115 protein-coding genes and 1 tRNA gene (1 of these 116 cut by a window edge) are annotated in these 115343 nt (G+C 67.9%); 74 read left to right on the forward strand and 42 right to left on the reverse strand.

Annotation, left to right across the window (positions count from 1 at the left end; genetic code table 11):
- The 21 genes from D514_RS39230 to D514_RS30445 form a co-directional block, all read left to right on the forward strand.
- Positions 1-1362: hypothetical protein (locus D514_RS39230; RefSeq protein WP_236610959.1), on the forward strand; the 1362-nt coding region annotated here is incomplete at its 5' end.
- Positions 1362-2399 carry an HAD-IIA family hydrolase gene (locus tag D514_RS30355; RefSeq protein ID WP_017830129.1) on the forward strand — a complete coding sequence of 346 codons (1038 nt, stop codon included), beginning with the start codon at positions 1362-1364 and terminating at the stop codon, positions 2397-2399. The genes D514_RS39230 and D514_RS30355, both read left to right, overlap by 1 nt.
- A 52-nt stretch (positions 2400-2451) precedes the next feature.
- On the forward strand, positions 2452-2628 hold the full coding sequence (locus D514_RS38985; protein ID WP_164743656.1) for a hypothetical protein: 177 nt from the start codon (positions 2452-2454) through the stop codon (positions 2626-2628).
- Entirely contained in the window at positions 2625-3422 is a 798-nt protein-coding gene (locus D514_RS30360; RefSeq protein ID WP_017830131.1) for a TlyA family RNA methyltransferase, read from the forward strand. The genes D514_RS38985 and D514_RS30360 overlap by 4 nt, the downstream gene beginning before the upstream one ends.
- Positions 3419-4339, forward strand: a complete 921-nt coding sequence (locus D514_RS30365; RefSeq protein ID WP_017830132.1) for an NAD kinase — start codon at positions 3419-3421, stop codon at positions 4337-4339. The genes D514_RS30360 and D514_RS30365 overlap by 4 nt, the downstream gene beginning before the upstream one ends.
- A gap of 13 nt (positions 4340-4352) precedes the next feature.
- Positions 4353-6044: a DNA repair protein RecN gene (gene recN, locus D514_RS30370; protein ID WP_017830133.1), complete on the forward strand. Its 1692-nt coding sequence runs from the start codon at positions 4353-4355 to the stop codon at positions 6042-6044.
- 17 nt (positions 6045-6061) lie between these two features.
- Positions 6062-7756, forward strand: coding sequence for a CTP synthase (locus tag D514_RS30375; protein WP_017830134.1), 1695 nt, complete (start codon positions 6062-6064; stop codon positions 7754-7756).
- Positions 7749-8330, forward strand: a complete 582-nt coding sequence (locus tag D514_RS30380) for an NUDIX hydrolase (protein WP_017830135.1) — start codon at positions 7749-7751, stop codon at positions 8328-8330. Before D514_RS30375 ends, D514_RS30380 begins: the two co-directional genes overlap by 8 nt.
- Positions 8331-8332: 2 nt before the next feature.
- Entirely contained in the window at positions 8333-9235 is a 903-nt protein-coding gene (gene xerD / locus D514_RS30385) for a site-specific tyrosine recombinase XerD (RefSeq protein ID WP_017830136.1), read from the forward strand.
- A 152-nt stretch (positions 9236-9387) separates the two neighbouring features.
- Positions 9388-10404 (forward strand): hypothetical protein, encoded by a 1017-nt coding sequence (locus D514_RS30390; RefSeq protein WP_017830137.1) that lies wholly within the window; start codon positions 9388-9390, stop codon positions 10402-10404.
- Positions 10404-12047 carry a hypothetical protein gene (locus tag D514_RS30395; protein WP_017830138.1) on the forward strand — a complete coding sequence of 548 codons (1644 nt, stop codon included), beginning with the start codon at positions 10404-10406 and terminating at the stop codon, positions 12045-12047. The genes D514_RS30390 and D514_RS30395 overlap by 1 nt, the downstream gene beginning before the upstream one ends.
- Positions 12044-12724, forward strand: a complete 681-nt coding sequence (locus D514_RS30400) for an ABC transporter ATP-binding protein (RefSeq protein WP_017830139.1) — start codon at positions 12044-12046, stop codon at positions 12722-12724. The genes D514_RS30395 and D514_RS30400 overlap by 4 nt, the downstream gene beginning before the upstream one ends.
- Positions 12721-14058, forward strand: a complete 1338-nt coding sequence (locus tag D514_RS30405; RefSeq protein WP_017830140.1) for an ABC transporter permease — start codon at positions 12721-12723, stop codon at positions 14056-14058. Before D514_RS30400 ends, D514_RS30405 begins: the two co-directional genes overlap by 4 nt.
- A 108-nt stretch (positions 14059-14166) precedes the next feature.
- Positions 14167-15000, forward strand: coding sequence for a ParA family protein (locus tag D514_RS30410; protein ID WP_174799605.1), 834 nt, complete (start codon positions 14167-14169; stop codon positions 14998-15000).
- Positions 14984-15841 carry a ScpA family protein gene (locus D514_RS30415; protein WP_017830142.1) on the forward strand — a complete coding sequence of 286 codons (858 nt, stop codon included), beginning with the start codon at positions 14984-14986 and terminating at the stop codon, positions 15839-15841. The genes D514_RS30410 and D514_RS30415 overlap by 17 nt, the downstream gene beginning before the upstream one ends.
- Positions 15831-16445, forward strand: coding sequence for an SMC-Scp complex subunit ScpB (scpB, locus tag D514_RS30420; protein WP_017830143.1), 615 nt, complete (start codon positions 15831-15833; stop codon positions 16443-16445). Before D514_RS30415 ends, scpB begins: the two co-directional genes overlap by 11 nt.
- Positions 16442-17248 carry a pseudouridine synthase gene (locus D514_RS30425; RefSeq protein ID WP_017830144.1) on the forward strand — a complete coding sequence of 269 codons (807 nt, stop codon included), beginning with the start codon at positions 16442-16444 and terminating at the stop codon, positions 17246-17248. Before scpB ends, D514_RS30425 begins: the two co-directional genes overlap by 4 nt.
- Positions 17245-18381, forward strand: a complete 1137-nt coding sequence (locus D514_RS30430) for a prephenate dehydrogenase (RefSeq protein ID WP_017830145.1) — start codon at positions 17245-17247, stop codon at positions 18379-18381. The genes D514_RS30425 and D514_RS30430 overlap by 4 nt, the downstream gene beginning before the upstream one ends.
- Complete coding sequence (cmk, locus tag D514_RS30435; RefSeq protein ID WP_017830146.1) at positions 18374-19093, forward strand: (d)CMP kinase; 720 nt, start codon at positions 18374-18376, stop codon at positions 19091-19093. The genes D514_RS30430 and cmk overlap by 8 nt, the downstream gene beginning before the upstream one ends.
- A 40-nt stretch (positions 19094-19133) precedes the next feature.
- Positions 19134-20606 carry a ribosome biogenesis GTPase Der gene (der, locus tag D514_RS30440; RefSeq protein WP_235562539.1) on the forward strand — a complete coding sequence of 491 codons (1473 nt, stop codon included), beginning with the start codon at positions 19134-19136 and terminating at the stop codon, positions 20604-20606.
- 61 nt (positions 20607-20667) lie between these two features.
- Positions 20668-21573, forward strand: a complete 906-nt coding sequence (locus D514_RS30445) for an NUDIX domain-containing protein (protein ID WP_031205969.1) — start codon at positions 20668-20670, stop codon at positions 21571-21573.
- Positions 21574-21603: 30 nt separating this feature from the next.
- On the opposite strand, the gene D514_RS30450 is transcribed toward D514_RS30445, so the two are convergent.
- The 4 genes from D514_RS30450 to D514_RS30465 form a co-directional block, all read right to left on the reverse strand.
- On the reverse strand, positions 21604-23022 hold the full coding sequence (locus D514_RS30450; RefSeq protein ID WP_017830149.1) for an HNH endonuclease signature motif containing protein: 1419 nt from the start codon (positions 23020-23022) through the stop codon (positions 21604-21606).
- 63 nt (positions 23023-23085) lie between these two features.
- A complete protein-coding gene (locus D514_RS30455) occupies positions 23086-23457 on the reverse strand; it encodes an RNA-binding S4 domain-containing protein (RefSeq protein ID WP_017830150.1) in 372 nt (123 codons plus the stop codon).
- A complete protein-coding gene (locus tag D514_RS30460) occupies positions 23457-24125 on the reverse strand; it encodes a lysoplasmalogenase (RefSeq protein ID WP_017830151.1) in 669 nt (222 codons plus the stop codon). The genes D514_RS30455 and D514_RS30460 overlap by 1 nt, the downstream gene beginning before the upstream one ends.
- 50 nt (positions 24126-24175) lie before the next feature.
- Entirely contained in the window at positions 24176-24631 is a 456-nt protein-coding gene (locus D514_RS30465; protein WP_017830152.1) for a hypothetical protein, read from the reverse strand.
- Positions 24632-24950: 319 nt separating this feature from the next.
- Between D514_RS30465 and D514_RS30470 the strand changes: the two genes are divergently transcribed.
- From D514_RS30470 to D514_RS30485, 4 genes are all read left to right on the forward strand, one after another.
- Positions 24951-25027: transfer RNA gene (locus tag D514_RS30470), tRNA-Pro, on the forward strand.
- 108 nt (positions 25028-25135) lie between these two features.
- Positions 25136-25852 (forward strand): hypothetical protein, encoded by a 717-nt coding sequence (locus tag D514_RS30475; RefSeq protein ID WP_017830153.1) that lies wholly within the window; start codon positions 25136-25138, stop codon positions 25850-25852.
- 49 nt (positions 25853-25901) lie between these two features.
- The gene (locus D514_RS30480) at positions 25902-26726 is read left to right on the forward strand and encodes a DUF5343 domain-containing protein (RefSeq protein ID WP_144053040.1); all 825 of its coding nucleotides are present in this window, start codon (positions 25902-25904) and stop codon (positions 26724-26726) included.
- Complete coding sequence (locus D514_RS30485) at positions 26723-27202, forward strand: TIGR02391 family protein (RefSeq protein ID WP_017830155.1); 480 nt, start codon at positions 26723-26725, stop codon at positions 27200-27202. The genes D514_RS30480 and D514_RS30485 overlap by 4 nt, the downstream gene beginning before the upstream one ends.
- A gap of 62 nt (positions 27203-27264) precedes the next feature.
- On the opposite strand, the gene D514_RS0119485 is transcribed toward D514_RS30485, so the two are convergent.
- The 14 genes from D514_RS0119485 to D514_RS30545 all read right to left on the reverse strand — a co-directional run bounded on the left by D514_RS0119485 (position 27265) and on the right by D514_RS30545 (position 34953).
- Positions 27265-27903, reverse strand: coding sequence for a site-specific integrase (locus D514_RS0119485; protein ID WP_017830156.1), 639 nt, complete (start codon positions 27901-27903; stop codon positions 27265-27267).
- Positions 27900-28184: a hypothetical protein gene (locus D514_RS30490; protein WP_017830157.1), complete on the reverse strand. Its 285-nt coding sequence runs from the start codon at positions 28182-28184 to the stop codon at positions 27900-27902. The genes D514_RS0119485 and D514_RS30490 overlap by 4 nt, the downstream gene beginning before the upstream one ends.
- Positions 28185-28208: 24 nt before the next feature.
- On the reverse strand, positions 28209-28505 hold the full coding sequence (locus D514_RS30495) for a hypothetical protein (protein ID WP_017830158.1): 297 nt from the start codon (positions 28503-28505) through the stop codon (positions 28209-28211).
- Between the two features lie 5 nt (positions 28506-28510).
- Positions 28511-28795 carry a hypothetical protein gene (locus D514_RS30500; RefSeq protein WP_017830159.1) on the reverse strand — a complete coding sequence of 95 codons (285 nt, stop codon included), beginning with the start codon at positions 28793-28795 and terminating at the stop codon, positions 28511-28513.
- Positions 28796-28809: 14 nt separating this feature from the next.
- On the reverse strand, positions 28810-29484 hold the full coding sequence (locus D514_RS30505; RefSeq protein ID WP_017830160.1) for a recombinase family protein: 675 nt from the start codon (positions 29482-29484) through the stop codon (positions 28810-28812).
- Complete coding sequence (locus D514_RS38990) at positions 29481-29633, reverse strand: hypothetical protein (protein WP_017830161.1); 153 nt, start codon at positions 29631-29633, stop codon at positions 29481-29483. The genes D514_RS30505 and D514_RS38990 overlap by 4 nt, the downstream gene beginning before the upstream one ends.
- A gap of 151 nt (positions 29634-29784) precedes the next feature.
- Positions 29785-29991, reverse strand: a complete 207-nt coding sequence (locus tag D514_RS30510) for a hypothetical protein (protein WP_017830162.1) — start codon at positions 29989-29991, stop codon at positions 29785-29787.
- The gene (locus D514_RS30515) at positions 29988-30830 is read right to left on the reverse strand and encodes a hypothetical protein (protein ID WP_144053041.1); all 843 of its coding nucleotides are present in this window, start codon (positions 30828-30830) and stop codon (positions 29988-29990) included. The genes D514_RS30510 and D514_RS30515 overlap by 4 nt, the downstream gene beginning before the upstream one ends.
- A gap of 187 nt (positions 30831-31017) precedes the next feature.
- On the reverse strand, positions 31018-32292 hold the full coding sequence (locus D514_RS30520; protein ID WP_017830164.1) for an AAA family ATPase: 1275 nt from the start codon (positions 32290-32292) through the stop codon (positions 31018-31020).
- Positions 32282-32929, reverse strand: coding sequence for a hypothetical protein (locus tag D514_RS30525; protein WP_017830165.1), 648 nt, complete (start codon positions 32927-32929; stop codon positions 32282-32284). The genes D514_RS30520 and D514_RS30525 overlap by 11 nt, the downstream gene beginning before the upstream one ends.
- 62 nt (positions 32930-32991) lie before the next feature.
- Positions 32992-33210, reverse strand: a complete 219-nt coding sequence (locus D514_RS30530) for a hypothetical protein (protein ID WP_017830166.1) — start codon at positions 33208-33210, stop codon at positions 32992-32994.
- A gap of 284 nt (positions 33211-33494) precedes the next feature.
- On the reverse strand, positions 33495-33890 hold the full coding sequence (locus D514_RS38745; protein ID WP_186004842.1) for an HNH endonuclease: 396 nt from the start codon (positions 33888-33890) through the stop codon (positions 33495-33497).
- Between the two features lie 56 nt (positions 33891-33946).
- Complete coding sequence (locus D514_RS30540) at positions 33947-34540, reverse strand: hypothetical protein (RefSeq protein ID WP_017830167.1); 594 nt, start codon at positions 34538-34540, stop codon at positions 33947-33949.
- A 14-nt stretch (positions 34541-34554) separates the two neighbouring features.
- Positions 34555-34953, reverse strand: a complete 399-nt coding sequence (locus D514_RS30545) for a hypothetical protein (RefSeq protein WP_017830168.1) — start codon at positions 34951-34953, stop codon at positions 34555-34557.
- 319 nt (positions 34954-35272) lie between these two features.
- Between D514_RS30545 and D514_RS30550 the strand changes: the two genes are divergently transcribed.
- Entirely contained in the window at positions 35273-35458 is a 186-nt protein-coding gene (locus D514_RS30550) for a hypothetical protein (protein WP_017830169.1), read from the forward strand.
- A 102-nt stretch (positions 35459-35560) separates the two neighbouring features.
- Here D514_RS30550 and D514_RS30555 read toward each other — a convergent pair whose 3' ends face one another.
- Both D514_RS30555 and D514_RS30560 read right to left on the reverse strand, forming a co-directional pair.
- Positions 35561-36529 carry a hypothetical protein gene (locus tag D514_RS30555; protein WP_017830170.1) on the reverse strand — a complete coding sequence of 323 codons (969 nt, stop codon included), beginning with the start codon at positions 36527-36529 and terminating at the stop codon, positions 35561-35563.
- 95 nt (positions 36530-36624) lie between these two features.
- Positions 36625-36936 (reverse strand): hypothetical protein, encoded by a 312-nt coding sequence (locus D514_RS30560; protein WP_017830171.1) that lies wholly within the window; start codon positions 36934-36936, stop codon positions 36625-36627.
- A gap of 440 nt (positions 36937-37376) precedes the next feature.
- On the opposite strand from D514_RS30560, the gene D514_RS30565 reads away from it, so the two are divergent.
- Genes D514_RS30565 through D514_RS30575 form a run of 4 tightly spaced genes read left to right on the forward strand, consistent with a single transcriptional unit; the run spans position 37377 to position 40220 of the window.
- Positions 37377-38204, forward strand: coding sequence for a DUF4397 domain-containing protein (locus tag D514_RS30565; RefSeq protein ID WP_017830172.1), 828 nt, complete (start codon positions 37377-37379; stop codon positions 38202-38204).
- Entirely contained in the window at positions 38204-38869 is a 666-nt protein-coding gene (locus D514_RS0119495) for a class F sortase (protein WP_081603907.1), read from the forward strand. Before D514_RS30565 ends, D514_RS0119495 begins: the two co-directional genes overlap by 1 nt.
- Before the next feature lie 33 nt (positions 38870-38902).
- A complete protein-coding gene (locus D514_RS30570) occupies positions 38903-39460 on the forward strand; it encodes an RNA polymerase sigma factor (protein ID WP_017830174.1) in 558 nt (185 codons plus the stop codon).
- Positions 39447-40220 carry an anti-sigma factor gene (locus tag D514_RS30575; protein ID WP_017830175.1) on the forward strand — a complete coding sequence of 258 codons (774 nt, stop codon included), beginning with the start codon at positions 39447-39449 and terminating at the stop codon, positions 40218-40220. Before D514_RS30570 ends, D514_RS30575 begins: the two co-directional genes overlap by 14 nt.
- A gap of 218 nt (positions 40221-40438) precedes the next feature.
- Here the strand turns inward: D514_RS30575 and D514_RS38145 are convergent, their stop codons facing one another.
- From D514_RS38145 to D514_RS30600, 5 genes are all read right to left on the reverse strand, one after another.
- On the reverse strand, positions 40439-42463 hold the full coding sequence (locus D514_RS38145) for a DUF11 domain-containing protein (RefSeq protein WP_031205979.1): 2025 nt from the start codon (positions 42461-42463) through the stop codon (positions 40439-40441).
- 388 nt (positions 42464-42851) lie between these two features.
- Positions 42852-44441 (reverse strand): carboxylesterase/lipase family protein, encoded by a 1590-nt coding sequence (locus D514_RS30585; RefSeq protein ID WP_017830176.1) that lies wholly within the window; start codon positions 44439-44441, stop codon positions 42852-42854.
- Between the two features lie 27 nt (positions 44442-44468).
- The gene (locus D514_RS30590) at positions 44469-45143 is read right to left on the reverse strand and encodes a GAP family protein (RefSeq protein ID WP_017830177.1); all 675 of its coding nucleotides are present in this window, start codon (positions 45141-45143) and stop codon (positions 44469-44471) included.
- 50 nt (positions 45144-45193) lie between these two features.
- Positions 45194-46936 (reverse strand): hypothetical protein, encoded by a 1743-nt coding sequence (locus D514_RS30595; RefSeq protein ID WP_017830178.1) that lies wholly within the window; start codon positions 46934-46936, stop codon positions 45194-45196.
- Positions 46933-47574, reverse strand: a complete 642-nt coding sequence (locus tag D514_RS30600) for a response regulator (protein WP_031205981.1) — start codon at positions 47572-47574, stop codon at positions 46933-46935. Before D514_RS30600 ends, D514_RS30595 begins: the two co-directional genes overlap by 4 nt.
- Before the next feature lie 159 nt (positions 47575-47733).
- Between D514_RS30600 and D514_RS30605 the strand changes: the two genes are divergently transcribed.
- Positions 47734-48825, forward strand: coding sequence for an ATP-binding protein (locus tag D514_RS30605; RefSeq protein ID WP_017830180.1), 1092 nt, complete (start codon positions 47734-47736; stop codon positions 48823-48825).
- A gap of 46 nt (positions 48826-48871) precedes the next feature.
- Complete coding sequence (locus tag D514_RS30610; RefSeq protein ID WP_144053043.1) at positions 48872-49417, forward strand: hypothetical protein; 546 nt, start codon at positions 48872-48874, stop codon at positions 49415-49417.
- Positions 49418-49465: 48 nt separating this feature from the next.
- Here the strand turns inward: D514_RS30610 and D514_RS30615 are convergent, their stop codons facing one another.
- Together D514_RS30615 and D514_RS38150 are read right to left on the reverse strand one after the other, a co-directional pair.
- The gene (locus tag D514_RS30615; RefSeq protein WP_186004843.1) at positions 49466-50965 is read right to left on the reverse strand and encodes a VaFE repeat-containing surface-anchored protein; all 1500 of its coding nucleotides are present in this window, start codon (positions 50963-50965) and stop codon (positions 49466-49468) included.
- A gap of 204 nt (positions 50966-51169) precedes the next feature.
- Positions 51170-51895, reverse strand: a complete 726-nt coding sequence (locus D514_RS38150) for a response regulator transcription factor (RefSeq protein ID WP_017830183.1) — start codon at positions 51893-51895, stop codon at positions 51170-51172.
- Between the two features lie 354 nt (positions 51896-52249).
- Here D514_RS38150 and D514_RS30625 point away from each other — a divergent pair, with 354 nt between their 5' ends.
- Positions 52250-54010: a sigma-70 family RNA polymerase sigma factor gene (locus D514_RS30625; RefSeq protein WP_017830184.1), complete on the forward strand. Its 1761-nt coding sequence runs from the start codon at positions 52250-52252 to the stop codon at positions 54008-54010.
- A 24-nt stretch (positions 54011-54034) separates the two neighbouring features.
- Here D514_RS30625 and D514_RS39235 read toward each other — a convergent pair whose 3' ends face one another.
- The gene (locus tag D514_RS39235; RefSeq protein WP_236610960.1) at positions 54035-54640 is read right to left on the reverse strand and encodes an alpha-isopropylmalate synthase regulatory domain-containing protein; all 606 of its coding nucleotides are present in this window, start codon (positions 54638-54640) and stop codon (positions 54035-54037) included.
- Between the two features lie 78 nt (positions 54641-54718).
- Positions 54719-55876: a 2-isopropylmalate synthase gene (locus tag D514_RS39240; protein WP_017830186.1), complete on the reverse strand. Its 1158-nt coding sequence runs from the start codon at positions 55874-55876 to the stop codon at positions 54719-54721.
- A gap of 202 nt (positions 55877-56078) precedes the next feature.
- Between D514_RS39240 and D514_RS30635 the strand changes: the two genes are divergently transcribed.
- Positions 56079-56747 carry a FadR/GntR family transcriptional regulator gene (locus D514_RS30635; protein WP_017830187.1) on the forward strand — a complete coding sequence of 223 codons (669 nt, stop codon included), beginning with the start codon at positions 56079-56081 and terminating at the stop codon, positions 56745-56747.
- A 52-nt stretch (positions 56748-56799) separates the two neighbouring features.
- On the opposite strand, the gene helR is transcribed toward D514_RS30635, so the two are convergent.
- The 3 genes from helR to D514_RS30650 all read right to left on the reverse strand — a co-directional run bounded on the left by helR (position 56800) and on the right by D514_RS30650 (position 61894).
- Positions 56800-58932: an RNA polymerase recycling motor ATPase HelR gene (helR, locus tag D514_RS30640; protein ID WP_017830188.1), complete on the reverse strand. Its 2133-nt coding sequence runs from the start codon at positions 58930-58932 to the stop codon at positions 56800-56802.
- 140 nt (positions 58933-59072) lie between these two features.
- Positions 59073-60662 (reverse strand): amidohydrolase, encoded by a 1590-nt coding sequence (locus D514_RS30645; protein WP_017830189.1) that lies wholly within the window; start codon positions 60660-60662, stop codon positions 59073-59075.
- Entirely contained in the window at positions 60659-61894 is a 1236-nt protein-coding gene (locus D514_RS30650) for a hypothetical protein (RefSeq protein WP_017830190.1), read from the reverse strand. Before D514_RS30650 ends, D514_RS30645 begins: the two co-directional genes overlap by 4 nt.
- A gap of 186 nt (positions 61895-62080) precedes the next feature.
- Between D514_RS30650 and D514_RS38995 the strand changes: the two genes are divergently transcribed.
- The 3 genes from D514_RS38995 (at position 62081) to D514_RS30665 (ending at position 63825) form a co-directional block, all read left to right on the forward strand.
- Entirely contained in the window at positions 62081-62725 is a 645-nt protein-coding gene (locus D514_RS38995) for a TetR/AcrR family transcriptional regulator C-terminal domain-containing protein (protein ID WP_017830191.1), read from the forward strand.
- 39 nt (positions 62726-62764) lie between these two features.
- Entirely contained in the window at positions 62765-63139 is a 375-nt protein-coding gene (locus tag D514_RS30660; protein ID WP_017830192.1) for a DUF2255 family protein, read from the forward strand.
- A gap of 302 nt (positions 63140-63441) precedes the next feature.
- Positions 63442-63825, forward strand: coding sequence for a hypothetical protein (locus D514_RS30665; protein ID WP_017830193.1), 384 nt, complete (start codon positions 63442-63444; stop codon positions 63823-63825).
- Between the two features lie 14 nt (positions 63826-63839).
- Here D514_RS30665 and D514_RS30670 read toward each other — a convergent pair whose 3' ends face one another.
- The 3 genes from D514_RS30670 to D514_RS30680 are packed head-to-tail and all read right to left on the reverse strand — an operon-like array spanning position 63840 to position 69624.
- On the reverse strand, positions 63840-67307 hold the full coding sequence (locus D514_RS30670; protein WP_031205987.1) for an error-prone DNA polymerase: 3468 nt from the start codon (positions 67305-67307) through the stop codon (positions 63840-63842).
- Complete coding sequence (locus tag D514_RS30675; RefSeq protein WP_017830195.1) at positions 67307-68845, reverse strand: DNA polymerase Y family protein; 1539 nt, start codon at positions 68843-68845, stop codon at positions 67307-67309. The genes D514_RS30670 and D514_RS30675 overlap by 1 nt, the downstream gene beginning before the upstream one ends.
- Positions 68842-69624: a hypothetical protein gene (locus D514_RS30680; RefSeq protein ID WP_127482189.1), complete on the reverse strand. Its 783-nt coding sequence runs from the start codon at positions 69622-69624 to the stop codon at positions 68842-68844. The genes D514_RS30675 and D514_RS30680 overlap by 4 nt, the downstream gene beginning before the upstream one ends.
- Positions 69625-69756: 132 nt before the next feature.
- On the opposite strand from D514_RS30680, the gene D514_RS30685 reads away from it, so the two are divergent.
- The 6 genes from D514_RS30685 to D514_RS30710 all read left to right on the forward strand — a co-directional run bounded on the left by D514_RS30685 (position 69757) and on the right by D514_RS30710 (position 74149).
- Positions 69757-70227, forward strand: coding sequence for an A24 family peptidase (locus D514_RS30685; RefSeq protein ID WP_017830197.1), 471 nt, complete (start codon positions 69757-69759; stop codon positions 70225-70227).
- Positions 70228-70276: 49 nt separating this feature from the next.
- A complete protein-coding gene (locus D514_RS30690) occupies positions 70277-70489 on the forward strand; it encodes a hypothetical protein (RefSeq protein ID WP_017830198.1) in 213 nt (70 codons plus the stop codon).
- Positions 70482-71096 (forward strand): CYTH domain-containing protein, encoded by a 615-nt coding sequence (locus D514_RS30695; protein ID WP_017830199.1) that lies wholly within the window; start codon positions 70482-70484, stop codon positions 71094-71096. Before D514_RS30690 ends, D514_RS30695 begins: the two co-directional genes overlap by 8 nt.
- A gap of 62 nt (positions 71097-71158) precedes the next feature.
- The gene (locus D514_RS30700; protein WP_031205990.1) at positions 71159-72319 is read left to right on the forward strand and encodes a type III polyketide synthase; all 1161 of its coding nucleotides are present in this window, start codon (positions 71159-71161) and stop codon (positions 72317-72319) included.
- Complete coding sequence (locus D514_RS30705) at positions 72316-73041, forward strand: methyltransferase domain-containing protein (protein WP_017830201.1); 726 nt, start codon at positions 72316-72318, stop codon at positions 73039-73041. Before D514_RS30700 ends, D514_RS30705 begins: the two co-directional genes overlap by 4 nt.
- Positions 73028-74149, forward strand: coding sequence for an NAD(P)/FAD-dependent oxidoreductase (locus D514_RS30710; protein ID WP_017830202.1), 1122 nt, complete (start codon positions 73028-73030; stop codon positions 74147-74149). Before D514_RS30705 ends, D514_RS30710 begins: the two co-directional genes overlap by 14 nt.
- A gap of 66 nt (positions 74150-74215) precedes the next feature.
- Here the strand turns inward: D514_RS30710 and lpdA are convergent, their stop codons facing one another.
- Both lpdA and D514_RS30720 read right to left on the reverse strand, forming a co-directional pair.
- Positions 74216-75613 carry a dihydrolipoyl dehydrogenase gene (lpdA, locus tag D514_RS30715; RefSeq protein WP_017830203.1) on the reverse strand — a complete coding sequence of 466 codons (1398 nt, stop codon included), beginning with the start codon at positions 75611-75613 and terminating at the stop codon, positions 74216-74218.
- Between the two features lie 9 nt (positions 75614-75622).
- Positions 75623-76270: a copper resistance CopC family protein gene (locus tag D514_RS30720; RefSeq protein ID WP_017830204.1), complete on the reverse strand. Its 648-nt coding sequence runs from the start codon at positions 76268-76270 to the stop codon at positions 75623-75625.
- 100 nt (positions 76271-76370) lie between these two features.
- Here D514_RS30720 and D514_RS30725 point away from each other — a divergent pair, with 100 nt between their 5' ends.
- From D514_RS30725 to D514_RS30735, 3 genes are all read left to right on the forward strand, one after another.
- A complete protein-coding gene (locus D514_RS30725; RefSeq protein ID WP_017830205.1) occupies positions 76371-76856 on the forward strand; it encodes an FHA domain-containing protein in 486 nt (161 codons plus the stop codon).
- Positions 76856-77542 carry a MerR family transcriptional regulator gene (locus D514_RS30730; RefSeq protein WP_017830206.1) on the forward strand — a complete coding sequence of 229 codons (687 nt, stop codon included), beginning with the start codon at positions 76856-76858 and terminating at the stop codon, positions 77540-77542. Before D514_RS30725 ends, D514_RS30730 begins: the two co-directional genes overlap by 1 nt.
- Positions 77543-77642: 100 nt before the next feature.
- Positions 77643-78188: a MerR family transcriptional regulator gene (locus D514_RS30735; protein ID WP_017830207.1), complete on the forward strand. Its 546-nt coding sequence runs from the start codon at positions 77643-77645 to the stop codon at positions 78186-78188.
- A gap of 70 nt (positions 78189-78258) precedes the next feature.
- Here D514_RS30735 and D514_RS30740 read toward each other — a convergent pair whose 3' ends face one another.
- A complete protein-coding gene (locus D514_RS30740) occupies positions 78259-79071 on the reverse strand; it encodes a ParA family protein (protein WP_028501500.1) in 813 nt (270 codons plus the stop codon).
- A 93-nt stretch (positions 79072-79164) separates the two neighbouring features.
- Here D514_RS30740 and D514_RS30745 point away from each other — a divergent pair, with 93 nt between their 5' ends.
- From D514_RS30745 to def, 3 genes are all read left to right on the forward strand, one after another.
- Positions 79165-82572, forward strand: coding sequence for a pyruvate carboxylase (locus tag D514_RS30745; protein WP_017830209.1), 3408 nt, complete (start codon positions 79165-79167; stop codon positions 82570-82572).
- Positions 82573-82637: 65 nt separating this feature from the next.
- Positions 82638-84332 (forward strand): MinD/ParA family protein, encoded by a 1695-nt coding sequence (locus D514_RS30750; RefSeq protein WP_017830210.1) that lies wholly within the window; start codon positions 82638-82640, stop codon positions 84330-84332.
- On the forward strand, positions 84332-84823 hold the full coding sequence (def, locus tag D514_RS30755; RefSeq protein ID WP_017830211.1) for a peptide deformylase: 492 nt from the start codon (positions 84332-84334) through the stop codon (positions 84821-84823). The genes D514_RS30750 and def overlap by 1 nt, the downstream gene beginning before the upstream one ends.
- Before the next feature lie 58 nt (positions 84824-84881).
- On the opposite strand, the gene D514_RS30760 is transcribed toward def, so the two are convergent.
- Positions 84882-86714: a long-chain fatty acid--CoA ligase gene (locus tag D514_RS30760; RefSeq protein ID WP_017830212.1), complete on the reverse strand. Its 1833-nt coding sequence runs from the start codon at positions 86712-86714 to the stop codon at positions 84882-84884.
- Between the two features lie 152 nt (positions 86715-86866).
- Here D514_RS30760 and D514_RS30765 point away from each other — a divergent pair, with 152 nt between their 5' ends.
- Positions 86867-87556, forward strand: a complete 690-nt coding sequence (locus tag D514_RS30765) for a 1-acyl-sn-glycerol-3-phosphate acyltransferase (RefSeq protein WP_017830213.1) — start codon at positions 86867-86869, stop codon at positions 87554-87556.
- A gap of 47 nt (positions 87557-87603) precedes the next feature.
- On the forward strand, positions 87604-88944 hold the full coding sequence (locus tag D514_RS30770) for a class II 3-deoxy-7-phosphoheptulonate synthase (protein WP_017830214.1): 1341 nt from the start codon (positions 87604-87606) through the stop codon (positions 88942-88944).
- Between the two features lie 106 nt (positions 88945-89050).
- On the opposite strand, the gene pknB is transcribed toward D514_RS30770, so the two are convergent.
- Together pknB and D514_RS30780 are read right to left on the reverse strand one after the other, a co-directional pair.
- Complete coding sequence (gene pknB / locus D514_RS30775) at positions 89051-90997, reverse strand: Stk1 family PASTA domain-containing Ser/Thr kinase (protein WP_017830215.1); 1947 nt, start codon at positions 90995-90997, stop codon at positions 89051-89053.
- Positions 90998-91075: 78 nt separating this feature from the next.
- The gene (locus D514_RS30780; protein WP_017830216.1) at positions 91076-92260 is read right to left on the reverse strand and encodes a LysM peptidoglycan-binding domain-containing protein; all 1185 of its coding nucleotides are present in this window, start codon (positions 92258-92260) and stop codon (positions 91076-91078) included.
- Between the two features lie 121 nt (positions 92261-92381).
- On the opposite strand from D514_RS30780, the gene D514_RS30785 reads away from it, so the two are divergent.
- Entirely contained in the window at positions 92382-92750 is a 369-nt protein-coding gene (locus tag D514_RS30785; protein WP_338041012.1) for an Rv2175c family DNA-binding protein, read from the forward strand.
- Between the two features lie 12 nt (positions 92751-92762).
- Here D514_RS30785 and D514_RS30790 read toward each other — a convergent pair whose 3' ends face one another.
- Positions 92763-93851: a polyprenyl synthetase family protein gene (locus D514_RS30790; protein WP_017830218.1), complete on the reverse strand. Its 1089-nt coding sequence runs from the start codon at positions 93849-93851 to the stop codon at positions 92763-92765.
- A 97-nt stretch (positions 93852-93948) separates the two neighbouring features.
- Between D514_RS30790 and D514_RS30795 the strand changes: the two genes are divergently transcribed.
- The 22 genes from D514_RS30795 to dnaE all read left to right on the forward strand — a co-directional run.
- Positions 93949-94323: a DUF3040 domain-containing protein gene (locus D514_RS30795; protein ID WP_017830219.1), complete on the forward strand. Its 375-nt coding sequence runs from the start codon at positions 93949-93951 to the stop codon at positions 94321-94323.
- Between the two features lie 265 nt (positions 94324-94588).
- Entirely contained in the window at positions 94589-95020 is a 432-nt protein-coding gene (gene mraZ, locus D514_RS30800; protein ID WP_017830220.1) for a division/cell wall cluster transcriptional repressor MraZ, read from the forward strand.
- Positions 95021-95122: 102 nt separating this feature from the next.
- Positions 95123-96061, forward strand: coding sequence for a 16S rRNA (cytosine(1402)-N(4))-methyltransferase RsmH (gene rsmH, locus D514_RS30805; RefSeq protein WP_017830221.1), 939 nt, complete (start codon positions 95123-95125; stop codon positions 96059-96061).
- The gene (locus tag D514_RS30810) at positions 96058-96627 is read left to right on the forward strand and encodes a hypothetical protein (RefSeq protein ID WP_017830222.1); all 570 of its coding nucleotides are present in this window, start codon (positions 96058-96060) and stop codon (positions 96625-96627) included. The genes rsmH and D514_RS30810 overlap by 4 nt, the downstream gene beginning before the upstream one ends.
- Before the next feature lie 25 nt (positions 96628-96652).
- Entirely contained in the window at positions 96653-98422 is a 1770-nt protein-coding gene (locus D514_RS30815) for a penicillin-binding protein 2 (RefSeq protein WP_017830223.1), read from the forward strand.
- Positions 98423-98449: 27 nt separating this feature from the next.
- Positions 98450-99862, forward strand: a complete 1413-nt coding sequence (murF, locus tag D514_RS30820) for a UDP-N-acetylmuramoyl-tripeptide--D-alanyl-D-alanine ligase (protein WP_017830224.1) — start codon at positions 98450-98452, stop codon at positions 99860-99862.
- On the forward strand, positions 99859-100965 hold the full coding sequence (gene mraY, locus D514_RS30825; protein WP_017830225.1) for a phospho-N-acetylmuramoyl-pentapeptide-transferase: 1107 nt from the start codon (positions 99859-99861) through the stop codon (positions 100963-100965). The genes murF and mraY overlap by 4 nt, the downstream gene beginning before the upstream one ends.
- The gene (murD, locus tag D514_RS30830) at positions 100955-102490 is read left to right on the forward strand and encodes a UDP-N-acetylmuramoyl-L-alanine--D-glutamate ligase (RefSeq protein WP_017830226.1); all 1536 of its coding nucleotides are present in this window, start codon (positions 100955-100957) and stop codon (positions 102488-102490) included. The genes mraY and murD overlap by 11 nt, the downstream gene beginning before the upstream one ends.
- Positions 102459-103664 (forward strand): putative lipid II flippase FtsW, encoded by a 1206-nt coding sequence (ftsW, locus tag D514_RS30835; protein WP_031205998.1) that lies wholly within the window; start codon positions 102459-102461, stop codon positions 103662-103664. The genes murD and ftsW overlap by 32 nt, the downstream gene beginning before the upstream one ends.
- Positions 103661-104737, forward strand: a complete 1077-nt coding sequence (locus tag D514_RS30840) for a glycosyltransferase (protein ID WP_017830228.1) — start codon at positions 103661-103663, stop codon at positions 104735-104737. The genes ftsW and D514_RS30840 overlap by 4 nt, the downstream gene beginning before the upstream one ends.
- A 40-nt stretch (positions 104738-104777) precedes the next feature.
- The gene (murC, locus tag D514_RS30845) at positions 104778-106178 is read left to right on the forward strand and encodes a UDP-N-acetylmuramate--L-alanine ligase (protein ID WP_017830229.1); all 1401 of its coding nucleotides are present in this window, start codon (positions 104778-104780) and stop codon (positions 106176-106178) included.
- 3 nt (positions 106179-106181) lie between these two features.
- Complete coding sequence (locus tag D514_RS30850) at positions 106182-107114, forward strand: FtsQ-type POTRA domain-containing protein (RefSeq protein WP_081603914.1); 933 nt, start codon at positions 106182-106184, stop codon at positions 107112-107114.
- A 165-nt stretch (positions 107115-107279) separates the two neighbouring features.
- Positions 107280-108422, forward strand: a complete 1143-nt coding sequence (gene ftsZ, locus D514_RS30855; RefSeq protein WP_017830231.1) for a cell division protein FtsZ — start codon at positions 107280-107282, stop codon at positions 108420-108422.
- Positions 108419-109126, forward strand: a complete 708-nt coding sequence (locus tag D514_RS30860; protein ID WP_017830232.1) for a YggS family pyridoxal phosphate-dependent enzyme — start codon at positions 108419-108421, stop codon at positions 109124-109126. Before ftsZ ends, D514_RS30860 begins: the two co-directional genes overlap by 4 nt.
- 43 nt (positions 109127-109169) lie before the next feature.
- A complete protein-coding gene (locus D514_RS30865) occupies positions 109170-109643 on the forward strand; it encodes a cell division protein SepF (RefSeq protein ID WP_017830233.1) in 474 nt (157 codons plus the stop codon).
- A 3-nt stretch (positions 109644-109646) separates the two neighbouring features.
- Positions 109647-109946 carry a YggT family protein gene (locus tag D514_RS30870; RefSeq protein WP_017830234.1) on the forward strand — a complete coding sequence of 100 codons (300 nt, stop codon included), beginning with the start codon at positions 109647-109649 and terminating at the stop codon, positions 109944-109946.
- A 181-nt stretch (positions 109947-110127) separates the two neighbouring features.
- Positions 110128-110721 carry a DivIVA domain-containing protein gene (locus D514_RS30875; RefSeq protein ID WP_017830235.1) on the forward strand — a complete coding sequence of 198 codons (594 nt, stop codon included), beginning with the start codon at positions 110128-110130 and terminating at the stop codon, positions 110719-110721.
- 9 nt (positions 110722-110730) lie between these two features.
- Complete coding sequence (gene lspA / locus D514_RS0119510) at positions 110731-111411, forward strand: signal peptidase II (RefSeq protein WP_081603915.1); 681 nt, start codon at positions 110731-110733, stop codon at positions 111409-111411.
- 2 nt (positions 111412-111413) lie between these two features.
- Positions 111414-112334 carry an RluA family pseudouridine synthase gene (locus D514_RS30880; protein ID WP_031206001.1) on the forward strand — a complete coding sequence of 307 codons (921 nt, stop codon included), beginning with the start codon at positions 111414-111416 and terminating at the stop codon, positions 112332-112334.
- Between the two features lie 48 nt (positions 112335-112382).
- Positions 112383-112982 carry a GNAT family N-acetyltransferase gene (locus tag D514_RS30885; protein ID WP_017830238.1) on the forward strand — a complete coding sequence of 200 codons (600 nt, stop codon included), beginning with the start codon at positions 112383-112385 and terminating at the stop codon, positions 112980-112982.
- Positions 112983-113260: 278 nt separating this feature from the next.
- Complete coding sequence (locus tag D514_RS39000; RefSeq protein ID WP_186004861.1) at positions 113261-113458, forward strand: hypothetical protein; 198 nt, start codon at positions 113261-113263, stop codon at positions 113456-113458.
- 63 nt (positions 113459-113521) lie between these two features.
- Positions 113522-115343: the 5' portion of a DNA polymerase III subunit alpha gene (gene dnaE, locus D514_RS30895; RefSeq protein ID WP_017830240.1), read on the forward strand. Its footprint extends 1697 nt past the window's final position; only the first 1822 of its 3519 coding nucleotides appear in the window; it begins with the start codon at positions 113522-113524; its stop codon lies beyond the right edge, outside the window.

Genomic DNA, 115343 nt, shown 5'->3' on the forward strand with positions numbered 1-115343 from the left:
GATGGTGGTGCCCCTCGTCGTGAGGGTGGGTACAACCGCGATGGTGGTGCCCCTCGTCGTGAGGGTGGGTACAACCGCGATGGTGGTGCCCCTCGTCGTGAAGGTGGCTACAGTCGCGATGGTGCAGCTCCTCGTCGCGAGGGTGGCGGGTACAGCCGTGACGGTGGTGCCCCGCGCCGTGAAGGTGGCTACAGTCGCGATGGTGCAGCTCCTCGTCGCGAGGGTCGCGGGTACAACCGTGATGGTGCAGCTCCGCGTCGTGAAGGCGGGTACAACCGCGATGGTGGCGCCCCCCGCCGTGAAGGTGGTTACAACCGTGACGGCGGCGCCCCTCGCCGTGAAGGTGGTTACAACCGTGACGGCGGCGCCCCTCGCCGTGAGGGCGGCGACCGCGACAAGTCCCGTTCTTTCCCGCAGCGTGGGGGAGCGGGTAGGGAGCGTCCGGCTCAGGCGGCCAACGAGCGTCCGCGGTTCGATGAGCCGCAGATCCCCGATGACGTCACGGCACGTGACCTCAACGGGGCAGCTCGCAACGAGCTGAAGACTCTGAGCAAGGAGAACGCCGAGCACGTCGCCCGTCACCTGGCGATGGCCTCCCGCCTCATCGACGAGGACCCTGCACTGGCTCACGAACACGCGCTGGCTGCGTCGCGACGTGCCGGCCGTATCGCGATCGTCCGGGAGACTCTCGGCATCACCGCGTACGCCACGGGGGACTTCGCCCTCGCTCTGCGCGAGCTGCGCACCTACCGTCGGATTTCGGGCAAGGACGATCAGATCGCTCTGATGGTCGACAGTGAGCGAGGCATCGGTCGTTCCGATCGTGCCCTGGAGACCGGACGAGCCGTCGATCGCTCTGCGCTCGACACGCCTGTCCGCGTCGCGCTGGCGATCGCGATGTCTGGCGCTCGCCTCGACCAGGGCGATCTCGAACTCGCACTGGGCGAGCTCGAGATCCCCGAGCTCGACCCCGATCGCGCATTCGAATGGAGCCCGGCTCTGTTCGCTGCTCGTGCCGCTGTCCTCGAAGATCTCGGCCGCACGGACGAGGCGGAGTTCTGGGCTCATCGCGCCGAGGTGGCCGCCGAGGCGCTGGGCGTCGATGAAGCCGGCGACGAGGAGATCTTCATCGAAGACAGCCTCATCGAAGGCGAGTTCCCGGACGACGGGGACGGCGCACAGGGCGTCGCTGCGGCGGCCTCTGACGATCTCGCTCCTGAGGGTGCCGAGGATGAGCCGGATGTCGAAGAGGAGAGCGCCTCTGACGACGACGCGTCTGCGGAGGCGGACCTGACGGTCGAAGATGAGGTGCGCGAGCTTCTCGGCGAAGACGAAGACGAAGACTCGGACCCGGAGGCGTAGTGGCGCTGTTCTCTCGGAAGCGATCCCCGCGCACTCCGCTCGACGGGGTCGACACGGTTCTCGCTGATCTCGATGGCGTGGTCTACGCGGGGCCTGGCGCGCTGCCGTTCGCTGTGGACAGCCTCAACGAGGCGGCGAAGTCGGCTCGACTCGGCTACATCACGAACAACGCGGCACGCACGGATGCCTCGGTCGCCGCGCACTTGAGCAGTCTCGGGCTGCGCGTCCAGGCATCCGATGTCGTCACCAGCCCGCAGGCCGCGATGCGACTGATGGCGCAGATCGTCCCCGCCCCGGCGACGATCCTCGTCATCGGCGGCGACGGCCTGGTCGACGAGGTGCAGAAGGCCGGCTACACGGTCACGCGAAGCGCCGAGGACTCGCCGAGCGCTGTCGTGCAGGGGTTCGCTCCGGAGGTGGCATGGACGGATCTCGCCGAGGCGGCCTACGCGCTCAAGGTCCCCGAGGACGAAGGGGGCATCCCGTGGATCGCCACCAACACGGACTGGACGATTCCGCGCGAACGCGGCGTCGCGCCGGGCAATGGGACGCTCGTCTCCGCCGTGCACACGGCCATCGGCAGGCTCGCGACGGTCGCGGGGAAGCCGGAGGAGCCGATCTTCCGTGAGGCCCTCGCGCGCTTCGGCGCGAAGAAGGCGCTCTTCATCGGGGACCGCCTCGACACCGACATCATGGGCGCGAGTCGTGTCGGGATCGACTCGGTGCTGGTGCTCACGGGCATCGATCGTCCGAAGCATGTGCTGGCCGCGCCGGAGGGTTCGCGTCCCACGTACATCCTCGGCGACCTCCGTGAGCTCCATGCCCCGTACCCCGAGGTGATCGAGCAGGGCGGTGTGTTCCACGTGAACGGCGCCGCAGTGCGCGTCTCGGGAGCGGATGTCGAGATCGTCGCGGAGTCGGGTGAGCAGATCGATCTGCTGCGCGCGGGCGCTGCCGCCATCTGGGCATCCGGGACCCCGGTGTTCGTGCTGCGGGTACCCGAGCGCCTGTACGACGATCCGTTCCATCGCCCCTGAGGCGGCTCGCGTGGCTCCCTCCGGCGTCGGAGGCGCCGCGTACAGTAGAACCGTGAGCGATGAGACGACGAGCGCGCCGACCGATGGTCTGTGGAGTCGACTGCGCCTGATCGAGGGGCAGCCGCTTCCGGCGCGAGCCGATGCGTACTCAGCCCTCCACGACGAGCTTTCACGTCGCCTCGACAGCGGCGCGAAGCTCGAGCAGCGGGAGACTTCGGGATCCCGATGACGCGACTCGACGCCGCCCTCGCAGCCCGAGGACTCGCCCGTTCGCGCAGCCACGCGGCCACCCTCATCTCCGAGGGGCTCGTGAGCGTGGACGGCCGCCCCGTCGTGAAGGCGTCCACTGCTGTCGACGACGCGGCGGAGATCACGATCGCCGGGGCCGACCACTACGTCGGGCGCGCAGCCCACAAGCTCATCGCCGGTCTCGACGGCTTCGCGATCCCGGTCCAGGGGCGGCTCGCGCTCGACATGGGCGCATCCACCGGGGGCTTCACCCAGGTGCTGCGGGAACGCGGAGCACGCAGAGTTCTCGCCGTCGACGTCGGGCACGGGCAGCTCGCCCCGACCATCGCCGCCGACCCGGGAGTGGTGGCCGTCGAGGGCTACAACGTGCGTCACATGACTCGCGAGAACCTCACCGCTGCGACGGGGGAGGCTGAGGCGCCCGACCTCATCGTCGGAGACCTCTCGTTCATCTCCCTCGAACTCGTCCTCCCCGCCGTCGCCGCCGTCGGCACAGCGGAATCCGACATCCTGCTGCTCGTGAAGCCCCAGTTCGAGGTCGGGCGCACCGCCGTGCGCGGCGGACTGGTCACCGATCCCGCCACGCGCGCGGATGCGGTGGCACGAACGGTCTGGAGCGCCTGGGACGCAGGGCTCGGAATGCTCGGCATCCTTCCCTCCCCGATCCTCGGAACGCATGGCAACGCCGAGTATCTCGTTCATCTCGCACCGGGCCGGGGAAGCAATCCGACAGAATGGCTGGACACCATCAACCGACTGGCAGGAGGACGATGAACGAGCGCAGCATCCTGGTCGTCGCCCACGCGGGCCGTGTGGACACCGTCGAGGCCGCCCGCCGGGTGATCGATGCGCTGAGAGAAGCGGACGCACGGCCCGTCCTCGCCGCCGATGATCACGAGGCCCTCGTCGCCGTCGACCCGTTCTTCGCCGAGACCGAGGTGCTCGGCGTCTCCGTCGACCCGTCCGACCTCGAACTGGCCATCGTGCTGGGCGGTGACGGTACGATCCTGCGTGCGGCGGAACTCGTGCGAGACAGCGGTGCACCGGTGCTCGGTATCAACATGGGGCACGTCGGCTTCCTCGCCGAGATCGATCGCGACGACATGGACAAGGCCGTGCGTCGTGTGATCGACCGTGACTACGAGGTCGAGGAACGACTGGCGCTGTCGGTTCGTGTGAAGGATGCCGACGGCACCGTGGTCTACGAGACCTGGGCCCTCAACGAGGCCACCGTCGAGAAGGCGAGCCGAGAGCGGATGATCGAGGTCGTGCTCGAGATCGACGGCCGACCGCTGTCGAGCTTCGGCTGCGACGGCATGGTCGTGTCCACCCCGACGGGCTCGACCGCCTACAACTTCTCGGCCGGGGGCCCGGTCATCTGGCCCAGCGTCGAGGCGATCGCCGTGGTGCCGTTGTCCGCCCACGCTCTGTTCGCCAAGCCGCTCGTCGTCAGCCCCGATGCCTCCGTCGCGATCGAGATGCTCGAGCGCACCGACGGCTCGGGCATTCTGTGGTGCGACGGCCGGCGCTCGCACGATCTGCCGCCGGGCGCTCGCGTCGTGGTGCGTCGGTCGTCGCGTCCGGTGAGGCTCGCGCGTCTGCATCCTACGGCCTTCACCGATCGCCTCGTGCGCAAGTTCCAGTTGCCCGTCGAAGGATGGCGTGGCCAAGCCCCGGGGGCATCGTCGTGATCGAGGAGACGTCATGATCGAGGAGATGCGGATGCAGGGACTCGGCGTCATCGCCGATGCCGTGTTGCCGCTCGGCCCCGGATTCACCGCGATCACCGGCGAGACGGGTGCGGGCAAGACGATGGTCGTCACCGGCCTCGGACTGCTGCTGGGTCAGCGTGCCGATTCCGGGGCGGTCCGTGCCGGCGCAGCACAGGCGTCGGTGGCCGGCGTCTGGATCGTCCCCGCCGCCGGCAGTGTCGCGGAGATCGTCGCCGATGCCGGTGGCGAGCTCGAGCCCGTCGGAGCCGGGAGCGCAGAGCTCTACGTGTCCCGCACGCTGAGCGCGGAGGGCCGCAGCCGTGCGAGCGTGGGAGGACGCGCCGCGCCCGCCGGTGTGCTGTCGTCGCTCGCGGAAGAGCTCGTCGTCGTCCATGGCCAGTCCGAGCAGCTGCGTCTGCGCTCGGCCGCGGCTCAACGCGATGCGCTCGACCGCTTCGGCGGATCTCCGATCACGGACGCTGTGGACCGTTACGCCCAGGCTTTCGCGCGCTGGCGGACCCTCGACAGCGAGATCACCGAGATCACCGAGAACCGGGACCGTCGTGCCGAAGAGGCCGCGCGTCTTCGCGAGGCCATCGCCCTCATCGAGGCGACGGCACCCGAGCCGGGGGAGGACGAGGAGCTCAGCGCGCGCGCGGAGCGTCTCGCCAATGCCGAAGAGCTGCGTCTCGCGGCTTCCCTCGCCCACGGCGCGCTCTCGAACGAAGACGGCGAGCCCGATGCCTCGGCACTCGTCGCAGAGGCGCGTCGCGTGCTGGAGAGGGCGTCCGACGCCCAGCTGACCGCGATCGGGGAGAATCTGGCCGACATCGGCTACCGCATCGCCGACACCGCCGGCCTCCTCTCCGCCTATCTCGCCGACCTCGATGAGACCGGTCCGCATGAGCTCGCCGCGGTCGAGGAACGCCGCGCCGCCCTCGGCACCCTGATCCGTGCACACGGATCTCTCGACGATGCCCTGGCCCTCTGGCAGACCGGATCCGCGCGATTGGCCGAGCTCGATGATGACGGAGATCGTATCGAACGCCTCATCGCCGAGCGGGATGCGGCGCGGAGCGAGCTCGACGCACACGCCGATGCCCTGACGGCAGCGCGCACCGAGGCCGCGTCCCGGCTCGGCGCGGCCGTGACCGAAGAGCTGCACGCTCTCGCGATGCCCGACGCGCGCCTGGAGGTCGTGGTCTCCGCAGGAGCGGAGAGCGCGCACGGTCGCGACGATGTCGCGATCCTCCTCGCTCCGCACCCCGGTGCGGAGCCGCGCTCCGTCTCGAAAGGTGCGTCCGGCGGCGAGCTCTCGCGCGTGATGCTGGCCATCGAAGTGGTGATCGCCGCGACGGACCCGGTTCCGACTTTCGTCTTCGACGAGGTCGACGCGGGCATCGGCGGAGCGGCGGCCATCGAAGTCGGGCGGCGACTCGCCCGGCTCGCCGAGAAGTCGCAGGTCATCGCGGTGACGCATCTCGCACAGGTCGCGGCCTTCGCGAACAACCATCTCTCGGTCGTCAAAGCCAATGACGGCGCGGTCACGGCCTCCAGCGTGCGGCGTCTGGAGGGGGAGGAGCGGGAAGCCGAGATGGCGCGTCTGCTGTCGGGACTCGCCGATTCCGATGCCGCTCTGACCCACGCCCGCGAACTTCTCAGCCTCCGCGTCCCCACTGCCTGATAGGATCGAAGCCCGTGATGAACTCTTCTTCTGCGGGACCCAAGAACGACACGACCAAGCACATCTTCGTGACTGGTGGTGTCGTTTCGTCTTTGGGCAAGGGACTGACGGCTGCCAGCCTCGGCAACCTCCTCACTGCTCGCGGTCTGCGCGTCGTGATGCAGAAGCTCGACCCGTACCTGAACGTCGATCCGGGCACGATGAACCCCTTCCAGCACGGCGAGGTGTTCGTGACGGATGACGGGGCCGAGACCGACCTCGACATCGGACACTACGAGCGCTTCCTCGACATCAACCTGTCCGAGGCGGCCAACGTCACCACGGGTCAGATCTACTCGCAGGTCATCGCGCGCGAGCGCCGCGGCGAGTACCTCGGCGACACCGTGCAGGTCATCCCGCACATCACCGACGAGATCAAGCGCCGCATGCGTCTGCAGGCCTCCGAGGAGCCGCGCCCCGACGTGATCATCACCGAGGTCGGCGGCACCGTCGGCGACATCGAGTCCCAGCCGTTCCTCGAGTCCGCCCGCCAGCTGCGCCACGAGCTCGGACGCGACAGCGTCTTCTTCGTGCACGTGTCGCTCGTGCCGTTCATGGGCGCGTCGGGCGAGCAGAAGACCAAGCCGACCCAGCACTCGGTCGCAGCCCTCCGCCAGGTCGGCATCCAGCCGGATGCGCTGGTGCTGCGCAGCGACCGTCCGGTGAGCGCGAGCAACCGCAACAAGATCGCTCTGATGTGCGACGTCGACGTCGAGGGTGTCATCAACACCGTCGATCTGCCGAGCATCTACGACATCCCCTCGACGCTGAACGACCAGGGTCTCGACTCGTACATCGTGCGCCGCCTGGGCCTGGACCAGAAGGCGGCCGACGTCGACTGGACCCGCTGGAACAAGGTGCTGCACGCGGTGCACAACCCCAAGCACGAGGTGACGATCGGTCTGGTCGGCAAGTACATCGATCTGCCGGACGCCTACCTCTCGGTGACCGAGGCGCTCAAGGCCGGCGGCTTCGCGCAGGAGACCAAGGTCAACATCCGCTGGATTCCCTCCGACCTCTGCGAGACGCCGGAAGGCGCCCAGGAGCAGCTGGCCGAGCTCGACGGCATCTGCGTGCCCGGCGGATTCGGTATCCGCGGCATCGAAGGCAAGCTCGGCGCGCTGAAGTTCGCGCGCGAGCAGGGCATCCCGACGCTCGGCCTCTGCCTCGGACTGCAGTGCATGGTCATCGAGTACGCCCGCGACGTGGCCGGAATCGTCGGTGCCTCGTCGAGCGAGTTCGACCCGGACACCGCAGAGCCCGTCATCGCGACGATGGCCGAGCAGGTCGACATCCTCGACGGCGGCGACCTGGGCGGCACCATGCGCCTCGGTCTGTACCAGGCCGCACTCGCCGAGGGATCGCTCGCCCGTGACCTCTACGGCGCTCCCGAGGCATCCGAGCGCCACCGTCACCGCTACGAGGTGAACAACGCCTACCGTGACCGTCTCTCGGCGGCAGGGCTGGTGTTCTCCGGACTCAACCCCGAGCTCGACCTGGTCGAGTACGTCGAGCTGCCGCGCGACGTGCACCCGTACTACATCGCCACCCAGGCGCACCCCGAGCTGCGTTCGCGTCCGACCGCCCCGCACCCGCTGTTCCGCGGCCTGGTCGGCGCGGCGATCGAGCGGCACCGTGCAAGCGAACTGTTCGACGTCAGCGCGGATGACTGAGTCGACGGAGAACCTCCGGGACGAGCCCTTCGAACCGGAGGTCCTCCGCAGCGACCTCGTCTACCGGGGCAGCGTCTGGGACGTGCGCTCCGACCGCGTGCGCTACGGCGAGGGCGAGATCGTTCGGCAGTACGTCGATCACACCGGCGCGGTGGCGATCGTCGCGCTCGACGACGAGGGGCGCGTGCTGCTGATCCAGCAGTATCGTCATCCGATCCGGCACCGTGACTGGGAGCTTCCGGCCGGGCTGCTCGACGTGGAGGGGGAGGAGCCTCTCGCTGCCGCCCGACGCGAGCTCGCCGAGGAGGCCGACCTGGTCGCCGCGCACTGGGAACCGCTGGTCTCCTCGTGGACGACTCCCGGCGGGAACGACGAGATCATCCACCTGTTCCTGGCGACCGGGGTCGCATCGGCCGGTGCGCCGCACGATCGCGAAGACGAGGAAGCGGACATCCGTGTGGATTGGGTGCCGCTGACCGAGGCCGTGTCCGCCGTGCTCACGGGGCGGATGCGAAACGGCATCCTCGCGATCGGTGTGCTCGCGGCCGCACAGAGGCTCCGCGATCGGAGCTGACGATGCTGCTCGAGCGCGCCCTCGACGCCTACCTGCGTCATGTCACGGTCGAGCGCGGCCTGAGCGCGCACACGATCGCGGCGTACCGGCGTGACCTCGGGACATACCGTGAGTGGCTGGTCGCCGAAGGGATCGGCGACACCGCCGAGGTGACGCCTGCGGTGATCGATCGGTTCATCGGCGAGCGGGCCTCGGCGGAGCCGCCCCCGGCCTCGACGAGCCTGGCCAGACTGCAGTCCTCGGTGCGGGGCTGGCATCGCTTCCTGACGCGGGAGGGTATCGAGGTCGATGACCCGAGCGCCCGTCTCCGTCCGCCGAAGGCTCCGCAACGGCTTCCCAAGGCGCTGACCATAGAGCAGGTCGAGCGCCTTCTCGCGGCACCCTCAGCCGACGAACCTCTCGGCATCCGGGATCGTGCTCTGCTCGAACTCCTCTACGCGACCGGCGCGCGCGTGTCGGAAGCGATCGACCTCGATGTGGACGATCTGGCTCACGGCGACGTCCTCAGGCTGAGGGGCAAGGGGTCGAAGGAGCGCATCGTGCCCCTGGGGTCTTACGCGCGCACCGCCGTGGACGCCTATCTGACGCGCGTGCGCCCGGGGCTCGCCATGAAGGGACGGGCATCGGCCCGACTCTTCCTCGGCGCTCGTGGAGCCCCGCTTTCCCGCCAGAGCGCGTGGCTGGTCATCCGGGCCGCCGCCGAGCGCGCCCAGATCACCACCGACGTCTCGCCGCACACCCTGCGGCACTCGTTCGCGACGCACCTCCTGCAGGGCGGTGCCGACGTACGCGTGGTGCAGGAACTGCTCGGCCATTCCTCCGTCGCGACCACGCAGATCTACACCCACGTCTCGGTCGACGCCCTCCGCGACATCTACGCGACCTCGCATCCCCGCGCGCGCTGAGGGGAGATGTCCTTTATCGGACGCGCCAGGGGTATCGCCCCGATTCTTCACGACGCGTGATTTATCATCCCACAGGTGGATGCGGGGCCCGCGGCTGACGATTTAGCGTGGAGGGCTCCGGCCATCTTCGGTCGTACAAAGGAGTCTTTCGCATGCGTTCCACCGTTCCTCTCGCCGCGCTCGCGGCGTCCGCCATGGTGTTCATCCTCACGGGCTGCGGAGGCGCGTCCTCCGACGACAAGCTCAGCTACGAGGACTCGCCGCTGAGCCAGTACCTCTCTGCGGCGTGGGGCGGAGACCTCTCGCAGGAGGAACAGCAGAAGAAGATGGAAAAGGAGCAGGCCCAGGTCGAGGAACTGGTCGCGCAGTGCATGGCCGACGAAGGGTTCGAGTACACGCCGAACGCCAGCAACGGCACCGTGATCTCGGATGGCAGCGAGTGGGAGCCCGAGAAGCGGGAGTGGGTCGAGAAGTACGGCTACGGGTACGTCAACAGCCCGTTCGCGGAGCAGGTCGAGGAGAACCCGTCCGAGCAGGAGAACTCCGACCCCAACGCCGACTACGTCTCCTCGCTCTCGGAGTCGGAGCAGACCGCGTTCTATGAGACCCTCTACGGCCCGAGCCCGGCGGAGGACGAGATGGCCGAGGACGGCAGCTACGAGTACCGCTGGGAGGACGCCGGCTGCCAGGGCTGGGCGCAGCATGAGGTCCAGGGCGACGACATCACGCAGTCCGAGGAGTTCAGCGCCCTCCGCACGAAGATGGAGGAGCTGACGACGGCTTCGCAGGAGTCCCCGGAGCTGGCCGACCTCAACGCGGAGTGGGCGTCGTGCATGGCAGACAAGGGTGAGCCCGGCTTCACGAAGCAGGCCGAGGCGGCGGAGTCGATCATGGAAGAGCAGAACAAGATCTATGAGACGGCTTACGGCGACGGCTCGGAGCCTGTCGACACCGAATCCGCCGATTTCGAGGACCCGAGCAAGAGCCCGGAGATGAAGGCGCTCGGGGAGCGGGAGCTGAAGCTGGCCCTCATCGATCTCGACTGCCGGGAGAAGACCTCCTTCGCGACGAAGTCCCTGGAGATCCAGTTCGCGCTCGAGGAGAAGTTCATCGCCGAGAACAAGACGGAGCTCGAGGCGTTCAAGGCCGCTGCAGAGCAGAGCAAGTGATGCGCGAGGACGATACCCCGACCACGAAGCTCCCCGCCGAATCCACACCCGATTCCGAACCCGATTCCACGGCCGCATCCACGGCGGAGACGACGGCGTTCTCCGACCTCATCGACGGCGCCGAGCCTGATCCCGATGCCGAGGAGAAGGCGACGGAGGCGGACACCTCTCGCGTGAGCGGGTGGGGACGGGTGCTGCGGGGGAATCGTGCACTCTGGATCGTGGCGCTCATCGCCGTGGTGTGCCTGGTCGCGGGGCTGCTCGTCGGCCGCTTCCTGATGTCGCCGGACGCCTCCAGTGCCGATGCACCCGAACCCGGCCTCGTCACGGCACCGGTCGATTTCGGCCCGCTCAGCAACGACGTGACGCTGCGTGCGGATGTCGGATACGCGGACGCGGTCGAGGTGAAGCTCGACACGTCGGCGTTCTCCGGCGCGGCGGTGGTCACGGGTCAGGTCCCTGAGGTCGGAGCCACTCTCACCCCGCTCTCGATCGCCCTCGAAGTGGTCGGGAGGCCGGTCATCGTGCTTCCGGGTGAGCTCCCCTCGTACCGCACGCTGCGGTTCGGCGTCTCCGGCCCGGACGTGCTCCAGCTGAAGCAGGCACTCACGAGCGTGGGGATCGGCGCCGGCGACGTGAACTCGAACGTGTTCGATCGGGCCACGGCTGATGCGGTCGCTCAGCTGTACGCGCAGGCGGGATATCCCGTGCCCTCGCCCGAGGATGGCGCGTCCGACGGCGTGCGGGCTGCCGAGGAGGGGGTCCGCGCGGCGCAGGCCGGAGTCACGGAGGCCCAGAAGGCGCTGAACGAGGCAGGAGCCGGACCCAGCGCCGTCGAGACCTGGCAGGCCGATGTGAAGGTGGCCGCGGCCCAGCAGGCTCTCGCCAAGGCACAGGGCGGCGACGGAGACGTGCAGCAGGCGCAGTGGGATCTGCAGACCGCCCAGCTCGAACGGGACGAGCTCCGCAAGGCCAGGGACACCAGTGCCCAGCGCTCGGCACTCGACTCGGCTCGCGCTCAGGTGACCTCTGCCAATCAGGCTCTCGAAGAGGCACGTCAGAAAGCGCTTCCCTACCTCCCCGCGAGCGAGGTGCTCTACCTCACTGAACTCCCGCGCCGCGTGGACGCCGTCGGCGTCGAGCGTGGATCGGTGCTGTCGGGCTCGGCCATGACCGTCTCGGGGGCGACGGTGCGTCTGACCGGTGCCGCAGCCGAGGCGGACGCCGCCCTTCTCACCGCGGGAGCGGAAGGGTCTTTCGAACTGCCAGACGGGACGGCGCATCGTGCCGTGATCTCGGAATTGAAGGCGGGCAAGGACAACAAATCGCGGTGGGAGGTGCTCCTCGACCCCGATCCGCTCACGCCCGAGCAGATCACCCAGCTGCAGGGGAAGAACGTGCGGGTCAAGCTCGCGATCGGTGCGACCGACGGAGACGTGCTCTCCGTTCCTCTCGCCGCACTCACCGCGGGGCCGGGCGGCGAATCCCGTGTGGAGGTCGTCGACTCCGATCCGCGTGAGGGCAAGGATGCGAAGACGAGGCTCGTCGTCGTCGAGACAGGACTCGCCGCGAAGGGTGCCGTCGAGGTGAAGGCCGTCGATGGCGGGCTCGAGGAGAACGACCTGGTGGTGGTCGGGCGGTGACGCCTGCACCTCCGCTCGTCGAGTTCCGCGATGTCACGCGCTCGTTCCCCGGCCCTCCCGAGGTGCAGGCGCTCAAGGCCGCGACGCTCACCGTGGAAGCGGGAGACTACATCTCCATCGTCGGACCCAGTGGATCGGGCAAATCGACCATGCTCAACCTTCTCGGGCTGCTCGATCGTCCGAGTGTGGGGGAGTACCGGCTTGCGGGTTCGCTCACCGGTGACCTCACCGAGGACGAGCGGGCGGCGGTGCGCGCGCGGTTCATCGGCTTCGTCTTCCAGTCGTTCCACCTGCTCCCGCGGCGCAGCGTGCTCGACAACGTGCTGATGCCCATGCTGTACAGCGGCGTGCCCAGACAGGAGCGCGAGGCCCGCGCACGGGCGGCGTTGACGCGCGTGGGCCTCGGACACCGCATCGACTTCTTCCCCAACTCGCTCTCGGGTGGTGAGCGCCAGCGCGTCGCGGTGGCGCGGGCGGTCGTCAGCAGCCCGCAGCTGCTTCTCGCGGACGAGCCGACGGGAAACCTCGACCAGCGCACCTCGGGCGAGGTGATGGAGCTGTTCGAGGAGCTGAACGCCGAGGGGCTCACCCTCATCGTCATCACCCACGACGATGCAGTGGCCCGGCGTGCCGGCCGCAGCATACGCATCGCCGACGGCCGATTGACGGAACTGTGAAACGCGTGCTGCGGCGTCGCAGGAACATCGAGGAAACCAGCGCCGAGAACTCCGGCGATGAGATCGTGGAGCCGAAGAACTCGGCGGCCGCGCTGCTCCCGGCGGTGAAGCATGCCGATCGGTTCACGTTCCAGGACCTCGTGGCCGAGGCCACGGCCGACATCGGCTCGCGACCGGCACGGCTCGTCATGACCATCCTCGGCACGGTCCTCGGTATCGCTTCGCTGGTCGCGACGCTCGGCTTCGCGCAGACCGCTGCCGCGCAGATCGCGAGACAGTTCGACGGCGTCGCTGCGACGCAGGTGGTCGTCACCCCGGCCAAGGCGCAGTCCGGCAAGGGGAACACGACGGTCGCGACCGGACGTCTGCCGTGGGACTCTCCCGAGCGCGTGAAGCTGTTGGCCGGTGTGGACAGTGCCGCACTGATCGCCCCGGTCGAGCTCGCGGACGGCGAGACGATCACGGCCGTGCCGGTGAACGATCCGTCGGCGCCGATCACGGCATCGCCCAAGCTCTTCGCCACCACGCAGGACCTTCCGGAGACGGTGGACGGCGACCTCGTGACCGGTCGCTTCTTCGATGACGGACATGACGCCCGTGGCGACCGCGTCGCGGTTCTGGGACAGCGCGCGGCCGAGCGGATGGGGATCAACCGCGTCGATTCGCAGCCCTCGATCTTCATCGCCGGTGTCTCGTATTCCGTCATCGGCATCATCGAGGGCATGGATCGCCGTTCCGAGTTCGTGGACGGGGTCATCATCCCTCAGGGGTCCGCCCGCGCCGACTTCGGACTCACCGCGCCCTCCGAGCTGACGATCCACATCGCGCTCGGGGCGGGGCCGCAGGTCGCGGAGCAGGCGGTGCTGGCCCTCCAGCCCGACGACCCCGACTCGCTCGAGGCGCGGTCACCGGCGGCATCGTCCGACCTCAGCCAGAACGTGCAGGCCGACGTCAACGTCGTGTTCCTCATCCTGGGCGTCATCGCTCTGCTCGCCGGTGGTCTCGGCATCGCCAACGTCACCCTGCTGTCTGTGATGGAGCGCATCGGCGAGATCGGCCTGCGGCGGGCGCTCGGCGCGACCCGGCGACAGATCGGCGCGCAGTTCATGGTGGAGTCCATCGTCATCGGGTTCATCGGCGGCATCATCGGGTCGGCGCTCGGCGTGCTCGCGGTGATCGCCGTCGCGGCGGTGCAGGGGTGGTCGCCCGTGACCGATCCTCTGGTGGCCGTCGCCGGGACACTCCTGGGGGCGCTGGTCGGATGGGCATCCGGATGGTACCCGGCACGTCGTGCAGCCCGCATCGAGCCGGTCGCCGCGTTGCGCGGCGTGTGAGAGGGGGCCCGGCCGGTACAATCGACCAAGCACGAAGGAGCAGGAGAACGGGTGGCTGAGAAAGTGGCGAAGTCCAGGGCGAAGGCGCAGAAGGCCGACGAGACCCCCATGGGACCCACCGGCCGCCCGTATCACGGGTTCCCGATCCCCGGGCCGTTGAAGTCGCACGGTCCTGCGCGCATCATCGCGCTGTGCAACCAGAAGGGCGGCGTCGGCAAGACGACGACCTCGATCAACCTGGCCGCGGCTCTCGCCGAGTACGGCCGGAAGGTCCTCGCCGTCGACTTCGACCCGCAGGGTGCGCTCTCGGCCGGCCTCGGCATCCCGACGCACGATGTGCCGACGATCTACGATCTGCTGCTGGACACCAAGCGCGACGCGCACGACGCGATCGTGCACTCGAGCGTCGAGGGTCTCGACGTCATGCCGGCCAACATCGATCTCTCCGCCGCCGAGGTGCACCTCGTCAACGAGGTGGCACGTGAGACGATCCTCGCCCGTGTCCTCCGCCAGGTGGCGGGGGAGTACGACGTCATCCTCATCGACTGCCAGCCCTCGCTCGGCATCCTCACCGTCAACGCGCTGACGGCCGCTCACGGCGTGATCATCCCGCTCGAATGCGAGTTCTTCGCGCTGCGAGGCGTAGCACTGCTGATCGAGACCATCGACAAGGTGCGCGATCGGTTGAACCCGTCGATCACGATGGACGGCCTGCTGGCGACGATGTACGACCCGCGCACGCTGCACTCTCGCGAGGTGCTCGAGCGCGTCGTCGAAGCTTTCGGCGACGACGTGCTGGAGACCGTGATCGGCCGCACCGTGAAGTTCCCGGATGCCTCGGTCTCGGGTGTGCCCATCACCGAGTTCGCCCCCGAGCACGCCGCCGCTCAGGCCTACCTGCGGCTGGCGCGGGAGCTGGTCGCCCGTGGCGCCGTCGCCTAGCGAAAGACCTGTCGACGCGTCGCCCGAGGAGGGCGCAGGCGATTCCGCGTCTGCCGACACCGCAGGCTTCCGGGTCTCGCTGTCGAACTTCGACGGTCCTTTCGACCTGCTGCTGAACCTCATCTCGAAGCACGAGATGGACATCACCGAGGTGTCGCTGAGCGCGGTCACCAACGAGTTCATCGCGTACTTGGGCGCGCTCGACGACGACGACGATCTCGATCAGGCTTCCGAGTTCCTGGTCGTGGCTGCGACACTGCTCGACATGAAGGTGGCAGGGCTTCTGCCGCAGGGCGAGCTGGTGGATGCCGAGGCCGTGGCTCTTCTCGAGGCGCGCGATCTGCTGTTCGCCCGGTTGCTGCAGTACCGGGCCTTCAAGGAGGTCTCGACGTGGTTCGCCCGCTGTCTGCAGCGCGAAGACCGTCGTCATGTGCGTGCCGTCCGCCTCGAGGAGAAGCACCGCCGCCAGACACCGGAGCTCGTCTGGTCGCTGACCGCCGACGACTTCGCCGCGCTCGCGCTGCTGGCCTTCGCGCCAAAAGAGATCCCGCACGTCGGGCTCGACCATCTGCACGCGCCGCTGGTCAGCATCCGCGAACAGGCGGCGATCGTGGTGACGCTGCTGCGTGGCGCCGAGTCGCTGAGCTTCCGCGAGCTCGTCGCCGGTGTGACCGAGCCGGGTATCGTCGTCGCGCGCTTCATCTCGGTGTTGGAGCTGTACCGGCATGCGGCACTGTCCTTCGAACAACTGGAACCGCTCGGCGAGCTGACGCTGCGCTGGGCAGCCGACTCCTGGTCGGACGAGACGCTGGCGACTTTGGGAGCCGACTATGACCGATGACGTGACCGACGAGATCCTGACCCCGGAAAGCACGGAAGCGGCGCCGGAGATCCCTCTCTCCGAGCGGATCGAGGCGATCCTGTTCATCGTGGACGAGCCGATCGGCCTCGTCGCGCTGGCCGCCGCGGTGGGGTCGCCCGTGCCCGCCGTGCGCCAGACGCTCGAGACGCTCGTCGAGGACTACGACGGTGTGGGCACTGGTCCTCGACGCGGCTTCGAGCTGCGGGAGGTCGGCGGCGGGTGGCGACTGTATGTGCGCGAGGACCTCGACGCCGTGGTGGCCGAGTTCGTCGGCGGACAGGCTCCCGCTCGTCTTTCCCAGGCTGCTCTCGAGACTCTGGCCGTGATCGCCTACAAGCAGCCGGTGACGCGCAGTCAGGTCGCCTCCATCCGCGCGGTGAACGTCGACTCGGTCGTGCGCACCCTCCTCGCCCGAGGCCTGATCACCGAGCTGTTCGCGGACTCCGAGACGGGCGCGATCAATTACGGCACGACCGACGCACTCCTCCAGCATCTGGGCATCAACTCGCTCGACGAGCTGCCCCCGATCTCCCCGCTGCTCGATGACGGGGCAGACGGATTCGACGAAGGGACCATCCGATGACCGGCTTCGACGCCTCGACAGAGTCCGAGACCGCACCCGAGGGCGTGCGCCTGCAGAAGGTCCTCGCCGGCGCGGGGGTGGCCTCGCGCCGCGTGGTCGAGCAGTACATCACCGAGGGGCGCATCCGCGTCAACGGCATCGTCGTCTCCGAGCTCGGCAGGCGGATCGACCCGGAGAACGACCTCGTCGACGTCGACGGCACCGCCGTGCAGCTCGATGTCTCGAAGCGCTACGTCATGCTCAACAAGCCCACCGGCGTCGTCAGCAGCATGAAGGACGAGAGCGGTCGTCCCGACCTCCGTCGCTTCACCGCCGACTACGAGGAGCGTCTGTACAACGTCGGCCGCCTCGACGCCGAGACCAGCGGGCTGCTCATCCTCACCAATGACGGCGCCCTCGCGCACGTGCTGGCGCACCCCTCGTTCGGTGTGACCAAGGTGTACATCGCGAAGGTCGAGGGCACCGTGCTGCCGCAGACGATCTCCAAACTCACCAAGGGCATCGAGCTCGAAGACGGTCCGATCGCGGCGGACAAGGCGCGGCTGCTGGACACGTCTCGCGGGTCGAGCCTGGTGGAGCTGACACTGCATTCCGGTCGCAACCGGATCGTCCGTCGGATGCTCGCCGCGGTCGGCCACCCCGTCACAGAGCTCGTGCGCCGCCAGTTCGGTCCGCTCCACCTGGGAACCCTCCCGGCCGGGAAGACGCGGGAACTGAGTAAAATCGAACTCGGCGCGCTTTTGACCCTGTCGCGCCGTGATTCCGGTGTCGCCGAGGCGCCAGGCGAGCAGGAGAACGAATGACCGATACGACGAGTGCGCCCGCGGGGCGGAGAGCGGGCTTCGTCGCGCCGCGCCTCTCCGGCACCGTCCGCATCGTCGGCGCCGGACTCCTCGGCGCCAGCATCGGGCATGCCCTCCGCACGAAGGGTGTCGACGTCGTGCTGACCGATGCCTCGCCCGCACAGCTCCGCCTCGCCGTCGACTACGGTGCGGGCCGCCTCCCTGCGGAGGATGACTCACCATCCCTGATCGTGGTCGCCGTCCCGCCCGACGTCACGGCCGACGTGATCCAGGCCGAGCTCGAACGGTTCCCGCACGCCGTCGTCACCGACGTCGCCAGCGTGAAGCTCGAGCCGTTCCGCACGCTCCGGGCACGCGGCGTCGATCTCGCCCGCTACATCGGCTCGCACCCGCTCGCCGGTCGCGAGCGCGGTGGGGCCATCTCGGCCCGCGCAGACCTCTTCATCGGTCGGCCGTGGGTGGTGTGCCGTGACGAGGAGACCAAGGCTTCCGATCTCGCCCTCGTCGAGGCTCTGGCGCTCGATGTGGGAGCGATGCCGCTCGAGATGACTCCGGAGGAGCACGACCGGTCGGTCGCACTGACCTCGCACGTGCCCCAGGTCGTGGCGAGTCTGCTCGCGGGTCGCCTGGCCGACGCAGAGGAGGGGGCCCTCCGTCTCGCGGGCCAGGGCGTTCGCGACACGACGCGGATCGCGGCATCCGCCCCTGAACTCTGGGTGCAGATCCTCGGGGCGAACGCCGCACCGGTCGTCGAGATCCTCGACGCGCTCGCGTCCGACCTCGGGGAGATATCCGACGCCCTTCGCCAGCCCGGGGCTCCCGGTGCCCGCCGCATCGTGGCCGAGACGATCCGTCAGGGCAACGACGGCGTCGAGCGTCTTCCCGGCAAGCACGGACAGAACCAGCGCTTCGAATCCCTCGTCGTCATGGTCGACGACACCGCCGGGCAGCTCGGAAGGCTGTTCGGCGAGCTCGGCGAGCTCGGCGTCAACGTCGAGGATCTCCGCCTCGAGCACTCTCCCGGCGCGCAGTTCGGTCTCGCTGAGATCAGCGTCGATCCGGCAGCGCTGCACGGTGCGATCACCGGACTGCAGGAGCGCGGCTGGCGCATCGCAGGGAGCACCAATGACTGACATCTCGACCTCTGCCGCGGAGACGCACGTGACCGACGCCCACAAGTTCATCGCGATCGACGGTCCGGCCGGCTCCGGCAAGTCCAGTGTGTCCAAGGCCGTGGCCCGCACGCTCGGCTTCGGCTACCTCGACACCGGCTCCGCCTACCGTGCGCTGGCCTGGCACGTACTCGATCAGGGTGCCGACACCGACGACCCCGAGACTGTTCGCGCCGCGGCGTCCGCGTTCCCGCTCACGCTCGGGCTCGACCCCGACGAGCGGACGGTGCTCGTCGGCGACGTCGATGTCACCGAGGCGATCCGCGACCCGCGGGTCTCCGGGGCCGTGAGCGGCGTGGCGCGCGTGCCCGAGGTGCGGGCACAGGTCAACGAGATGTTCCGGCGGCTCGTCGCCGAGTCGTCGTACCCCGCCGTCGTGGTCGAAGGGCGGGACATCACGACCGTCGTCGCCCCCGACGCCCCCGTGCGGATCCTCCTCACCGCGGCCCCCGAGGTACGGGCCGCCCGACGTGCCGGCGAACTCGCCGGCGAGAACGCGGCTGCTGTCGCCGCGGCGCTGCACAAGCGCGATGCCTCAGACAGCGCCGTCGTCGACTTCCTCAACGCCGCAGAAGGCGTCGAGGTCGTCGATTCGACGGAACTCGATTTCCCCCAGACCATCGATGCCGTCCTCACGGTGATCGAACGAATCCAAGGAGCACACCGTGGCTGACGACGAATACGAAGGCGGCCCCGACCAGCTCGCCGAGAAGATGGACCAGCTCGACGAGCATCTCGCCGAGCAGCGCGCGGAGACACTGCGCGCCGGGCTCTCCGACTACGAGCTGGACGACGAGGATGCGGAACTGCTCGCGGGCATCACGCTCGGCGAGGACGGCATCCACTACAGCCCGGCGCTGCCCGTGGTGGCGATCGTCGGACGACCGAACGTGGGCAAGTCCGCGCTCGTGAACCGTATCCTCGGCCGCCGTGAGGCCGTCGTCGAGGACACCCCGGGCGTGACCCGCGACCGCGTGACGTACAAGGCCGAGTGGGCCGATCGTCGCTTCTCGCTCGTCGATACCGGCGGATGGGAGCCCGACGCCCGCGGCATCGACCGCTCTGTCGCGATGCAGGCCGAGGTCGCGATCGACCTCGCCGACATGGTGCTGTTCGTCGTCGACGCGATGGTGGGTGCGACGTCGACAGACGAGCACGTCGTGAAGCTGCTGCGCAAGAGCGGCAAGCCGGTGTTCCTCGTCGCCAACAAGATCGACGATGCCCGTCAGGAGCCGGAGACCGCGGCCCTGTGGAGCCTGGGCCTCGGTGAGCCCCACCCCGTGTCCGCCATCCATGGACGTGGCGTCGCCGACCTGCTGGATGCCGTGCTGAAGAAGCTTCCCGAGGTCTCCGCCGTCGCGAAGCAGGAGATCGGGGGCCCCCGTCGAGTGGCGATCCTCGGTCGCCCGAACGTCGGCAAGTCGTCGCTGCTGAACAAGGCGGCCGGCGAGGAGCGCGTGGTCGTGAACGATCTGGCCGGCACCACCCGCGACCCCGTGGATGAGGTCGTGGAGCTCGGCGGGAAGATGTGGCGACTGGTCGACACGGCCGGCATCCGCCGCCGCGTGCACATGGCCCAGGGCGCGGACTTCTACGCCTCGCTGCGCACTTCTGCCGCGCTGGAGAAGGCCGAGGTCGCCGTCGTCGTACTCGACGTCTCCGAGTCGATCAGCGAGCAGGATGTGCGCATCATCGACCTCGTGCTCGAGTCGGGCCGCGCGCTCGTGCTCGCGTTCAACAAGTGGGATCGTCTGAACGACGACGACCTCGAGAACGCCGACCGCCGTCGCTATCTCGAGCGTGAGATCGAGCAGGACCTGGCGCACGTCGCCTGGGCCCCGCGCGTGAACATCTCGGCGAAGACCGGTCGTCACCTCGACAAGCTCGTGCCGGCGCTGGAGACGGCGCTGGAGAACTGGGATCGTCGTATCCCCACGGGCAAGTTCAACGCCTTCCTGGCGGAACTCGTGGCCGAGCACCCGCACCCGCTGCGTGGTGGAAAGCAGCCGCGTATCCTGTTCGGCACCCAGGCGTCGACGCGTCCGCCGACGTTCGTGCTGTTCACGACAGGCTTCCTCGACCCGGGATACCGCCGATTCATCCAGCGGCGTCTGCGTGAGCTCTACTCGTTCGAGGGCACGCCGATCGTGATCAACATGCGGGTGCGCGAGAAGCGTCAGCGCTGATCTGTTCCGGCGCGTGTCGCGCCGTGGTGCCGTGATCCCGATGCTGTGAAAGGCTGAGGGGGTGACTGTCGTACCTCCTGCCTCCGGTGAACCGCGTCGCCCTGAGGGGCCGCGAAATCCCGGCGATGCCTGGGTGATCGCGGAGTCGGGGGAGAAGTATTGGGGGCGCTTCGGCGCCGCCGGTCTTCTCGCCTACGACCCTGCCCGGGGGATCCTGCTGCAGCATCGCGTCTCGTGGAGCCACTTCGGGGGAACCTGGGGGCTACCGGGAGGCGCGCTGCACGAGGGGGAGAGCGCGATCGCCGGAGCCATCCGTGAAGCTCAGGAAGAGGCAGGCGTCCCGGACGGGGCGGTGCGAGCCCGGTTCACGAGCGTTCTCGACCTGGGCATCTGGTCGTACACGACCGTCGTCGCCGATGTGCGGGTTCCTTTCGAGCCGGTGATCAGCGACCCGGAGAGCGTCGCCTTGGAATGGGTGCCGGTCGATCAGGTCGATTCTCGACCGTTGCACCCCGGCTTCGGAGCGTCGTGGTCGGCGTTGAGGACGCTGCTCACCGTGCGTCCGGCCGTCGTGGTGGATGCCGCGAATGTCGTCGGATCCGTTCCGGACGGCTGGTGGAAGGACCGCGCAGGGGCGGCGGCTCGTCTGGGGGCTCGGCTGGAGGGACTGGCGGTCCCTGCGGACGACCTGGATCTCGGGGGTGACGAGTGGTTCCCCGAGGTGTCGATGGTGGTCGAAGGGCAGGCCCGAGGAATCGATGACGATGCGAGCGCCGTCGCCGTCATCCGGGCGGAGGCCGCGGGCGACGACGCGATCGTCGCCGAGGTCGAACGCCGCGTCACCGGCGCGGAGACGGTCATCGCAGTGACCAGCGACCGGAAACTCCGCGAACGAGTGGAGCGCGCCGGTGCCGGTCAGATCCGATCCGCAGGATGGCTTCTCGAACTTCTCGCGGCGCACGGTTGACTTCGTCTCCGGCTCCGCGGACACGGTGGTTCAGACGAACATCACGCGTCGGGGTGGCGGGTCGACGTAGTCGCGGCCCAGGGGGCTGTGCCAGGTGACGCTGCCGTCTTTCTCCTGCCGGGCGGTCCAACGATGCGGGCCGGGCACGTCCGGATGCTTGAGCGTGTGGTGACCGCGGCAGAAGTGGCCGAGGTTGTCGATTCTGGTCTTCCCGCCCTTCGCGTGATCGTGATTGTGGTCGATCTCGCAGCGGTGGACCGGCATACGACACCCGGGGAACCGGCAGTGCTGGTCGCGCGCACGGAGGAACCGTCGCATCCGCTCGGTCGGTGTGTAGGTGTCGGTCTCGACCACCATGCCGGTCGGGTCGAGGAACAGGCGGCTCCAGCCGGTGTTGCGACCCGCGAGGTCGCGGGCGATGTCGGGGTGAAGCGGGCCGTGTCCGTCGAGTTCCGCAATCTTGTCGTCGGCGCCGGCGAGCGTGGTCGCCGCGACGGTGACTTGAATGCGGGCCTGGATGCCGTCGAGGCCGTCGCCGTTCGCGACGCTGGGGTCTGCGGTGAGGAGGAGATCCGTGAAGAGGTCGGCTTCCGTCTGCGCCCACGTTCGCGTGTCGGTCGGGAAGTGCTCGACCTCGGGGTCGGTGGCGAACGTGTCACCCCGGGTGCTCGCGATGACCCTGTCGTCGAGCAGGTCGAACGCGGGGTCGTCGAGCGAGAGATCTTCGGGGCGGATGCCATCGACTTCGTCGAACCACCAGGGCAGCGGCACGATGTCGCGGTCGCTCCGAGCGCGCACGACCTCGCGTGTCATGCGGTTCAGCCTGTCGGAGATCGCGGTGGCGATCCACTCGGGGAGCACTGCGGTGAGCAGGGCCAGCCCGTCGTCGAGGGACTTCACGGTGACGCAGCGTTCTTCCGCGGCGCGTCGGTGCCTCTGCACGACGGTCTCGCCGACGAGCGCGGCCGCGACCTGGCGCGCATGAGCCTTCGTGCGCGCTGCCGTGTCTTGTTCGGCGACCACGAGCACCGCCGTCTCAAACAGGCTCATGACCGCGGCATCGACCTTCTTGTTGCGGACGGCTTCGGCGACGATCGCGCTCGCCCTGGCGATCTCGCGCACGTGCCCGGCGCTCACGGCGCCTTTCGAGAACGCGGCGCGGACGGCGGGGAGAGAGGTGTGCAGCGCCTGGGCATCGGCGAAGGCGAACTCCACCGAGCCTTTCGACACGTGCCCGGCGGCGGAGAACTCCGCGATCATGGAACGGTAGATCGCCTCTCGGTGGAAGGGGCTCGCGGTGACTTCGGCATCGTGCAGGTCGATCTGCTCGGTCAGCAACTCTGCGGCCTCCGCTTCGAGCGCGGCGATCCGACGTCTCGTCGTGACCCAGGCATCCAGGACGCGACGTCGCCCGTCGAGTTCGAGGTCGAGATCGGTCGTGTTCGCCATACCTCTATTTTAGAACATAGGTTCGAATCGAGGAAGGTGAGGCGGGGTATGAATGCCGAGATATCAGGTCAGGCGCTCGTCGTTGCGCCCACGAAGCTTGTCGATGTCGCGACGCTCTCGCTTCGTCGGACGCCCGGCCCCACGATCACGAAGACCCAGGGCGGCTTGAGGCTCGCGCTCGGGCGTGCGGTCTTCGTAGGCGAGTGCCGCGACCGGTGCTCCGACGCGCTTGACGAGGAGCTGGCGAACGATAAGGATTCGATCGAATCCCGCGATGCGGATGCGCAGCTCGTCGCCCACGCGAATCTGCTGCGCCGCCTTCACCTTGTCGCCGTTCACCCGTACATGCCCTGCGCGGCATGCTGCCGTCGCGGCCGAGCGCGTCTTGTAGACACGGATCGCCCAGAGCCAGCTGTCCACACGTGCGGCATCCATCAGGAACTCGTCCTCCGCAGGGATACGAGTGTGCCCGCGATGATCAGGCCCTGGCCGATCACGTAGGTGAGCATGACCGTAGGGCTGCTCCACGACGGCAGGGAATCGGGGAGGAAGAGGCGGAAGGCGAGGATCGTGTCGCTCGCGAGGAAGAACGCCCCGCCGACCGCGACGAGGGGATGGCAGCGCGTCGAGAAGGCTGCGGTGGCGCCGAGGACGAGTCCGTAGAGGGCGACCGCAACGAGCAGGCCGCCGGTGTGCGGACCGAGGGCAGCGATCATCGCGACCCACCAGGCGGCGTACACGAGAACCCACCAGGGCATCCGCCGGGTCGACAGGTGTCGGACGAACAGGAGGATGTATGCCACGTGCGCGATGCCGAAGAACAGCAGCATCAGGGGCAGCTCGGGGCCGGCGGGGAAGAACGCCCCCGCTCCGTCGCCGAGCCAGGAGAACAGCAATGCCGCGAGCAGCATGAACACCGTGATGCGTGGAGTGAGATGGCGGGCCACGACCAGCACCGGAATGGCGAGCATCGGCATCAGGAGCAGCTTGGTGGGTGCGGCGAATGAGTTGTCCGTGGCCAGCAGGACTACGTGGACGATCGAGATCACGACGAACGGCAAGAAGGCCCACGTGAGCGAGAGGGACGGGGCGCGGCGCTGCATCCCTCCATCGTAAGTTGACGTCCGTGACGGGCTCTCGGGGGCCGCGCTGGTCACGATTCGACGGTGACCTGAACGACGCTGTCGTCCACGCCGAGATGCACGGCGGGCCAGTATCCCTCGGGGAAATGCTCGCCGCAGCCGTCGATGAGGTGCAGGACGACCGTGCCGTCTGCGGCGGCCTCGATCGCTTCGATGGTGAGGTCGGATGCGGCGTCGTCGAGCTCGTGGGCTTCGGGGGCGCTCGTGCTGAAGTTCGTGACGACCGCATCGGTCGCGATCCGCCTCATGACGTGCAGTCGCTTCACCGTGTCGCGCAGCCGGGGGAGGAGTGGGGCGACCTCGTCGGTCGTCGTGCCCTCGAGCATGAGCTCGAGCTCGGTGCCCTCGACAGAGATCGTGCCGACGAACCAGTCGTGCGTCAGGACCGTGCCGTCCGTGAGCTCCGAACGGGCGCGCGTGAACGTGCCGAGCTCTGGGTCGTCGATGGTCGAAGTCTCGTCGCTCATGCCTTCACGCTAGCGGCTTCTCAACGGTGACGATCCCGCGGCGAGGTCGAGGACCACGAGAGTGTGACCCGGCTTCAGCTCTGTGCTGGCGGTCGTGTTTCCAGCCCCCGTCGCTCAGCACCGGCCAGAGGCATTGGCGACCGGCCACTGGCCACGCCGCCGCCGGTGAGCGCATGCCGCACGTCATCCCCGGGCGGTCGTGATCGTCGCCATGCCGCGACGCTACGTCGGGCATCCGACACTCGCAAGGCCTCGGTTCGCGGAGGGGCCGAGGATGCGGCTAAGATAGTGGAGTTGCCTGCGCGAGAGTGCAGAACAACGGGCTGTGGCGCAGCTTGGTAGCGCACTTGACTGGGGGTCAAGGGGTCGCAGGTTCAAATCCTGTCAGCCCGACCAGATAAGGCCCGGAAACTCGCAAGAGTCTCCGGGCCTTCTGCATGTCCGGGAAACACCAACCCCTCCAAAACCCCTCCCGTTGTCCACAGCCTCTGCCAGGATGACCCTGTGGCGTGGGACTGGAACATGTTGTGGTGGTGGGTTGCGGATGATGCCGTGTGGGAGTGGCTACGCCCGCTCGGTGCCGCATTGCTCGGTGCGATCGTCGGTGGCTCGTTCGCTCTCTGGGGTCAGATTCGCGCCGGTCGCGAGCAGGCTGTGAGAGACACTGCCACCGCGGATCGCGCTCGGGCCGATGCCCTCCGCGATCAATCACGAGCGGAGGCAATGCAGCTGTTCACGGACTTTACTGAGTTGCATCGTGACATTCGTAATACGCCGTCGACGTTCGCGGACTGGGCCGACAGTCGACACTGGGTCCCAAAGTGGCGGGATCTGTGGACTGACGATCGCAGTCTGGACATTGAGGTACGCGCTCGCCTGCTGACTGATGAAGATACTCGGGCGCAGGTGCAGACGGTCGTCTACTACCTCGATCGGGCGGCTCGCTACGCGGCTACGGGTCCCGGGACATATAGCCCCCATGGCGGTTTCTCGATCCAGTACTACGTGAAGCACCTCGCCGATGAGGGTGTCGCTGTCGTCGGTGCCTACCTGCGCGGCGAACCACACGCCACGCTAAGAGAGGCCACCTGGGTGAACCTTCGGAAAGTGGAGGCGGCTTATGACGAGTGGGAGGAGTATGAGGTCGAACGAGCCGAACAAGCTGCAGCTGCCGAGGCGGAGAGTGACCCCGAGCGACCAAACTCAGAGTCGACGCAATAGTTGTAGCAGCGAAGCACGCCGGGACAGGGTTAGGTGATGCTGCAACAGCGTGATCACCACGGGAACGGGGCCGATCGCAACTGCCCACGCCAAGGCGTGGCTACCCTGGGGTGATCGCATGGTCTGCGATAATGCGGACATTCCGCTACCGCCGCCGATGGAGGACACCTTGGCCAACACCTATCCCTACATCTCTGGCCCCGGCGCGCTGGTGAAGACCCTCGAACAGTTTCGGAAGTCGTTTCCCGCAACCGTCGATGCCGCGTATTTCAAGCGCATGGGTATAGCGCCGGGCAACGAGTCTTATCTGATCAACATCCTTCGTTTCCTCGGAGTTATAGACGACTCCGGCGCGAAGGTTGATGAGGCTGCCAACGCCTTCTATGGAAGCGATGAGCACTTTCATGAGGGTTTGACGGAGCTGCTCCGGGACGCGTATAAGCCCGTCTTTGACGAGCTCGGACCTGACGCCTGGAACGCGAGCCGCGAGTCGCTCTCCCACTGGTTTCGCATGGTCGACAAGACCACTGATCTGATCGGCGGTCGGCAGGCATCGACCTTCCTCACCCTGGCGGGTGTATCCGGGAACGGTGCGCCTGTGCAGGCGAATTCGAGCGCGAAAACCACACCGAGGACGCCCCCGAAGACGCCCGCCAAGACCACGTCAACGAAGAAAGCGGCGAACGCTACGAAGGCCGCGGATGAGGTACAGAAGGAGCGCTCCGGCGGGTTGACCGTCAATGGCGGTGGGACGGGCGATGGGGGTGCGATCGGGCTGTCCGTCCGTATAGACATCAACATTCCGGTCGGAGCGACGGCCGATGAGTACGACGCCATGTTCGCGAGCATCAGGAAGCACTTGTACCCGGCGTGAATCTCGACGACCTCGAACTTCTTGCGCGCTCCTATCCTGTAGTAGCGATCGAAGCCGAAGAGCGCCCCGCAGACCTGCATCCGTTCGAGGTGCGCAACATCCATCCGGACTTACCCGCCAAGGTGCGAAGGCAGTACGACGACGGGTACTTCGCTGATGCGGCGCTCACCGCGTTCAAGTTCATCGAGCACGAGGTCAAGCGCCTAAGCGGACTGCGTCGGATCTTCGGCAACGCCTTGATGATGAAAGCGTTCGACGAAAATGATCCAAAGCTCCGACTCAATTCGGGAGATACGGACTCGGATCGAGACGAGCAGTTCGGATACCGCTACATCTTTGCGGGCGCCCAATCAGGAATTCGGAATCCGCGCGGCCATGAGGTGGACCTGCCCGATGATCCTGACATGTGCCTAGATCATCTGTCGGTCGCATCCGTGCTCCTACGCAAGCTGGACGCTGCTGGACTGAGAACGTAGATCACTACAATCAAGCCCCGCCCGGACCTGTAAGCGAGAGGGCTTGAAGCAGAGTGCCGGGGCTACGCAATCACGTGCACGGACGCGAGCATGCTGCCTGCTGCGATGTGCGCAGAGAACGCGGTGCGGTGAGCGCTGAAGTCGCGCGGACGGACGTGCGCGTAGACCTTGTCGGTGATGGCGTAGCTCGCATGGCCCATCGCCCGGGATAGTTCGTGCATGTCGAGTGCGCGAGACTCCAGCGCGAGCGTAGCGAAGGTGTGGCGCAGCTCGTGGAAGTGGAGGCCGTCGAGTCCAGCCCGCGTGGCAGCAGGCTTGAACGTGTAGCGATAGAAGCCCTTGGGGTCGAAGGCGCGCTCGTAGCTCAGCTTGTTGTGGCCCGGCACCTTTCCCGGCCACAGTCCGGCCTCCAGGTTGTCGCGGTGCGGGTGCTGGCGGAGGTGGACGCTGAGATCGCGCAACAGGCCGTCGTCCAGGATCGGCACATCACGCACGGCCCGTGCAGTCTTCGGAGTACCGAGGACGTAGCCCTTGCTGGTGTGGGTCATGTTCCGGCGCACCTGAACCTCACCCCGGCGTAGGTCGATGTCGCGGATGCGCAGCGCAGCTACCTCGCCAATGCGCAGCCCGGTCAGAGCGCCGAACCGCACCAACAGATCGTACGGCGGCTGGGCCGTCAGCTCGGCAGCCAGCCGATTCACCTCTTCCACCGACAGGAAGCGCGCTTCGGCAGTGTCAGCCTTCGGCTGAGGTGGGCGCTCGCAGCGATCATCGCCTCCGCCGCCTGCCGGAAGGTCTTCGAACGGCCGGAAAGGTGCTCCGTCGAGTTGCCGTCCGCAAGCTCGTGCTCGATCTTGGCGAGGTGACGCTCAGCCTCGCGCTTCACGTAGAAGGTCTTCTCCTTGAAGGTTCCCGATTGCGGACGCCACTTGACGACGTAGGCGGTGCCCTTCGAGGTCTCCTTGGTGGTGATGTGTGCCATGTCGTGCTCCTTGGTGAATGAGAATCAGAGGTTGGGGCGGGCCGGTGTGCGGTACTCGCCGGGGAGGGCGCGGGCGAGTCGCTGTGTGTAGGCGAAGGTGCCGACCTTCCAATGCAGCTCGCGATGGGTCTGCCAGATGAACTTGCCCCAGACGCGGATGCGGCCGCGCTTGCGGTTGATCGAGACGATGACGACGGGGCACTCGTCGTCGACCACGATGACGTCGCCGGGTTGGAGGCGCTGCGCCTCGACGGGAGCCGTTGCGGGGCGCAGGTTGTACCGCGTGCCGAGCGTCTTCCGAGCCGGGAACGGGCGGTGCACGGGGATCACTCCTCTGGAGCCTCAGGAACGGCGCGGAAGAACGACTTGTCCAGAGCCAGGTAGCCCGAGCGCCCGATTGCCCACGCTGGCAGGGTCACGCCGAGCAGGTTGCGGACGACGACCCGCACCATCGGCGGTGAGAACGTGGCGGCAGACGGCTGAAGCCGGACAACCTCGACAGGGTGGCTCGGCTCCTTGGTCTGGAGGTTGTGGCGGGCGTAGATAAGGTCGCCGACTTCGAGGTCAGCGACGGCGACGGTCGCGCCGGGTGTGTAGGTCTGCTGGGACATGTGGTGCTCCTTGTTCAGGCGGCGGGTGCCGCTGTGGTGTCCTTGGTGAGGTTGGCGGTGAGGCGCTTGTGCACCTTCGCGACGGTGTTGACGGTCCAGGCCTCACCGGTCGCGGTCGTGAGGCCTTCGGCGTTCATCGCTTCGGCAGTGCCGGCCAGCGTCAGGCCCGAGCGCTTGAGCGCGAGCAGGCGGTCGCCCGTGGCCGTGGGTAGTGCGGAGAGACGACCCATGTGCTTGCCCTGTCGAGCCGCGGCCTGCATCGCGGCCGAGGTGCGTTCGCCGATGATGCGGCGTTCCCACTGAGCGACGGACATCATGACGTTGGCGATCAGTTCGCCGGTCGGGGTGGAGGTGTCGACGCCCAGGTCGATGGCGACGAGGGACCAGCGGCGTGCTCGGGCAAGCTCCAGGACGCCTGCGAAGTCGGGCACGGAACGGCTCAGGCGGTCGAGCTTGGCGACGACCAGGCCCGCAACATCGCGCTTCCTCGGGTGCAGACGGGCGAGCGCAGCTTGAAGCTCGGGCCGGTCCATGTTCTTCGCGGACTTGCCCTCGTCCACATACCAGGCGATGTCCCAGCCGTGGCTGTCGGCGTACCGCTGGATGGTGTCGCGCTGAGCCTCCAGGCCGAGTCCGGACGCGGCCTGCTCTTCGGTGCTCACCCGCAGGTAGCCGATCATCGTGGTCATCGATCCGTCTCCTCGAAGTCGTCGTTGACCTGGCCCGTGAAGTTCTCGCGGAGCATGGCGTCGAACTGTTCTCGCGCGTCCAGCGGCATGTAGATGAGTTCCGACATCTGCTTGAGCAGTGCATCGAACTCGGGGTTCTGATCGAACATGGGGTCTCCTTGGTATGGCGTCAACCTATGTTGACGAGAGAAGAATGCCTGAAGGGTCCCCTTATGGCAAACGTGGCCGGTCAGAGATGATTTCACGGCGTGGCTAGGTGGCCATATGCGTGGTCGGCGAGGTCATCCCGCACCCGGAGGGCTAGGGAGGGATATCTTCACCAGGCGACCCCTCCTCGCGTGGCTCCGTCGTATCTGCGTGGCGGGCCATGACCAGATCGAACAGACGCCGGGCGTAGATCTCGGCTTCGAGCCAGAGATCGGGGTCGTCCGCGACGATCAGGAGACGTTCGATGCTGATACCGAGTTCCCAGCGACGGCGGACGCGGTCGAGCTTGTCCGCACTCATCTGCGCTGCCGCTTCCGGGGCTGGCTCATCGTGGCCTCGGAGTTGCGGACGTGCCGGTCTCCGGCCTGGTTCGCGTTGCGCTCCCGCTCGGCGCGTCTCACGCGCTGCAGCTCGGCGTCCTCGCGGTCCTGCTGTTCGGCCATCGCTGTGTCGTCATCGCTCCGACCGCCCGCACGACGCGACCTCGCACTCGCCGGAGCGCCGCCAAGGGTCTCGCGCTCTGCTGCTTCCATGCGGGCGCGTTCGACCTGGCTCAGAGCGTGCTTGGGGTCGCGGCTACGTGCGCGCTCGACCTCTGCGAACACCGCTCGGTCGTGACGGTTGCCTTGGTATGCAGCGTCGGGGTCTCGCGGCACCAGCGGTGCATCGTCGTCTTCGATCACCACCGCGTCCACGATGTTGGAGTCGTCGTCATCCGCAACGTCTACGAGGGCATCCCCAACAAAGTCCAGGAACGACTTCGGCTGCTCTACGCCGATCTGCAACACGGTCTTCTCGGATACACCGGCGCGGTTGAGCAGGTCTTGCGCGATCTTCGTGCGGAGGTCGATGTTCACTTCGGGGTCGGCCATGAACTCGACGAGCATGTCAGCGGCGTATCCAGACGCCTGGGCGATGCGCTTCGCGGCGGCGGTCTTGGCAACGCGAGTCGCTGATCCGTGCCATCGGCACGACCGCATGCCTAGGGCGCAATAGCGCTTGCAGCGCTCGCCAGTGCGCTTGCTGATGGCGGGGCACTGACGCTTGCTCTCCATCAGGTGCGCGTCGTTCAAGGGGCTGTGCCGTTCAAGGGGACGCTCCTGCCGGTCGTCCTTGCCGTTGTTTTGCTGCTTCGTCATGTCATCTCTCCAACTCGCGTTTCGTGGTCTTCTTGTGATGGTTCGTTGTGTGTGAACTAGGGAGTGTGATCCCTGACTGAACGGTTCATACTCAGAGGCCTACGGATGTTCTCCGGTGAGTGTGTGTCCCTTACGGGGATCACACACACTCGACCGGTGTGAACCCGGACGTTGGTTCGCACTGGGGTCACACTGGGTTCGCACTGCCGGTCTCCTTGTCCTCCGTGGTGACGTTGAGGCGACGCTTGCGCGGATCAATGGCACCGGGGCTGTACAGCTTGGAGTTACGCGGCCCGGGGGCTTCGTCCAGCCATCCGAGGCTCACCGCGTAGGCGACGGCTTCGCGCTTGGGGTTGGGCTTGGTGCCGGGGAGCTGCGCCTGAAGCGCCATCGCGGCGACCGGTTCGCCAGCGGTGGTCACGGCTTCGTACGCGGCGTAGGCGAGCGACACCTTGCGGTCCTGCGAGGGCGTCGAACGCTGACCCGTGAAGCGGAGCTTGCGGCTGCCGGACTCCATCACGAGCCCGCCGAACGGCGCCACATCGACATCACGCCCAAGCGCGGCCAGGTAGCGCGGCTCATCGAAGCGCCCCGAGTAGGACCAGATGACGTCCGCCCAACCTTCCTGCCTGGAAGCACCCCGCCCGCGCAGCAACCGGCCCGCGTTGAGCTCGTCGCTGTCGGCGGTCGCAGTCTCGCTGACGTGGTGGACGAGGATCACGGTCTCGACCCCAGCGCGACGCTTGATGCGGTCGATAGCCGCGAGCCAGGCGCTGAGTTCGGTGTTGCTGTTCTCCTCTCCGGTGTACAGAGCTGAACGGGGATCGAGCATCCACACGCTGACGCGGCGCTCGCTGAGCCACTCCACGGCCCAGTCCTCTACACGATGAACATCGAACGGCATCATGTAGCCACGCAGGTGCAGCGGATAGAAGTCTTCGGGCCTCGAGAAGTCGAAGTCGTGGAGCCAGGACTTTGCCTGGCGCTCGGCAAGCTCCGCATTCCACCAGGCGATGGAGCGGCCCTCTGCGATGGCGTTGACGACGAAGTGCCCGAACAGCGGCTCGCCGGACAACATGCTGTCGGCGGTGTTGATGAGGAGTGAAGTCTTCCCAGACTTCGCCACCGCGTTGAGGACTGCGTTGGCACCCTCGAACAACAAGCCTTCGATGATCCAGTTGAGTGGTTGATCCGGCTGCTGCATCTGCTCAGCCCACGATCCTTGGACCGGTGGCTCCTCCCAGCCCTCGGCCGCGAGGAGCGCCTTGGCATCGCGAGACGCCCGCAAGTATTCCAGCTGGTTGCGAACAGTGACCTCGAACTCCGCTTCCGCAGCCTTCGCCAACACCTCCTCTCGTTTGGCGGTGATGTCGGCGACAGAGCGCTTCGACGACAAGGGCTTCGGCGACGCAGGCTGAAGGCCGGTCGGGGTGATCTTGAACGTGCGATCCTTAGCGGCCATATCCGGCCCTCCGGTTCGCCTTGAGAGTGAACCGACTCGCGCACTGCAGGAGTTTCGTGACGTTGCAGACCACGGCCTCATCCACCGCGTACCCGGCGGCAAGATGATCCGCGACGTCCTTCAAGCCGCCCCACGGCCCGCGTGCACGACGGAACTCGATTTCGCCGCCATACCCAAGCTTCACCAAGTGGTCGTGCCGCATCACGGCGTCGTGCGCACCGATAGACGGATCTTCGACGTCCTTGTCCACCCAGATGATGACGCGCGGAGCCTCGTACAGCCAGGCCATCTGTTCGAGGGTGACCTTGTTCGCACCCTGGTGCACGCTCGTCGCTGCGTACCCGAGCTTGATTAGCTCGTCTGCATCTTTCTCTCCCTCGGTTGAATGGACGGTCTGACCGGTTCTGATCGCTTCCAGAGTGGCCGGCAGGTTGAAGATCAGGAGATCAGCGCCGGGCGGCTTGCCAAACCCTCCGATGCCTCCAAACCGATGCGGGTCGTAGTACTTGAAGGTTTTGCGGCGTTCGCCGGGGCCTGCGTTGTCAATGGCGTAGCGGACCTTCTGGAAGGCAAGCCGTCCGTTCTGGTCGGTGAAGTCGTATCGACAGACCTCGCGTTTGTTGCGTGAGTCGTTCATGGATTTTCCTTCGATGCGGAGCGCTGAGGCCTTGGCGACGCTCGGAGAGAGGGTCGGGTAGGTCAGTGCTCGGCGTCGACGGAACGCGCTGCGATAAAGGCGCGAATCTGTGCCCCGGTGTGTCGGACCGCGGCACCGGAAAGTCGAACGCAGCCGAGACGCTTCGCCTGTCGCGCGTCCGCGACTTGTCGCGGTGAGAGGGTCAGCAGTTCGGCGGTCTCATCGGTGGTGTAGAGCCGGTCATCGTCGAAGATGCGCTTGGTGGAGTCTGATGCAGACATTTCCGGAATCCCTTCGGGATCGAGCCGAAAGGTCTACAAACAACAAAGGCCGAGTGCAGAACCCTTCGACATGAGTTGTCGTTGGAAAGTTCTGCTGCTCGGCCAGGTTCGGTGCGGATTATTTGCTCTCACTCAGGGGAACACGACTGTGTGTCGCTGTTGATCCTGACGGCCGTAGCTGCCTTCTCTTCTGGTCGCTTGCGCCTTGCACCTCTCATTGGAGATGTTCGGGGCAGCGTATTCAGTTGTCGGTGCTCCGGGACTGCCGGAGCGAGATCACTCTACTACGAGGACTGTCGTGGCAGGATCGGGGTCTGTCGTCTTCTCGGTCCACGCACCCAGGCAAGGTTGGAAGCTCGGCAGTTCTTCCGGTCGCCGTCGAGGTGGATGACCTCACGGTGTCGGTAGCGCGGTCTGGGAATGGGAACGAACGCGCGGGCAACCAGGATGGCCACGGGCACCCAGGGGGACTGCCGCTGGGTGGGCTTGCTCACGTCTACACAGAGCACTCCGCCGACGACCCGTGACTTCAGTCGTTGGCCGTCGCGCTTCGTGTAGATCCATCCGTTGGCGTCCGCGCGTAGACCGGCGAACCCCGGTATCGAGCGCCCGGCCTTGGCGCGAGAGTAGGGTTTCTTCGTCGCAATCACGGGCAAGTTCATCCCGGCGACATCCTTCATGTTGTTTCCCTTGTGATGGCGGCTCGTCAGCTTCGGCTGGCGGGCCGTTGTCATTGTCATCGGCGTTTCGCCGGGGCGATGGGCCGGAAGCTACTGAAAGGCATCTTGGCGATGAGGCGCTGCACTTCGGCGTAGGGGTCCTGCATCTTCGGAATGTGGCTGTCGGCTTCGCGCATCGCCCGCGAGAGCTTCGGCAAGGCGGTGTGCCTTGCTTCGTTCTGCAAGGCGACGAAGCGCTCGGCCAGGTCGCTCGCGCTTCCGCCGCGCTCCAGCTCCGTAACCAGGTCGTTGAGGTTGGTCACGATCTCTTCGGTCTTGTCGACCAGGCCGGGGCGACGGGCGTGACGCGGGCCGACACCCTCCGTGGTGCCCATGACGTCGGCGACGAAGTTCTCAGCGCGGCCGATCATGAAGGTTTCCAGTTCTCGCACACGGTCGAACGCCGCCTGGTCGATATCCATCACGGCCTCGATCTCGGCCTGACGGTTGCCGTACTGAGCCTCGCGCGCCGCGATGCGCGGGTTATCCAGGGTGCCGGGACCGATGTTGTTGACGATCGTTCCCCCGGTGTCGCGGTAGCGGGCAGTGTCGTCGGTCGGGGCTGCGGTTGCAATGTCTTCCGGACCGTCCACGCGTGTTGCAGTGGTCATGGTGTTGTCCTTTCTCAGATGCGGCGGTTGCGGCGGGTCATGTCAGCGAGGCGCTCTTGCGTCGATCGCTTGCGGTCTTCGGCTTCCAGCGAAACCTCGAACTGGTCGAGAGCGCGGTCGAGCGCTGCCTCGACACGGCTCTGCGCAGTCTTGAGCTGCTTCTGCACATTGCGGAGCTTGGCCTCGGTCGCGGCGGTGCTCTTCGGATAAGCGGGCAAGCCGTTCTCATCGAACTGCTTGTAGTTCTGGTCGATTGCGTATCGGGGCTCGGCCATGATCGTTTCCTCCTGGGGTGTTGTTGGCGCGGGTTTCAGTGGGTCGTCGTGCTCGGCGATGTAGGCGTCGTACTCGTCCAACTCGGCCTGCGACAGGTGCGCGCGGGCCATGTCGGCGGCGCTGAATCGTGTGCTCATCGGCGGGTGTACGTTGTCGGCTCAAGTGCAGACGCGAGCGCCGGGTCGGTGAGGGCGAACGGTTGCAGGCCAGCGATGAGCACCTGTCGCGTGAACGCGGCCTTGCTGAGTCCGGCCGCTGCGGCCAGCGAAGCAATCGCATTTGCCAATTCGGCCGGAACTTGCGTTCTAACATCCACGCTTTCTGGAAGGTGCTTAGGTCGCACCATATCTCCTCCTAGTTAATTGCGGTGTTAAAGCTATTATCGCCCGCGCTTTGAATGGGTGATTAATGAAGCGGGAGAATAGACGCAACCGATTACAACTAGGAGATGGAACAATGGCGCAGCGATATGACAGCCCGAGTGAATATGGCGGCCGGGACGGTATGAACTTGCGCACCCCTGCCGGCCAGCCCCGCGACCTGAGCCCGGCCGACAGAGCGCGGCTGATGCGCTCCGCCGGTATGGCCGACAGCCTGCCGAACGGCACTGATCCAGAGATTGCCAGCCAGCGCCTCGCCTGAGCACACACCCGCGCCCACGAGAACGGTGCGTAACCAACGAGAACGCCACCGGGCGGGAGTTACCCAGCCGGTGGCGTTCTTTGTGGGGAGCGGCCAGCGCTCTTAGCCCTCGTCTCGTGGCCCGGAGGCATCGTCGTCGTCGGTGCGAGGGCGGGGCAAGCGCTCATGCCCGAGCCGGTCCGAAGGCCCATCGCCCGGCGTAGCCAGGTACTCCAGCAGTCGGGTGTCCTTGAAGTGATCGAGGAAGCTTGTGAAAGTTCGGTCGGTTCGCCATCCACACGATTCGCACACGGTCGACTCGTAGAAACCGGGCTCCGGTTCCGTCGTCTGCTCAATGTCCTCATTGAGGCGGTACGACTCGCACTTCGGGCAGCGAGGGATCGGGCCGTCCTCCCGCTGACGCATGAGCTTGCTCATGACTTGCAGCACCTGGCCGGTCGCCTCGATCACGATGTCAGCGTCCAGAGGAGTGGCGTTGGCGTTGTGTTGTAGCCAGACGGTCAGGTCCCATGTCTTGTCCACAAGTGCCTTGAGGTATGACCGCATGCGACCTTCCGCAAGTCGGTCCGCGAAGATGTTCGCCCACCCTTTGAAGTCCGCCCCTTTCGGGCGCTCGTCGAGATCGCCTATCCACTCTGCATCCGCATGCGTCTTCGCGAGCGCGATGAGGGCGTCCCGGCACTTAATGCCTACGGCCTGGTAGTCCTCGGACTCGCCCGCATCGTTCATTGCATCGACGGCCTGGCTGAAGCGACGCCAGGCCGTCGAGACGTGTTCCAGCTGGTCTTCCTCAAGTTCGGTTCTTTCACGCTCCGCCATGATCACCCCGAGACCGAGGTGGAAGATGAGCGCCTGTTCGAAGTCGGGGAAGTCGTCTTGCGAGTAAAGATTCGTTGGATCTGTGATGACCCACCAACGTGTGTGCTCGCAGTGCACGTCATAGATCTCGCGGGGACGACCGAGTATTCGCCGCGCACCGACTTTCTGAACGAGCCCTGCTCGGTCATCGTCATGCGATTGCGAATTGACATAGTCGCGTATGCGACGTTCTTCCGGCTCGGACATCTCCATCGACACAGTCTGGCAGGAGGCGTTCCCTCCTGGCACAGCGCGCAACAAGAGGCGTCCCTCGTGCCGGGCGAGGCTGCCTGAGAGCGGGGAGTGACTCAGCTGGTTTCGTCGGCCATGAGCTGCGCAGTCTCGGCATCAGCTCGCTCGACTGCTAGGGCGACACGCAAAGCGAGCTGCCTGACAATCTCAGCGAACAGGTCAGGGTCGGCGCTGATTTCTTCAGCGAAGTACAAGTAGCCCTCCATAAGAGAAAGGTCCAGGTGGCTGTCCGTCTCCAGATACGCGAGGAGATTATCGAATGCGTCTTGACGAAATTGCCGGTTCGCCTCAAAGCCCGCCGCGACATCCTCTGCGAGTGCTCGGGTGTTGGTGAGGTCGAGCGTCGGCCCGTCGTTGTTTTCAGTCATGCAGCAGAGCGTAGCGCCGTCCGCCTCTAGGTGACGGTCAAACGAGCCCTCCGAACCCCTCCGAAACCCCTCCGACGTCGCCTGACGAAGCCTCCCGCCGGTTCCCGTCGGCTCTCCTGAAGTCTGCCAAGAAGCTCGAAAACACGGGGCGAAACGCGGAGAGGCGGGAGCTGTCGTTTGTCTCAGGCGGTCGCTCGGAGCTACCTGGGGGTCAAGGGGTCGCAGGTTCAAATCCTGTCAGCCCGACCATAGAGAGGCTCGGAATCACGCGGAAGTCGCGAGGTTCCGAGCCTCTGTCGTATCCATCACGGTGCCGTGGCAGAGCGGTCGAGCGACTCCGGTTCGATGAATTTCAGATCCAGGTGCATCCAAACTCCGACATCTCGGAGAACAACTCCTATGAAGGGCCGCGCAGGGCGGTCCGCGTTCAGGAGGAACAGATGCGCAAGACAGTCGCCGCCGGCCTCGCCGTCGGAATGATCACCGCTCTCGGCCTGGCATTGCCGGCCGGCGCTGCTACGGCCCAGGAGGCCCAGCTCTCCGTGCTCCACGCGATCCCTGACACGCCGGTCGACGTGTATGTGAACGGCGAGCTGACGCTCGACAATTTCGCCCCGGGAGACCTGGCAGGCCCGCTCGCATTGCCTGCCGGTGACTACGAGGTCGCTCTCACCGCTCCCGATGCCGCCGACGCGAGCGCCCCGATCCTCGGTCCGGCCACTCTCACCCTCGAGGGCGGCGCGAACTACACGGCCGTCGCACATCTGACGGCGGCGGGAGATCCGGGCCTCAACCTGTTCACGAACGACATCTCTCAGACGGCACCTGGTCAGGGGCGGCTCACGGTCCGTCACACGGCCGCCGCACCCGCGGTCGACATCCTGGCGGGCGGATCGCCCGTCATCCAGAACCTCGCCAACCCCGATGAGGCGAAGCTCGACCTCGCCGCGGGAACGGTGTCGGCGGCCGTGGCTCTGGCCGGAACGACCGACCCTGTCATCGGCCCGACCGACGTCGCCGTCCAGGAGGGCGTCAACACGATCCTCTACGCCTGGGGCAGCGCCGAAGACGGAAACCTCGCCATCGCGGCGCAGACGATCGGCGGGCTGCACACGAACCCCGACGGTGTGCCCTCGGGTACCGCCGGCTACCTCGCACAGCAGGACGCGTCGGTGACGACGATCGTCTCGGTCGGCGTCATCGCGATGGCCATCATGGCCGCGGTGGGCGCAGGCCTGGTCGTGCGTCGACGCCAGTCGGTGCGCTGATGCCCGCAGGCACGTCGCGGATTCCCCGTCTGCACCGCGCCATCGCGGCGTTGGGTGCAGTGGTCGCCGCGGCGTGCCTCGTGGCATGCACACCGGGAGGGGCGGGTGATGGCTCCCCTCCGTCGTCGGAGCCGACCCCCACGACTCCGACCCCCGTCCCTCCCACGCCCACGCGAGACGTGGAGGTGCGACCGGGCTCCCTCCCCGCCCCGGTCGCACCCGTCGCCCCCACGCGTCTTGCCATCCCATCTCTCGACGTCGACATGCCGGTGACGGATGTCGGGGTGGAGGAGTCGGGACAGATGGAGCTTCCCGTCGACCCGGCCGTGGCCGGGTGGTACCGGTACGGGGCGGATGCCACGAGCACGAGTGGCCGGATCCTGATCGCAGCGCACGTCGACGCGATCGACTATCCGATCGGACCGCTCGCTCGCCTGCGGGACGTGCCCGCAGGCGAGACCGTCAGCGTCACCGCGGCGGACGGGACGACTCGCGACTTCGTGATCCAGTCGCTGACCTACTACGAGAAGTCGGCGTTGCCCTCTGATGAGCTGTTCGCCCGAGGTGGATCGTCCGCCCTGGTGCTCGTCACCTGCGGCGGCCCTTTCGACAGCACCACCGGCCATTACCGCGATAACGTGGTGGCCGTGGCCGTCCCGCAGTGAGGCGGGGTGATCACCATGGAGAGGAGACTCCGGGTGGATGAGACCACCGAAGCCGAAGCGGCGCTCGATCGACGCTTCGTCGCGGGCGATGAACAAGCCCTCGCTGAGCTGTACCGGCGGTGGTCTCCGGTCGTCTTCACGCTCGCGCTGCGATCGCTCGGCGATCGAGGCGATGCGGAGGACGTGACGCAGCGCACTTTCGTCTCGGCGTGGAACTCGCGCGCGGGTTATGACTCGTCGAAGGCGCGCCTCTCGACCTGGTTGATCACGATCGCCCGACGGCGCATCGCCGACACTTTCGAGGCGAGGGCCAAGGTGCAGCAACTGCAGGCCGAGATGGAGCGCCTCACTCCGCCGGACGCACTCGTCTCGGATGCCATCGACCTCTCCGAGACGCTTCTGCTCTCGAGCGAGCTGCAGCAGCTCGCACCGGACGCTCAGGCCGTGATGCGATTGGCCTTCTACGATGACCTCACGCATGACGAGATCTCCCGGAGAATGGGGATGCCGCTCGGCACGGTGAAGAGTCACATCCGCCGAAGTCTTGCCCGAATGCGTGATCGATTGGAGGTGAACCATGTCGCATCTTGATGACGAGACGATCGCTCTGATTGCGATGGGTGAGCCGGTCGACTCCGACGCAGACACGCAGCATCTGGCCGAATGCGATGCCTGTGCCGCCGAGGTGGCCGAGATGTCGCGCGTGGCACTCGTGGCTCGATCCAGCGTCGTGGAGGGGGAGCTGGAGAGTCCCTCCGCGGAGGTGTGGTCGAGGGTTCACGAGGAGCTCCGTCTGAGTCCAGCGCTGGCTTCGGATCCGGCGTCTTCGGGCGCACCCGAAGTCTCCGAGGCGCCCGAGCAGCCGATGCGTGTCGCCGCGCCGACACCTCCGCGTGCCGGGCACACGCGTCGCTCACGGTCGACCATCTGGGTGCTCGCGGCGTCGATGGCACTCGTCGCCGCGATCGGTGCCGGCATCTGGATCACGCGCACGCTCACGCCGTCGTCTGCGGTGATCGCGTCGGCCGAGCTCGCAGCCTTCCCCGACCACCCGCAGGCGACAGGGCAAGCCGAAGTCGACGATGACGGCGACGGACGACGCACCCTCACCGTGACCCTCGAAGGAGACGAAGGCCTGGACGGCGACTACCGCGAGGTGTGGTTGATCCGTGCCGACGGTGAGGCCCTGATCAGTCTCGGTGTGCTCGAGAACGCGTCAGGGACATTCCTCGTGCCGGACGGCGTCGACCTCGACGAGTACCGTGTCGTCGACATCTCGTTCGAGCCTGTCGACGGTGATCCGGCACACTCCGGTGATTCGATCGTGCGCGGCGAGCTCGACTTCGCCTGAGCGCTGGGTCATCTGCCTGACACCACGGGCGAAGCGTGGCGTGCGGATGGCGTTGTGCACGCTTCATCCCGACAGCCCAGACGTCGTCGGTCGCTGGGGGTGAGGGGGAGAGGCAGACGGTGCCGATTCTCGTCTGCGACCTCTCGTGGACAGCAAAGAGGGAGGGAGTGGGATCGACTCCCACTCCCTCCCTTCTTTCTAGAGGATCCTGCCCTCACTCACGATCGGGAGAACCTGGATCCCGACCTCACCTTGAGCGCTCCTCCGAGCACGAGGAGGAACGCGGCGGCGAGAAGCGCAGCCCACAGCGGCTCCGATCCCGTGGTCGCCAGCCCGGAGAAAGGGGGAACCGCGGGGACCTTGACCGTGGAGGGCGGCGATTCGATCGGCGGGCCCGTGGGCGGGACGCCGGTGGCCGTGGCCGTGTTCGACAGGCTTCCGGACTGCAGATCAGCGCGCGTGACGACGTAGGTCGCGGTGAACGTGGTCGACGCCCCCGGGGCCAGAGTGGCTACCGACGCCGGCGTGATCGGTCCCAGCTGACCGGAACCGGTGAACGCACCCTCCTTGACCGTGACACCGGTGAGCGTCGTGTTGCCGGTGTTGGTCACCAAGAACGAATAGGTGATGGTCTGACCGACAGTGGACACGCTGGGACGGTCGACGGACTTCACGAGGGAGAGTCCGGGGGCGGGGATCGAGGGGATCTCGACCGTGGAGGGTGGGGACTCGATCGGGGGGCCCGTGGGCGGGACGCCGGTCGCGGTCGCGGTGTTGCTGGTGGTTCCGCGGTCGATGTCGGCCTGGGTGAGTGTGTAGGTCGCGGTGAACGTCGTGGATGCTCCCGGTGCGAGAGTGGCGACGGACGCCGGGGTGATCGCCCCGAGGGTGCCGGAACCGGTGAACGCGCCTTCTTCGACGGTCACGTCGGTGAGGGTTCTGTTGCCCGTGTTCGTCACCAAGAAGGAATACGTCAGTGTCTGGCCGGCCGCCGAGACGCTGTTGCGATCAGCAGACTTCACCAGGGACAGTCCCGGTGCGGGGATCGAGGGAACTTCGACCGTGGAGGGCGGGGACTCGATCGGCGGGCCCGTGGGCGGAACACCCGTCGCGGTTGCGGTGTTGCTCGTGGTTCCGCGGTCGACATCGGCCTGGGTGAGCGTGTAGGTCGCGGTGAACGTCGTCATTTCTCCCGGTGCGAGAGTGGCGACGGACGCCGGCGTGATCGGTCCCAACTGGCCCGAACCCGTGAACGCGCCTTCCGTGACCGAGATGTTCGTGAGTGTGGTGTTTCCCGTGTTGGTCACGACGAACGAGTACGTCAGCTCCTGGCCGACCTCATAGGTCGCCGCATCCGCGGGGTCGACCGACTTCACCAGCGTGAGCTCCGAGCACAATCCGCTGTCCTGGGGTGAGGTCGCGCCGAAGAACGGCAGTCCCGTCGCGGCGATCGTGGTGAGCGGCACAGGCGAGGTGGAGGGCACGACGGGTACGGAGGCGATCTCATACAGGTCACCGTTTGACCCGGCGAGATAGATCTTGCCGCCGCTCTGGGCGGCGCCGAACGACTGCGGCACGGTGCCGACCTGAGTCACCGAGAAGTCGGGGGCGATGCGGAACAGCGCACCCCCGGACCCCGTGGAACCGACGGCGAGGATGTCTCCATCCGCGAGGGAGAGGAAGTCACCGGCTGACCCGTAACCGGTCGGGAACATGGCCTGGAACGGGGTGGCGACACCCGTCGTCGGGTTGATCTCGAAGATCATCCGGCCGGTTTCCCCGTTCGGTGCCGCACCGACGAGAAGAGACCCATCGGGCGCCGCACTCAGGGCATTGGCGAAGTAGGCGGTGGCAGGCAAGCCGGTGACGGAGACCGATCCGATCTCGGCCCCGGTGTCGGGATCGATCGTGTACAGGACCGTCGGGGTCCCCGGAGCGATGCCGTAGAGCGTGACGCCATCGCCCAAGAACGCGATGTCCGTGTAGGAGCGCGCAAGCGGGACGCTCGACACGAGGTCACCGGTCGTCGAGTACTTGTTGAGCTCGTTGACGGCGCCACCGGTGTTGGCGTAGATGTTCCCCGGCGTGCAGACCGCCGCGGCCTGCGCGGTCTGCGCTGACCCGATGACATTGATCGTGGTCAGCATCGCGAAGATCATCGCGAGCACTGCGACGACGGCCGCTCGGCGCTTTCCTGGAGACTTGCCGGTGTGCGCTACGAGGGCGCGACGGTCGTTGTTCATTTTTTCCTCCCCTGGCCGGGGCGGAACCTCAGCCCCACCGCCGATCCCCCTGTCGCGGGCACCAGATGATCCGGCACCCGTTTCGCGCCAGTATATCGATCGACTGTGGCGCGGCAAGGGGCGATGCCCGTGCCAGCAAGAGCGGCGCGGGGCCGTCGTCGCGCTGCCGTGAGCCGCATTTCCGTCGTGCCGGACCGATGTGCGAGAACGAGGCGGCGGCGGTCCCTCTCTGGCTCTGGAGAGGCCTCGAGGGACCGCCCGGGTCCGCCAAGTTGGGGGACTCCGCAGGCCCGCTGGCCGAGATGACTCAACGGCTATGCGGCCACCATACTGAGGCGCTGTGGAGAGCGGAAGAGGACGGCCGACGCGGCTCTTGTCGTGAGTGCGCTCAGCGGAAGTCGAGCACCTCATCGCCCCAGGCTGCTCGCAGTGGTGCATCGAGGTCGGCGACGAGGGTGTCCTGCCGCTCGATCACGAGAGTCTGTCGACTGTTGTCCGTTTCGCCTGCGTAATAGGGGGCCCACGCAGGCGCGTCCTTGGCCGTCGGGGAATCAGGGCTGCGTCCGTGAGCGAAGGCCGTCCAGCGCTCCTGCATCCGCACCGAGATCTCCTCGGCGGCTCGTCGACCGCCCAACCGGAACGTCGGATCCTTCGGTCCGCTCGACAGATTGCCCCACAGATACGGCAGCTCGGTCGCGTGCGTCGCCCCGAGGCCGAGCAACCGCAGGAAGGGGGCGGCGTGATCGAACCGGTACAGCCACACATCGGCCACCGTGCTGTGTCCTTCCGCGATCCACAGGGTCGGCATGCGGAAGCCGATGTCACGGGCGATGCCGAGACCCACGGCGCGCTGTCGCACGTTCTCATACGCCGTCTGCACCTGGGCGACGGCGGGGAGGGTGATCGTCGGATTGTCCTCGGCCATATCGGTGAACATCTGCCTGATGCGATCGTCGGTGATCGGGATGAGAGGCGACTTCATGAACTTGAACAGCGATGCCTCGTCCTTGTTCGTCCCGATCAGGAGGGGAACCCGGATCCCGCGTCCCTCGCGCAGGACCGTGACCGGCGCCTCCGGAATCAGCTCGCCGTCGATGACGGGCGCGAAGGCGAGGGTTCCCGGGGCCTCGTCCGGCACGGCCGCGTACACGCTCATGCTCGCCGCCACGATGTCATCGACGGATGCCGCGCGCAGTGCCCCCGCGACTGCCGCAGCATCCGTCGAATCGATGCCCAGCTCATGCACGAACCGGGCGGCGACGTCACGCGCTCGCTCGGTGCCGTACATGCTCGATGCGGGGGAGGACTGCGCGATCGCGCGCGTGAACAGGCCTTCAGCAGAAGGCGTCGCCAGGAGCGTCGTCACGAGCCCTCCTCCCGCGGACTCCCCGAACACCGTGACCCTGCCTGCGTCGCCCCCGAACGCGGAGATGTTCTCCTGCACCCAGCGCAACGCGAGCAGCGCGTCCTTCACAGCCAGGTTGCGATCGAAACCTCCTTCGGGCAGGACTCCGGCGAGATCCAGAAAACCGAAAGCGCCGAGTCGGTAGTTGACCGTCACGATCACGACGTCGCCGCGCGTCACGAACGAGGCCGCATCGAACAACGGCTGGCTCGACGAGCCGAAGGTGTAAGCACCTCCGTGCAGCCAGACCATCACCGGCAGCGGGGTATCGCGTGACTCCGACGGTGCCCACACGTTCAGCACGAGGCAGTCCTCGTCCATCACCGCGTCGTCGCCCAGGGGCACAGCGGGGTTGGGCTTCTGCGGGCACACGTTGCCGTATGCGGTGGCATCGACCTCACCCGAGGCGGCCGGAGCAGCGACGGGATCACGCCAGCGCAGCGGGCCGACGGGGGCTTGGGCGTAGCGGATTCCGCGCCACGAGCGCACGGCACCGGTTGCCGTGCCGCGGAAGGTGCCGGCCGGAGCCGTGACCACCTGCGAGTGGTCGCGGGGGAGGGACTCGTCTGACATGTGCGCTGCTCCTGACATGGTCGTGGTTCAGATCAGATGACGGATGACCTGGGCGGCTTCGTTCGCGGCGAGGATCGCGAACAGCACCGTCATGATGATGGCGTTGTGGGCGATCATCTCGGACTTCACCCGCTCGAGTGCCTTCGTGACGGCAGCCGAACCGCTGGTCGCGACACTGGCCGCGACGATGAGCGGCAGCGAACCGATGACCGCCAGTGCGAGGCACAGCCCTCCTGCCGCGAGCAGGGGGAGATGCGCTTCACCGATCAGGGCGCCGCCCTTCAGCGCGAGCGGGATGTTCTTCGTGTTGGTGACCGCCATGATCAGGCCCAGCGCCGCTGCCTTGGCCGGGGTGACGGAGTCGAGAGCCGCGAGCCAGGCCGGGGCCTTCGGCGGCTGCTCGTGGCGCGGACGCGAGAGCCAGCTCGCGATGGCGAGGGCCGCGAAACCGAGCGTGAGCACGATCGCGAGGATGAACGACACGGTCTTCGCGGTAACGGACGGGGAGGCCGAGGAGGAGCCGGCGGAGGTGAGGGCACCGACGATGATGAACACGAGGGAGACGCCGATGAACACCGACGCATAGGCGGGTGCCGCCGTGCGTCCGCGCGGAGCGAGGATGATCGCCACGATGGCCACGATGGGCAGCGGCGAGATGAGCATGCCCACCGCCAGGGGGAGGAGGTCGTGCAGCTGGTTCACTTCGCGTCCGTTCGTCTTCGTATGCCCTGCGGAGCGGGGCGAAGACGACGTTACGGCTGCGGGGTGCGCGTGCGGACGCGATGTTCGGCTGACACGACAGCCGGAACGGAGGAGAGGGCGAAAGAGGCCTCGAGGGTGACTCCGTCGGGGATGCGGATGAGGCGGGCTCCGAGTTCCTGCATGCGGGAAGAGGCTCGAAGTCGTGCCCCGGGCGCTGCCGCGCCGGCCGAGGAGACGCGAACACGAAGCCGAGGCCCGGCGCCCGTCGTGACGCGGTGGAGCGACACAGCCGCTCGTCGCTCGCTCGCGTGTTTGGCGGAGTTCAGCAGTCCCTCGGCGATGACGTCGTAGCAGTCCCTCGCCACCCACGGCGCATGCTGCAGTGCCGCGCGGGCAGCCTCGTCGATGTCGATGCGAAGGTCGATGACATGCGCCCAGGTGTCGAACAGTGAGGTCAGAGACACGTGGGCTGAGGGACCGGGGGCCGTGGTGAAGGCATCGGGCAGGCGTCTCACCACCGCGGCGAGGTCGTCCTGCAGGAGCTGCACCTCGTCGATGGCGGGTGTCGGGTGAGCGAGCGCGAACACGATGCAGGCTCCCTGGGCCTCGGCGTGCAGGAGGTCGGCAGCGGCGCGGAGACCTTCGCGAGTGGGCCGTGTGCCGGCGCGGGCGAGGTCCTGAGCGGCGGAGACCGCGCTGGAGAGTCGGTGCTGCTCACGGCGGAGGCTGTGCAGGACGCCGGCGCACGATGCGGCGGCGAGCGCGAATCCGACGTACGCGATCGCGGAGACGGCCGCCAGGAGCGGTGTCACCCCTTGCACGACCGCGAGGGCCGCGAGCGCGACGCCGACGGCGAGGGAGAGGAGCGCGAAGACCCAGGAGGCTCGGTGGGGGATTCGGGTGATCGTGCGGCGACGGGGCAGCAGATCGGCCAGCACGCCTCCCGCGGCGAGCGCGGCGATCCCGATGAGCAGGTCGAGCGGTGTCTGCGTCCGCGCCGCGTAGGGGAACAGGCACGCCGCGTAGACGAGTGTGACCATGCCCGGTGGCGGCACACGGAACGGAAGGCGTCGCCGGGCGGGGCGGGCGACGGGGATGCTGTCGTCGGCGAGAGCGTCGTCGGCGCTGCGCGGGCCTGCCGCACCCTTCGCCTCGGAGAGTTCGGCGAGGCGGTGGCTCCATTCGCGGATCTGCTCGCTGCCGAGGCGGCGGACGCCGGCGGATGTCGGTTCCAGATCGATGATCGCCGCATCGAGAGTCGCTCGCGCCCGGTCGATGAGGTGACCGGCGTCGGTGGCGAACACCTGCGCGTCTTGCTTCGCCCGAGCGAGCTCCTGGGCGACCGATCGCAGCAGGGCGTTCGCTCGACGCAGCGATCGGAGCGAGGATTCGAGCACGGCGAGGATGCTCAACACGACCGCCCAGACGACGATGTTCGTCGCGATGCGGAACGGCAGCTGGTCCGTCGGCGGAAGGGGAAGGCCGCTGAGATGTAGCCAGCCGTCCTGCACCACAGGGCGCAGTGTCGCGCAGGCGACGATCCCGGAGATCACGATGGCGGCGCGTGCCCGCCTCGTGCGACTCCACCGTTCCAGCGCGGCGACGACGGCGAGTGCGGCGCCGAAGCAGAGCCAGGTCGCCCCCGTCGCCGCGAGCGCGGTGAGCGGATCGACGCCGTCTCCTGTCGGGGCCATGACTGTCAACGAGAGCGGGAGCGAGGCGGCGATCGACCAGGGGGTGAGGAAGCGGCCACTGCCGACCGCGCGACCGGCGGCGCGGAGGAGATTCCTCATCGAGCGGGACCGAAGGCGGCGAGATACAGCCCCGCCGCCGCCACGCGTGCGTTCACGGTCGGATCGCGTGTCACCTCTAGCCGCGCGAACAGTCGGCTGATGGACCGTTCGACCGCACGGACCGTGCCGCCGGTCTCGACCGCGATGCGCTCATTCGACCATCCGCGGGCGATCATCGCGAGGATCTCCAGCTGATGCCGCGTGAGGGCGCCGAGGGCGTCGACCGAGTCTGCTTCGGGAGGTGCCGGCGTCGGATGCGTCGACAGGGCGCGCTCCAGTGCGGAGAGGAGAGTCTCGGGAGAGTCGAGGTCCTGCTTCGCGACGAACACGGCGTGCTCGATGCCCATCGCCGTGGCCCCCGCGGCGGCGCGGGGGTAGCTGCTGAGGAAGACGACCGCGATGTGGGGTGCGAGCTCGACCAGCATGGCGGCCAGATCGGCTCCGGACGGGCGGGAGCCCAGATCGATGTCGGTCAGCAGCGCGTCCGGGTCGAATTCGGTGAACAGTCGTGTCGCCTCTGCGGCATCGGAGGCCGCGGCGGTCTGGAACCCGTGGCGCTCGAGCAGATCGCACACCAGCATGCGCAGAGCGCCCTGATCCTCGACGACGAGCACCCGTCGTCTCCACTCCGCGCCCACGTTGTCACTGTAGTGGAGCGCGGCCGCGCCGATCATGGTCGAAGGGCCAGAAGACACTGGTGCGCACGAGCGCGACCGAGGATGATGTCGTCCACCGGCCTCGGAGGAGGCGCCTCAGCCGGGCAGAACGATCACGAGAGTGAAAGGCCTATCGGAGTGATGACGAACCTCACCATCGGAGCGGCGCTGGAGGACCCTGACACGTCGGTCGATCTCGATGCCCGACGCTTCAACCGGCACACCTTCTGGGTCGGGCAGAGCGGCAGCGGCAAGACCTATGCGCTCGGTGTCGTGCTCGAGCAGCTCCTTCTGCACACCGAGCTGCCGATGCTCATCCTCGACCCGAACGGCGACTTCACACGCCTGCCGGAGACGCGTGCCTCTGCGGGCGTGGTGGATGCGGACCGCATGGCGGAACTCGACATCCGCGTCTTCCGCTCCGGTGCCGGCGAGGGCGAGCGTCTGCACGTGCGCTACGTCGATCTCGCCCCGGCGTCGAAAGCGGCCGTTCTGCAGATGGACCCGATCGCGGATGCGGAGGAGTACAACGCCCTTCTGCACGAGGAGCGAGACGCGCACACCTTCGACGGACGGGACATGCTCCCGGGCCTGCGCGCATCGGGAGACCCTGCACGGGTGCGCCTGGCGAACCGGATGGAGAACCTGCAGGTGCTGGAGTGGGCGCTGTGGTCGCGTGGTGCAGGATCGGTCGTCGATGTGATCGAAGAGCGCCCGCGTGCGACCGTTCTCGACCTCGGCGGATTCGAACACCCCCCGGAACCGAAAGTCGCCGCCCTGGCCGTGCTCGAGCACCTCTGGGCGCATCGTGAGGAGCGTCGGCCCGTCCTGATCGTCATCGATGAGGCACACAACCTCTGTTCGCCGAACCCGGAGACGGCGGTCGAGCGCGCTCTCACGGAGCAACTCGTGCAGATCGCCGCCGAGGGACGCAAGTTCGGGCTCTGGTTGTTGCTCTCCACGCAGCGACCGACGAAGATCCACCCCAACGTGCTTTCGCAGTGCGACAACCTCGCACTGATGCGTGTCAACGCACCGCGGGACCTCGCCGAGCTGGCCGAGGTCTTCGGCTTCGCCTCTGAGGACGCCATCCGCAGGTCGGCGGACTTCGTGCAGGGGCAGGCCCTGTTCGCCGGGGGGTTCATCGCGGCGCCGACCTTCGTGCAGATGGGGGAGCGGATCACCGAGGAGGCCGGAGGCGACGTGAAGGTCCCGCTGCGCGTCGAGGGATGAGGGGAGTCGGATGCGGCGACGGCGCCGGGGACCGGGAGGGACAGCGGTGACGGACAGGCGGAGAACGGCTGCGGACGACGGGATCCTCCGGGTGCATCAGGCGCTGCGGTCGGGATTCGGCACGGAGGCGGCCGTCTACGGCACGATTCTCGTGAGCGGTCTGGTGGCGGTGTCCTCGGCGCACGGGGAGACATCACTGGTGGTGCTCGTGACCGTCGCCGTCACCGTGCTGGTGTTCTGGGGCGCACATGTCTATGCCGGCACCGTGGCCAGGGTCAGCGATCGGGACGAGCGCGAACAGGGCGAGACCGTGGGCGTGCGCGCGGCGTTCGCGGCCTCGGTGAAGCACTCCCTGGGCATGCTCAGCTCCGCCACGGTGCCGGCGGTGTTCCTCCTGGCCGGCACGACCCGCGCCATGCCCGACGGGCTCGCGAACGATCTCGCCCTCTGGTCGGGCGTCGTCATCCTCGCCTTCCTCGGCTACGTGGCCTTCCTCCGCCGGGGCAGCCCTCTGCTCACGCGCATCCTCGGCGCGCTGGGCACGGCGTCTTTCGGGCTCGTCTTCGTGGTCCTCAAAGCCCTCGTGCACTGAGCCCGGTGCGCCCGCCGCCGTCGTCGTTGGTTCAGGGAATCGGGCGATTCAGACGCTGTCCTGTCGGCGAACCGCCATCAACGCGGCACCGGCAAGCACGGCGAGCAATGCGGCGGACGAGAGTCCGATCGGCAGGGCTCCGCCCGTGGCCGCGAGTCTGGTCGCTCCTGCCGAGGTGCCTGCGACTGTCTCGGGTGCCCCCACCACAGGAGCGGCCATGATCGAGACGGTCTGGTCTGCATCGCCGAGGTCCGCATGCGTCGCGATCGGAGCACCGTCCGTCGTCGCGCCGAGGAAGAGGTATTCGAACGCCACCAGGGTCTGGCCCGCGTACCCGGCCGGCACCGTGAACGCCACCTCCACGGTGCCCTCTGCCGCAGTGGGGGTGAAGGTCGTCGATCCGGTGATCCCGGTGGCCGAGGCGTCGCTCTTGCGGATCAGTGCGCCGGAGACCGTGTAGGCGGTGCCGGGCGTCAGACCGGTGTAGGCGATCCGATCGACCAGCGCGCCTCCGGTCGAGGGGAGCATCCGGTCGCCGTCGGCGGCGTCGGTCAGCGTGGTGCCGATCGTGGGCGACGCGGCTGCTGCCCAGGTCATCACCGAGGAGGCGGATGTCGTGGCGTCTGAGGCTCCCACGAGGATGATGGACTGCGCGTGAGATGCGCTGGTGGGCGTCTCTCCGGGAACCGTGGGAACCGAGACGACGAGGCCGGTCGCCACGGAGCCGTCCACGACCGCTGTCAGCGTCGTGGAACCGGAGTCGGCGACGCCGCGGAGGTCGATGTACAGCTCCTGGCCGTCGACGACCGCGTCGGCGTCGACGGCGGATCCGGTGGCATCCGTGAGGGGATAGGCCGGGTCGGTGAAGACACGCGCGCTCGGCTGATCGGTGGTCACGACGAACGGTCCGGCCAGACTGCCGGCGATGGGCGCCGTCGCGGGCCCCGCCACGGACACGGAGACCGCCTGCGGCGCGGTCGGCGTCGGGCCGGCCCCCGCGAGCGCCCCCTCGACGAGGTAGTGGTAGACGGCCTCGGAGTTCGGTGTCTCCCAGGCCCACGGCGTGCTGGGATCGGACCAGAGGTCGGTGAAGTTCCAGATCGCGTACTGCGTCGCCTCGATCGCATCGTCTCGTGAGAGCGCGGTGATTCCAGCGGCGGCCTCGAGTTCGAGGAGGTCTACAGCGGGGTAGGAGTGAGTCAGGGTCCACTGGACTCTGGCCTGGACCGCGGGGTCGGTGAACCGGTTGCTTCCGAGGTAGCCGGCGCGATCACTCACGACCCCCGACAGACCCGTGAGTGCAGAGACGTCGTGTTCGATGCAGTAGGCCCACAGATCCGGTTCCCCCGGAGCGGCCGGGTCGGCCGGGGTTTCCCCGTGGATCGGGAAGATCGCCGTGCCGGCGTAGCCGTGCCCTGCGCGCGAACCGATCCACACCGCATCTCCCGATTCGACGGCGTCGGCGACGGCGGCCGTGGCGGTGAACGACGCGGGTGCGACGACCGACAGGGCGAGCACGACGGCGGTGATGCTCCGTCTGGTCCTCACAGCACGTCTCTCTTCTCTCGTCTTCACGACCACGGCAGCATCCTTCTCTCGGTTCCGCGGCGACGCCGGGTGCGGCGTGCGCGGTGGGGTCCTTCTCGCGACCCCGGCTCATTATGGAAGGGAAGACGGTGGCTGTGAGGGGTTCTTCCCGGTTTGACCCACGATGGGGGTCACGCCCGTGCTCCGCGTGACCGCGCGTTCGTCTCAACCGAAGTCTGCGGTGAGGAGGGGGCCGGTGTCGGTGAGGATCCCGTCCGCCTCCGGGTCGGCGTAGCCTTCGGCCCAGGCGATCCGCGCGAGCTGGAGCTTGGAACGTGCCGGCCACCCCGCGGCCGTGAACTTGGCGCGCACGCGATTCAGATATTTGCGCGCGGTGTCGTGCCGCACTCCGATGCGATCGGCCACTTCGACGATCGTGAATCCGGAGGCATAGAGGGCGAGCACGCGCTCCTCCTGGATGCTCAGTCGCGGTCCCTGCGCCTGGCGTTGCAGATCCGCTCGAGCACGCGCAGTGGCGAGCGTGCGACCTGCCAGCAGACTGCCGGCCGCCGCCAGGAACTCCTGCTCGCTGTCGGCGGTCGAGACGAACCCCTCCACTCCGTCTGCCAGGAGGCGGCGGGAGATGCGGCGCGCAGGGGACGACGTCACCGCGAGCACACGCACTCCCGCCCCGCGCAGTGCGCCCACCGCATGGGAGTAAGCGGCGACATCGCCCGCGGAGGGGACCGCCAACACCATCAGGTGCGGCCACTGCGACGGGTCCGCCCGGCGCAACCAGTCCAAGAGATGTCGCATGCCGGCGCCCGTCTGCACCACGTCGAGCCGCAGCTCCTGGCTCAGAAGCTGGTGGATCCGGCTGCGCTGCAGCACGGATCCATCCGCGACGGCAGCCCGCTTCCCGCGTCTCGCATGCCCGTGCACCTCGAACACGTGATCTCCTTCCCTGCTGCTCCACGTCGGCATTCCCGGTCGGGCCGCGTGCATGAGCCGTCATCGAGGAAGTGCGCGAAACCGGCGAAAAGTGTCGCGACGAATTCTCCTGACCTTCGAACGGGGTCTGTTGACCCCCGAAAGGAGGTCAACCGCGGGTCGTTGCGACATCACCGCCTCCGCCGTGGTGCACCACCACTACAGTGAGATTGTCGGCATCCGTCTTGCCGACAAAGTCGCGCTGCTGGGGAGTGCGACAGCACATTCGAGGCCGCTTCCGGAAGGTGCCCCAGCGCTGTGACCATCCTTCGCATGACTCCCCACGGCTCTCACCCGGATCGCGCGAGGAACGGCATGTCGAAGTGGCCAGACGACGAGCTCGTCGGAGCTCTCCGCGAGGGCGATGCCGCGGCCTACGAGGTGCTCTGGCTGCGCCACGTCGGCGCGGCCGTCCGCATTGCGCGCCGGTGGGCTCCGACCCAGGCCGATGACCTCGTGTCCGAGGCGTTCTTGACCGTGTACGACCAGATCCGGCATCAGGGGAAAGGCCCGACGGACGCATTCCGCGGGTACCTGTTCGCGGTGATCCGGAACATCGCCGCGCGCTGGTACCGGGAGGGCACCCGTCTGATCCACGACCCGGATGCCGACCTCGTCGTCGAGGACGAACCGCTCCAGGAACTGGAACGCGCCGACGATCGCGCCATGCTGCTGCATGCGTTCCAGGAGCTGCCGTCGCGTTGGCAGCGGATCCTCTGGCTGACGGATGTCGAGAACGCGGCGCGCCCGGTGATCGCGGGAGAGCTCGGCATCGCCCCGAACGCGGTGTCGTCCCTGCATCGGCGAGCCCGTCACGGACTCCGGCTGCGGTGGCTGGAGCAGCACATCCCGGCTGATCTTCGGACGGACCCCGCTCACATCGCCGGGGATCTGCCCCGCGCGATCCTTCGAGGGCCGCTTCCGATGAGCGCGAAGCTGTCGCGTCACCTCGCCGTGTGCCCTCGGTGCCATGCCATCGATGGTGAGCTGCGTGCGTCGTATCGCGAGGGCCGGAAGGCGGCGGCTTCCATCGGCAGTCTCGCCGCGCTCGGAGTCGTCCTCCCTGCGGCATCGTCGTGGTGGGTCGCACCCGCCACCATCACGGCGGCCGCCGGGGTCGGTCCTCTGGGCGCTGCGGCCGCGGCGGTCGGAATACTCGCCGTCGGCCTCGGCGCCACCACGCTGTCGTTGCTCCCGTCGCAGACGGGTACCCCCGCAGCCACGGTCTTCGAGACCAGGGCCCCGCTCACGAGTCGCCAGGCGACGGCGGAACCACCCGCCGCGACCACGTCGACAGCGATCCCGCTCGAGGCGCCCGCCGCGACCCGGGCCGTCGTCGGGCGGCCGCTGCAGCCCTCGCCCGCGGCGGAGATCCCCATCCGCTTCACTCCGGACGGATTGTCAGGGTTCGCCGACCGTCCGGCCCCTGCGGTTCCTTCCTCGCCGGGGGAGACCCTGCCGCCGGGATCGGTGCCTTCGAGCCCGGCAGCGCCGTCGGTCGCCTCTGCGGCTCCATCGTCTGCCTTCCTCGCGCCGGTCTTCAGCGGCGTCGTGCGGCCGGGGGCGACGGTCGCGGTGCAGGTCGCCGATCTGACGTACCGGACGGCGCCGGATGCGACGGGTGCGTGGACCTTCGACCTGCGCACCGTGCAGCTCTCGGCCGGAACTCACGCTGCGATGGTCTGGACGATCACGGACGGCGTGGCGTCGCACGCGGCTGCGCTCAGTTTCACCATCGAGCAGATCGTGCTCGACGGATTCCCCGACAGCTATCCGTCGGTGACGCTTCGCGACGGGATGGGTGGCGGCCTCCCGTTCACGATGAGGGGCGCGCCGAACGGTTCCGTCTGCGTCGAATCCGACACCGGCCAGTCGGCGGTGGTCCCTCTCGATGCGGACGGCGTCGCCACCAGGGTGCTGAGGTTCTACAACTACGGGATCTACGTCCTGCGGATCTCGGCGTGCGACGGGTCCCGCTTCGGCCCCGACATCGGACGGGTGGTCTCGGTGACGGAGGGCGTCTTCGATCCCTATGTGTTCGACGACGACATGTCCTGGGACCTCAGCGAGTTCTGAGGCCCCAGCACGTGTCACGACGCATCAGGCGGTCTGATCCGCTCTGATGCGGTTGGCGGCAGCGATCACCGCGGACAGGGTCGCGGAGAGGACCGACCGGTCCCGCCCCGCCGACCAGGCGCCACCGTCGGCGGTGCGGTGTTCGAGGAGGGTCAGCGCCTCGCTGTCGGCGCCGGATCCCACGCTGGTCTGGTGCAGACCGACGACGTCGATCCGGATGCTCTGAGCCTCGAGCGCTGCGGCGAGCGCCTCGACCGGACCGCAGCCTCGATGAGCGGAGGTGTGTTCGCGCCCGTCGATGCGCAGGGTGATCCGCGTGCGGGAATCCCCGTCGGTCTCGGCGGTGTCGTACGAGGTGATCGCGATGCCGGCGTCGACATCCGCGCGGAGGTAGGCCTCCTCGAACACCTTCCAGAGATCCGCTGCCGTGACCTCCGTGCCGGTCGTGTCCGTGTGCTGCTGCACATGTCGGGCGAAGTCGATCTGCAGCCGACGAGGCAGTTCGATCCCGAACGCGGTCTCCAACAGGTAGGCGATGCCGCCCTTGCCCGATTGCGAGTTCACGCGGATCACCGCGTCGTAGTCACGGCCGATGTCGGCGGGGTCTTTTCGAACGCTTTTTTGTCGCACATCNTTACAGTATGCCCATCGCAGTTCGCTACACGCAGGACGCTTTTTCACGTTCTGGTTGGTTGTGGCCTGTTGATGCTAAAGGTGAGCCGCAAAAAGCTTTCGAAAAGCGAAGCCCTTCTTGATCGCGTCCTGGTGGGTGCCGCTGAACGCCGTGTGCACCAGGTCGCCGACGTACGGGTGACGGGCATGCACCTCGATCCGGTTGCAGTGCTCCACGGTGCGGCGGATCTCGTCGATGTCGGAGAAGTCGATCATCGGATCGACGCCCTGCGCATGCAGGTTCAGGGCGAGAGTGGCGATGTCGACGTTGCCGGTGCGCTCGCCGTTGCCGAAGATGCAGCCTTCGACTCGCTGTGCTCCGGCCAGCACCGCGAGCTCGGCGCACGCGATGCCGGTGCCGCGGTCGTTGTGGGGGTGCACCGAGAGGATCACGGCGTCGCGGCGCGCGAGGTTCTTGTGCATGTACTCGATCTGGTCGGCGTACACATTCGGGGTGGCGACCTCGACCGTCGCCGGGAGGTTGAGGATCACCGGACGCTCCGGCGTGGCGTGCCACAGTGCGGTCATCGCGTCGCAGATCTCGATCACGTAGTCGGGCTCGGTCAGGTTGAACACCTCGGGGGAGAACTCGAATCGCACGTTGGGCATGTCCCCGGCTAGCTCCCACACATCGCGTCCGCCTGCCAGGATCAGCTGCTTCAGGTCTTCGGGTTCGCGGCCGAGCACCATGCTGCGCCAGGTCGGTGCAGTCGCGGTGTACATGTGGATCACGACCGGATTGGCGATGCCCTGGATGGACGCGACGGTGCGTTCGATGAGGTCCCGGCGCGCGGGAGTGAACACCACGACAGTGACGTCATCGGGGGCGATGCCACCCTCGGCGATCAGCCGGACGAAGTCGTAGTCGGTCTGCGACGCCGAGGGGTACCCGACCTCGATCTCCTTGTAGCCCATCGTCACCATCAGCTCGAAGAAGCGGCGCTTGCGTGCGGGGTCCATCGGCTCGGCGAGCGCCTGGTTGCCGTCGCGCAGATCGACCGGCACCCACAGGGGGGCTGCGGTCAGCCGATTCGCGGGCCAGTCCCGCTCGGTCTGGGGCACCTCCACCCGGGAGTAGACGTCGCGATAGCGGTGCGATGGCATCGAGGAGTGCCGTTGCCGGTTCCAGAAGGGGGCCTGGAGGGGAATGGGGCCGGCGGGGGTGGAGAGGCGGGGGAACGATGTCGTGGTCATGTCGGTGCGGATCCTTCGTCGAGAATTGCGACCGGCACACGATCGACCCCACGACGGGGAGCCGGTCCGGCTACGCCCCGCCGTGGCGGCGAAGAAGAAGGTGCTCTGACGAGAACATGGCTAGACTGTAGCACAACTCCTCAGACAAGTAGACAAATTTGGCCGGATGAGAAGATCTGAGGGGAGAGATCGGAGTCGACGCATGGCACAGGTCAGACGTGCGCCCTTGGCGGACCAGGCCGCGGAGCTTCTGCTGGAGCGGGTCCGCGCCGGGGAATGGGCACTGGGGGAGAAGCTCCCTGGCGAGACGACGCTCGCCCCGCAGCTCGGCGTCGGCCGCTCCACCGTGCGCGAGGCGATCCGCCAGCTCGCCGGGCGCGGGGTGCTGGCCTCGCGACAGGGCGCTGGCGTGTTCGTGACGGCGCTCGACGCCCCGGAAGACTGGGACGCGGTACTGCGCAAGGCCGGCATCGCCGCCGTGATCGAGGCGCGTATCGCGATCGAGACCGAAGCTGCGGCGCTCGCCGCTGTGAGACGTACCCCCGCAGACCTGCGCAGCATCCGTCGCGCCCTCGCCGATCGTGGCGCGCAGCGGTCAGACATCGAAAGCCATGTCGATGCCGACACCGCGTTTCATCGGACGATCGTCGCCGCCTCGCACAACCCGGTTCTCCTCGATCTGTTCGACAGCTTCACCCCCCGGCTGCGCGAGTCCATGATCGAGATGCTCCGCCTGCGTCGCGAGTTCGGCGACGATGCCGACCACGACGCCCATGCCGCGCAGGTGGAAGCGATCGCCGACCGTGATGAACCAGCCGCATCAGCGCGCAGCCGCGCTCATCTCCTCGCTCTGCGTGACGCGCTGGCGTGACCGGGGAGACGCATCAGCCGAGCGGATCGGCGTCCGAAGCGCTGACACGATGTCATCGGAGCACGACGAGCTGCCGGGTCGAGCGGGTCATCGACACGTACCGATCCACGGCGCCGGTGATGTCGTGCCCGAACTGCTCTGGACGCACGAGGACGACCAGATCGAACTCCAGGCCCTTCGAATCCTCGGGAGTCAGCGATCGTACTCGCGCGGTCGGGGGGAACTCCGGGGCGCCGATCACGCACGCGACACCGTCCGGATGCCCGTCGAGCCAGGTGCGCAGCAGGCCGGGGAGGGAGTCGACGACGCCGTGATGCACCGGTGTCCCGCTCTCGCGCACCGAGGTCGGCACGTTCGCGTCCGGGATCGCCGCGCGGATCTCGGGCTCCGCTTCTGCCATCACCTCGGCCGGGGTCCGGTAGTTCACGCTCAGATGGGCGATCCGGACGTCGCGAAGCCCGACACGCGTGAGCCGCTCCTCCCAGCTCTCCGTGAAGCCATGCCGCGCCTGCGCCCGGTCGCCGACGATCGTGAGACTGCGCGAGGGGCAGCGTGCGAGGAGCATCCGCCATTCCGCGTCCGAGAGCTCCTGGGCCTCGTCGACGACGATATGCGCGAACGGCCCAGCCAGCTCATCGGGGGCGAGCGCGGGCGGGGCGTCGACACCGAGCAGCACGTTCCTCGCATCCTGGCCGCGAAGGATGGACATGACCTTCATCTCGCTGTCATCGTCCTCGATCAGGTGATCGACGACATGGGAGATCTGCTCCTGCGCCGAAGAGATCACGAACTGACGGCGGTGCTCCTCGCGCACGGCGTCGGGATCCCCGATGCGGCGGCGTGCAGCATCCAGGAACGGCAGGTCGGCGATGGTCCAGGCGTCCGGGACCTCCCGCTGCAGGAGTGCGATCTCTCGGGGCGAGAGTTCCGGTGCACAGTGCCTCAGGAACTCGGGCACGCTCCACAGCCGCGCGACCACCGCGGTCGGGGAGAGCATCGGCCAGGCGCGTACGAATGTCCCGGTGAGCTCCTCGTCTTGACGCAGCCACCTTCGGATGAGATGAGGCGGAACGTCGCCGTCGTGGACCTGGTCGGTCAGCAGCTCGAGGACCTCCTCCCAGACCCCGTCCCGTGCCTCGTTGTGTGAGAGGGCGGGGTCCGCGCCGGAGAACAACTCCGTCCACTCTTCGCGGCTCATCCAGAGGTCGGCCCATGGCGATTCGAGACGCATCGCGCGCTGCGGTGGGCGTTCGAACCACTTCGTCGCCTTTTCGAGCATCGTGACGGGATCGAGCGAGGCCTTCAGCGCCGCCGCCGGTGGATCTTCGTCGCGTGCTGCCGACGCTCCCTCCGGCACCAGATCGCGCAGGGTCGACAGCCTCACGGTGTCTTCGCCGAGACTCGGCAGCACATCCTCGACGTACGCGAGATAGTGGGCATGGGGTCCGACCAGCAGCATGCCTCCTGCGCTCTGCGTGAGCCGCGGCTCCGCGTACAGCAGATGCGCGGCACGGTGCAGTGCCACGACCGTCTTCCCGGTGCCGGGACCCCCGTCCACGACGAGTGTGCCCGGGGAGGGCGTGCGGATGATCGCGTCCTGATCGGCCTGGATCGTCGCGAGCACGTCACGCATCCGTGCCGTGCGGTGGGCGCCGAGGCCGGCGATGAATGCGGACTGATCATCGAGAGACGCCGCACCGTCGAGCGCGGCATCGGCCAGCGCCTCGTCCCAGTAGTCGCTGATACGTCCGTCGGTCCAGCGATACCGACGTCGCGAGAGGAGGCCCCGCGGGTTCTCCATGGTCGCGGCGAAGAACGGCTCCGCGGCCGGGGTGCGCCAGTCGATGAGGAGCCGGGAACCGTCGGCCGCTGCCAGCCCCACACGGCCGATGTACACCGGTTCGCCGTCCTCCGGGCTCATGCGCCCCAGGCAGACGTCCATGCGGTAGCGCTGGAGCACGCGGAGTCGTCCACTCAGGCGGCGTATCTCCAGATCCCGGTCGACCGCGCCATCGCCGAGCTGCGCCTCCTGGCGCTGCACCGCGGTCAGGCGCGACATCACGTCTGCGCGTTGCGCCTCGAGCGTGTCCGCTATCCTCCGGAGGTGATCGCGATCGGCGTCGATCAGTTCAGGAGCGGCCTTCGCCTGGAGACTCTCAGCGAGGTGAAACGGGTCGAGAGGCATGAAATCTCCTTCACGCTCGCGCGTGGATCGCACGAGCGAGGGTCGATTCTGCCCCACGATGGGGGCCTTGCGGCAAGCCCCCACCTCGGCGATATCCTGGAGATGTCGACGGAGAGCGCTGTCGAGCAGCGCAGACGGTGTCAGGCCTCGTGAACCGTCCGGCCCGCGATCACGGTCCGGACCACTCGGGTCGTGAGAAGGGTCGCCGGATCCGCCGCGAACGGGTCGACGTCGAGAACGGCGAAGTCTGCCGCGTGGCCGACCGCGATGCGACCGCGCCAGCTCCCATCGCCGATCGACGCCGCAGCATCCCGAGTGGCGTGCGCGATGGCTCGCTCGAGCGGAAGAGCCTGTTCCGGGTGAACCGCCGGTGTACCCGGAGCCAGTGCCGAGGCGCGGGTGGCAGCGACGTACATGTTCGCCAGGGCCTCGTGTGGCGCCGTCGGTGCATCGGTGGAGAAGGCGAGGAGCGCACCGGCTTCCTCGTATTCCGACCAGGCGAACGCGCGGTCCGCGCGTTCGTCGCCGACCTGTGCCGCCCAGTTGGCGAAGATCGCGGGGTCGGCGTGCACGGGTTGCATGGATGCCGTCACCCCCAGCCGCGCCATCCGCTCCGCCGTCCCTGCCGCCGCGAACTCGAGGTGCTCGATCCGGTGACGGCGCTCGCGCTCGCCGTTCAGCGAGACGGCATGCTCGATCGCATCGAGGGCGAGCGCGCTCGCCGCGTCGCCGATCGCGTGCATCGCGATCTGCAGTCCCGCGGCATCGGCCGCCGCGACGACCGGCAGCAGTCGTTCGGCAGGCCAGATCGGCTCGGCGTTGGTGCCATCGGCATAGGGGGTGCCCATGGCCGCCGTGCACGCGTCGATCGTGCCGTCGAGCACGAGCTTGATCCCGAGCACCCGTACGCCCGCCGTCGTCCCCGAAGCGTGGGCCGATGCCTGTCTGACCTGCGCGAGGTTCGCGGCGTCGTCTCCGGTGTTCGCGACGAACCAGTGCGCGGCGATACGTAGCGGGAGCCGGTCGCGCTCGGCTGCTCGACCGAGCGCATCGAGCCCGAGCTCGTCGAAGGCCATGTCCACAGCGCCGGTCACACCGGCGGCGAGATAGGCGGACACGACCCGCTCGACCGCCGCGTCCCGCTGGGCATCGCTCGTGGTCGCGTCACGATGAGCCCACGCGTGCAGCTGCGCTGCCGTCTCGTACAGCATCCCCGTCGGCTCGCCGAGCGCGCCACGCGCGATGCGTCCACCGATCGGGTCGGGGGTGTCTCGTGTGATCCCCAGCTCGGCGAGGGCCGCCGTGTTCACCCAGCAGGAGTGGTAGTCGTTCGCGTCGAGGTAGACCGGGATGTCGGCGACGACCTCATCGATCATGGCCGCGGTCGGCTCACCGCCGGGGATCGCGTCGAACAGCCAGCCGCGTCCGCGCAGCACGCCGGACGCCGTGCGTCGCGCGGCGATCAGTCGGCGCTGGATCTCGTCGAGCGAGTCCGCATCGGTGAGTCCGACCTGTCCGAGCGCCTCGCCCATCATGAGCAGATGGGTGTGCGCGTCGGTGAAGCCGGGAAGGACGACGCGACCCCCCAGATCGATCGCCGTGTCGGCGGGTGGTGCGGAATCCTCGGTGCCGACGTGGATGAACTCCTCGCCGTCGACGACGAGGGAGTCCGCCCAGCGCGACTCGTCGCCGGTGAAGATGCGGCCGTTGCGGTAGAGGGTGCGGGTCATGCGTCGATCTCCTGTGCGGTTATGCGTTCCAGACGCGTCGATACGAGGGCGATTGCTCCGGCGGGCACGGCCAGGACGACACTCGCGACGCCGAGAGCGATGGCGAAGCCCTGGTATCCGAGAGCGCCGACGAGCGCGGCGCCGATGACGGGCGTGAGTGCCGAACCGATGAGGTAGACGGCGAGCAGAGGGCCCGACCAGCGGCCGTCGGCGTCGAGCGCCGCTGATGTCGACACGAAGTACATGAACGCGATCGCGTACACGGAGTTCCAGACGATGAACACCACGATGAACGCGGTGGGGTCGGTCACGAACCCTTCCACGACCTTGAGTGCGCCGCCGACGATCAGCAGGATCACGAGGGGGACGGCACGCCCGAAGCGCGCTCCGACGATCATCAGCAGCAGTGAGCCGAGCAGTCCGCCGGCCGTGGCGCCGCTGAGCGCGATGCCGAGTCCCTCGGGTGTCAAACCGGCCTGCTCCGCGCCCATGACGCCTGCCATCGCCCAGAGCGAATCCTCGCTGGCCGCCCAGAGCGCGAACACGAGGAGGAGCCCGAAGCCGGCGAGGGTGACGGTGCGTGAACGGGCGGGAGAGGTGCGGATCGTCCCGGTCGGGGGGATCTCGATCGGCATCGCCTCGGCGACGGCCGCTCCCGCCTGCGGAGCGACGACCGGCGCGGCGGGGAGCCACGCCGAGGCGATGAGTCCGATCAGGTTGAACAGTGCGAGGGCGCCGAAGACATCGATCGGAGCGAGGCCGATCAGGGGGATCACGGCGAGCACGACCGTGATGATGCCGCGGTTCGCGAGCCCGTTGAAGCCGGCGACCCTGTCCGGGTTGCGGAAGGCGGCGAGCGCCGCGCCGGACGCGGCGACCGCGCCACCGGCTCCGGCCCCGCCGAGGAGGAGTCCGGGAAGCATGGCGGCGGGCACGAGGGCCGCGATCGTGAAGCCCACCACGGCGAGACCGAGGCCCGCACGTGCGACGGTCCGGCGATGCACGCCGGCGCACAGGGGGGCGATCGCCAGGCCCGTCACGGCGGTGAGCAGGAGCGTCGCGGTGACGAGCCAGCTCGCGGCGAGGACGTCGAGGCCGAGCCCCGTCTGCGCGGCGGTGATCATGTAGGGCGACAGGTTGACGCCGAGGTATCCCGCGATTCCGACGGCGAAGGTCGCCGTCGCTGTCGGGAATCGGAGGGGGATTCGCGTGCGGAGATCGAGCGTTGTCATGGGGCTCCAGGGAGTCGGCACGGCATTGTGCGCGGAGGGGAAGTCGGCGGACGTGCGTCGGATGGGGCACGACGTCGTAAACGAATGGTGTTCGTAAACGAATGGTGTTCATTATTATGCACAGGAGAGGGTTTCCGCGGAACCCCGAATTTCACGATCCGGTCATCCGGAGAAAGCGAGCTTCCGATGCCGAGGCCCTCCTCCCCGCTTCTTTCCCCGGAGATCATCGGCTCCGCGGGCCTCGCGCTTGCCAGAGCAGGCGAGCCGTTCGGGGTCAACGCCATCGCTCGCGAGCTCGGGGTGCGGCCGTCATCGCTCTACAACCATGTCGACGGCATGGAGGGGATCCTCGAACTCATGCGCGGACAGCTCGTGGAGGGCTACCGCATCCAGTGGCAGGGGGAGCATTGGGAGGAGTTCGTGCTCACCGTCCTGCGCACCCAGCGTCGGATGTACGCCGATCATCCGCAGCTCGTGCCGCTGCTCGTGGGCAAGACGATCACGCACCCGGCGGTCATCGCCGCCTACGACGACCTCGCCTCCGTGCTCGTCGACGGAGGATTCCCCGATGACGAGGTGCTCTCGGTCATCGCGGTGATCGACGCCTTCGCGATCGGGTTCGGTCTCGATCTCGCATCCCCCGACGAGGTCTGGCAGCCGGGTGGGCCGACCCGCACGCTCGGTCGCCTCATCGACGGCGCGGAACGGGGGACCGCCCGGTCGGATCGCACGTTCGAACTCGGCGTCGGTCTTCTCCTCGATTCGCTGCGCATGCGTCTCATCGATGCCCCATCCGCGGTCGATCGTGAGGCCGGGCGCGATCTGACGTAGCATGCACTCTGCCGTATCGACCGACCCCGAGGAGGACTCATGACGACCTGGAACGCCGAGGAGCTCGCGCGCATCGCCGAGCCGGAGATGTTCGATCTCTCCGCACAGCTCGAAGACGGGACGACGCCGAAGACGGTGGGGATCTGGGCGGTCGCCGTCGACGGGCGCCTCTTCGTCCGCTCTTACACGGGGCTCGAGGGAAAGTGGTACGCCCCGGCTCTCGCCAGTCTGCGCGGCCGCGTCTCGGCGGGCGGCGTCACCAAGGACGTTCGCTTCGAGCGGATCACCGACGAGGCGATCAACTCCGCGATCGATGCCGAGTATCTCCGCAAGTACACCCCCAGCCCGTACGCTCCCGAGATGGGTCAGGAGCCGGTGCGGTCGAATACGCTCGAGGTCATCCCGCTCGACTGAACCGGAACTCTGCTCGACGGGGCTCTTCTCGATGTGCCCTCCGGGGAGAAGGCCCTCTCGATGACCCGCCCCAGACGGTGCCGTCGAGAGGGCTCACCGCCCTTCCCGGACGGTAGGGGAGGCGGCGAAGATCTCGCTGCGCTCACGGCTGATTCCCCAGTCCATCAGCCTCGTAGCCCCCGCTACCCGAGCAGAATATCGCTTAATCGTCTTGTCCGCCATTTGGGGGACAAAGAAATCTACGAATGTTACTCGCGTGGACTCCCTGTTGTCTTCCTGACGGGCGTGCCTAGGGTGGACTCATGGACAGACTGCTCGTGCTCTCCGCTCAGGTCGCCATCGCTCACGGCCACCGCATCGAGGTGACGGAGCAGGCCGATCCGCTCACCGATGAACCGGTAGTCCTCACCCTCGTCGACCTCGACACGGGGATCCGCTACCGACGTGAAGAAGACCCGAGCGGCGACTTCTCCCGCTGGATCGGGCGAGTCCTGCGGTGCACCGTGACGATGGGGAGCGCAGGGGGGCACACCACGCTGCTCGTCGATCCCCTCGGGCCCGGCCCGACGGGCGCCAAGGTCGCTCTGCGCGAAGCCGACGCGGCTGCCGAAGCCGCGAAAGCCGAAGCCGACAGGTGGGGTGGAGTCGACCGTCCTCCGGCGGAGGAGTCAGAGCGCTTCTGGTGAGTCGGGGGCCCTCCTCAACGGAAGTCCCTGGAGCGGTGTGTGAGACCGGTGCGCAGGTCCTCGAAGCCGTCGGCGAGCACGTTGATCACGCCCTCGGCGGATCGCTCCAGGATGCCGCGGATGATGAGCGCCGGTGAATCCCTGGCGACGCGGCGGTAGCGGTTCCAGACTCCGGCGGAGCAGACGATGTTCACCAGGCCGCTCTCGTCCTCGAGGTTCACGAAGGTGATTCCGGCGGCCGTCGCCGGTCGCTGACGATGGGTGACGAGGCCGGCGACCTCGATGCGTCGCCCCACCTCGTGCCCGCGCAGGTCGACTGCCGTCAGCACACCGCGGGCGCGCAGCTGTTCGCGGAAGTGCGCCATCGGATGATCGTCGGTCGACACACCGGTCGCCCACAGGTCGGCGGAGAGGCGCTCGTAGCTGGTCTGGTCGGCGAACAGCGGAGGCTGCACGGCGACCGTCGTCCCCGGCAGGAACCGGGAGCGGTCGTCCGCCGCCGCACCGGCCAGCCAGATGGCCTCGCGACGCTCCAGGCCCAGACAGTCGAAAGCGCCCGCGGTGGCCAGAGCCTCCACGTGTGCGGCGGTGGCATCCGTTCGCCGCACCAGGTCGTTCAGATCCCGGTACCGGCCGTTCGCGTCGCGTTCGGCGACGATCCGCTCCGCCATCGGCACACCGATCCCACGGATGCCGCTGAGCCCCAGCCGTACCGCGGAGTTCCCATCCCTGCGGTGCGCGGCCGATTCGTCCGGCGCATCCCGATCGAAGCGGAGCGCGGGCGGCTGCAGGTCGGCGGTGCACCCGTCCCGACCCGTCGGCCTTCGCGGGGCGCCGTCGACGAGCGGCTCCAGAGTCTCCGTCGCCCCCGAGACGTGCAGATCGGGACGTCGGACCTCGACTCCATGCCGCCGCGCATCCGCGGTGAGGGTCGCTGCGGAGTAGAAGCCCATCGGCTGTGAGCGCAGGAGGCCGGCGAGGAACGCTGCGGGGTAGTGCAGCTTCACCCAGGAGCTGGCGTAGACGAGCAGAGCGAACGACAGGGAGTGCGATTCGGCGAATCCGAAATTGGAGAACGCCTGGATCTGCGCGTAGATGCGATCGGCGGCCTCATCCACCAGGCCACGCCTGGCCATCCCCGCGTACAGCTTGTCCCTGACCTTCTCGATCTTCTCCAGGCCGCGTTTGGACCCCATGGCACGACGCAGCAGGTCGGCCTCATCGGCCGTGCAGTCGCCGATCGCCGTCGCCATCTGGATGAGCTGCTCCTGGAAGATCGGAATGCCCAGCGTGCGCTTGAGGATGTCCTCCAGATCGCTGTGCGGGTACGGGATCGCGAACTCCACGGGCGCCTCGCCGCGAGTCGCCCGTTCCCGGTTCTCCTCGTCGATGCGATCCTTGGCCATCTTCCGCCGTACGAACGGATGCACCGCGCCGCCCTGGATGGGGCCGGGGCGGATGAGGGCGATCTGGATGGCGAGGTCGTAGAAGGCCCGGGGCTGCAGACGGGGGAGCAGCCCGATCTGCGCGCGCGACTCCACCTGGAAGACCCCGATCGAATCCGCACGGCAGAGCATGTCGTAGACCGCGGGCTCCTCCTTGGGGATCGTCTCGAGCGTCCACTCCTCGCCCGTGCTCTCCCGGATCAGATCGAAGCAGTGCTGAAGGGCGGCGAGCATCCCGAGCCCCAGCAGATCGAACTTCACCAGGCCCATGAAGGCCGAATCGTCCTTGTCCCACTGGATGACCGTGCGATTCTCCATACGGGCGTGCTCCACAGGCACGACCTCGCCGACGGGGCGGGCGGTGAGCACCATGCCGCCGGAGTGGATGCCGAGATGTCGGGGGGCCTTCAGCAGTTCACCGGCATAGGCGAGCACCTTCTCGGGGATGTCGTGCCCTTCGACGGGTTCCAGTCCTGCGCCCCAGCCGTCGACCTGACGGGACCAGGCGTCCTGCTGCCCGGGGGAGTGGCCGAGCGCTCTGGCCATGTCGCGCACTGCGTTCTTCGGGCGGTACTGGATGACGTTGGCCACCTGGGCCGCACGTTCCCTGCCGTACTCGGCATACACCCACTGGATGATCTCCTCGCGGCGGTCGGAGTCGAAGTCCACGTCGATGTCGGGCTCCTCGGTCCGCGTGGTCGCGAGGAACCTCTCGAACGGCAGGCGGTAGAGGATCGGGTCGACCGCGGTGATCCCCAACAGGTAGCAGACCGCGCTCGCCGCAGCCGACCCCCGCCCCTGGCAGAGGATGCCGCGTCTGCGCGCCTCGGTGACGATGCCGTGCACGATGAGGAAGTACCCGGGGAAATCCTTCTCCTCGATCACGTCGAGCTCGCGGGCGATCCGGTGGCGACCGTCGTCGTCCAGTCGCGGGTACTTCGACGGCACAGCCTCCCAGACCAGGTGACGCAGCCACGTCATCGGTGTGTGCCCCTCCGGTACCTTCTGCTGAGGCAGTGCCGGTCGCGCCAGACGCAGGGGGAAGGCGGACGCCGCGGCCAGATCGAGCCCGTACGAGATCGCGCCGGGGTGGCGTGAGAAGCGCGCCGACATCTCGGCACCGCTGCGCAGATGCGCGCCCCCGTGCGCAGGCAGCCAGCCGTCGAGCTCGTCCATGCTGCGCACCGCGCGGACCGCGGCCACGGCTTCGGCGAGCGACGCCTGCGCAGGTGTGGCGTAATGCACGTTGTTGGTCGCGACCACCGGCAGCCGCATCCGACCGGCGAGCTCGGCGAGGGCGTCGTTGCGACGGGTGTCCAGGGGATCACCGTGGTCGAAGAGCTCGACGACGACGTGGTCGCTCCCGAACAGATCGACGAGCGACCGCAACGGAGCGCGCGCGTCTCCCGCCTCGAGCCCGCGGCGCACGGCACCCTTGCGGCATCCGGTCAGGATCGTCCAGTGCCCGTCTGCACGCGCGGCGAGATCGTCGAGGTCGTACACCGGGCGCCCCTTCTCACCGCCGCGCAGCTGCGCCGCGGTGATCGCCCCCGAGAGCCGGTGATAGCCCTCCATGCCTCGGGCGAGGACCAGCAGGTGCTCGCCGGCGGGGTCGGCGGAGCCTCGTTGCGGCGCGGGCAGATCGAGCGACAGCTCTGCCCCGAACACCGTCTGCAGCGGGCTCTCCATGAGATCGGCCACCTCGGCGAAGCGCGCGGCGCCGTAGAAGCCGTCGTGATCGGTGAGAGCGAGAGCGGTCAGCCCGAGGCGATCGGCCTCGGCGAGGAGGTCTTCGGGGGATGAGGCGCCGTCGAGGAACGAGTACGACGAATGAGCGTGCAGCTCGGCATAGGGGACCGCGCTCTCGGGACGGGGGACGGCGACGGGAGGGGTGCGCTTGCGGCGATGGCTCACCGGCCCTGCATCCGTCCGCTGCCCCCGGGGCTCGGCGGCGGGAGGAGGCGACGGGGGTGACTCCTCGCCACTGAGGGTGCGCTCCAGGTCGTTCCAGGAAAGGGGCGGATTGTGCCAGCCCATCAGCGATACCTCCCCTCGGCCCACCAGCGCTCGCCGGTGTGAAAGACCAGCCACGCGCGGTCGTGGGCGTCGATGATCTGGAGGCGATGGCCTCGCTTCCCGCCGCCGGAGGTCCAGCGCCTCTCATGCACCGGCCAGGGGCCGGCCCAGGCCTGCACGGCGGCCCCGTCGATGCGGGCAGGCTCGCCCGAGAGAGCCCCGCGCTCATCGACGCTGATGGTGCTGTCATCCGCGGCGAGCACCCCGATGGGGCGCGGGGGCAGGAACACCTCGGCGGGCAGCGGGTCGGGAAGGCTCCCCGGCCACGGGGATCCGGGGTCGCGCGGGGGTACAGGGCGCTCGCCCCAGGGCGTGAGCACCTGGCGATCGGCGAGCCAGCGGCCGCCCGCCACAGCGGCTGTGACCACACCCTGGTGACCGAGCATGGTCTGCACGCGCGAGACCGCATGGTGCAGGCGTTCATCGGTGCCGGATCCGAAGAGGCTGGGCTGATGGTGCGCGGCATCGTCGACGGCGGCCGGGACGATGCGCACCGCCACGATGCCGCCGAACGCTCGTGCCTCGTCGACCGGATCCTTCGCGGACTGCGCGGCCAGCGCCTCCAACTGCCAGCGCACCCGGTCGACGAGGTCGGAGGCGTCGAAGCAGGTCGGATGCAGCCAGGACCGCGAGAAGACCGCCCCGTTGTCGTCGGTCAGGTCGATCCGCACCTCCGTGCAGACGAGCGAGGCGTCACCGAGAGCGAGCAGCACCGCATCCGCCGTCTGACGCACGGCGAACGCCACCTGATCCGTTCCGCCCAGCGGGGAGTCGAACTCGATGCTGCGCACCAGCTCGGGGTCGGGAGGGCGCGGTGTCAGCGGACGGGAGTCGGCGCCGGCGGCGAGTGCCTGCAGGCGCGCACCGTGCTCGCCGAAACGATCGCGCACATCGAGCGGTGCGAGGGCGGTGAACTCGCCGAGAGTGCGCACTCCCAGCCGCACGAGGAGGCCGGTGATCTGCTCGTCGCGCAGCACCTGCACGGGGTACGGCGCCAGGAACTCCCGTGAGCCCCCTGGCGGCACGACCGTGCAGGGCACGGGGCCCCGTGCGGCGATCTCGGCCGTGAACAGGCCATCGGCGACACCGACGCGCACCTCGGGGAAGCCGGCCTCCGTCAGGACGGCGGTGAGTGCTTCCGCGGCCTCCCCCTCTCCTCCGTGATAGCGGGAGATGCCCCTGGCGCGGAGGATCGCGAGCCCGGGGCGCAGAAGCGTGACCCCGGGGGCGTGCTTCTCGATCAGGTGCAGCACCGGCAGGAAGGCGCGTTCGTCTCGATCGGGGTCGTGCGAGAGCACACGCAGCGAGGAGAGGTGGCCCTGTGCGACCCGGCGGCGTTGACCGGTGCGCACACCATGCTCTCTGGCGGAGGCGGTGCAGGCGACGATCGTGTTGGCCTGCACCAGGGCGGTGGGCGGATGCGGAGGTGCGCTGCCGAGGACGGCCCGCATCGGCCAATCCGGGAACCACAGCACGAGCACGCGGAGCGGGCTGCTCATCCGGCTTCCGCCCATCGCAGGAGCTCTGGCGGTGCGGATTCGCGTGAGGCGACGGACTCCGCCGGTCGTGCGGGCAGTGCAGCGAGCTCGACCCCGACAGCCTCGACGGCCCCGTGTCCTCCCGGCAGCTGCACCCGCACACTCGACGGGCGAGGGCTGTGCCGCGTCTGCGCCGTCACCGTCACGGTGCAGTCGGAGAGCAGCCCCCAGCCGGCGCCGAGGCCGTGCCAGTGCGGATCGTGCAGGCGTATCGTCCCCTCGCTCTGCGGCCAGCGTTCGGTGACGGGAGACTCGGTGACCAGGAGCGTGCACCCGCGGTCGCGCAGGCGCGCGCTCAGCCGGGCGACATCCGCGTCTCGTGCGCGGGCGCCGGGGGCCACGACGATCAGAGGCACGACCTCGGCCAGGGCGGAGGTCGCCGCCAGCCAGCGGTCTCCGGGGGTGGGGACGAGGATCAGGCGGGCGAGGTCGATGCCGAAAGCGGCGGCGGCCTCGACGCCGAGGGTCGGCATGCCCACCACGGCGCACCACAGCCCCTTCTGCGATGCGGCGCTGAGCAGTGCGAGGACGAGGCTCGGCGAGGGGGAGACGGTGTAGGAGGTGCCGGTCTGCAGTCCCTCCTCCGGGAGGAGCGCGGCGAAGGCGGGGTCGAGGGGGAGCAGCGCATGTTCGCTGCGCCGTCGTTGCATCCGGTTGATCTCGCGACGCAGCCGCAGCACTTCTCCCGCGCGGGAGTCGCCCGCCGGAGAGAGCGAGGCGATTGCATCGAGCCCGATCACCTGCATCCTTTCTCGAAGATATGTTCTAATATAACAACCCGTGTGAATGACGATAGTTCGTACATCGGACATCGGCCAGGGGTTCTCCACAGGGAGTCGGAGCGAGGTCCGCCGATCTCCTAACCTGCGGGGATGGACATCCGGCTCGCCTTCATCGCCCTCGTGCACGCTGCACTGATCGGGGTCGGCGTGTGGCTCATCGTGATCGACGCCCGCACGCATCGCCTCCCGAACCGGATCGTGCTGCCGACGCTCGGCTGCCTGCTCGCGCTCGTCGTCGTCGACGCCCTGGCCACGGGGCAGGGGGCGCCGCTCGTGCGTGCCCTCTTGGGGATGGTGATCCTCGGAGGCTTCTATGCGGTGCTGCGGGCGCTCAGCCGGGCGGGGATGGGAGGCGGAGACGTGAAGCTCGCCGCCGTCATCGGGCTGGTGCTGGCCTGGCACGGCTGGCAGGCGCTCGCGATCGGGGCGGCCGCGGCCTTCGTGCTGGGAGCGCTCTACGCGCTCGTGCTCATCCTGCTGCGGAGAGCGAACGGCACCACCCGCATCGCCTTCGGTCCCTGGATGATCGCCGGCGCCCTTCTCGGTGTCGTCCTCGGTTGATTCCGCCTGCCTCGCACCGATACCGCGACGACGGCGCTACCCTGAGCACATGGCACTCGCACGACTTCACGGCGGCCCGCTCGACGGGCAGATCATCCCCCTCGGCGACGCGGACGACAAGCTGATCGTCCCCTACAGCGAGACGCAGGTGGTGTACAACCGCCGCGGCGAGCCGCAGAACACCGGCCCCGCCGATGGCCCCACGGAGATCGACTACTGGTTCGAAGAGTCTCTCGAGGACCTCACGCTCGACGATGACTGAGCCCTCCCGCACGGTCGAGGTCGAGCGCAAGTACGACGTCGATCCGGAGACCCCGTTGCCGCGATGGGAGGCGCTCCCGGGCGTCGACGCGGTCAGCCCCGGTGTGCTGCGCACGCTGGACGCCCAGTACTTCGACACCGCTGACGGCACGCTCTCGCGCGCCGGTGTGGCAGTGCGTCGTCGCACCGGCGGGCCCGACGAGGGCTGGCATGTGAAAGGTCCCCGACAGGGAGACGGTCGACTCGAGCTCGGCTGGCCTCTGGGGGAGGGCGACGCGCTCCCCTCTGCGGTCGCCGCGACCGTGTCGGAGTGGACGAGCGCACCGCTCATCCCGCTCGCCCGCATCGAGAACGACCGCACCGCCTATCTGCTCACCGGCCAGGACGGCGTCGTCGCCGAGTTCGTCGACGACCGGGTGCGAGCGAGCGACCTGCGCCAGAACGTGAAACGCGAATGGCGTGAGTGGGAGATGGAGCTGGGGCCCGCAGCGCCGGCTGATGAGGCGGGACGCACCGCGTTCTTCGCGGCAGTGGAGCAGGCGGTGCTGGCTGTTGGAGGCCGCATATCGGCATCCGACTCCAAGCTCGCCAGGGCGCTCGGCTTCTAGGGCAGACCGCGGTCGCGCGCAACCCCTTCCCCCCGGGCGGTGCGCAGTGCTTGAGTGGCACCATGAGCCGACCGCCTGTGCTTCGATCGCTGCAGACGATCGTCCCCGATACCGTTCTCGTCCAGGATCAGGTGCGTGACGTCTTCGCGCAGCAGCCCGGCCTCGGGCGGCTGGCGCAGCGCATCGTCACGACGTCGTTCAACGTCTCGGGCATCGATACCCGGCACACCGTGATCGACGAGCTGTCGCTGGATTCCGAAGCGACGGACCCCGTGTTCTTCGACCGCGGATCGGGGATGCTGCTCGCCCCCGGCACCAAGGCGCGCAACGACTTCTACGCCCGAGAGGCCACGAAGCTCTTCGTCGAGGCCGCCCGACGGGCGATCGACTCCGACCCCGACCTCGAGCCGGCCGATGTGACCCACGTCATCACGGTCTCCTGCACCGGGTTCCATGCCCCGGGGCCGGAGTACGAGATCGTGCGTGCGCTCGGGCTGTCCGATGCGGTGCAGCGTTTCCACCTCGGCTTCATGGGCTGCTACGCCTCGATGCCCGCGCTCCGGGCGGCGAGTCAGTTCTGCGCCGCGGATGAGAACGCCGTGGTCCTGGTCGTGAGCGTCGAGCTGTGCACTCTGCACCTGCGTTCCTCGGAGAATCCCGACACGATCGTCGCGTCGTCCCTGTTCGCCGACGGTGCGGCCGCCGGGATCGTCACCGCGCGCGATCTCCCGTCCGCGTCGACCGGGTTGCGCCTTGACCGCTTCCACACGGCCATCGCGCCGGAGGGGGAGAAGGACATGGCCTGGACGATCGGCGACACCGGTTTCGAGATGATCCTCTCCACGGCCGTCCCGCAGATCATCGGCGAGACGATCATCGGTGCGCTCCGGCCGTTGTACAGCGCCGAGGAGGGGCTCGGCGAGGCCTTCGAGGCCGGCAGCGTGGGGGATGCGGTCCAGCACTGGGCCATCCATCCCGGCGGGCGGAGCATCCTCGACAAGGTGCAGGAGCGACTACGCCTCAGCGATGCGCAGCTGCACCCGGCCAGGGACGTGCTGCGGGAGAACGGCAACATGTCCAGTGCGACCGTGCTGTTCGTCCTCAAGCGCATCCTGGAGGTGGAGGGGGCGAGCACCGGCGACCGGGTCTCGGCGATGGCGTTCGGTCCCGGTCTGACGGCGGAGAGCGCGCTGATGACCGTCGTCGCCTCGCCCGGGTCATGAGGCCCGACCTCACGACGCGGGACGCCGAGGCCCGCGAGCTGATGGACGATCCGCACGCCGACGCACGGATGCTGGCGCGGACCTACGGACGGTTCGGGTTCGTGAACGCCCTGGTCTCCCGACCGGGGGCCCTGTACCGACGCGACATCCGACCGCGTGCGCGACGCTCTCGGCCGTTGCGGATCCTCGACGTCGGGGCGGGCGGGGGAGACCTCTGCCGGCTCCTCGCCTGGCGGTTGCGTCAGGACGGTCTCGACGCCGAGATCACCGCTCTCGATGCGGATGAGCGGGCAATCCGCTGGGCGTCGGCGCACGACGGCGGCGCGGGCATCCGGTATCGCCGTGCCCTGACGAGCGAACTCGTGGCCGCGGGCGAGACCTACGACGTGGTGCTGTCCAACCACGTGCTGCACCATCTCGATGACGCCGAACTCACGACCGTGCTCAGCGATTCCGTGCAGCTCATCACTCCGGGAGGGCTGGTGTCGCATCACGACATCGCACGCAGCCGCACCGCCTACGCGCTGTTCGCCGCGGCCACCTGGACCATCTCGACCACGCTGCTGGCGGACTCGTTCATCCGCGAGGACGGCCTCATCAGCGTCCGCCGCTCGTACACAGCCGCCGAGCTCGCCGCGATCGCCCCTGCCGGGTGGACCGTCCGCGGGGGTGTGCCCTCTCGTCTGGAACTGCGGTGGCAGGGCGATCATGCCCGACCATGACGTGCTGATCGTCGGCGCGGGGCCGGTCGGGCTGTTGCTGGCCTGTCTGCTGGTGCAGGACGGGGTGCGGGTCGCGGTCTGCGAACGCCGGACGCACCCCGACGATCGGACCAGGGCCATCGGCATCCACCGCCCGGGGCTCGAAGCGCTGGATGCCGCAGGCATCGGCACCGCGGTGCGCGCGGAGGCGCTGCGGCTCGAGGGCGGTGAGGTGCGCAGCCGTCGACGGAGTCTGGCGACGCTGACCTTCGCCCCTGACCGCCCGGTCCTGATCCTTCCGCAGCCACGAACGGACGCCCTGCTGCGCGCGCGGCTGCACTCGCTCTCCGCGGACGCATTGATCTGCGGATGCACCGTGCGCAGCATCCGCCAGAGCGCAGATGCCGTGCGGATCACGGCCGACTCCGCCGAGGGGCCGCACGAGCTCTCGGCCACCGTCGTCGTCGTCGCGGACGGCGTGCGCAGTCGATTCCGCGACGAGGTCGGTGCCGGGTGGCGCCCCCGCGCGGGACGCGCCTCCTATGCCATGGCGGACGCGGTCGATGCGACACCAGACGCACGTGCCGTGCTGCACTGCGAACCGGAGGGTCTCGTCGAGTCGTTCCCCCTGCCGGGCGGGCGCCGGCGATGGGTGGTGCGGGATACGGGGAACGGTGTCCTCGGCAGCATCGACGACTTCCGGGCGACGATCCGGATGCGCACGGGAATCGACCTCGAACTCGCGCCCGACCTGAAGCCCGCGTCGTTCGTCGCCGCGCAGCACACGGCGACGAGGCTGCATCGGGGGAGGATCGCGCTCCTCGGCGACGCCGCGCACGAGGTCAGCCCGATCGGCGGGCAGGGGATGAACCTCGGCTGGATGGATGCCGTTCGTCTCGCCGCAGAGCTCTCACGGGTGTTGCCGAGCCGGACCCCCGACTTCTCAGCGTTCGCGCGAGAGGCGCACCGATCGGCGACGCGGGCGCAGCGCCGCTCGTCGTTCTACATGTCGATGGGCGCTCCGGCATCCACCGCGGTCGTGCGCGGCAGGGAGCTGCTGATGCGGGCGCTCGGATCCGCGCCGCTGCGCGGGTGGACGGCAGGGCTGCTCACGATGCGCGGTCTGTGACGCACGCACCACGACGCACGAAGGCCCGGTCCGCGTATCGCGGACCGGGCCTTCGTGCGGAAGAGATCAGAAGTTGATCATGTGGCCGGCCAGGCCGTGGAAGCCCTCCTGCAGCGCCTCCGACAGCGTCGGGTGCGTGTGCACGTTGCGGGCCAGTTCCAGTGCCGTCAGATCCCACTTCTGAGCCAGAGTCAGCTCGGGCAGGAGCTCCGACACGTCCGGGCCGATCATGTGGGCGCCGATGAGCTCGAGGTGCTCGGCGTCGGCGATCAGCTTGACGAAGCCGACCGGCTCGCCGAGGCCGTGTGCCTTGCCGTTCGCCATGAACGGGAAGGTGGCGACCTTGATCTCGCGCCCCTCGTCCTTGGCCTGCTGCTCGGTGAGACCGAACGACGCGACCTGCGGAGAGCAGAACGTCGCACGCGGCATCATGCGGTAGTCGCCCAGCGTCTGGGTCTCCGCGCCGCCGATCGTCTCGGCAGCGACGACGCCCTGAGCCTCGGCCACGTGGGCGAGCTGCAGCTTGGCGGTCACGTCGCCGATGGCGTAGATGCCCTCGACATTGGTGCGCATGTGGTCGTCGATGTCGATGGCGCCGCGCTCGGTCAGCTTCACTCCGGTGTTCTCGAGGCCGAAGCCCTCGATGTTCGGGGCGAATCCGACCGACATGAGCACCTTGCCGGCCTCGATCGAGCTCTGCTGCCCGTCCTTGCCGGTGTAGGTGACGGTGACGGAGGAGCCGTTGTCGACGACCGACTCGACCTTGGTCGAGGTGAGGATGTCGACGCCGTAGTTCTTGTACTGCTTCGTGATCTCCTTCGACACATCGGCGTCCTCGTTGGGCAGCGCGCGGTCGAGGAACTCGATGATCGTGACCTTGACGCCGTAGTTCGTCAGAACATAGGCGAACTCCATGCCGATGGCGCCGGCGCCGACGATGACGATCGACTCGGGCAGCTCACGGGTCATGATCTGCTCTTCGTACGTCACGACGTTCTCGCTGAGCGTGACACCCGGCAGCAGGCGGACCTTGGAGCCGGTGGCGATGATGACGTTGTCGAAGGTGACCTCTTCGACCTGGCCGTCGGCCTTGGCGACCGAGATCGCCTTGGGGCCGGTGAAGGTGCCGCGACCGTTGTACTCGGTCACCTTGTTCTTCTTCATCAGGAAGTGGATGCCCTTGACACGGCCCTCTGCGACCTCGCGGCTGCGGTCGAAGGCCTTGCCGAAGTCGATCGTGAACTCGCCGGAGATCCCGAAGAACTCCGCCTTGTGGTTCAGGGTGTGTGCGAGCTCCGCGTTCTTCAGGAGCGCCTTGGAGGGGATGCAGCCGACGTTGAGGCAGACACCGCCCCAGTACTTCTCCTCGATGATGGCGGTGGAGAGACCGAGCTGCGCGCTGCGAACCGCAGCGACGTATCCGCCAGGACCTGCACCAAGGATGACGACGTCGTAGTGTGGCATGCCTTAAGCCTATCGCTCGGAGGACGGGTCGGAATCGGTCGCAGTCGTGCCGCGACGGCGGCTCATGACGATCCAGACGACCACGCCGGCGACGACCAGGACGGCGATGATCGAGACGATCCAGATCGCCGCGGAGGCGCCGGCGGAGTCGTCTGCGTCCGTGCTCGGCGCGCTGGTGACCTCGGGAGCGGCAGTCTGCTCCGCGGTGGGCGCGGCCGTCGACGGTGCAGCGGTGGGCTCATCCGTGGTCGCCGCGTCGCCGACGTTGACCGTGAAGAAGTACTCGCCCGACGTGGGGTGCCCATCGCTGGAGACGACCTTCCAGATCACGTGGTAGGCGCCGGCCGGTCCCGATCCCTTCAGCGGCTGGGTGACGATCGCGCCGTCGACCGTCGCCGCGCCGTCGGTGACCTGATTGCCGTCGGGGTCGGTCACGACCACCTCGGTGGAGCCTTCGCCGCCGATCAGCTTGGCGCTGAAGGTGAGCGTCAGCGTGGCGGGCACGACGTCGACCGACTCATCAGCCGCCGGCGACGACGAAACGAGCGCGTCGTGCGCCGAGGCCGAAACCGGGGAGAGGAGAACGAGAAAGGCAGCGAGCAGTGTCGCGGCGAGGGCGATCGGGGCAGCCGAGCGGCTCAGAGCTTTGGTCTTCACGAGTACAGCCTATGAATCCTCGGTATGGGACCGCTGAGTGTGAAAGCGGCCTCCCGCGAGCGGCTCGGCATCCGTTAGTCTGGACAATCAGGAGGGCACAGTGACTGACAGCGACAGCCGACCGGCCGGAGAAGCCGCGATCCACCGTTCCGGTGAGCAGAGACACGACGTTACGCAGACGTTCGGACATGATTCCGATCTGTCGTTCGTGCCGTTCGGAGTGGAGCTCACCGACGTCGAGCAGACGGCGATCGCCGCTCTGCCTGCGGGATCGGCGCTTCTGCTGGTCCGCTCCGGCGCTCTCGCCGGAGCGCGATACCTTCTCGACACCGACGTGACGACCGTCGGACGTCACCCCGAGGCCGACATCTTCTTCGACGACGTGACGGTCTCGCGTCGTCACGCGGAGATCACTCGCACCGGTTCGACGTTCGAGATCATCGACCAGCGTTCGCTCAACGGCACGTATGTCAACGGCGAGCGCGTCGACCGCAGCGCGCTGGTGGACGGTTCCGAACTCCGTGTCGGCAAGTTCCGCCTGAACTTCTTCGCCTCTCCGCACGACCGCCTGGCGGCGAACGCCTGATGGCGGCCTCTCCCGCCCGCGAACGCTCTGCGTCCGCGGGCCTGCTGAGTATCGGCCAGGTGCTCGCACGGCTCACCCCGGAGTTTCCCGACCTGACCTCCAGCAAGCTGCGCTTCCTCGAGGTGCAGGGGATCGTCACCCCGTCTCGCACGGAGTCCGGCTACCGCAAGTTCTCGGCCTCCGACATCGAGCGGCTGCGTCTCGGGCTCACGCTGCAGCGCGACCACTACCTGCCGCTGAGCGTGATCCGCGAACAGCTCGATGAAGCCGACGCCGGCGGGGATGCGACCGCGCTCGTGCCGCCGCCGTCGATCGCTCCGACGCCGCGCCGCTATCGCCGCGACGAGCTCCTGGCTGCTGCCGGAGCAGGGCCCCAGCTTCTCAACGACGCGATCAGCACCGGCGTCATCACCGCTCAGGAGAGCTACCCCGAGACGACGGTCACGCTGCTGCGCGGTCTCGTCGGACTGGATCGTCACGGCATCGAGCCGCGGCACCTCCGCTCGCTGCGCCAGGGGGCCGAACGCGAGGTCGCCCTCATCGAATCCGCCATGTCCGCGCTGCTGCGCCGGACCGACGCCGCCTCCCGTGCGAAGGCCAGCGAGCTCGCCCCCGAGCTCGCCTCGCGCATCGATGAAGTGCGCTCGCTCTTCGTCAAGGACGCGCTCTCGCGAGTGCTTTCGTAACGAACTGATTGCGACACACCTTCGCCGTCCCACGGATGTGATTGCCGGTGCCCAGGCACTGCTCTACCGTGGAAGATAACCGTTCCAGGGAGGATTTCAGATGAATGCGGATGAGCTCACAGGCGACCCGCGGTTCGTACCCGAACTCCTCTTCACCGACGGTCTTCCCGCCATGGATGATGAGGTCGGATACCGCGGCGCTGTCGCTGCTCGTGCCGCCGGCATCACCTACCGACAGCTGGACTACTGGGCACGCACCGAGCTGGTCGAGCCCACTGTCCGCGGAGCGAGCGGTTCCGGCTCGCAGCGGCTCTACGGCTTCCGGGACATCCTCGTCCTCAAGCTCGTGAAGAGCCTTCTCGACACCGGCATCTCGCTGCAGCAGATCCGCACGGCCGTGGACGAACTCCGTCGCGCCGGCATCCGCGACCTCGCAGGCACCACGCTCATGAGCGATGGAGCCTCGGTCTACCTGTGCACCTCGAACGACGAGGTCATCGACCTCGTCAGCCGTGGTCAGGGAGTGTTCGGCATCGCCGTCGGCAAGGTGCTCCGCGAGGTCGAGTCGACGCTCGTCGCCTTCGATGCGACCGCTCCCGACCCCGTCGACGAACTGTCGGCGCGTCGCACCAAGCGTTCCGCCTGACTTCGCGCGTCATACAGAAAACGGCCGTCCTCGAAGAGGATGGCCGTTTCGCTGCGTGCGCCCGGGAGGGTCAGCTCTGCTGACCGCTCTCGGGGACGGCGATGCGTCCGGTGCGGATGATCCGGTCGAGCAGCTGGTCGAAGTCGGCCGCGAGCTCCTGCGCGGAGTCTCCCGGCCAGATGTGCAGCGGCTTGGCAGCACCCTGCGCCTGCTGCAGCGACGTGCGCTCCGGCAACTGCGGGGAGAGCACGAGAGGCCCGAACATGTCGCGCAGCTCCTTGATGCGGAACTGGTGCTCGATGGACTGGGGGCGCACGCGGTTCACGACGATGCCGAGAGGCTGCAGACGAGGCGAGAGGCCGCGGCGGATCTCCTCGATCGCGCGAAGGGCACGGTCGGCCGCGGCGACGGAGAACAGTCCGGGCTCGGTGACGACCATGACGCGGTCACTCGCCGCCCATGCGGTGCGGGTCAACGCGTTCAGAGACGGTGCGCAGTCGACGAGCACGAGGTCGTAGTCGGCTTCGACGGATGCGAGCGCCTCTTCGAGCTTCCACACGTCGCGCACGCTCGGGTGCGGACCGTCGAAGTTGATCGCCGAGGGGCTGCCGATGAGGACATCGATCGTTCCGGGGTGCACCTTCGCCCAGCCGCTGGAGGTGATCGCCTGACGGACGACCTTCTCCTTCGGGTTCGCCAGGACGTCGGCGATGTTGAGTCGTCCGGCCACCTGGATGTCCATCCCGGTGGAGACGTCGGACTGCGGGTCGAGGTCGACGACGAGAGTCCGGACTCCTCGGGCGAAAGCCGCTGAGGCCAGCCCGAGTGTCACGGTCGTCTTGCCGACGCCTCCCTTGAGAGAGCTGACGCTGAGTACGTGCACGGACACCACGTTACCTTCCCCTAGGCTGGGGGAACACTCAGCCCCGCCCCATGCGCATCGAAAACGCTGCGCATCGAGCTCCCAGAGGTGTGCATGTTCCAGAAGATCCTTGTGGCGAATCGCGGCGAGATCGCGATCCGTGCCTTCCGTGCGGCAGTCGAGGTGGGGGCGCGCACCGTCGCGGTGTTCCCGCATGAAGACCGCGGCTCCGTGCACCGGCTCAAGGCCGATGAGGCCTACGAGATCGGTGAGCGCGGGCATCCTGTGCGCGCATACCTGAACGTCGACGAGATCATCCGCGTCGCGCTCGAGTCCGGTGCGGATGCGATCTACCCCGGTTACGGGTTCCTCTCCGAGAACCCGGAGCTCGCGGAGAAGGCCGCGGCGAACGGCATCGTGTTCATCGGACCTCCTGCCCACGTTCTCGAGATGGCCGGCAACAAGGTCGAGGCGAAGCGTCACGCGACCGAGGCCGGTGTCCCCGTCCTCCGCTCCACCGAGGCATCGGACGACGTCGAGGCTCTGGTGGCGCAGGCCGAGGACATCGGATTCCCGCTGTTCGCCAAAGCCGTGGCCGGCGGCGGAGGGCGCGGGATGCGTCGGGTCGAGACCGCAGGCGACCTCGCTCCCGCTCTCGCCGAGGCGATGCGGGAAGCTGCGAGCGCCTTCGGCGACGCACGGATGTTCCTCGAGCAGGCGGTCGTTCGGCCTCGGCACATCGAAGTGCAGATCCTCGCCGACAAGACCGGCGAGACCGTGCACCTCTTCGAGCGTGACTGCTCGGTGCAGCGACGCCACCAGAAGGTGGTGGAGATCGCTCCGGCGCCGAACCTCGACGACAGCGTGCGGACGGCCCTGCACGGGTACGCCGTCGCCTTCGCCCGCTCCATCGGCTACGAGAACGCCGGAACGGTCGAGTTCCTGCTCGAGACGGCGGGGGAGCGCACCGGTGAGGTCGTCTTCATCGAGATGAATCCGCGCATCCAGGTCGAGCACACGGTCACGGAAGAGGTGACCGATGTCGACCTGGTGCAGAGCCAGATGCGGATCGCCTCCGGCCAGAGCCTCGCCGACCTCGGCCTGCAGCAGGAGAACCTGCATCTGCGCGGCGCGGCACTGCAGTGCCGCATCACCACGGAGGACCCGACGCAGGGATTCCGCCCCGATACCGGCAAGATCACCACGTACCGTTCTCCCGGCGGTGCCGGCATCCGCCTCGACGGCGGCACGGTCCACCAGGGGGCCCAGATCAGCCCCCACTTCGACTCCATGCTGGCCAAGCTCACCTGCCGTGGGCGCGACTTCCCGGCCGCCGTCGCTCGCGCACGTCGTGCTCTCGCGGAGTTCCGCATCCGCGGCGTCTCGACGAACATCCCGTTCCTCCAGGCGCTTCTGGAAGATGAGGCCTTCATCGCGGGCGACGTCAGCACGTCGTTCATCGACGAACGCCCCGAGCTGCTGCGCGGCCGCGTCTCGAAGGACCGCGGGACGAAGCTCCTCAACTGGCTGGTCGACGTCACGGTGAACAAGCCGCACGGCGTCCACCCCGGGGTCGTCGACGCGGTCACCAAGCTGCCTGCCGTCGATCTGACTTCCGAGCCGGCACCGGGTTCGCGCCAGCGCCTGCTCGAGCTGGGACCTGAGGGCTTCGCCCGCAGCCTGCGTGCGCAGACGGCCCTGGCGGTCACCGACACCACGTTCCGCGACGCCCACCAGTCGCTCCTCGCGACACGCGTGCGCACCAAGGACCTGGTCGCCGCGGCGCCGTACCTGGCGAGGCTCACTCCCGGTCTGCTCTCGGTCGAGGCATGGGGCGGTGCCACCTACGACGTCGCGCTGCGCTTCCTCGGGGAGGACCCCTGGGAGCGCCTCGACAAACTCCGTGCGGCGCTGCCCAACGTGGCGATCCAGATGCTGCTGCGCGGTCGCAACACGGTCGGCTACACGCCGTACCCCACAGCCGTGACCGAGGCGTTCGTCGCGGAGGCCGCTGCCAGTGGCGTCGACATCTTCCGCATCTTCGACGCACTCAACGACGTGGAGCAGATGCGCCCGGCGATCGAAGCGGTCCGCAACACGGGGACCGCCGTCGCCGAAGTGGCGCTCTGCTACACCGGCGACCTGCTGGATCCGGCGGAAGACCTCTACACCCTCGACTACTACCTGGGCCTCGCAGACCAGATCGTCGCCGCGGGCGCGCACATCATCGCCATCAAGGACATGGCGGGTCTGCTGCGTCCGGCCGCCGCCGCGAAGCTGGTCGCGGCCTTGCGTGAGCGATTCGATCTTCCTGTCCATCTGCACACGCATGACACCCCCGGCGGTCAGCTCGCGACGCTCCTCGCGGCCAGCGCCGCCGGCGTCGATGCCGTTGACGCCGCGTCTGCGCCGCTCTCGGGGACCACGAGCCAGCCGTCGCTGTCGTCTCTCGTCGCCGCGCTCGCGCACACCGAGCGCGACAGCGGGATCTCGCTCGACGCCGTCTCCGATCTCGAGCCCTACTGGGAGGCGGTCCGTCGCCAGTACGCACCGTTCGAGTCGGGTCTTCCCGGTCCCACCGGGCGCGTCTACCACCACGAGATCCCCGGCGGTCAGCTGTCGAACCTGCGACAGCAGGCGAAGGCGCTCGGCCTCGCCGACGACTTCGAACTCATCGAGGACATGTACGCCGCGGCCGACCGCATCCTCGGTCGCGTGCCCAAGGTGACGCCGTCGTCGAAGGTCGTCGGCGATCTCGCCCTCCACCTCGCGGCCGTGAAGGCCGACCCTGCCGACTTCGAGGCCAACCCCGAGAAGTACGACGTTCCGGACTCCGTCGTCGGCTTCATGGCGGGCGAGCTCGGCGACCTGCCCGGGGGATGGCCGGAGCCCTTCCGCACCAAGGTCCTCGCCGGGCGCTCCGTGCGCACCGGCCTCACCGCGATCACGGCAGACGACGAAGCAGCACTCGCCGGAACCAGCGCCGAGCGGCGGACGCGCCTCAACACGCTGCTCTTCCCCGCGCCCACCGCGGAGTTCGCCGAGCGTCGGGAACTGTTCGGCGACCTCTCGGTGCTCGATACCAGTGACTACCTCTACGGTCTCGTCGCGGGGCAGGAACACCAGATCGAGATCGATCGCGGTGTGCGCCTGTATGTCGGACTCGAGGCCATCGGCGATGCCGACGACAAGGGCATGCGCACCGTCATGACGACTCTGAACGGGCAGTTGCGTCCGGTGTTCGTCCGCGACCGTTCGATCAAGGTCGACGCTCTCGAGGTCGAGAAGGCCGATACCTCCGTTCCTGGTCAGGTGGCCGCCCCGTTCTCCGGCGTCGTCACTCTGAAGGCCGAGGTCGGGGCCACTGTCCGGGCCGGCGAACCCGTCGCATCCATCGAGGCGATGAAGATGGAGGCGGCCATCACCGCCCCCGTCGACGGCGTCGTCGAGCGGCACGCGATCGCCGAGACCCAGCAGGTGGATGCAGGAGATCTTTTGGTCGTGATCCGCCCGGCGCACTAATCTTGTGCGGGCGAGGGCCGCGCATTCGTGCCCACCCGAGGCCCGCGCAGGCTTGGAGCGACATCGTGACACCGAAGAACACCACTGACCCCGAGGAGAACTCGCTGGGGGTGCTCGACGAAGCCGCGTCTCTCGACACGGCAGTGATCGGCATCCTCGGCGGGACGGCCCAGGTCAGCGTGACCCTGCCCAGGAGCGACGACGACGATGACCTCGCCGACGACGGTGTGGTCGACGGCGAGGTCATCGGCGACCTCGTGATCGATCCGCCCCCCGCCGTGGAATCGAAGACGAAGACGAAGACGCTTCCGAAAGCACCCCGTCCCGACCCGGTGCCCGCAGCCGTCGCCGTCGCGCAGGATGCGGAGCCGGACGAAGCCCGGGTCGTCGAGGCGGCGTCAGAGGCCGAGGCTCCTGCGGAACCGGCTGTCGTCACGGGCGTGATCGATGAGCCGCTCGTCATCGAACCGATCGTGATCGAGGTGACGGCACTCGAATCGGATGCCATCGTCGATGCGGTCGTCGATGCGGTCGTCGTCGATGACCAGGTGTCCGAGACGATCGCCGACGATCGTGACACCGCCGACCAGCGCGCAGCGGAGGAAGCCGCCGCCGCCCAGTTCCTCGCCAAAGCTCGGTCCGAGATCGAGACGGCTCCGCCGGCACCGGCATCCGCCGTGCAGGCGGCCACCGAGAAGGAGACCACCGTGTCCACTCCTGAAGAGAGGTCCGTCGTGCCGCAGCCCGCTCGGGCGGCAGCGCGAGCGGATGTGACGCTGACCTCGAAGCGCCTGGACGATCTGGGCGAGTCCTCGCGCGAGTCCGCCGATCTGCTCACCGCCGACCGGCTGCTCGACCCGCACCGCATCACGAAGCCGGAGCCCGAGGGGGCGTGGAGTCATTTCCTCTACGCCGTCTCCGGTCGGCGCATCAACATCGGCGACGGTCGCCGTGCGCGGGAGCGGAAGGCGCTCTCGGCGAGGATCGCGGCACCACTCGCCGGGGGAGCGCGATTCGTCCCCGTGCTGTCCCGTAAGGGCGGAGTGGGCAAGACGACGATCACCGCGCTGCTGGGCATGGCTCTCGCCGACGCCCGCGAGGATCGTGTGATCGCGGTCGACGCCAACCCCGACCGCGGAACGCTCGCGGAGCGCATCGTGCGCCCGCACCACAGCAAGTCCGTGCGCGACCTCGTCCGCATCCACGACGACGTCAAGGGATATCACGACATCTCCGCGATCGTGGCGAGGGATGCGACCCGCCTCGACGTCCTCGCCTCCGATGCCGACCCTCGCATCGCCGAGGCCTTCAGCGACAGCGACTACCGGGATGTGGCCGGCGTCGCCGCTCACTACTACTCGCTCGTCCTCACCGACACGGGCACGGGCATCGTGCACTCGGTGATGTCTGCGACTCTCGATCTCGCCGATCAGATCGTCATCGTCTCCGGTCTCAGCGTCGACGAAGCCCGGCTCGCCTCCGAGACGCTCACGTGGTTGGAGACCAACGGGTACGAGGAGCAGGCGCGCGAGGCGATCGTCGTGCTCAACCAGTCGACGCCGGGGACGCCGCTCGTGCGCCTGAACGAGTTGCAGGCCCACTTCGCCACTCGGGCGCGGAGCGTCGTGCGCGTGCCCTACGACCCGCAGATCGCCGGGGGCGGGACCATCGTGTTCGCGAATCTCCTGCCGGAGACGCGGATCGCAGCCCGTGAACTCGCCGCGCTGCTCGTCGAGGGCCTGCGGGCCAAGGCCGCCTGATGGCCGTCCGCGAGATCCGCATCTTCGGAGACCCCGTTCTGCGGGCGGTCTGTGCGCCGGTCGAGGAGATCGACGACGGAGTGCGTGCGCTGGTGGCAGACCTGGTCGACACCGTGGAGCTGCCCGGTCGCGCCGGAGTCGCTGCGCCCCAGATCGGTGTCGCTCTGCGCGCCTTCAGCTACAACATCGACGGCGATATCGGCTACGTGATCAACCCGGTCCTGACCGAGGTGCGCGGAGAGCCCGAGCCGACGGGGGAGGGCTGCCTCTCGGTCCCCGGACTCTGGCACGACGCGCAGCGTCATCCCTGGGCTCGTGTCGAGGGGATCGACCTCGACGGCAACCCCGTCGTCCTCGAGGGGGACGGCCTGCTCGCACAGGCGCTGCAGCACGAGACCGATCACCTCGACGGCAAGCTCTTCCTGACCCGTCTCGATCCGCAGACGCGCAAGGTCGCCATGCGTGAGGTGCGCGAAAGCGCCTGGTTCTGACTCTCAGAGCACGAAGAAGGGCCCCGCAGCTGCGGGGCCCTTCTTCGCTCTCGGAGCGTCAGCCGCCGATCGGGACGTTCGTCGTCGCGACGGGCTCGTCGTAGATCGCGGCGATCTCGTCGGCGAAGTCGTTCATGATGATGTTCCGCTTGATCGAGAGCTTCGGGGTCAGATGTCCCGAGGCCTCTGTCCATTCGGAGTCGAGGATCGTGAACTTGCGGATCGACTCCGCACGCGAGACGCGAGCATTCGCGGCATCGACGGCGCGCTGCACTTCGGCGCGCACACCCGCGTTCTTCGAGGCCTCGACGAGCGACATCTTCGCGTCGAGGCCGTTGTTCGCCAGCCATGTCGGGAGCATCTCGGGGTCGAGCGTCACGAGCGCCGAGATGAACGGACGCTGATCGCCGACGACGACCACCTGGCCGATGATCGGGTTCGCGCGGATCGGGTCCTCGAGCGCCGCGGGTGCGACGTTCTTGCCGCCGGCCGTGACGATGATCTCCTTCTTGCGCCCCGTGATCGTCAGGAAGCCCTCGGAGTCGAAGCTGCCGATGTCGCCGGTGTGGAACCAGCCGCCTTCGCTGAAGGCCTCGGCTGTCGCCTCGGGGTTGTTCCAGTACTCCTTGAACACGTTGATGCCGCGGACCTCGATCTCGCCATCGTCCGCGAGACGCACGCCGACGCCGGGGAGCGCGGGACCGACGGTGCCGATCTTCGACTTGTCGGCCAGGTTCACGGTGGCGGGAGCGGTGGTCTCGGTCAGGCCGTAGCCCTCGAGGATCACCACGCCGAGGCTGTGGAAGAAGTGCCCGAGCCGAGAGCCGAGGGGAGCGGAGCCCGAGACCGCGTAGACGACGTTGCCGCCCATGGCCTCGCGGAGCTTGCTGTAGACGAGCTTGTTGAACAGGGCGAACTTGAGCTTCATCCCGAAGGGGATGGGCTTGCCCGCCTCCAGCAGCTGGGAATGCTCGATGGCGACGTCGGCCGCGGCCCGGAAGATCTTGCCCTTGCCGCCGGCCTCGGCCTTCTGCTCCGCGGAGTTGTAGACCTTCTCGAACACACGGGGGACCGCGAGGAGGAAGGTGGGCTTGAACGATCCGAGTGCCGGCAGGAGCTGGCGGGTGTCGGGCTGGTGGCCCGTGCGCACACCCGCGTGGACGTCGAGGATCGAGATGAACCGAGCGAACACGTGCGCGGTCGTGATGAAGAGGAGTGTGGAGGCTCCGGGCGTCTGGACGACCTCATCCAGGGCCTTGGCCGAGTTGCGGGACAACTCGACGAAGTTGCTGTGCGTGAGCACGCATCCCTTCGGGCGCCCGGTGGAGCCCGACGTGTAGATGAGGGTCGCGATGTCGGATCCGACCGCCAGACTGCGCCGGCGCTCGATCTCGGCGTCGGTCACCGAGGCGCCCTGCGCGGTCAGGGTGTCGATGGCTCCGAGATGCAGCTGCCACACCTCACGGATCAGGGGAAGGTCGCCGCGGACCTCGTCGACACGGGCGAAGTGCTCCGGCGACTCCACCATGAGCGCGATCGCTCCGGAATCCTCGAGGATCCACTGGATCTGTGAGGGCGAACTGGTCTCGTAGATCGGCACCATCACCGCACCGGCGTAGAAGAGCGCGAAGTCGACGAGCGTCCATTCGTACGTCGTGCGTGCGAGGAAGCCGACCTTCTCGCCCGGGCGGATGCCTGCAGCGGCGAAGCCCTTCGCGAGCGCGATCACGGCCGTCTGGAAGTCCGCGGCGGAGATGTCGCGCCAGCCGTCTCCCTCGGGGACCGAGAACAGCGCACGATCAGGGGTGGCTTCGACGCGCTTCACCAGAAGGTCGGCGACGTTCGCGTCGGGATCGGCGGGGACGATCGCAGGGACTTCAAACTGGACCACGGCAGCTCCTTCGGTACCGGTCGGGCACGGACTTGGCTACGAGTCTAGGGCATGGAACCGAGTCGCGCCTTGGGTGAAACTGGGTCGCGCGCGGACTCGACGCGGGAAGAGGCTTCCGACAGACGCCGGGCGCGGCGCTAGACTTCACCACGATGTTCTACTGGCTGATGAAGTACGTGGTGATCGGCCCCGTGGTCAAGGCGGTATTCCGCCCCTGGATCGTGGGGCGGAACAACGTGCCCGCGAACGGCGCGGCGATCCTCGCGAGCAATCACCTCTCCTTCGCCGATTCGATCTTCCTTCCCCTGGTGATCGACCGGTCGATGTCCTTCCTCGCAAAGAGCGACTACTTCACCGGCCGCGGTATCAAAGGCTGGGCGACGAAGTTCTTCATGAAGGCCACAGGGCAGATCCCCATCGACAGATCGGGTGGCAAGGCCTCCGAGGCCTCGCTGAACACGGGGCTCCAGGTTCTCGGCGGAGGCGACCTGCTCGGGATCTACCCCGAGGGCACGCGCAGCCCGGACGGCAAGCTCTACCGAGGGCGCACCGGCATCGCCAGGATGGCGCTCGAGGCGAAGGTCCCTGTCGTGCCCGTGATCATGGTCGACACCGACACCGCGATGCCCATCGGCCGACGGCTCCCGCGCATCGTGCGCGTCGGAATCGTGATCGGAGAGCCTCTCGACTTCTCCCGTTACGCGGGGATGGAGAACGATCGCTACATCCTGCGATCGGTCACCGATGAGATCATGGTGGCACTGCAGCGGCTCGGCGAGCAGAAGTACGAAGACGTCTACGCCTCGACCGTCAAGGAGCGTCTCCCCAGTCGCGTCACATAGGCCTCGCGCGGATCTGGGCGGCACCAGCGACCACTAGGCTGGAACGCATGCTCCCGCACCACATCGAAGCCCTTGATGCATGGCGCTCGCTTCCCATCAAGCAGCAGCCGCAGTGGCCCGACGCGGACCGCGTCGCCGACGTCTCCCAGCAGATCGCGACCCTTCCGCCTCTGGTCTTCGCCGGCGAGGTCGACAACCTTCGCGACCGGCTCGCTCGCGCCGCATCCGGTCAGGCATTCCTGCTCCAGGGCGGCGACTGCGCCGAGACCTTCGCAGGGGCCACCGCCGAACAGATCCGCAACCGCATCAAGACCGTGCTGCAGATGGCCGTCGTGCTGACGTACGGCGCCTCGATGCCCATCGTCAAGATGGGCCGCATGGCGGGACAGTTCGCGAAGCCGCGTTCGAGCGACTCCGAGACCCGTGGCGATGTCACGCTGCCGGCCTACCGCGGCGACATCGTGAACGGCTACGACTTCACCGAGGGGTCCCGCACGGCCGACCCCGGCCGCCTGCTCCAGGGCTACCACACGGCCGCGTCCACGCTGAACCTGATCCGCGCGTTCACGCAGGGTGGTTTCGCCGACCTCCGCGAGGTGCACTCGTGGAACAAGGGCTTCGCGCAGAACCCGGCCAATCAGCGCTACGAGCGCATGGCCGCCGAGATCGACCGCGCGATCAAGTTCATGGAGGCCGCGGGCGCGGACTTCGACGAGCTGAAGCGCGTCGAGTTCTTCACCGGGCACGAGGGCCTGCTCATGGACTACGAGCGCCCGATGACGCGTATCGATTCGCGCACGGACACTCCGTACAACACGTCTGCGCACTTCCTCTGGATCGGAGAGCGCACGCGCGAGCTCGACGGCGCGCACGTCGACTACTTCTCCAAGATCCGCAATCCCATCGGTGTGAAGCTCGGGCCGACCACGTCGCCGGACACCGCCCTCGCGCTGATCGACAAGCTGGATCCCGAGCGCGAGCCTGGCCGACTGACGTTCATCACCCGCATGGGAGCGGGCAAGATCCGCGATGCTCTTCCGCCCCTGCTCGAGGCCGTTCGCGACTCCGGCGCGCAGCCGCTGTGGGTCACCGACCCGATGCACGGCAACGGCATCACCACGCCGACCGGCTACAAGACTCGTCGCTTCGACGACGTGGTCGACGAGGTGCGGGGCTTCTTCGAAGCGCACCGTGCCGTGGGGACGTTCCCCGGCGGCATCCACGTCGAGCTCACCGGTGACGACGTCACCGAGTGCCTCGGTGGGTCGGAGCAGATCGACGAAGCGGCCCTGGCCACGCGCTACGAGAGCCTGTGCGACCCGCGACTGAACCACATGCAGTCGCTGGAGCTCGCTTTCCTCGTCGCTGAAGAGCTCGAGAAGCGCTGACACTCCCGTCGCGAAGACGAAAGAAGCCGCCCTCCCGGAATCATCGGGGAGGGCGGCTTCCTTCGTCGGTGGGTTCGCACTCTCGCAGGAACCGGCTCGGCAGCGCTCAGCCGCTCAGCTGGATCGAGAGGTTCACGGTGCCGCCGCGGGGGAGGGACTTGTCCGCGCCGGGATCCTGGCCGGTGACTCTCGCCATCTCGGCGAAGCCCGGCAGATCGCCCCACGCGGCGTAGGTCGACTTGAAGCCCTTGTCAGCGAGGATCTTCTTGGCCTCGTTCAGGGTCTTCCCCGAGACGTCGGGCACGGGGAAAAGCTCCGGCCCCTTCGAGACGATGAGCTGAACGTTGTCGCCGGGCCGCCAGTTGCCCTCTTCCGCGCGGTCGGCCACACCGATGACGACATCCTTGGCGACGCTGTCGCTGAAGGTGTACTGCGGCTCGGCGGTGACGGTGAGGCCCTTGTCCGAGAGGGTGGAGGTCGCCTCGCCGATCGACATGCCCGCGACATCGGGGAACTCGCCGGCAGAGACGTACAGCTCCACCGTGTCGTCTTCGAAGATCTCGCAGCCGTCGCCGCAGATGTACGCCTCTCCGCCGGCTCTCGGGGTGACGTAGGCGTTGATGACGATGCCGGCGTCGGCGTCGGAGAACAGCATCAGCGAGGTGTCGGTGACGTTGACGTTGAGGCCGTCGAGGTAGTCGCGAGCGTCTTGCTCAGCGCGTCCGTTCAGGGGGTCGAGAGTGTGCGCGGCGGGTCCTGCGGAGACGATCACCGTGACCGAGGCGCCCTTGTCGAGTCGCGAACCCTCGGCAGGGTCGGTCTCGATCACCGTTCCGGCGGGGATGTCGATGGAGAACGCGTCCTCCTGCGCGGGGACGAAGCCGGCTTCGGTCAGCGTGGAGGCGGCCGCGTCGTAGGTTCCTCCTGCGACAGCAGGCACCGCGATCAGCGATCCGGGGCCGGAACCGAACCACCAGCCCACACCACCGGCGAGCACTGCCAGCAGGAGCACGAGAGTGAGCAGGAACGCTCCGCGCGCGCGGCGTTTGGACGCGCGTCGCCGCAGGAGGGTGGCATTGTCGAGCGCGGCGGGGACGGGAGCCGTGGGATCGGTGATCACCATGGTTCCCGGCATCACCTTGGTGAGGTCGCCGGAGTCGCCGTGGCTGTGCTGCGCAGCCGTTGCCCTGGCCGCCGTCGGCGTGACGCCGAGGTCGCGTTCGATCTCGCGCAGGCGCTCGAGCATCTGCTGAGCATCGTCCGGTCGGTCGTCCGGGGACTTCTCCGTGGCCCAGAGCACGAGCTCGTCGAGCTGCTCCGGCACTGCGGGGTTGCGAACGCTCGGCCGCGGGACGGACTCCGTGGCGTGCTGGAAGGCGATCTGCATCGGCTGCTCGCCCTTGTAGGGCTGCTCGCCGACCAGCATCTCGTACAGCATGATGCCGAGCGCGTAGATGTCGCTGCGGGCGTCGGCGGTGCCTCGGGTGACGAGCTCGGGGGCGAGGTAGGCGATCGTCCCCAGCAGCTGCTGTCCGGTCGCGGTGTTCGCGGTCGTCGCTCGTGCGAGTCCGAAGTCGCCGATCTTGATGCGGCCGTCCTCCGCGAGGAGGACGTTCTCGGGCTTCACGTCGCGATGGACGATGCCGGCGCGGTGTGCGGCCGAGAGACCGGCCAGGATCGCGTCCATGATCGTGATGGTCTGCGGGATCGTGAGGCGCTTCTGCTCGCGGAGGAGTTCGCGCAGGGTGATTCCGGGCAGGTACTCCATGACGAGATACGCCAGCTCGCCGTCCTGCCCCTGGTCGAACACGTTGACCACGTGCGGATCCGCCAGGCGGGCCGCGGCCCTCGCCTCCTGGATGAAGCGGCTCTGGAAGGCCGAGTCGTCGCTGAGGTGCGCGTGCATCACCTTCAGGGCGATGCGCCGTTCGAGACGGAGGTCGGTCGCGACATAGACCGTCGCCATGCCTCCGCGGGCGATGCGGGCGCGCACACGGTAGCGGCCGTCGACAAGCCGCCCGATGAGGGGGTCGGCTTGCTGATTGGTCGTCACGTCAGAATTCTATGGAGAACTGCCTGAAAGACAGGGGAGCGGCTCACCCCTCGGGCCTGCGGGTTTTCCCGGATGTCGTCAGCTGTAGAGAGCGAGCCAGGCATATGCTTGCGCCTCCCACTGGCCGTACCTGTCCGGATAGGCCGAGATCTGCACGGCCTGGGCCGCCGCTGCGAAGGGCATGCTCTCCCAGCCGGGGATGTCCAGGAGCCCGCGGGTCGCCTGTCCGTTCGGGTCGCTCTGGCCGCCGTAGAACACCCGTGTGCTCCGGTCGGCGTCCATGATCTGCGCGGGGGTTCCCCACCCTGTGCTCGGACGCTGCTGGAAGATGCCGAGCGAATCGCGGTCGCCCCAGTCGAGGTTGCGCAGCCCCGACTCGACCATCCCGGTCGCGAGGGCGATGGCGATGGCTCTGTCGCCGACGCCGATCTCACGACCGATGCGGATGATGAGCGCCGCGTTCGCCGCTTGCTCCGCGGAGAGCGTGGTCGCCTGCTGTCCGCCCGCGGAAGCGGGAGCGGTCGTCGCGGGGGCGGGGGCCGGCGCCCCCTGCAGAGAGAGCGTCTGGCCGGGATAGATGATCGATGAGGGACCGAGCCCGTTGGCGGCATACAGCGCCTGGGTCGTCGTGCCGTATCTCTGTGCGATGCCGAACAGGGTGTCTCCTGCGACGACGGTGTGCGTGGCGGTGGATGCCGGAGCAGGGGTCTGGGCCGGAGCAACTGCCGGCGCAGTCGCCGCACTGTTCCCGGAGACGATGAGGCTCTGACCGGGGAAGATGATCGACGCGCGGCCGAGGCCGTTCGCCGAGAGCACGGCGTCGACGGTCGTGCCGTACTTCTGAGCGATGGCGTACACGGTGTCGCCGGCGACGACCTGGTGCGTGGCCGCAGCTGCGGGTGCCGGAGCGGCGGCGGCGGGGGCTGCGACCGCTCCCGGCTGGAGCGTCAGGCTCTGGCCGGGGTGGATCACCGAGCGCCACGAGAGGCCGTTCCAGGACAGGACGTCGCCGGTGCGCAGCCCGAAGCGCGTCGCGATCGCCGAGACCGTGTCGCCTGGTTGGACGACATAGCTCGGCGGTGCCGCTTCGGTGGGAGTCACCCGTGCGGGGAGGAGGCGCTCGCGTTCGATGGTGGCGGTGCCCACGGGGGACGACGCGCTGGCCGGTGCGACGGTGAGGGTGGTCGCGAGGGCGCCGAGCACGGCCGCAGGCACTCCGATCTGCAGGTGTCGCGTTCGACGCGTGGCGGTCTTGAATGTCAAGGCTTGCCCCCTTTTCGAGTTTTTCACGCTGACACGGATGTAAACAGAAGTCAACTGAAGTGACGCAAGTGAAGGATGTGACTGGAGGGTCGACATGCGACGGTCACGCAGAGGTGAGATAGTGGGCAACGTGTCTGAGAACGTTGCTGGAACCCCTGCCGCTGCCGCCATCGAGTGGTTGACGATGCCCGACCTCGTCGAGGTGCTCGACGAGCCCCTCGGCCGTGTGCGCCGTCTGATCGACGAGCACTACCTGGTCGGATCCACTCGCAGCGGAGTCTTCGCGGTGCCGTCGGTGTTCATCGTCGATGGACACCCGCTGAGTTCTCTGCGTGGAACGGTGATCGTGCTGCAGGATGCCGGCTTCACGGACGACGAGTTGATCGACTGGCTCCTCGCCGACGAGGAGAGCCTCGGTCGCTCGCCGATCGACGCCCTGCTGGCCGGGCACAAGAGCTCGGTCAGACGCCTCGCTCGCACCCTCGCCTGACCGCAGGATCGCTCAGGACGAACGCACCGTCGCCGCCCGCGCGAGCTCGCGCAGTTCGCCGACGGCCGCGTTGTCGAGCCGGGCGCCCGACAGTGCGCGATCGGCCTCGCGCGCATAGTCCGCGATCATCGCTTCGACCTGTTCCAGCGCGCCGGAATCGGTGATGGTCGCCTGCAGGAACGACACCTGTTGCGGCGTCAGTTCCGTGTCGCCGAGCATCTCGTCCAGGAGATTGCGTGCGGAAGCGTCGAGAGTCTGCCTGGTGAGGGCGATCAGCACTGTGCGCTTGCCCTCGCGCAGATCGTCTCCGGCCGGTTTCCCTGTGACGGATGCGTCGCCGAACACGCCGAGCACGTCGTCCCGGAGCTGGAAGGCCATGCCGACCGGGTGTCCGAAGCGGCGCAGCGCCGACATCTGATCCGCGTCGGCCCCGCCGAAGGCTCCTCCGAGGACCAGAGGCTGCTCGATGCTGTACCTGGCGGACTTGAGCGATGCCACACGCAGAGCGCGTTCCGCATGGAGGCCGCCGTCGTTGACGCTCCACGCCGACTCCTCGGCGATGTCGAGGAACTGGCCGGTGGTGACGTCTCTTCGCATCCTGGCGTACTCGGAACGCACGGTGAGTGCCTGAGGCTGCCCTTCCAGCGCCGACTCCAGCAGGTCATCGCTCCAGGCGACCAGGAGATCTCCCAGGAGGATGGCGGATGCCCGGCCGAACGCCTCCGCATCTCCCGACCATCCGGCGGCGCGGTGCGATGCCTCGAGCGCACGGTGCGCTGCGGGGCGACCACGGCGGGTGTCGGAGTTGTCGATCAGGTCGTCGTGCACGAGCGCGGCCGACTGGAAGATCTCCAGTGCTGCGCAGATGTCCCACAGAGCGTCGGACTCCGTCGCATCACGGTCGTGGAACCTGGCCACAGCGCGCCAACCTGCATGGCAGAACCGCGCACGAAGCCGCTTGCCTCCGTCCAGCGTGGCGGCGGCGGCGGAGAGGAAGGATGCCGCATCGGGGCCGTACTCCATCGATTCGTCGCGCATCCGCGCGAGGAAGCGATCGAGATGTGCGGCGACGGCGTCGGGTACGGGGGAGGAGGACGACACGACTCCCAGCATACGTAAAGCAAGGGGACGCCGAACTGCTAGCCCCGGACGCCTCGTCGCGCGTAGAATGGAAGGCACGATACCCGAGGGGGACGAAATGCCACTCTCCGAACAGGAGCAGCGTCTGCTCGACGAGATGGAACGCCATCTCCTTCACAACGATGCCGACGTGGTGACCGCGCCGTCCGGCGATCGAGCATTGAGCTACCGAAATCTCGTCTACGGCGCACTCCTCCTGCTCGCCGGCGTCGGCGGTCTGGTCGCCGGAGTGATCCTCAGCGGCGTCTGGGGCATCGTCGTGGGCGTCGTCGGTTTCGCCGCGATGCTCGCCGGTGTCATGGTCGCCGTCACTCCCGTGAGACGAACGAGCGCGGCCGAGCCCCGGGAGCGTTCCGCTCCCAAGCGGCAGGAATCCGCCTCGTTCATGGATCGAATGAACGACCGGTGGGATCGCCGCCAGGACGGTCACTGACCGACCTCGATACTTCACGACAGAAGCCCGGATGCTGAGCATCCGGGCTTCTGCCGTTAACCCCCGCGGGGAACGGGGCTTCTCGACGAGTGGGAAAACCCTCCACTAGCCCTCCACCTTCCTCCACCGCGTAATTCCGCGGCTCCTCAGCGCGCAGATCGACGTCGGAGTGCGTCGCCTGCGGATTGGTCGTAGGTAAGTGGAGGAAAGTGGAGTAAAGTGGGGCGCACCTCGAGTTGGCCGGACGCAGAGGGGGTGATGGCCGATGTTGCTGGGTACGCACTCACCGAAGCTGGACGACAAAGGACGGGTCATCCTTCCTGCGAAGTTCCGCGAAGACCTCGGCGGCGGCATCGTCGTCACCCGAGGCCAGGAGCGGTGCCTCTACGTGTTCAGCACGGCCGAGTTCGAGGCGATGCACGAGCGGATCCGTCAGGCCCCGCTCGCCAACAAGCAGGCGCGTGACTTCATGCGACTGTTCCTCTCCGGAGCAAGCGCGGAGATGCCAGACAGCCAGAACCGCATCACCATCCCGGCGCACCTGCGTCAGTACGCAGGTCTGCAGAAGGAACTCATCGTCACCGGAGTCGGCGCCCACGCCGAGATCTGGGATGCCGAGAGCTGGAACGCCTACCTCGCCGCCGGCGAGGAGACCTACTCCGACCTCGAGCAGGAGGTGATTCCGGGACTCTTCTGACCACGGCTGTGATGCCCCGCCGCTCCCGCCCCGACACACTTCCCCGGTGCCGGGTCGAGAAGCGGAGGGGGATCAGAGCCGAAGGTCACCCCGAGAAAGATCATGAACCTCCGAGACATCCACACCCCCGTCCTGCTCGACCGCTGTGTCGAGCTGCTCGCTCCCGCCCTCCAGGCGGACGGAGCGGTGCTCGTCGATGCCACCCTCGGCATGGGAGGCCACTCCGAGGCACTGCTCGAACGCTTCCCGAACATCCGTCTGGTCGGACTCGACCGCGACACCGACGCGCTGCGTATCGCGGGGGAGAGGCTCGCTCGCTTCCGTGATCGCGTCACTCTCGTGCACACGGTGTATGACGAGATCGGCCTGCATGCGCAGGGAGCTTCGGGGATCCTGTTCGATCTCGGCGTCTCGTCCCTTCAGCTCGACGAGGCCGAGCGCGGGTTCGCGTATTCGAAGGACGCCCCGCTCGACATGCGGATGGATCAGACGAAGGGCGTAACCGCCGCCGACGTGATCGCCACCTACAGCGAGGGCAACCTCCGCCGCATCTTCGAACGCTACGGCGAGGAGAAGCTCGCCGGCCGCTACGCCCGCTTCATCATCGACGCGCGTCAGAAGCAGCCGATCACGCGCTCCGGCGAGCTCGTCGAGATCCTCATCGCGGCGACACCCGCAGCGGCGCAACGCGCCGGTCACCCGGCCAAGCGCGTGTTCCAGGCGCTGCGCATCGAGGTGAATGCGGAGCTCAACGTGCTCGCAGACGCGATTCCCTCGGCCATGGACGCGCTCGGCGTCGGAGGACGCATCGTCGTGATGTCGTACCAGTCGCTCGAAGATCGCCTCGTGAAGCAGGCGTTCGCCGCCGCTTCCTCCTCGACCGCACCCGCCGGGCTCCCGGTCGAGCTCCCCGAACATGCTCCGCGCTTCCGCATCCTGACCAAGGGTGCAGAACTCGCAGACGATGACGAGCGCGCGCGCAACCCGCGGGCGATCCCGGTGCGCCTGCGCGCCGCCGAGAAACTGCGGGAGAGCGTATGAGCCTGAATGCCGTCGTCCGCAAACCGGTGCAGCCGGTCGCACCGGAGCGGGCCCCGCAGCGGAAGCTGCAGCCGGTCACTCGTCCGGCCGTCCGTCGTAAGCCGAAGCTCGCCTACGCTCTCGTCGCACTCGGTGGAGCGCTCGCGATCGGCGCCGCGCAGATCGCACTGTCGCTCGCCATCACCCAGGACTCGTTCACCCTTGCCAGCCTCTCGTCGCAGCAGCGCGAATTGAACCTCAAGACCCAGGCGCTCCAGGAGGAGCTCACCGGCGTCAGCTCGCCGCAGGTACTGGCGGGCAATGCTGCCGGACTCGGCATGGTGGTGGCGGGCTCGCCGTCATACCTGCGCCTCAGCGACGGAGCGGTCTTCGGCACGGGGGCCGGCGCCGACTGGACATCCACGGTCAACCCCGCCGGCGTCGGAGCCGTGAGCAACTCGCTCATCGTGGAGCCGCCGCCGTCTCCTCCCGCGGAGGCTGAGGACGGGACGGCCACGACCGAGCAGCCGGCGCAGGAACTCCCGCCGTCGATCACCGACGGCCTCCCCAGCCCCACGACGCACTGACAGACACGATCGACGGAGAGATCCCATGACGACACGAGCCACCCGCGGACCGCGGCGACGCACCGTCGTCGCCCTCGCCGTCATCCTCTCGGTGCTGGTCGCCTTCGTGGTGCGGCTGGTCGATATCCAGGTGGTCAGCGCCGACGAGCACGTCTCCGAGTCGCTCGAGCATCTGGGCGCGAGCTCGGCCATCCCCGGGCAGCGCGGCTCGATCCTCGACGCCGACGGCACGGTCCTGGCGTCCAGCGTGATGGTCTATGACGCGCAGCTCAGCCCGCAGGTCATCATGCTGGTGGAGGAGAAGGACCCGAAGCTGCCATGGGCCGAGGCCTCGGACAAGATCGCAGCCATCACCGGACAGACCGGCGAGGAGGTTCGCGCGTTGGTGTCGAACGCTCTCGCCGAGAACCCCAACAGCCAGTACGTGGCCCTCAAACGCGGACTCAACACCGACCAGTTCATGAAGCTCAAGGCGCTGGGTATCTCCTCCTACCTGAGCATGCCGCCACGCGAGACGCGGGTGTACCCGAACGGCGCGGTCGCCGGCAACCTCCTCGGCTTCCTCGACAACTCGGGCGAGGCGCAGGCCGGCGTCGAGAAGCTGGACGACTCGTGCCTGGCTCCCATCGACGGGGAGGAGACGTACCGCAAGGGCAAGGACGGCGTCGTGATCCCCGGGAGCGAGCGCACCATCGACGCCGTGAACGGCGGTTCCGTGCAACTGACCATCAACAGCGACCTCAACTGGTACCTGCAGCAGATGATCGCCGAAGAGGCCCAGACACAGGGCGCCAAGGGCGGCACGGTGACAGTCGTCGAGGTGAAGACGGGGAAGATCCGCGCCGCGGCCGAGTGGCCGGCGCTGGATCCGAACGACCTCGACGCCTCGACACCGGCGACCAGGGCGAGCCAGATCTTCCACCGCGACTTCGAGCCCGGATCGACTTTCAAGGCCGTCACCGCGGCTGCAGCCATCGAGGGCGCTGGCCTGACGCCCCTCAGCACAGTGAGCGCTTCCTCTCGCGAGAAGTTCCCGAACGGCGCCGTCGTCAACGACGCGTTCAGCCACCCCGCCTACAACTACACCCTCGCCGGTGGACTCATCGACTCGTCGAACGTCGCGCTGTCGAAGTTCGGCACCATGGTGAGCCCCGAGGTCCGGTACGACTACCTCGAGCGGTTCGGCGTCGGCGAGAAGACGCTCGACTTCCCGTCCGAGGTCGGGGGGATCCTGCACCCGGTCAGCGACTGGGACAACCAGTCGCTCTACACGACGACCTTCGGGCAGTACTTCACCGTGACGGCCGCCCAGCTCGCCGGCGCCTACCAGGCGATCGCGAACGGCGGGGAGAAGATCGACCTCTCGCTCGTCGAGTCGTGCACCGGAGCCGACGGCACCGTCACCGAGCCGGCGGATCCGAAGCACGAGCAGATCATCCAGGAGCAGACGGCCGCAGAGCTCACCCGGATGCTGGAGAACGTCGCGGTGCAGGGCGGCAACGCCGAGCGCATCCAGGTTCCGGGCTACCGTGTGACCAGCAAGACCGGTACCGCGCAGGTCTCCGACGGGAACGGCGGCTACAAGGCCGGGGTCTACTACACCAGCATGGTGGGCTTCGCGCCGGTCGACGATCCGCAGTACGTCGTCGTGGTCACCCTGGACGAGCCGACTAAGGTTGTATCGTCCGCGGCCACCGCATCCGCCTTCCAGAAGGCGATGACGCAGGTGATGAAGACCTATCGCGTGATGCCGTCCTCTGTCCCGATGGACGAGCTCCTTCCCAAGTTCGGATAGTCGGCGAGAGCCGCGCATGGAGATGACATGATCGCCCTGACGCTCGCTGAGATCACCGCCGCTGTCGGCGGTGATCTGCGCGTGGCCGGAGAAGACACGACCGAGACCGTGGTCGACGGACTCGTCGACACCGATTCACGCACCATGGGTCCCGGCTCGATCTTCGTGGCCAAGCCCGGAGCCGAGACCGACGGCCACCGCTTCGTCGGTGCCGCCGCTGACGCCGGCGCCGTACTGGCGATCGTCGAGCACCCCGTCGACGTCGCCGTCAGCCAGATCGTCGTACCGGATGCGGTCGCAGCCCTCGGCGCACTCGCGAAGGAGGTCGTCGCGCGCGTCCGAGCCGGCGGAGATCTTCGGATCGTCGGCATCACCGGATCGAACGGCAAGACCACCACCAAGAACTTCCTCGCGCGCATCCTCGAAGCCGAGGGTGAGACCGTCGCCCCCGTGAAGTCGTTCAACAACGAGGTCGGCGCTCCCGTCACCATGCTCCGGGTCACCGAGAGCACCCGCTTCCTCGTGAGCGAGTTCGGAGCCGCGGCACCGGGGAGCATCGCTCACCTCGCAGGCCTCGTCGAGCCCGATGTCGCCGTCGTGCTGATGGTAGGTATGGCGCATGCCGGTGGATTCGGCGGGATCGAGGCGACGGCCAAGGCGAAGGCCGAACTGGTCGCCGCCGCCCGCGTGCCCGGAACCGCAGTGCTCAACATCGACGACGCCAGGGTCGCCGCCATGCGCGACCTCGCGGACTCCCGCGGGCTGCGCACGGTCGGCTTCGGCCAGGGGCCCGCAGCCGACGTGCGCGCGCACGACATCGAGGTGTCTGCCTCAGGGACCGCATGCGTCGTCGAGGTCGACGGCGAACGACTGCCCCTGCGGCTTCGCGTGCTCGGTGCGCATCACGTCTCCAACGCCCTGGCCGCGATCGCCGCCGCGCACGTGCTCGGTGTTGCCCCCGCCGACGCGGTCGCCCGCCTCGAGACGGTCGAGATCGCCGAGCGGTGGCGCATGCAGCCCCTGGGCAGCGACCGGGTGCGGATCATCAACGACGCCTACAACGCCAGCCCCGACTCCATGGCGGCCGCCCTGCGCACACTCGCGCAGATCACCGGCCCCGACGAGCGCACGGTCGCGGTGCTCGGTGCCATGAGCGAGCTCGGCGAGAGCGCAGGGGAGGAGCACGACCGCATCGGGCTGCTCGCGGTGCGCCTCAACATCCGCCGTATCGTGGTCGTCGGACCCGAGGCGCGGCGGCTGTACCTCGCCGCGGTCGGTGAGGGTTCCTGGGACAGCGAGGCCGTGCACCTGCCCGACCAGGACGCGGCGTTCGAATACCTCCGCACCGAGCTCCGCGACGGCGACCGCGTGCTCGTGAAGTCATCCAACTCCGTGGGCCTCCGGCATCTCGGCGATCGTCTGGGAGAATTGTTCTCGTGAGGTCTCTCATCATGTCGGCGGCGATCTCGCTCGCCTTCACCCTGTTCTTGACTCCCGTCTTCCTCCGGCTCTTCCGGAAGTGGGGCTGGGGGCAGGTCATCCGCACCCCTGAGTCCGTCCACAACCCGAGCCATGAGGCCAAGCGCGGCACCCCCACTATGGGCGGTGTCATCTTCATCGTCGGTTCGATGGTCGGCTACTTCACCGGCGTGCTGGTGAGCGGGGAAGTCCCCGCCCTCTCCGCGCTGCTGGTGATCTGGCTGATGGTCGGATTCGGTGCCGTCGGATTCATCGACGACTACATGAAGGTGCGCAGCCAGCGCAGCCTCGGACTCTCGGGCTGGCGCAAAGTGATCGGCCAGCTGCTGGTCATCATCCCCTTCGGCATCGTCGCGCTGAACTTCCCCAACAAGTGGGGTCAGACACCGGCGAGCTCTGCCATCTCGCTGTTCCGTGACATCACCTGGCTCAATCTCTTCGCGTTCGGCGTGGTGCTCGGCTGGATCCTCTACCTCGTGTGGATCTCGATCATCGGCGTCGCGACCTCGAACAGCGTGAACCTGACGGACGGTCTCGACGGGCTCGCCGCCGGCGCCGGCGTCATCGTCGTCGGCGCCTATAGCGTCATCGCCTTCTGGCAGTTCAAGCAGCCGTGCATCGGCGGCGATCCCGACGCCCTCGGCGGGTGCTACGAAGTGCGCGACCCGTTCAACCTGGCGATCATCGCCGCCTCGTTCGCCGCGAGCCTCATCGGATTCCTCTGGTGGAACGCGCCCAAGGCGAAGGTCTTCATGGGCGACGTCGGCTCGATGGCGATCGGCGGCGTCATCACCGCGATGGCGATCCTGACCCGCACCGAGCTCCTCCTGCTCGTGATCGCCGGCGTCTTCGTCCTGTCCTCCGGGTCGGTGATCCTCCAGCGCACGTACTTCAAGCTCACGCGTGGCAAGCGTCTCTTCCTGATGAGTCCGTTCCATCACCACCTCGAGATGCGCGGGTGGTCCGAGGTCACGATCGTGGTGCGGATGTGGATCATCGCCGGGCTGCTCGCCGTCTCGGCCGTCGGACTCTTCTATGTGGAATGGCTGACCCGTGTCGACTGATCGTCTCGCAGGGCTGACGAGCTGGAACGCCGACTGGCGCGGTCTGCGCGTCGCCGTGCTCGGTCTCTCGATGACGGGCTTCTCGGTGGCGGACACGTTGGCCGAGCTCGGCGCCGACGTGCTCGTGCTGAGCGAGTCCGCCGAAGAGGAGTACGAGCGTCTGCTTCCGGTCATCGGCGCGCGGCTCGAGCTGGGTCCGCTCGCTGAGGTTCCCGGCGTCCTCGTCGACTTCGCCCCAGAGGTGATCATCGCCTCGCCGGGGTTCTCGCCCGCTCATCCGCTCATCCGCTGGGCGCAGGAATCCGGCATCGCGATCTGGGGCGACGTCGAACTCGCCTGGCGCGTGCGGGACAAGGTCGTCCGGCCCGACGGCACGCCGGCGGACTGGGTGCTCATCACCGGCACCAACGGCAAGACGACGACGACTCAGCTGACAGCCACGCTGCTCGTCGCGGGTGGACTGCGAGCGGCTCCGTGCGGCAACATCGGCGTTCCGGTGCTCGACGCCGTCCGCGACCCTGCCGGCTTCGACGTGCTCGTGGTCGAGCTCTCCAGCCACCAGCTCTGGTATCTGGGGCAGTCGAGTCCCGAGGGAGAGCTGTTCCCCTACGCATCGGTGTGCCTCAACCTCGCAGACGACCACCTCGTCTGGCACGGGAGCGCAGAGGCGTACCGCGACGCGAAGGCTGTGGTGTACCACAACACCAGGATCGCGTGCGTCTACAACAAGGCCGACGAGGCCACTCGGCGGATGGTCGAGGAGGCGGAGGTCGTCGAAGGCGCTCGGGCGATCGGCTTCGATCTGGGCATCCCCGGACCGAGCGACCTCGGCGTGGTGGAGGGACTGCTCGTCGACAGAGCGTTCCTGGACGATCGCTCGCGCAGCGCCCTCGAGCTGACGACCGTCGCCGATCTCGACGCCGCGGGCCTCGCCGCCCCCCACGTCGTGCAGAACATCCTCGCCGCGAGCGCGCTGGCACGTTCGCTCGGCGTCGAGCCGGAGGCCATCCACACCGCCCTGCAGTCTTTCCAGCTCGATGCGCACCGCATCCAGGTGGTCGCCCGGCATCGTGGCATCACCTGGATCGATGACTCCAAGGCGACGAATCCGCACGCCGCGGCGTCTTCGCTGCGCGCGTACCCCGGAGCGGTGTGGGTGCTCGGCGGGGATCTGAAGGGCGTAGACATCTCCGACCTCGTCTCCGAGGTCGGCTCGACGGCACGTGCTGCCGTCGTTATCGGGGTCGAGCGCTCCGCCGTGGTCACGGCATTCCGGCGACACGCGCCCGGGGTGCCGGTGTTCGAGGTGGATGCTGGCGAGACTGGACAGGTCATGAACCGTGTCGTGGAGATCGCCGCGGGAATCGTCGACGACGAGGGAACAGTCCTGCTGGCCCCGGCGGCGGCATCCTTCGATCAGTTCTCCGGCTACGCGGAACGAGGCCATCGCTTCGCCGAGGCGGTGCGGGACTGGATCGACCGGGGGAGCGCCGATGACACAGGTATCTCGCCCTCCGCGCTCTGAGTCGGGCGGACTCGCAGCCCGGGTGTCGCTCGGGCGCCGGTTCACCCCGGTGTCCACCGAGTTCCTGCTCATCGCATCGACCGCACTCCTGCTCACGCTCTTCGGTCTCGTCATGGTGCTCTCGGCGACGAGTGCGACCGCCGTCTCCAAGGGTGTCAACCCCATGGACGGCGTGCTGCGCCAGGGAGTGTTCGCGCTCCTCGGCATCCCGCTGATGTTCCTGATCAGTCGCCTGCCCGTCGACTTCCTCAAGAGGATGGCATGGCCGGCGCTGTTCGGTGCCGTGGCGCTGCAGATGCTGGTGTTCACGCCCCTGGGCATCGAAGACGGCGGAAACCGGAACTGGGTGAAGATCGCGGGCTTCACGCTGCAGCCCTCCGAGTTCCTCAAGCTCGCCCTGGCCCTGTGGATCGCGGCCGTCCTCCTGCGCAAACGCACGATGCTCGGCACCTGGCATCACGTGTTCATCCCCGTGATCCCGGTCGGTGCGCTCGCGATCGGCACGGTGCTCGCCGGCAAGGACCTCGGTACCGCCATGGTGCTGGTGCTCATCCTGCTCGGGTGCCTCTTCTTCTCCGGGGTCAAGCTCCGACTGTTCATCATTCCGCTGATCCTCGGCATCATCGCCGTGCTCGCCTACGCGCTGTCGAGCGAAGACCGCATGCGGCGCATCACGGCGACCTGCGACAACATGGCGCTCTACTACACGGACTGCTACCAGTCGATCCATGGGATCTGGGGGATGGCCACCGGCGGCATCTTCGGTCTCGGACTCGGCAACTCGCAGGAGAAGTACGGGTGGCTTCCCGCTGCGGGCAACGACTTCATCTTCGCCATCGTCGGTGAAGAGCTGGGCCTCATCGGCTGCATCGTCGTGCTCGCCCTGTTCACGTTCTTCACGATCGGCGCGTTCCACATCATCCGCAAGACCCCGGACCCGTTCATCCGGGTGGCGGCCGGCGGCATCACCGTGTGGATCGTCGGCCAGGCCGTCATGAACGTCGGTGTCGTCATCGGCGTCTTCCCGGTGATGGGCGTCCCGCTCCCGTTCATGTCCCAGGGCGGCACGGCCCTGCTGGCGGTGCTGATCGCCTGCGGTGTGCTGCTCGCGTTCGCACGCACGATCCCCGTGACCGAGAAGCAGTCAGCCGAGCGGGGTAGGGTCACCAGGTGACTTCGTATCTCCTCGCCGGCGGTGGCACCGCCGGTCATGTCAATCCCCTGCTCGCGGTCGCGGATGGTCTTCGCGCGCGCGATGCCGACGCGTCCGTCCTCGTGCTCGGCACGGCCGAGGGGCTGGAGTCCCGTCTCGTCCCCGCCCGCGGCTACGAGCTACTGATCGTCGACAAGGTCCCGTTCCCCCGGCGCCCCAACCGCCAGGCCCTGTCCTTCCCCGGGCGCTTCCGCCGGGCCATCGCCCAGGTGCGCGCCCACATCCGTCGGCACGGCATCGACGTGGTGGTCGGGTTCGGCGGGTACGCCTCGGCCCCGGCGTACGTCGCCGCCCGTCGTGAGGGTGTGCCCTTCGTGGTGCACGAGGCCAATGCCAAGCCGGGGCTGGCGAACGTGCTCGGTGCCCGCCGCGCGGCCGCAGTGGGCGTCGCCTTCGAAGGAACCCCGTTGCGCGGCGGTGAGGTCGTCGGCATGCCGCTGCGCCAGGAAGTCATCGCCCTCGACCGTGCGGCTTCCCGCGCGGAGGCCGCGGAGTACTTCGGCCTCGACGTCGAGCGACCCGTGCTCCTCGTCTTCGGGGGATCGCTGGGCGCCCAGCGTCTCAACGAGGCGCTCGAGGACTCGTGGCGCGACATCCTGGACACCGGGTGGCAGCTGCTGCACGTCACGGGAGAGCGCAGCGACCTCCCCGACCCCGGCGTCACCGGCTACGCCCTGCGCCGTTACGTCGACCGCATGGATCTCGCCTTCGCGCTGGCCGATCTGATCGTCTCCCGTTCCGGGGCGGCGACCGTGAGCGAGATCAGCGCCCTGGGCATCCCCGCACTCTACGTCCCCTATTCCGTGGGCAACGGCGAGCAGCGTCTGAACGCCGCCTCCGCTGTCGCGGCCGGGGCGGCTGAGCTCCTCGACGACGCCACGTTCGACGGTGACGCGGTTCGGCGCATCGTGGTCCCGCTGCTCGGAGATTCGGCGCGGATCGCGCGGATGGCGGCGGCCGCGGAGTCGGCCGGCACCCGCACGGGCACCGAGAACGTCATCACTCTCATCGATCGCGCACTCGTCGCCGCCTGACGCGGTCGGTGAGACCGAAGAAAAGTAGACTGAAGCGGACATGATCAGACCCGACCTCTCCCTCCCCATTCCCGACACGATCACCTCCGCGCACTTCATCGGCATCGGCGGTTCCGGCATGAGCGGTCTCGCGAAGATGTTCCTCGACGCCGGCATCCGGGTCTCCGGCAGCGACCGTGCCGACAGCGACAACCTGCGGGCACTGGCTGCCGCGGGAGCGACTGTTCACGTCGGTCACGATGCCGCCCATCTCGGCGACGCCGACACGGTCGTGCACACCGGCGCGATCTGGCCCGAGAATCCCGAGTTCGTGACGGCGAAAGCCCGCGGACTCCACGTGATCCATCGTTCGCAGGCACTGCACTGGCTGATCGGCTCCCGTCGCCTCGTCTCGGTCGCAGGCGCGCACGGAAAGACGACGTCGACGGGCATGATCGTCACCGCGCTGCGTGAGCTCGGCGCCGACCCGCACTTCGTCAACGGCGGTGTGATCGAGCAGCTCGGTACGTCGAGCGCGACGGGTTCCGGCGACCTCTTCGTCATCGAGGCCGACGAATCCGATGGCACGTTCCTGCTGTACGACACCGCGGTCGCGCTGATCACCAACGTCGACCCCGACCACCTGGACCACTACGGCTCGGACGAGGCGTTCCACCAGGCGTTCGTGCATTTCGCTGACGCCGCCACCGAGGCTGTCGTGATCTCCAGCGACGACGCCGGGGCGCTGCGGGTCGGCGCCGGACTCTCGCATCCGAACATCCTCACCTTCGGTCAGGCCGAGGGCGCGAATGTGCGGGTCACCGACATCGTCGCCGCAGGTCCCGTCGCTGCGACGCTGACGCATGGCGAGGGGCAGGCGCGCATGCAGCTCGCCGTTCCCGGTGTGCACAACGCCATCAACGCGGCGGGAGCCGTCACGGTTCTCCGCGCGCTCGGCCACCCGCTCGCCGACGCCGTCCGCGCGGTCGAGGGGTTCGCGGGCACCGTGCGTCGCCTGGAGCAGCACGGCGTCGAGCGCGGCGTCACGGTATACGACGACTACTCGCACCACCCCACCGAGGTCCGCGCGGCTCTCGAGGCGATGCGCAGCATCGCCGGGGAGGGGCGGATCATCGCGATCCAGCAGCCCCACACGTACTCCCGTACGCAGCACATGTACCAGGAGTTCGCTGACGTGCTCGAGGAGTTCGCCGATCACACGGTGATGCTCGACGTGTACGGAGCCAGGGAAGACCCTGTGCCCGGAGTCACCGGTGAGCTGGTGAGCGGAGCCTTCCGCGACCCGGCGCGCGTGCACTACGTCGCGGACTGGCAGCAGGCGGCCGACTACACGGCGACGGTCGCACGAGACGGCGACTTCGTCGTCACGCTCGGCTGCGGAAACGTCTACCAGATCATCCCGCAGGTCCTGGATTCGCTGCGTCGGACCGACGAGGCGTAGCCGATGCGTCGGCCCGCACCGCTTCCGAGAACCCCGGGGCGCCCGGGGGAGGAGGCCGCCGCGCCGGTGGCGCCGTCTCGCCGGCGACGTCGCGACGCCGGAGCGGAGGAAGAGCTCGCCCCGACCGACGCGGTGACTCCCGACGACAGCGCGGACGACGACGCGAGCGATGACGCGCAGCCGACGTCGACGCGAGACGTCTGGCGTGCGGCGCGTGCGCGACGCAAGGCCCTTCGCGCCGAGATCCGGCGCTTCACCCAGCGATCCCGACGGCGCAGGATCATCTGGTTGAGCAGCATCGGCGCCGCGCTCCTGCTCGTCGGGGGCAGCGTCGCGGCGGCCTACAGCCCGCTCTTCGCCGTGCAGAAGATCACCGTCGACGGTGCCACGAGCCTCGACCCCGCAGCGATCGAGGCCGCCCTCGGCGACCAGCTCGGAACCCCCCTCGCGCTCGTCGATTCGAGCAAGGTGAAAGCGGCGCTGCTCGCGTTCCCCCTCATCGAGACGTATGCCCTCGAGGCGCGTCCGCCGCACGACCTCACGGTGCGCATCGTGGAACGCACCCCGGTGGGCGTCATCCGTTCGGAGGCCGGCTACACGCTGGTGGACGCCGCCGGCGTCGCCCTCTCCACCACCTCGGATCAGCCGGCGGGGCAGCCGGTGATCGACGTGGCGGGTGGTGTCGATTCCGCGGCGTTCCGCAGTGCCGGTCTCGTCGTGCGCTCTCTGCCATCCGACGTGCGCGCCGCCTTGACCGGCATCAGGGCGACGACGGCCGATGACGTGACCCTGACCCTCAGCAGTGGGCTGACGGTCGTCTGGGGGAGCGCCGAGAAGTCCGCGCTGAAGGCCATCGTCCTCTCGAAGACCATGGCTGCGAAACCGGATGCCGCCTCGATCGATGTCACTTCTCCCGAGGTCGCGGTCGCGGGCTGATCGCTTTCGCGGGGCAATGGCGCGACACGCCCGTGTCTTCGCGCGCGCGCGGCCGGGCGGCGCTTACCTTCGATCAAAGAGAACGCAATACCGGGAAATACTTTACACCTCTAGTTGAGGTTTAAGGTTCACCCACTTCCAGGCTCGAATAATCGGAGGCCGGCCATGAGCCAGAACCAGAACTACCTCGCCGTGATCAAGGTCGTCGGCGTCGGCGGTGGCGGCGTCAACGCCGTCAACCGCATGATCGATCTCGGCCTCCGCGGAGTCGAGTTCATCGCCGTGAACACCGACGCCCAGGCGCTGCTGATGAGCGACGCCGACGTCAAGCTCGACGTGGGGCGAGAACTCACCCGCGGCCTCGGTGCCGGCGCCGACCCCGAGGTGGGTCGTCGTGCGGCCGAGGACCACGCCGAGGAGATCGAGCAGGCGCTGACCGGCGCCGACATGGTCTTCGTCACAGCCGGCGAGGGCGGTGGCACCGGAACCGGTGGCGCGCCCGTCGTGGCTCGCATCGCGAAGTCCATCGGCGCCCTCACTATCGGTGTCGTGACCAAGCCGTTCTCGTTCGAGGGTCGTCGTCGCCAGAGCCAGGCCGAGGCCGGTGTGTCCAAGCTCAAGGAAGAGGTCGACACCCTCATCGTGGTGCCGAACGACCGTCTCCTCGAGATCAGCGACCGCGGCATCTCGATGATCGAGGCCTTCGCCACGGCTGACCAGGTCCTCCTTGCGGGTGTGCAGGGAATCACCGACCTCATCACGACCCCGGGTCTCATCAACCTCGACTTCGCCGACGTGAAGTCGGTCATGCAGGGCGCGGGATCCGCGCTCATGGGCATCGGATCGGCGCGCGGTGCCGACCGGGCGATCAAGGCCGCCGAACTGGCTGTGGAGTCTCCGCTCCTGGAAGCGAGCATCGAGGGTGCGCACGGCGTGCTCCTCTCGATCCAGGGTGGCTCGAACCTCGGCATCTTCGAGATCCACGATGCGGCCGACCTCGTCAAGGAAGCCGCTCACCCGGAGGCGAACATCATCTTCGGTACCGTCATCGACGACACGCTCGGCGACGAGGTGCGGGTGACGGTCATCGCGGCAGGTTTCGACGGCGGTGAGCCCTCTCTGCGTCTGGATCCGATGGTCGTGTCTCGGCCTGCCGCGACGACGCTTCCCGAGGTCGCGCTCACCGAAGAGACCGAGAGCAAGACCGAGACGGTCAAGCCCGAGCCCGTGCAGCAGCGCGTGCCGGCGACCAGCATCGAGCCGGCCTTCGCGGATGACGACATCGACATCCCCGAATTCCTGAAGTGACCCCGCCGGTCGACGCCTCGGAGTCGTCCCTCCTGGCGGCGCGGCTGTCGGCGATCGACGAGAAGATCGCCGTGGCCGCGCACGCCGCGGGGCGCAGCGCCGAGGAGATCACCCGCATCGTGGTGACGAAGTTCCACCCGGCATCCCTGGTGCGCGACCTCTATGAGCTCGGTGTGCGCGACGTCGGCGAGAACCGTCAGCAGGAGCTGTCGGCCAAGCAGGACGAACTCGCGGCTCTCGATCTGCGCTGGCATTTCATCGGGCAGGGGCAGACGAACAAGGCTGCCGCGATCCGCAGGAGTGCGGGCGTCGTGCATTCGGTCGATCGCGATCGATTCGCCGATGCCCTCCACCGGGCGGCGGACGGCGACGATCGGCTCGACGTGCTCGTGCAGATCAACCTCACGGACGATCCCGGTCGCGGGGGAGCCGCGCCCGCTCAGGCGGTCGCACTCGCCGAGCACGTCTTGGCGCTGCCGTCGTTGCGTCTGCGCGGCGTCATGGCCGTGGCGCCCCTCGACGAGGAGCCCGCATCGGCCTTCGCCCGCCTGCGCGACGTCGCCGACGGCGTCCGCGCAGTGGACCCTTCCGCCTCCTGGATCTCTGCCGGGATGACCGGAGACTTCGTCGAGGCGATCGCCGCCGGCGCGACACACCTGCGGATCGGCTCCGCAATCACCGGCCCCCGACCAGACCGGGGTTAACCTGTGAAAAGACCAGCCCGACACGTTCGAACCGGAGGACACGATGGGTAACCCGCTGAAGAAGACCATGGTGTATCTCGGCCTCGCCGATGAAGAAGAGGTCTACGAGGAGGAGACGCAGGCTCCCGCCCGCGCCCACCGCGAACGTGACCGTGACCGCGAGGAGCCGGCACCGGCCCCCGTCACGCCGCTTCGTCGCCCCGTCGCCGTCCGCCAGCCGTCTGCAGGAGCCGTGAACGAGATTCTCACCGTCCACCCGAAGCAGTACCGCGACGCCCAGCTGATCGCGGAGAGCTTCCGCGAGGGCGTCCCGGTCATCATCAACCTCTCCCAGATGAGCGACGCCGACGCGCGTCGCCTCATCGATTTCGCGAGCGGGCTCTCTCTCGGTCTCTACGGCCGTATCGAGCGCGTGACCTCGAAGGTGTTCCTGCTGTCGCCGGAGAACATCGCCGTCTCGGGTCACGGGGGCATCGCACACGCAGACGCCGAGTCTGCGGGCTTCGACCAGTCGTAGCCCGTGCAGCTGGTCTCCGTTCTCGCGAGCATCGTCCATCTGGTGCTCCTCCTGTACGTCTTCGTGCTTTTCGCGCGCCTGATCCTGGACTACATCCCGATGTTCAATCGGGAGTGGCGTCCCAAGGGTTTCGGATTGGTGGCTGCCGAGGCGGTCTACACGCTCACCGATCCGCCCATCCGGTTCTTCCGGCGGATCATCCCGCCGCTGCGGATCGGTTCGCTCTCCCTTGATTTCGGGTTCACGCTCACCCTTCTGATCGTTCTGATTCTGATGAACGTCGTCGGGCTGTTCATCCGCTGAAATCCAGGCGTGTCTCCCGATCGGACCTCGACCACTTCGCCCACTCTGGGTGTCGTGACATCGCGGCGCCAATGCGCGGGGGCTATGCTGGCACCCAGGTGCGCGCCCCGGGTTCGCGCCACATCACGACCACGCCATACATCGATACTGGCAATCGAACTCATCGAAAGAGGAGCCACCCATGGCACTTACCCCGGATGACGTCGTCACCAAGCAGTTCCAGCACGTCCGCTTCAAGGACGGCTTCGACCCGGACGAGGTCGACGACTTCCTCGACGAGATCGTCATCGAGTGGCGCAAGGCCCTCGAAGAGAACGTCGAGCTGAAGGCCAAGCTGGCCGCATACGAGTCCGGTGCTGCTCCTGAAGCCGCCGCTCCCGCTGCCGCCGAGGCTCCGGCCGCCGCCCCTGTCGCCGAGGTTCCTGCGGAGCCCGCTCCGACCGGCTCCGCCACCGCGACCGCCGGCATCATCGAACTCGCACAGCGTCTGCACGACGAGCACGTCGCCGAGGGTGAGGCGAAGCGCAACGCGCTCATCGCCGAGGCCGAGACCGAGGTCGCCCGCATCCGCACCGAGGCCGAGGCCAAGCAGCGCGAGGAGTCGGCCCGACTCGAGCGCGAGCGCAACACGCTCGAGGCTCGTATCACCGAGCTCCGCAACTTCGAGCGCGACTATCGCTCGCAGCTGCGCGGCTACATCGAGGGTCAGCTCCGCGAGCTCGACGAGAAGTCGACCTCCACGGACTCGACGCCCGTTTCCGCGATCGGTCTGTAAGGCGCCCTCTTGTCAGGACGCCGTCCCCTTCGTCGGTCGGCGGCCGGTGCGGTCGTTGCGATTCTCGCAGCGCTCGTACTGGCCGCCGATCAGTTTGTGAAGCACCTCACGATCGAGAACCTTCCGTATCAGGAGCCGGTTCCGGTCTTGGGGGAGTTCCTTCAGCTGTACTACGTCCGCAATCCCGGAGCGGCGTTCTCCCTCGGCTCCGAGGTCACCTGGATCTTCACGATCGCCCTCGCCGTCGTGGCTTGCGTGATCGTCTGGAAGGCGTTCGGACTCAAGTCGCGGCTGTGGGCGGTCGTCCTCGGTTGCCTTCTGGGCGGGGTGCTCGGCAATCTGAGCGACCGTCTCCTCCGTGAGCCCGGTTTCCCGGTGGGGCATGTCGTCGACATGATCTCGATGCCGTGGATGATGCCGGCGATCTTCAACGTCGCGGACATCTTCATCGTCACGGGCATGATCTCCGTGGCATTGCTGGTCGTGTTCGGCCTCCGCTTCGACGGCACGCGGGAGCGCGATCACGAGATCGTCGAGACCGAGGCAGAAGCCGAGGCGGCGGCTGCGGCCGCTGTCGTGGGAACGGAAACCGACGACGAGATGGTCGACGCAGGCGATTCCGCGCCGCTGCGTGCGTCCGATGACGATGCGCCCTCGGAGGGTGCGACTCCCGCACCCGAAGGGCGCTGACCGTGGAGTCGCGGTCGCTTCCCGTCCCCGACGGTTTGGATGGTGCGCGGGTCGACGCGGCGCTGGCGAAGCTGATGGGCTTCTCCCGCACCTTCGCCGCCGACGTCGCCGCTGCCGGCGGAGTGAGACTCGACGGCGTGACGCTCGACAAGTCGGACCGTCTGCGCGGCGGCGGCTGGCTCGACATCGAGTGGCAGCCGAAGGAGGCGCCGAGGATCGTTCCCATCGCGGTGCCCGAACTGGGCATCGTCTACGACGATGACGACATCATCGTGGTCGACAAGCCGACTGGCGTCGCCGCGCATCCGTCAGTCGGATGGGAGGGCCCCACGGTCGTCGGCGCTCTGGCCGCCGCAGGCTTCCGCGTCGCGACCAGCGGTGCCCAGGAACGTCAGGGTGTCGTGCACCGACTCGATGTCGGCACCAGTGGTCTGATGGTCGTGGCGAAGTCCGAGCACGCGTACACCGTCTTGAAGCAGGCTTTCAAAGACCGCACCGTCGAGAAGATCTACCACGCGGTCGTCCAGGGGCATCCCGATCCGCTCGCGGGGACGATCGATGCACCCATCGGACGTCACCCGAATCACTCCTGGAAGTTCGCAGTGGTCCCCGAAGGCAAGCCCTCGGTCACGCACTACGAGACGCTGGAGGCTTTTCCCGGCGCTTCGCTGCTCGAGATCCACCTCGAGACAGGACGCACCCACCAGATCCGCGTGCACATGGCGGCGCACCGTCACCCCTGCGTCGGCGACCCGCTCTACGGAGCCGACCCGACGATGTCGGCGCGGTTGGGGCTCACCCGCCAATGGCTGCACGCGCACCAGCTCGCCTTCGCCCACCCGACGACGGGGGACTGGGTGCAGTTCGAATCCCCGTACCCCGAGGACTTCCGTCACGCATTGGATGTGCTTCGAGGCGAGTAGACAGTGCTGCGCCGACACGATGTCCGTGATGTGCGCAACACTGGGCGCATGACCATCGAGGTTCGACCGGCGACGGTGTTCGACGACGTAGCCACGCTCGTCGGGCCGAAGAACCCGTCATCGAATGTCTGCTTCTGCCTCAGCTATCGCATCGGCAGCAAGGAGAACGTGGCGCTGAAGGGGAGTGCTCGCGCCGACCGCGTGCGCGAGCTGTGCCATCAGGACCCTCCGCCCGGTGTGGTCGCGTATCTCGACGACGAACCGGTCGGGTGGGCCGCCGTGCATCCCCGACGGGAGACGAGCTTCGCTCGAAATCGGCTGATCCCGCACATCGATGACCTCGATGTGTGGTCGCTGTGGTGCTTCCGCGTGCGCCCGGGCTACCGCAAGCAGGGCATCTCCCACGCATTGATCGACGGCGCCGTCGCGTACGCGAGGGAGCGCGGTGCGTCCGCCATCGAGGGGTATCCGGTCGACAACGGTGGGGAGAAGGTGAACCCGACCATGGCCTACGTCGGTACGCGCGCGCTTTTCGAGAGCGCAGGCTTCGTGAAGGCGGCGGATACGGGGTCGGTCCTCGATGGGTTCCCCCGGGTATTGATGCGGCTCGATCTGGGCGCATCGACGACGTCGTCGAAGAAGGCGTGAACCGCTCGACGGCCCACGGCCAATACATAGCGTGACCACAGACAGCGAGATCATCCAGCGATCTCTCCAGCAGCCGGCGGCGTTCGCCGAGCTCTTCGACAGACATGCGCGCGCGGTCAATGCGTTCGCGACGTATCGGATAGGTCGGCATGCGGCCGAGGACGTCTTGAGCGAGACGTTCCTCGTCGCGTTCCGCAGACGCGCGGACTTCGACACGGACGTCGAGTCGGCGTTCGGCGTTCTTCCTCGCGATCGCCCTGATCCCGGGATTCCAGGTGGTGGCAGAGGAGGGTTCGACGGCAACGTCGGAGTACGTCGTCCCCGGCCACCGGACGACGACGATGGTGATCGACACCGATCAGGGGCTCATCGACTCGATCGCGGAGGACTACGGAAGCGGCGGGCCCGCAGGTGACACTGTCGACTCCATCACGGCGGTGCACACGTCCGTCGTGGACTCCGCGCCCCGGGGGTAGCGACCCGGCAGGGAGCCCTGACACCGACCTCCGGTGTCGGGGCCCCGCCGTAGAATCGAAGGCATGGCATCCGACTCTTTCGTCCACCTGCACGTGCACAGCGAGTACTCGATGCTCGACGGTGCGGCGAAGATCAATGCGATGACCCAGGCGGCCGCCGACTACAAGATGCCGGCCATCGCCGTGACCGATCACGGCAACACTTTCGCGGCTTTCGAGTTCTACAAGGCGGCCAATGCCGCGGGTGTCAAGCCGATCATCGGGCTCGAGGCCTATGTCACTCCCGGCACGCACCGCAGTGACAAGACGCGTGTGCAGTGGGGCTCGCCCGACCAGAAGAGCGACGACGTCTCGGGTTCCGGTGCCTACACCCACATGACCATGTGGAGTCAGAGCACCGAGGGCATGCACAACCTGTTCAGGCTCAGCTCCCGCTCGAGCATGGAGGGCTACTACTTCAAGCCGCGCATGGACCGCGAGCTGCTGCAGACCTACTCCAAGGGACTGATCGCGACCACCGGCTGCCCTTCCGGTGAGATCCAGACACGCCTGCGTCTCGGGCAGTACGACGCCGCGCGCGCCGCGGCGGCCGAGTTCCAAGACCTGTTCGGCAAGGAGAACTACTTCGCCGAGATCATGGACCACGGGCTGTCGATCGAGCGGCGCGTGATGACCGATCTGCTGCGGCTCTCGAAAGACCTCAACATCCCGTTGGTCGCCACCAACGACTCGCACTACACGCATCAGCACGAGGCCGACGCGCACGAGGCGCTCCTGTGCGTGCAGTCGGGCTCGACGATGGACGACCCGAACCGGTTCAAGTTCGACGGCGACGGGTACTACATCAAGACCGCGGCCGAGATGCGCCAGCTGTTCCGCGACCACCCCGAGGCCTGCGACAACACGCTGCTGATCGCCGAGCGCTGCGAGGTCGAGTTCAACACCTCGGCCAACTACATGCCGCGCTTCCCGGTTCCCGACGGCGAGACCGAGGACAGCTGGCTCATCAAGGAGGTCGAGGCGGGCCTGCACTACCGGTATCCCGGCGGCATCCCCGACAAGGTGCGCAAGCAGGCCGAGTACGAGACCGGCATCATCCTGCAGATGGGCTTCCCCGGGTACTTCCTCGTCGTCGCCGACTTCATCAACTGGGCGAAGGACAACGGCATCCGCGTGGGGCCGGGCCGTGGCTCCGGTGCCGGCTCGATGGTCGCTTACGCGATGAAGATCACCGACCTCGACCCGCTCGAGCACGGACTCATCTTCGAGCGCTTCCTCAACCCCGACCGTGTCTCCATGCCCGACTTCGACGTCGACTTCGATGACCGGCGCCGCGGCGAGGTCATCGACTACGTCACGGAGAAGTACGGATCCGAGCGCGTCGCGCAGATCGTCACGTACGGAACGATCAAGTCCAAGCAGGCGTTGAAGGATGCCGGCCGTGTGCTCGGCTTCCCGTTCAGCATGGGGGAGCGGCTCACCAAGGCGATGCCGCCGCCCGTGATGGGCAAGGACATGCCCCTCGACGGCATGTTCGACTCCGCGCACCCGAGGTACAAGGAGGCGAGCGAGTTCAGGACACTGATCGAGACGGATCCCGAGGCGAAGACGGTCTTCGACCGCGCGCTGGGTCTCGAGGGACTGAAACGCCAGTGGGGCGTGCATGCCGCCGGCGTGATCATGTCGTCGGATCCGCTGCTCGACATCATCCCGATCATGCGACGCGAGCAGGACGGGCAGATCGTCACGCAGTTCGACTACCCGTCGTGCGAATCCCTCGGCCTGATCAAGATGGACTTCCTGGGGCTCCGCAACCTCACGATCATCTCGGATGCGCTCGACAACATCCGCACGAACCGTGGCGAAGAGCTCGATCTCGAACATC

This window comes from Microbacterium sp. UCD-TDU, from assembly GCF_000340625.1.
In the GTDB taxonomy this organism is placed as follows: Bacteria; Actinomycetota; Actinomycetes; order Actinomycetales; family Microbacteriaceae; genus Microbacterium; species Microbacterium maritypicum.

Coding starts and splice junctions, on each gene's coding strand:
- D514_RS30395 (WP_017830138.1), top strand. CDS start 10,404: ATGCGCGAGGACGATACCCCGACCACGAAGCTCCCCGCCGAATCCACA.
- D514_RS30545 (WP_017830168.1), bottom strand. CDS start 34,953: ATGAGCACACGATTCAGCGCCGCCGACATGGCCCGCGCGCACCTGTCG.
- recN (WP_017830133.1), top strand. CDS start 4,353: ATGATCGAGGAGATGCGGATGCAGGGACTCGGCGTCATCGCCGATGCC.
- D514_RS30380 (WP_017830135.1), top strand. CDS start 7,749: ATGACTGAGTCGACGGAGAACCTCCGGGACGAGCCCTTCGAACCGGAG.
- D514_RS30645 (WP_017830189.1), bottom strand. CDS start 60,662: ATGACCCGCACCCTCTACCGCAACGGCCGCATCTTCACCGGCGACGAG.
- D514_RS30565 (WP_017830172.1), top strand. CDS start 37,377: ATGCGCAAGACAGTCGCCGCCGGCCTCGCCGTCGGAATGATCACCGCT.
- D514_RS38745 (WP_186004842.1), bottom strand. CDS start 33,890: ATGAAGGATGTCGCCGGGATGAACTTGCCCGTGATTGCGACGAAGAAA.
- D514_RS30670 (WP_031205987.1), bottom strand. CDS start 67,307: ATGGGCTGGCACAATCCGCCCCTTTCCTGGAACGACCTGGAGCGCACC.
- D514_RS30460 (WP_017830151.1), bottom strand. CDS start 24,125: ATGCAGCGCCGCGCCCCGTCCCTCTCGCTCACGTGGGCCTTCTTGCCG.
- D514_RS30710 (WP_017830202.1), top strand. CDS start 73,028: ATGCCCGACCATGACGTGCTGATCGTCGGCGCGGGGCCGGTCGGGCTG.
- D514_RS30505 (WP_017830160.1), bottom strand. CDS start 29,484: ATGACCACGATGATCGGCTACCTGCGGGTGAGCACCGAAGAGCAGGCC.
- D514_RS30865 (WP_017830233.1), top strand. CDS start 109,170: ATGGGTAACCCGCTGAAGAAGACCATGGTGTATCTCGGCCTCGCCGAT.
- D514_RS30660 (WP_017830192.1), top strand. CDS start 62,765: ATGACGACCTGGAACGCCGAGGAGCTCGCGCGCATCGCCGAGCCGGAG.
- xerD (WP_017830136.1), top strand. CDS start 8,333: ATGCTGCTCGAGCGCGCCCTCGACGCCTACCTGCGTCATGTCACGGTC.
- D514_RS38990 (WP_017830161.1), bottom strand. CDS start 29,633: ATGTTCGATCAGAACCCCGAGTTCGATGCACTGCTCAAGCAGATGTCG.
- D514_RS30540 (WP_017830167.1), bottom strand. CDS start 34,540: ATGACCACTGCAACACGCGTGGACGGTCCGGAAGACATTGCAACCGCA.
- helR (WP_017830188.1), bottom strand. CDS start 58,932: ATGCCTCTCGACCCGTTTCACCTCGCTGAGAGTCTCCAGGCGAAGGCC.
- D514_RS30410 (WP_174799605.1), top strand. CDS start 14,167: ATGGGACCCACCGGCCGCCCGTATCACGGGTTCCCGATCCCCGGGCCG.
- D514_RS30700 (WP_031205990.1), top strand. CDS start 71,159: ATGAGCCGACCGCCTGTGCTTCGATCGCTGCAGACGATCGTCCCCGAT.
- D514_RS30625 (WP_017830184.1), top strand. CDS start 52,250: ATGTCGAAGTGGCCAGACGACGAGCTCGTCGGAGCTCTCCGCGAGGGC.
- murC (WP_017830229.1), top strand. CDS start 104,778: ATGATCAGACCCGACCTCTCCCTCCCCATTCCCGACACGATCACCTCC.
- D514_RS30735 (WP_017830207.1), top strand. CDS start 77,643: ATGAATGCGGATGAGCTCACAGGCGACCCGCGGTTCGTACCCGAACTC.
- D514_RS30430 (WP_017830145.1), top strand. CDS start 17,245: ATGACCGATACGACGAGTGCGCCCGCGGGGCGGAGAGCGGGCTTCGTC.
- lpdA (WP_017830203.1), bottom strand. CDS start 75,613: ATGCCACACTACGACGTCGTCATCCTTGGTGCAGGTCCTGGCGGATAC.
- D514_RS30455 (WP_017830150.1), bottom strand. CDS start 23,457: ATGGATGCCGCACGTGTGGACAGCTGGCTCTGGGCGATCCGTGTCTAC.
- mraZ (WP_017830220.1), top strand. CDS start 94,589: ATGTTGCTGGGTACGCACTCACCGAAGCTGGACGACAAAGGACGGGTC.
- D514_RS30360 (WP_017830131.1), top strand. CDS start 2,625: ATGACGCGACTCGACGCCGCCCTCGCAGCCCGAGGACTCGCCCGTTCG.
- D514_RS30365 (WP_017830132.1), top strand. CDS start 3,419: ATGAACGAGCGCAGCATCCTGGTCGTCGCCCACGCGGGCCGTGTGGAC.
- D514_RS38995 (WP_017830191.1), top strand. CDS start 62,081: ATGCCGAGGCCCTCCTCCCCGCTTCTTTCCCCGGAGATCATCGGCTCC.
- D514_RS38145 (WP_031205979.1), bottom strand. CDS start 42,463: ATGAACAACGACCGTCGCGCCCTCGTAGCGCACACCGGCAAGTCTCCA.
- cmk (WP_017830146.1), top strand. CDS start 18,374: ATGACTGACATCTCGACCTCTGCCGCGGAGACGCACGTGACCGACGCC.
- D514_RS30850 (WP_081603914.1), top strand. CDS start 106,182: ATGCGTCGGCCCGCACCGCTTCCGAGAACCCCGGGGCGCCCGGGGGAG.
- murF (WP_017830224.1), top strand. CDS start 98,450: ATGATCGCCCTGACGCTCGCTGAGATCACCGCCGCTGTCGGCGGTGAT.
- ftsW (WP_031205998.1), top strand. CDS start 102,459: ATGACACAGGTATCTCGCCCTCCGCGCTCTGAGTCGGGCGGACTCGCA.
- D514_RS30635 (WP_017830187.1), top strand. CDS start 56,079: ATGGCACAGGTCAGACGTGCGCCCTTGGCGGACCAGGCCGCGGAGCTT.
- D514_RS30425 (WP_017830144.1), top strand. CDS start 16,442: ATGACCGGCTTCGACGCCTCGACAGAGTCCGAGACCGCACCCGAGGGC.
- D514_RS30465 (WP_017830152.1), bottom strand. CDS start 24,631: ATGAGCGACGAGACTTCGACCATCGACGACCCAGAGCTCGGCACGTTC.
- D514_RS30810 (WP_017830222.1), top strand. CDS start 96,058: ATGAGCCTGAATGCCGTCGTCCGCAAACCGGTGCAGCCGGTCGCACCG.
- D514_RS30450 (WP_017830149.1), bottom strand. CDS start 23,022: ATGGCGAACACGACCGATCTCGACCTCGAACTCGACGGGCGACGTCGC.
- D514_RS30795 (WP_017830219.1), top strand. CDS start 93,949: ATGCCACTCTCCGAACAGGAGCAGCGTCTGCTCGACGAGATGGAACGC.
- D514_RS30515 (WP_144053041.1), bottom strand. CDS start 30,830: ATGACGAAGCAGCAAAACAACGGCAAGGACGACCGGCAGGAGCGTCCC.
- D514_RS30665 (WP_017830193.1), top strand. CDS start 63,442: ATGGACAGACTGCTCGTGCTCTCCGCTCAGGTCGCCATCGCTCACGGC.
- D514_RS30675 (WP_017830195.1), bottom strand. CDS start 68,845: ATGAGCAGCCCGCTCCGCGTGCTCGTGCTGTGGTTCCCGGATTGGCCG.
- der (WP_235562539.1), top strand. CDS start 19,134: ATGGACCAGCTCGACGAGCATCTCGCCGAGCAGCGCGCGGAGACACTG.
- D514_RS30390 (WP_017830137.1), top strand. CDS start 9,388: ATGCGTTCCACCGTTCCTCTCGCCGCGCTCGCGGCGTCCGCCATGGTG.
- D514_RS30520 (WP_017830164.1), bottom strand. CDS start 32,292: ATGGCCGCTAAGGATCGCACGTTCAAGATCACCCCGACCGGCCTTCAG.
- D514_RS30705 (WP_017830201.1), top strand. CDS start 72,316: ATGAGGCCCGACCTCACGACGCGGGACGCCGAGGCCCGCGAGCTGATG.
- D514_RS30510 (WP_017830162.1), bottom strand. CDS start 29,991: ATGAGTGCGGACAAGCTCGACCGCGTCCGCCGTCGCTGGGAACTCGGT.
- D514_RS30885 (WP_017830238.1), top strand. CDS start 112,383: ATGACCATCGAGGTTCGACCGGCGACGGTGTTCGACGACGTAGCCACG.
- scpB (WP_017830143.1), top strand. CDS start 15,831: ATGACCGATGACGTGACCGACGAGATCCTGACCCCGGAAAGCACGGAA.
- D514_RS30770 (WP_017830214.1), top strand. CDS start 87,604: ATGCTCCCGCACCACATCGAAGCCCTTGATGCATGGCGCTCGCTTCCC.
- D514_RS30530 (WP_017830166.1), bottom strand. CDS start 33,210: ATGTCTGCATCAGACTCCACCAAGCGCATCTTCGACGATGACCGGCTC.
- D514_RS30585 (WP_017830176.1), bottom strand. CDS start 44,441: ATGTCAGACGAGTCCCTCCCCCGCGACCACTCGCAGGTGGTCACGGCT.
- D514_RS30575 (WP_017830175.1), top strand. CDS start 39,447: ATGTCGCATCTTGATGACGAGACGATCGCTCTGATTGCGATGGGTGAG.
- D514_RS30555 (WP_017830170.1), bottom strand. CDS start 36,529: ATGGAGATGTCCGAGCCGGAAGAACGTCGCATACGCGACTATGTCAAT.
- D514_RS30605 (WP_017830180.1), top strand. CDS start 47,734: ATGACGAACCTCACCATCGGAGCGGCGCTGGAGGACCCTGACACGTCG.
- D514_RS30550 (WP_017830169.1), top strand. CDS start 35,273: ATGGCGCAGCGATATGACAGCCCGAGTGAATATGGCGGCCGGGACGGT.
- D514_RS30490 (WP_017830157.1), bottom strand. CDS start 28,184: ATGGCACACATCACCACCAAGGAGACCTCGAAGGGCACCGCCTACGTC.
- def (WP_017830211.1), top strand. CDS start 84,332: ATGGCCGTCCGCGAGATCCGCATCTTCGGAGACCCCGTTCTGCGGGCG.
- ftsZ (WP_017830231.1), top strand. CDS start 107,280: ATGAGCCAGAACCAGAACTACCTCGCCGTGATCAAGGTCGTCGGCGTC.
- D514_RS30690 (WP_017830198.1), top strand. CDS start 70,277: ATGGCACTCGCACGACTTCACGGCGGCCCGCTCGACGGGCAGATCATC.
- D514_RS30815 (WP_017830223.1), top strand. CDS start 96,653: ATGACGACACGAGCCACCCGCGGACCGCGGCGACGCACCGTCGTCGCC.
- D514_RS30500 (WP_017830159.1), bottom strand. CDS start 28,795: ATGTCCCAGCAGACCTACACACCCGGCGCGACCGTCGCCGTCGCTGAC.
- D514_RS30765 (WP_017830213.1), top strand. CDS start 86,867: ATGTTCTACTGGCTGATGAAGTACGTGGTGATCGGCCCCGTGGTCAAG.
- D514_RS39240 (WP_017830186.1), bottom strand. CDS start 55,876: ATGACCACGACATCGTTCCCCCGCCTCTCCACCCCCGCCGGCCCCATT.
- D514_RS30375 (WP_017830134.1), top strand. CDS start 6,062: ATGAACTCTTCTTCTGCGGGACCCAAGAACGACACGACCAAGCACATC.
- D514_RS30560 (WP_017830171.1), bottom strand. CDS start 36,936: ATGACTGAAAACAACGACGGGCCGACGCTCGACCTCACCAACACCCGA.
- D514_RS30685 (WP_017830197.1), top strand. CDS start 69,757: ATGGACATCCGGCTCGCCTTCATCGCCCTCGTGCACGCTGCACTGATC.
- D514_RS30650 (WP_017830190.1), bottom strand. CDS start 61,894: ATGACAACGCTCGATCTCCGCACGCGAATCCCCCTCCGATTCCCGACA.
- D514_RS30875 (WP_017830235.1), top strand. CDS start 110,128: ATGGCACTTACCCCGGATGACGTCGTCACCAAGCAGTTCCAGCACGTC.
- D514_RS0119495 (WP_081603907.1), top strand. CDS start 38,204: ATGCCCGCAGGCACGTCGCGGATTCCCCGTCTGCACCGCGCCATCGCG.
- D514_RS30695 (WP_017830199.1), top strand. CDS start 70,482: ATGACTGAGCCCTCCCGCACGGTCGAGGTCGAGCGCAAGTACGACGTC.
- D514_RS30745 (WP_017830209.1), top strand. CDS start 79,165: ATGTTCCAGAAGATCCTTGTGGCGAATCGCGGCGAGATCGCGATCCGT.
- D514_RS30595 (WP_017830178.1), bottom strand. CDS start 46,936: ATGAGGAATCTCCTCCGCGCCGCCGGTCGCGCGGTCGGCAGTGGCCGC.
- rsmH (WP_017830221.1), top strand. CDS start 95,123: ATGAACCTCCGAGACATCCACACCCCCGTCCTGCTCGACCGCTGTGTC.
- D514_RS30525 (WP_017830165.1), bottom strand. CDS start 32,929: ATGAACGACTCACGCAACAAACGCGAGGTCTGTCGATACGACTTCACC.
- D514_RS30730 (WP_017830206.1), top strand. CDS start 76,856: ATGGCGGCCTCTCCCGCCCGCGAACGCTCTGCGTCCGCGGGCCTGCTG.